The organism is Xenorhabdus sp. TH1 (genome assembly GCF_037260955.1).
GTDB classification, from domain to species: domain Bacteria; phylum Pseudomonadota; class Gammaproteobacteria; order Enterobacterales; family Enterobacteriaceae; genus Xenorhabdus; species Xenorhabdus griffiniae.
This window is the reverse complement of the sequence record NZ_CP147735.1, coordinates 115344-230686: the sequence shown is the minus strand read 5'-3', so window position 1 is coordinate 230686 and position 115343 is coordinate 115344. Positions and strand designations below refer to the sequence as shown.

General features: G+C 41.1%; 101 protein-coding genes and 18 pseudogenes (1 of these 119 only partly in view). 70 read left to right on the top strand and 49 right to left on the bottom strand.

The window, feature by feature from the left end; genetic code table 11:
• The 3 genes in view from WDV74_RS17850 to WDV74_RS17840 are tightly spaced (at most 19 nt apart) and all read left to right on the top strand, a layout consistent with a single transcriptional unit that may run on beyond the window.
• On the top strand, positions 1-4140 hold the 3' portion of the coding sequence (locus WDV74_RS17850) for an AMP-binding protein (RefSeq protein ID WP_338885718.1). 2004 nt of this gene lie to the left of the window's left edge; the window shows 4140 of its 6144 coding nt (coding positions 2005-6144); the start codon falls outside the window, past its left edge; the stop codon is at positions 4138-4140.
• A 15-nt stretch (positions 4141-4155) separates the two neighbouring features.
• On the top strand, positions 4156-4662 hold the full coding sequence (gene def / locus WDV74_RS17845) for a peptide deformylase (protein WP_099140013.1): 507 nt from the start codon (positions 4156-4158) through the stop codon (positions 4660-4662).
• Positions 4663-4681: 19 nt separating this feature from the next.
• Positions 4682-5500, top strand: a complete 819-nt coding sequence (locus tag WDV74_RS17840; protein ID WP_338885717.1) for a class I SAM-dependent methyltransferase — start codon at positions 4682-4684, stop codon at positions 5498-5500.
• A 391-nt stretch (positions 5501-5891) separates the two neighbouring features.
• On the opposite strand, the pseudogene WDV74_RS17835 reads toward WDV74_RS17840, so the two are convergent.
• Positions 5892-7212: pseudogene (locus WDV74_RS17835) on the bottom strand (reverse transcriptase domain-containing protein).
• 555 nt (positions 7213-7767) lie between these two features.
• Positions 7768-8097 (bottom strand): Tn3 family transposase, encoded by a 330-nt coding sequence (locus WDV74_RS17830; protein ID WP_338885716.1) that lies wholly within the window; start codon positions 8095-8097, stop codon positions 7768-7770.
• On the opposite strand from WDV74_RS17830, the pseudogene WDV74_RS17825 reads away from it, so the two are divergent.
• Positions 8042-9351 (top strand): annotated as a pseudogene (locus WDV74_RS17825) (Tn3 family transposase); the annotation flags it as partial. The gene WDV74_RS17830 and the pseudogene WDV74_RS17825 overlap by 56 nt on opposite strands.
• On the opposite strand, the gene WDV74_RS17820 reads toward WDV74_RS17825, so the two are convergent.
• On the bottom strand, positions 9283-10239 hold the full coding sequence (locus WDV74_RS17820) for an IS110 family transposase (protein WP_338885715.1): 957 nt from the start codon (positions 10237-10239) through the stop codon (positions 9283-9285). The pseudogene WDV74_RS17825 and the gene WDV74_RS17820 sit on opposite strands and share 69 nt — an antisense overlap.
• 249 nt (positions 10240-10488) lie before the next feature.
• Here WDV74_RS17820 and WDV74_RS17815 point away from each other — a divergent pair.
• The 7 genes and pseudogenes from WDV74_RS17815 (at position 10489) to WDV74_RS17785 (ending at position 17551) form a co-directional block, all read left to right on the top strand.
• Positions 10489-11256 (top strand): annotated as a pseudogene (locus WDV74_RS17815) (transposase).
• 1287 nt (positions 11257-12543) lie between these two features.
• On the top strand, positions 12544-12879 hold the full coding sequence (locus WDV74_RS17810) for a hypothetical protein (RefSeq protein ID WP_338885714.1): 336 nt from the start codon (positions 12544-12546) through the stop codon (positions 12877-12879).
• A 1-nt stretch (position 12880) separates the two neighbouring features.
• Positions 12881-13801 (top strand): hypothetical protein, encoded by a 921-nt coding sequence (locus WDV74_RS17805; RefSeq protein ID WP_338885713.1) that lies wholly within the window; start codon positions 12881-12883, stop codon positions 13799-13801.
• Positions 13802-14069: 268 nt separating this feature from the next.
• Positions 14070-14486, top strand: a complete 417-nt coding sequence (locus WDV74_RS17800) for a thioesterase family protein (protein WP_338885712.1) — start codon at positions 14070-14072, stop codon at positions 14484-14486.
• Positions 14487-14689: 203 nt separating this feature from the next.
• Positions 14690-14868, top strand: a pseudogene (locus WDV74_RS17795) (IS3 family transposase); the annotation flags it as partial.
• Positions 14869-14933: 65 nt separating this feature from the next.
• On the top strand, positions 14934-15917 hold the full coding sequence (locus WDV74_RS17790) for an alpha/beta fold hydrolase (protein WP_338885711.1): 984 nt from the start codon (positions 14934-14936) through the stop codon (positions 15915-15917).
• Positions 15914-17551 (top strand): AMP-binding protein, encoded by a 1638-nt coding sequence (locus WDV74_RS17785; protein WP_338885710.1) that lies wholly within the window; start codon positions 15914-15916, stop codon positions 17549-17551. Before WDV74_RS17790 ends, WDV74_RS17785 begins: the two co-directional genes overlap by 4 nt.
• Before the next feature lie 676 nt (positions 17552-18227).
• Here WDV74_RS17785 and WDV74_RS17780 read toward each other — a convergent pair.
• Both WDV74_RS17780 and WDV74_RS17775 read right to left on the bottom strand, forming a co-directional pair.
• Positions 18228-19076, bottom strand: a complete 849-nt coding sequence (locus WDV74_RS17780) for a phosphoenolpyruvate hydrolase family protein (RefSeq protein ID WP_338885709.1) — start codon at positions 19074-19076, stop codon at positions 18228-18230.
• A complete protein-coding gene (locus tag WDV74_RS17775; RefSeq protein ID WP_338885846.1) occupies positions 19063-20304 on the bottom strand; it encodes a Tm-1-like ATP-binding domain-containing protein in 1242 nt (413 codons plus the stop codon). Before WDV74_RS17775 ends, WDV74_RS17780 begins: the two co-directional genes overlap by 14 nt.
• A gap of 165 nt (positions 20305-20469) precedes the next feature.
• On the opposite strand from WDV74_RS17775, the gene WDV74_RS17770 reads away from it, so the two are divergent.
• On the top strand, positions 20470-21096 hold the full coding sequence (locus tag WDV74_RS17770) for a TetR/AcrR family transcriptional regulator (RefSeq protein WP_338885708.1): 627 nt from the start codon (positions 20470-20472) through the stop codon (positions 21094-21096).
• Between the two features lie 71 nt (positions 21097-21167).
• On the opposite strand, the pseudogene WDV74_RS17765 reads toward WDV74_RS17770, so the two are convergent.
• Positions 21168-21453: pseudogene (locus WDV74_RS17765) on the bottom strand (Tn3 family transposase); the annotation flags it as partial.
• Positions 21454-21573: 120 nt separating this feature from the next.
• Here WDV74_RS17765 and WDV74_RS17760 point away from each other — a divergent pair.
• The 7 genes and pseudogenes from WDV74_RS17760 to WDV74_RS17730 all read left to right on the top strand — a co-directional run bounded on the left by WDV74_RS17760 (position 21574) and on the right by WDV74_RS17730 (position 31028).
• Positions 21574-22459: pseudogene (locus WDV74_RS17760) on the top strand (IS982 family transposase).
• A 101-nt stretch (positions 22460-22560) separates the two neighbouring features.
• On the top strand, positions 22561-26703 hold the full coding sequence (locus WDV74_RS17755) for a DUF637 domain-containing protein (protein ID WP_338885707.1): 4143 nt from the start codon (positions 22561-22563) through the stop codon (positions 26701-26703).
• The gene (locus tag WDV74_RS17750) at positions 26642-27559 is read left to right on the top strand and encodes a DUF637 domain-containing protein (protein ID WP_338885706.1); all 918 of its coding nucleotides are present in this window, start codon (positions 26642-26644) and stop codon (positions 27557-27559) included. Before WDV74_RS17755 ends, WDV74_RS17750 begins: the two co-directional genes overlap by 62 nt.
• Positions 27560-27575: 16 nt before the next feature.
• Complete coding sequence (locus tag WDV74_RS17745; RefSeq protein WP_338885705.1) at positions 27576-27845, top strand: hypothetical protein; 270 nt, start codon at positions 27576-27578, stop codon at positions 27843-27845.
• A gap of 11 nt (positions 27846-27856) precedes the next feature.
• Positions 27857-28852 carry a hypothetical protein gene (locus WDV74_RS17740; protein WP_338885704.1) on the top strand — a complete coding sequence of 332 codons (996 nt, stop codon included), beginning with the start codon at positions 27857-27859 and terminating at the stop codon, positions 28850-28852.
• 146 nt (positions 28853-28998) lie between these two features.
• Positions 28999-29991: a hypothetical protein gene (locus WDV74_RS17735; protein WP_338885703.1), complete on the top strand. Its 993-nt coding sequence runs from the start codon at positions 28999-29001 to the stop codon at positions 29989-29991.
• Between the two features lie 83 nt (positions 29992-30074).
• Positions 30075-31028, top strand: coding sequence for a filamentous hemagglutinin N-terminal domain-containing protein (locus tag WDV74_RS17730; protein ID WP_338885702.1), 954 nt, complete (start codon positions 30075-30077; stop codon positions 31026-31028).
• Positions 31029-31359: 331 nt separating this feature from the next.
• Here WDV74_RS17730 and WDV74_RS17725 read toward each other — a convergent pair whose 3' ends face one another.
• Positions 31360-32061, bottom strand: coding sequence for an IS6 family transposase (locus WDV74_RS17725; protein WP_338885701.1), 702 nt, complete (start codon positions 32059-32061; stop codon positions 31360-31362).
• A gap of 86 nt (positions 32062-32147) precedes the next feature.
• A pseudogene (locus WDV74_RS17720) lies at positions 32148-32519 on the bottom strand (Tn3 family transposase); the annotation flags it as partial.
• Positions 32520-32626: 107 nt separating this feature from the next.
• Between WDV74_RS17720 and WDV74_RS17715 the strand changes: the two are divergent.
• Positions 32627-32848, top strand: a complete 222-nt coding sequence (locus WDV74_RS17715) for a hypothetical protein (protein ID WP_338885700.1) — start codon at positions 32627-32629, stop codon at positions 32846-32848.
• 175 nt (positions 32849-33023) lie between these two features.
• On the opposite strand, the gene WDV74_RS17710 is transcribed toward WDV74_RS17715, so the two are convergent.
• Positions 33024-33575, bottom strand: a complete 552-nt coding sequence (locus tag WDV74_RS17710; RefSeq protein WP_338885699.1) for a GNAT family N-acetyltransferase — start codon at positions 33573-33575, stop codon at positions 33024-33026.
• Positions 33576-33707: 132 nt separating this feature from the next.
• Here WDV74_RS17710 and WDV74_RS17705 point away from each other — a divergent pair, with 132 nt between their 5' ends.
• Complete coding sequence (locus tag WDV74_RS17705) at positions 33708-34553, top strand: helix-turn-helix domain-containing protein (protein ID WP_338885698.1); 846 nt, start codon at positions 33708-33710, stop codon at positions 34551-34553.
• Positions 34554-34673: 120 nt separating this feature from the next.
• Here WDV74_RS17705 and WDV74_RS17700 read toward each other — a convergent pair whose 3' ends face one another.
• From WDV74_RS17700 to WDV74_RS17680, 5 genes and pseudogenes are all read right to left on the bottom strand, one after another.
• The gene (locus tag WDV74_RS17700; RefSeq protein WP_338885697.1) at positions 34674-35003 is read right to left on the bottom strand and encodes a hypothetical protein; all 330 of its coding nucleotides are present in this window, start codon (positions 35001-35003) and stop codon (positions 34674-34676) included.
• On the bottom strand, positions 34927-36321 hold the full coding sequence (ltrA, locus tag WDV74_RS17695; protein ID WP_338885696.1) for a group II intron reverse transcriptase/maturase: 1395 nt from the start codon (positions 36319-36321) through the stop codon (positions 34927-34929). Before ltrA ends, WDV74_RS17700 begins: the two co-directional genes overlap by 77 nt.
• A gap of 311 nt (positions 36322-36632) precedes the next feature.
• Positions 36633-36857, bottom strand: coding sequence for a hypothetical protein (locus tag WDV74_RS17690; protein ID WP_338885695.1), 225 nt, complete (start codon positions 36855-36857; stop codon positions 36633-36635).
• A gap of 79 nt (positions 36858-36936) precedes the next feature.
• Positions 36937-37353, bottom strand: coding sequence for a Tn3 family transposase (locus WDV74_RS17685; RefSeq protein WP_338885694.1), 417 nt, complete (start codon positions 37351-37353; stop codon positions 36937-36939).
• Positions 37298-37597, bottom strand: a pseudogene (locus tag WDV74_RS17680) (Tn3 family transposase). Before WDV74_RS17680 ends, WDV74_RS17685 begins: the two are co-directional and overlap by 56 nt.
• A 680-nt stretch (positions 37598-38277) precedes the next feature.
• Between WDV74_RS17680 and WDV74_RS17675 the strand changes: the two are divergent.
• Positions 38278-38484 carry a DNA replication terminus site-binding protein gene (locus WDV74_RS17675; protein WP_338885845.1) on the top strand — a complete coding sequence of 69 codons (207 nt, stop codon included), beginning with the start codon at positions 38278-38280 and terminating at the stop codon, positions 38482-38484.
• On the top strand, positions 38385-38831 hold the full coding sequence (locus tag WDV74_RS17670) for a DNA replication terminus site-binding protein (RefSeq protein ID WP_338885693.1): 447 nt from the start codon (positions 38385-38387) through the stop codon (positions 38829-38831). The genes WDV74_RS17675 and WDV74_RS17670 overlap by 100 nt, the downstream gene beginning before the upstream one ends.
• 230 nt (positions 38832-39061) lie before the next feature.
• On the opposite strand, the gene WDV74_RS17665 is transcribed toward WDV74_RS17670, so the two are convergent.
• The 3 genes and pseudogenes from WDV74_RS17665 to WDV74_RS17655 all read right to left on the bottom strand — a co-directional run bounded on the left by WDV74_RS17665 (position 39062) and on the right by WDV74_RS17655 (position 40062).
• On the bottom strand, positions 39062-39259 hold the full coding sequence (locus tag WDV74_RS17665; protein ID WP_338885849.1) for a hypothetical protein: 198 nt from the start codon (positions 39257-39259) through the stop codon (positions 39062-39064).
• 12 nt (positions 39260-39271) lie between these two features.
• A pseudogene (locus WDV74_RS17660) lies at positions 39272-39367 on the bottom strand (serine recombinase); the annotation flags it as partial.
• A 491-nt stretch (positions 39368-39858) separates the two neighbouring features.
• A complete protein-coding gene (locus tag WDV74_RS17655) occupies positions 39859-40062 on the bottom strand; it encodes a hypothetical protein (protein ID WP_338885692.1) in 204 nt (67 codons plus the stop codon).
• 146 nt (positions 40063-40208) lie between these two features.
• Between WDV74_RS17655 and WDV74_RS17650 the strand changes: the two genes are divergently transcribed.
• Both WDV74_RS17650 and WDV74_RS17645 read left to right on the top strand, forming a co-directional pair.
• Positions 40209-40418 carry a hypothetical protein gene (locus WDV74_RS17650; protein ID WP_338885848.1) on the top strand — a complete coding sequence of 70 codons (210 nt, stop codon included), beginning with the start codon at positions 40209-40211 and terminating at the stop codon, positions 40416-40418.
• Positions 40330-41025 (top strand): annotated as a pseudogene (locus WDV74_RS17645) (IS5 family transposase). The gene WDV74_RS17650 and the pseudogene WDV74_RS17645 overlap by 89 nt, the downstream one beginning before the upstream one ends.
• A gap of 58 nt (positions 41026-41083) precedes the next feature.
• On the opposite strand, the gene WDV74_RS17640 reads toward WDV74_RS17645, so the two are convergent.
• Complete coding sequence (locus WDV74_RS17640; RefSeq protein ID WP_338885844.1) at positions 41084-41509, bottom strand: alcohol dehydrogenase catalytic domain-containing protein; 426 nt, start codon at positions 41507-41509, stop codon at positions 41084-41086.
• Between the two features lie 806 nt (positions 41510-42315).
• Here WDV74_RS17640 and WDV74_RS17635 point away from each other — a divergent pair.
• Together WDV74_RS17635 and WDV74_RS17630 are read left to right on the top strand one after the other, a co-directional pair.
• Entirely contained in the window at positions 42316-43560 is a 1245-nt protein-coding gene (locus tag WDV74_RS17635; protein ID WP_338885691.1) for an AAA family ATPase, read from the top strand.
• Positions 43561-43565: 5 nt separating this feature from the next.
• Positions 43566-44579 (top strand): ParB family protein, encoded by a 1014-nt coding sequence (locus tag WDV74_RS17630; protein WP_338885690.1) that lies wholly within the window; start codon positions 43566-43568, stop codon positions 44577-44579.
• Between the two features lie 793 nt (positions 44580-45372).
• Here the strand turns inward: WDV74_RS17630 and WDV74_RS17625 are convergent.
• Complete coding sequence (locus WDV74_RS17625) at positions 45373-45900, bottom strand: HPP family protein (protein WP_338885689.1); 528 nt, start codon at positions 45898-45900, stop codon at positions 45373-45375.
• A 143-nt stretch (positions 45901-46043) separates the two neighbouring features.
• Between WDV74_RS17625 and WDV74_RS17620 the strand changes: the two genes are divergently transcribed.
• Positions 46044-46628 (top strand): TetR/AcrR family transcriptional regulator, encoded by a 585-nt coding sequence (locus WDV74_RS17620; protein ID WP_338885688.1) that lies wholly within the window; start codon positions 46044-46046, stop codon positions 46626-46628.
• Positions 46629-47493: 865 nt separating this feature from the next.
• Here the strand turns inward: WDV74_RS17620 and WDV74_RS17615 are convergent.
• Complete coding sequence (locus WDV74_RS17615) at positions 47494-48393, bottom strand: replication initiation protein (protein ID WP_338885687.1); 900 nt, start codon at positions 48391-48393, stop codon at positions 47494-47496.
• 635 nt (positions 48394-49028) lie between these two features.
• Between WDV74_RS17615 and WDV74_RS17610 the strand changes: the two genes are divergently transcribed.
• The 8 genes from WDV74_RS17610 to WDV74_RS17575 all read left to right on the top strand — a co-directional run bounded on the left by WDV74_RS17610 (position 49029) and on the right by WDV74_RS17575 (position 57228).
• On the top strand, positions 49029-49442 hold the full coding sequence (locus tag WDV74_RS17610; protein WP_338885686.1) for a DoxX family protein: 414 nt from the start codon (positions 49029-49031) through the stop codon (positions 49440-49442).
• A 1446-nt stretch (positions 49443-50888) separates the two neighbouring features.
• A complete protein-coding gene (locus WDV74_RS17605) occupies positions 50889-51350 on the top strand; it encodes a PhzA/PhzB family protein (RefSeq protein ID WP_338885685.1) in 462 nt (153 codons plus the stop codon).
• A gap of 90 nt (positions 51351-51440) precedes the next feature.
• Entirely contained in the window at positions 51441-52061 is a 621-nt protein-coding gene (locus tag WDV74_RS17600) for an isochorismatase family protein (protein ID WP_338885684.1), read from the top strand.
• Complete coding sequence (locus WDV74_RS17595) at positions 52058-53974, top strand: anthranilate synthase family protein (protein ID WP_338885683.1); 1917 nt, start codon at positions 52058-52060, stop codon at positions 53972-53974. Before WDV74_RS17600 ends, WDV74_RS17595 begins: the two co-directional genes overlap by 4 nt.
• Positions 53975-54032: 58 nt before the next feature.
• Positions 54033-54875, top strand: coding sequence for a PhzF family phenazine biosynthesis protein (locus tag WDV74_RS17590; RefSeq protein WP_338885682.1), 843 nt, complete (start codon positions 54033-54035; stop codon positions 54873-54875).
• Positions 54876-54910: 35 nt separating this feature from the next.
• Positions 54911-55543, top strand: a complete 633-nt coding sequence (locus WDV74_RS17585) for a pyridoxal 5'-phosphate synthase (RefSeq protein ID WP_338885681.1) — start codon at positions 54911-54913, stop codon at positions 55541-55543.
• Positions 55544-55600: 57 nt separating this feature from the next.
• Positions 55601-56626 carry a 3-deoxy-7-phosphoheptulonate synthase gene (locus tag WDV74_RS17580; protein ID WP_338885680.1) on the top strand — a complete coding sequence of 342 codons (1026 nt, stop codon included), beginning with the start codon at positions 55601-55603 and terminating at the stop codon, positions 56624-56626.
• Between the two features lie 386 nt (positions 56627-57012).
• Positions 57013-57228: a hypothetical protein gene (locus WDV74_RS17575; protein ID WP_338885679.1), complete on the top strand. Its 216-nt coding sequence runs from the start codon at positions 57013-57015 to the stop codon at positions 57226-57228.
• Between the two features lie 1076 nt (positions 57229-58304).
• Here the strand turns inward: WDV74_RS17575 and WDV74_RS17570 are convergent.
• Positions 58305-59846: an MFS transporter gene (locus WDV74_RS17570; RefSeq protein ID WP_338885678.1), complete on the bottom strand. Its 1542-nt coding sequence runs from the start codon at positions 59844-59846 to the stop codon at positions 58305-58307.
• Positions 59847-59992: 146 nt separating this feature from the next.
• Between WDV74_RS17570 and WDV74_RS17565 the strand changes: the two genes are divergently transcribed.
• A complete protein-coding gene (locus tag WDV74_RS17565; RefSeq protein ID WP_338885677.1) occupies positions 59993-60850 on the top strand; it encodes a LysR family transcriptional regulator in 858 nt (285 codons plus the stop codon).
• A 538-nt stretch (positions 60851-61388) separates the two neighbouring features.
• Entirely contained in the window at positions 61389-61592 is a 204-nt protein-coding gene (locus WDV74_RS17560; RefSeq protein WP_338885847.1) for a hypothetical protein, read from the top strand.
• 224 nt (positions 61593-61816) lie between these two features.
• On the opposite strand, the gene WDV74_RS17555 is transcribed toward WDV74_RS17560, so the two are convergent.
• Together WDV74_RS17555 and WDV74_RS17550 are read right to left on the bottom strand one after the other, a co-directional pair.
• Positions 61817-62692 (bottom strand): DNA replication terminus site-binding protein, encoded by an 876-nt coding sequence (locus WDV74_RS17555; RefSeq protein ID WP_338885676.1) that lies wholly within the window; start codon positions 62690-62692, stop codon positions 61817-61819.
• A gap of 323 nt (positions 62693-63015) precedes the next feature.
• Positions 63016-63305: pseudogene (locus WDV74_RS17550) on the bottom strand (Tn3 family transposase); the annotation flags it as partial.
• A 759-nt stretch (positions 63306-64064) separates the two neighbouring features.
• On the opposite strand from WDV74_RS17550, the pseudogene WDV74_RS17545 reads away from it, so the two are divergent.
• Positions 64065-64175: pseudogene (locus tag WDV74_RS17545) on the top strand (hypothetical protein); the annotation flags it as partial.
• A gap of 161 nt (positions 64176-64336) precedes the next feature.
• Here the strand turns inward: WDV74_RS17545 and WDV74_RS17540 are convergent.
• From WDV74_RS17540 to WDV74_RS17515, 6 genes are all read right to left on the bottom strand, one after another.
• On the bottom strand, positions 64337-65068 hold the full coding sequence (locus tag WDV74_RS17540) for a 4'-phosphopantetheinyl transferase superfamily protein (RefSeq protein WP_338885675.1): 732 nt from the start codon (positions 65066-65068) through the stop codon (positions 64337-64339).
• Positions 65069-65160: 92 nt separating this feature from the next.
• Complete coding sequence (locus tag WDV74_RS17535; protein ID WP_338885674.1) at positions 65161-66456, bottom strand: ATP-binding protein; 1296 nt, start codon at positions 66454-66456, stop codon at positions 65161-65163.
• Between the two features lie 8 nt (positions 66457-66464).
• The gene (locus tag WDV74_RS17530) at positions 66465-67892 is read right to left on the bottom strand and encodes a sigma-54 dependent transcriptional regulator (protein ID WP_338885673.1); all 1428 of its coding nucleotides are present in this window, start codon (positions 67890-67892) and stop codon (positions 66465-66467) included.
• A gap of 97 nt (positions 67893-67989) precedes the next feature.
• Positions 67990-70410, bottom strand: a complete 2421-nt coding sequence (locus tag WDV74_RS17525; RefSeq protein WP_338885672.1) for an ABC transporter permease — start codon at positions 70408-70410, stop codon at positions 67990-67992.
• A gap of 9 nt (positions 70411-70419) precedes the next feature.
• Complete coding sequence (locus WDV74_RS17520) at positions 70420-71127, bottom strand: ABC transporter ATP-binding protein (protein ID WP_338885671.1); 708 nt, start codon at positions 71125-71127, stop codon at positions 70420-70422.
• A gap of 24 nt (positions 71128-71151) precedes the next feature.
• On the bottom strand, positions 71152-72438 hold the full coding sequence (locus WDV74_RS17515; RefSeq protein ID WP_338885670.1) for an HlyD family efflux transporter periplasmic adaptor subunit: 1287 nt from the start codon (positions 72436-72438) through the stop codon (positions 71152-71154).
• A gap of 293 nt (positions 72439-72731) precedes the next feature.
• Here WDV74_RS17515 and WDV74_RS17510 point away from each other — a divergent pair.
• Positions 72732-72914 (top strand): annotated as a pseudogene (locus WDV74_RS17510) (IS110 family transposase); the annotation flags it as partial.
• A gap of 3 nt (positions 72915-72917) precedes the next feature.
• Here WDV74_RS17510 and WDV74_RS17505 read toward each other — a convergent pair.
• Positions 72918-73028: pseudogene (locus WDV74_RS17505) on the bottom strand (DDE-type integrase/transposase/recombinase); the annotation flags it as partial.
• Between the two features lie 98 nt (positions 73029-73126).
• Complete coding sequence (locus WDV74_RS17500) at positions 73127-74335, bottom strand: transposase (protein WP_338885669.1); 1209 nt, start codon at positions 74333-74335, stop codon at positions 73127-73129.
• Positions 74336-74357: 22 nt separating this feature from the next.
• Between WDV74_RS17500 and tnpA (WDV74_RS17495) the strand changes: the two genes are divergently transcribed.
• Positions 74358-74774 carry an IS200/IS605 family transposase gene (tnpA, locus tag WDV74_RS17495; protein ID WP_338885602.1) on the top strand — a complete coding sequence of 139 codons (417 nt, stop codon included), beginning with the start codon at positions 74358-74360 and terminating at the stop codon, positions 74772-74774.
• Positions 74775-74801: 27 nt separating this feature from the next.
• Here the strand turns inward: tnpA (WDV74_RS17495) and WDV74_RS17490 are convergent, their stop codons facing one another.
• Positions 74802-75032, bottom strand: coding sequence for a HigA family addiction module antitoxin (locus WDV74_RS17490; protein ID WP_338885668.1), 231 nt, complete (start codon positions 75030-75032; stop codon positions 74802-74804).
• A 151-nt stretch (positions 75033-75183) separates the two neighbouring features.
• Between WDV74_RS17490 and WDV74_RS17485 the strand changes: the two genes are divergently transcribed.
• From WDV74_RS17485 to WDV74_RS17475, 3 genes are all read left to right on the top strand, one after another.
• A complete protein-coding gene (locus WDV74_RS17485) occupies positions 75184-75516 on the top strand; it encodes a type II toxin-antitoxin system RelE/ParE family toxin (protein ID WP_338885667.1) in 333 nt (110 codons plus the stop codon).
• Between the two features lies 1 nt (position 75517).
• Positions 75518-75802, top strand: coding sequence for a NadS family protein (nadS, locus tag WDV74_RS17480; protein ID WP_338885666.1), 285 nt, complete (start codon positions 75518-75520; stop codon positions 75800-75802).
• Positions 75803-76147: 345 nt separating this feature from the next.
• Positions 76148-77173, top strand: coding sequence for an IS110 family transposase (locus tag WDV74_RS17475; protein ID WP_338885175.1), 1026 nt, complete (start codon positions 76148-76150; stop codon positions 77171-77173).
• Between the two features lie 551 nt (positions 77174-77724).
• Here WDV74_RS17475 and WDV74_RS17470 read toward each other — a convergent pair.
• Both WDV74_RS17470 and tnpA (WDV74_RS17465) read right to left on the bottom strand, forming a co-directional pair.
• Complete coding sequence (locus WDV74_RS17470) at positions 77725-78444, bottom strand: hypothetical protein (protein WP_338885665.1); 720 nt, start codon at positions 78442-78444, stop codon at positions 77725-77727.
• A 165-nt stretch (positions 78445-78609) separates the two neighbouring features.
• Positions 78610-79026, bottom strand: coding sequence for an IS200/IS605 family transposase (gene tnpA, locus WDV74_RS17465; protein ID WP_338885843.1), 417 nt, complete (start codon positions 79024-79026; stop codon positions 78610-78612).
• Positions 79027-79048: 22 nt separating this feature from the next.
• On the opposite strand from tnpA (WDV74_RS17465), the gene WDV74_RS17460 reads away from it, so the two are divergent.
• Positions 79049-80257 carry a transposase gene (locus tag WDV74_RS17460; protein WP_338885664.1) on the top strand — a complete coding sequence of 403 codons (1209 nt, stop codon included), beginning with the start codon at positions 79049-79051 and terminating at the stop codon, positions 80255-80257.
• A 49-nt stretch (positions 80258-80306) separates the two neighbouring features.
• Positions 80307-80696, top strand: a pseudogene (locus WDV74_RS17455) (transposase); the annotation flags it as partial.
• Positions 80697-80966: 270 nt separating this feature from the next.
• Here the strand turns inward: WDV74_RS17455 and WDV74_RS17450 are convergent.
• Positions 80967-81576: pseudogene (locus WDV74_RS17450) on the bottom strand (ISAs1 family transposase); the annotation flags it as partial.
• A gap of 108 nt (positions 81577-81684) precedes the next feature.
• On the opposite strand from WDV74_RS17450, the pseudogene WDV74_RS17445 reads away from it, so the two are divergent.
• The 3 genes and pseudogenes from WDV74_RS17445 to WDV74_RS17435 all read left to right on the top strand — a co-directional run.
• A pseudogene (locus WDV74_RS17445) lies at positions 81685-82830 on the top strand (transposase); the annotation flags it as partial.
• A 132-nt stretch (positions 82831-82962) separates the two neighbouring features.
• Entirely contained in the window at positions 82963-83706 is a 744-nt protein-coding gene (locus tag WDV74_RS17440; RefSeq protein WP_338885663.1) for a carbon-nitrogen hydrolase family protein, read from the top strand.
• 136 nt (positions 83707-83842) lie between these two features.
• A pseudogene (locus WDV74_RS17435) lies at positions 83843-84031 on the top strand (aldo/keto reductase); the annotation flags it as partial.
• A 314-nt stretch (positions 84032-84345) separates the two neighbouring features.
• On the opposite strand, the gene WDV74_RS17430 reads toward WDV74_RS17435, so the two are convergent.
• Positions 84346-84510 (bottom strand): hypothetical protein, encoded by a 165-nt coding sequence (locus tag WDV74_RS17430; protein ID WP_338885662.1) that lies wholly within the window; start codon positions 84508-84510, stop codon positions 84346-84348.
• A gap of 248 nt (positions 84511-84758) precedes the next feature.
• Here WDV74_RS17430 and WDV74_RS17425 point away from each other — a divergent pair, with 248 nt between their 5' ends.
• Positions 84759-85145: a cupin domain-containing protein gene (locus WDV74_RS17425; RefSeq protein WP_338885661.1), complete on the top strand. Its 387-nt coding sequence runs from the start codon at positions 84759-84761 to the stop codon at positions 85143-85145.
• Here WDV74_RS17425 and WDV74_RS17420 read toward each other — a convergent pair whose 3' ends face one another.
• A complete protein-coding gene (locus tag WDV74_RS17420; protein ID WP_338885660.1) occupies positions 85146-85835 on the bottom strand; it encodes a LuxR C-terminal-related transcriptional regulator in 690 nt (229 codons plus the stop codon).
• A 1754-nt stretch (positions 85836-87589) separates the two neighbouring features.
• Between WDV74_RS17420 and WDV74_RS17415 the strand changes: the two genes are divergently transcribed.
• On the top strand, positions 87590-88756 hold the full coding sequence (locus WDV74_RS17415) for an FAD-dependent monooxygenase (RefSeq protein ID WP_338885659.1): 1167 nt from the start codon (positions 87590-87592) through the stop codon (positions 88754-88756).
• A gap of 239 nt (positions 88757-88995) precedes the next feature.
• Here WDV74_RS17415 and WDV74_RS17410 read toward each other — a convergent pair whose 3' ends face one another.
• Positions 88996-89964 (bottom strand): methyltransferase, encoded by a 969-nt coding sequence (locus tag WDV74_RS17410; RefSeq protein ID WP_338885658.1) that lies wholly within the window; start codon positions 89962-89964, stop codon positions 88996-88998.
• 491 nt (positions 89965-90455) lie between these two features.
• Between WDV74_RS17410 and WDV74_RS17405 the strand changes: the two genes are divergently transcribed.
• Positions 90456-90707: a YdgH/BhsA/McbA-like domain containing protein gene (locus WDV74_RS17405; RefSeq protein WP_338885657.1), complete on the top strand. Its 252-nt coding sequence runs from the start codon at positions 90456-90458 to the stop codon at positions 90705-90707.
• Positions 90708-91908: 1201 nt separating this feature from the next.
• On the opposite strand, the gene WDV74_RS17400 is transcribed toward WDV74_RS17405, so the two are convergent.
• The 3 genes from WDV74_RS17400 to WDV74_RS17390 form a co-directional block, all read right to left on the bottom strand.
• Positions 91909-92298 (bottom strand): type II toxin-antitoxin system VapC family toxin, encoded by a 390-nt coding sequence (locus tag WDV74_RS17400; protein ID WP_338885656.1) that lies wholly within the window; start codon positions 92296-92298, stop codon positions 91909-91911.
• Positions 92298-92561 carry an AbrB/MazE/SpoVT family DNA-binding domain-containing protein gene (locus WDV74_RS17395; RefSeq protein ID WP_338885655.1) on the bottom strand — a complete coding sequence of 88 codons (264 nt, stop codon included), beginning with the start codon at positions 92559-92561 and terminating at the stop codon, positions 92298-92300. The genes WDV74_RS17400 and WDV74_RS17395 overlap by 1 nt, the downstream gene beginning before the upstream one ends.
• A gap of 156 nt (positions 92562-92717) precedes the next feature.
• Positions 92718-93440, bottom strand: a complete 723-nt coding sequence (locus tag WDV74_RS17390; protein ID WP_338885654.1) for a hypothetical protein — start codon at positions 93438-93440, stop codon at positions 92718-92720.
• A 331-nt stretch (positions 93441-93771) separates the two neighbouring features.
• On the opposite strand from WDV74_RS17390, the gene WDV74_RS17385 reads away from it, so the two are divergent.
• Together WDV74_RS17385 and WDV74_RS17380 are read left to right on the top strand one after the other, a co-directional pair.
• Positions 93772-94098 (top strand): hypothetical protein, encoded by a 327-nt coding sequence (locus tag WDV74_RS17385; RefSeq protein WP_338885653.1) that lies wholly within the window; start codon positions 93772-93774, stop codon positions 94096-94098.
• Between the two features lie 323 nt (positions 94099-94421).
• Positions 94422-95123, top strand: coding sequence for an RES family NAD+ phosphorylase (locus tag WDV74_RS17380; RefSeq protein ID WP_338885652.1), 702 nt, complete (start codon positions 94422-94424; stop codon positions 95121-95123).
• Between the two features lie 25 nt (positions 95124-95148).
• Here WDV74_RS17380 and WDV74_RS17375 read toward each other — a convergent pair whose 3' ends face one another.
• Positions 95149-95778, bottom strand: coding sequence for a DNA-binding protein (locus WDV74_RS17375; RefSeq protein WP_338885651.1), 630 nt, complete (start codon positions 95776-95778; stop codon positions 95149-95151).
• A 381-nt stretch (positions 95779-96159) separates the two neighbouring features.
• Here WDV74_RS17375 and WDV74_RS17370 point away from each other — a divergent pair, with 381 nt between their 5' ends.
• From WDV74_RS17370 to WDV74_RS17330, 9 genes are all read left to right on the top strand, one after another.
• Positions 96160-96489, top strand: a complete 330-nt coding sequence (locus WDV74_RS17370) for a hypothetical protein (RefSeq protein ID WP_338885650.1) — start codon at positions 96160-96162, stop codon at positions 96487-96489.
• Positions 96490-96544: 55 nt separating this feature from the next.
• Complete coding sequence (locus tag WDV74_RS17365) at positions 96545-96709, top strand: hypothetical protein (protein ID WP_338885649.1); 165 nt, start codon at positions 96545-96547, stop codon at positions 96707-96709.
• A 170-nt stretch (positions 96710-96879) separates the two neighbouring features.
• Positions 96880-97074 (top strand): hypothetical protein, encoded by a 195-nt coding sequence (locus WDV74_RS17360; protein WP_338885648.1) that lies wholly within the window; start codon positions 96880-96882, stop codon positions 97072-97074.
• A gap of 44 nt (positions 97075-97118) precedes the next feature.
• Positions 97119-97322 carry a hypothetical protein gene (locus tag WDV74_RS17355; RefSeq protein ID WP_338885646.1) on the top strand — a complete coding sequence of 68 codons (204 nt, stop codon included), beginning with the start codon at positions 97119-97121 and terminating at the stop codon, positions 97320-97322.
• A 176-nt stretch (positions 97323-97498) separates the two neighbouring features.
• Positions 97499-97630, top strand: coding sequence for a hypothetical protein (locus tag WDV74_RS17350; RefSeq protein ID WP_338885645.1), 132 nt, complete (start codon positions 97499-97501; stop codon positions 97628-97630).
• Between the two features lie 110 nt (positions 97631-97740).
• Positions 97741-98133, top strand: coding sequence for a hypothetical protein (locus tag WDV74_RS17345; protein ID WP_338885644.1), 393 nt, complete (start codon positions 97741-97743; stop codon positions 98131-98133).
• Positions 98134-98183: 50 nt separating this feature from the next.
• Entirely contained in the window at positions 98184-98447 is a 264-nt protein-coding gene (locus WDV74_RS17340) for a hypothetical protein (protein WP_338885643.1), read from the top strand.
• Positions 98437-98676 (top strand): hypothetical protein, encoded by a 240-nt coding sequence (locus WDV74_RS17335; protein ID WP_338885642.1) that lies wholly within the window; start codon positions 98437-98439, stop codon positions 98674-98676. Before WDV74_RS17340 ends, WDV74_RS17335 begins: the two co-directional genes overlap by 11 nt.
• Positions 98677-99268: 592 nt before the next feature.
• A complete protein-coding gene (locus WDV74_RS17330) occupies positions 99269-99811 on the top strand; it encodes a hypothetical protein (protein WP_338885641.1) in 543 nt (180 codons plus the stop codon).
• Positions 99812-100116: 305 nt separating this feature from the next.
• Here the strand turns inward: WDV74_RS17330 and WDV74_RS17325 are convergent, their stop codons facing one another.
• On the bottom strand, positions 100117-100797 hold the full coding sequence (locus WDV74_RS17325) for a hypothetical protein (RefSeq protein ID WP_338885640.1): 681 nt from the start codon (positions 100795-100797) through the stop codon (positions 100117-100119).
• 375 nt (positions 100798-101172) lie between these two features.
• Between WDV74_RS17325 and WDV74_RS17320 the strand changes: the two genes are divergently transcribed.
• Genes WDV74_RS17320 through WDV74_RS17305 form a run of 4 tightly spaced genes read left to right on the top strand, consistent with a single transcriptional unit; the run spans position 101173 to position 107182 of the window.
• The gene (locus tag WDV74_RS17320) at positions 101173-101481 is read left to right on the top strand and encodes a hypothetical protein (RefSeq protein WP_338885639.1); all 309 of its coding nucleotides are present in this window, start codon (positions 101173-101175) and stop codon (positions 101479-101481) included.
• A gap of 2 nt (positions 101482-101483) precedes the next feature.
• Entirely contained in the window at positions 101484-102545 is a 1062-nt protein-coding gene (traF, locus tag WDV74_RS17315) for a conjugal transfer protein TraF (protein WP_338885638.1), read from the top strand.
• The gene (locus WDV74_RS17310; RefSeq protein ID WP_338885637.1) at positions 102536-103960 is read left to right on the top strand and encodes a conjugal transfer protein TraH; all 1425 of its coding nucleotides are present in this window, start codon (positions 102536-102538) and stop codon (positions 103958-103960) included. The genes traF and WDV74_RS17310 overlap by 10 nt, the downstream gene beginning before the upstream one ends.
• A gap of 9 nt (positions 103961-103969) precedes the next feature.
• Positions 103970-107182, top strand: a complete 3213-nt coding sequence (locus WDV74_RS17305; RefSeq protein WP_338885832.1) for a conjugal transfer protein TraG N-terminal domain-containing protein — start codon at positions 103970-103972, stop codon at positions 107180-107182.
• A gap of 46 nt (positions 107183-107228) precedes the next feature.
• Here WDV74_RS17305 and WDV74_RS17300 read toward each other — a convergent pair whose 3' ends face one another.
• Positions 107229-107594 (bottom strand): hypothetical protein, encoded by a 366-nt coding sequence (locus WDV74_RS17300; protein ID WP_338885831.1) that lies wholly within the window; start codon positions 107592-107594, stop codon positions 107229-107231.
• 137 nt (positions 107595-107731) lie between these two features.
• Between WDV74_RS17300 and traN the strand changes: the two genes are divergently transcribed.
• Positions 107732-110515, top strand: coding sequence for a conjugal transfer mating pair stabilization protein TraN (traN, locus tag WDV74_RS17295; protein ID WP_338885830.1), 2784 nt, complete (start codon positions 107732-107734; stop codon positions 110513-110515).
• A gap of 62 nt (positions 110516-110577) precedes the next feature.
• Here the strand turns inward: traN and WDV74_RS17290 are convergent, their stop codons facing one another.
• Genes WDV74_RS17290 through WDV74_RS17275 form a run of 4 tightly spaced genes read right to left on the bottom strand, consistent with a single transcriptional unit; the run spans position 110578 to position 113146 of the window.
• On the bottom strand, positions 110578-111411 hold the full coding sequence (locus WDV74_RS17290; protein WP_338885829.1) for a hypothetical protein: 834 nt from the start codon (positions 111409-111411) through the stop codon (positions 110578-110580).
• A 19-nt stretch (positions 111412-111430) separates the two neighbouring features.
• The gene (locus WDV74_RS17285) at positions 111431-111958 is read right to left on the bottom strand and encodes a FlhC family transcriptional regulator (protein WP_338885828.1); all 528 of its coding nucleotides are present in this window, start codon (positions 111956-111958) and stop codon (positions 111431-111433) included.
• Positions 111946-112497 (bottom strand): hypothetical protein, encoded by a 552-nt coding sequence (locus WDV74_RS17280; RefSeq protein ID WP_338885827.1) that lies wholly within the window; start codon positions 112495-112497, stop codon positions 111946-111948. The genes WDV74_RS17285 and WDV74_RS17280 overlap by 13 nt, the downstream gene beginning before the upstream one ends.
• Positions 112490-113146 (bottom strand): transglycosylase SLT domain-containing protein, encoded by a 657-nt coding sequence (locus tag WDV74_RS17275; RefSeq protein WP_338885826.1) that lies wholly within the window; start codon positions 113144-113146, stop codon positions 112490-112492. Before WDV74_RS17275 ends, WDV74_RS17280 begins: the two co-directional genes overlap by 8 nt.
• A 437-nt stretch (positions 113147-113583) precedes the next feature.
• Here WDV74_RS17275 and WDV74_RS17270 point away from each other — a divergent pair, with 437 nt between their 5' ends.
• Together WDV74_RS17270 and WDV74_RS17265 are read left to right on the top strand one after the other, a co-directional pair.
• Positions 113584-114051, top strand: a complete 468-nt coding sequence (locus WDV74_RS17270) for a hypothetical protein (RefSeq protein WP_338885825.1) — start codon at positions 113584-113586, stop codon at positions 114049-114051.
• Between the two features lie 369 nt (positions 114052-114420).
• Positions 114421-114606, top strand: coding sequence for a hypothetical protein (locus WDV74_RS17265; RefSeq protein WP_338885824.1), 186 nt, complete (start codon positions 114421-114423; stop codon positions 114604-114606).
• Between the two features lie 186 nt (positions 114607-114792).
• Here the strand turns inward: WDV74_RS17265 and WDV74_RS17260 are convergent, their stop codons facing one another.
• The gene (locus WDV74_RS17260) at positions 114793-115188 is read right to left on the bottom strand and encodes a hypothetical protein (protein WP_338885823.1); all 396 of its coding nucleotides are present in this window, start codon (positions 115186-115188) and stop codon (positions 114793-114795) included.
• Between the last annotated feature and the right edge of the window lie 155 nt (positions 115189-115343).

The following is a 115343-nucleotide window of genomic DNA, read 5'->3' as shown; positions in this document are numbered from 1 at the left end:
GAAGACAAAAGTCAGCTAATGCAACATGTTGCGACCAGCAATGTATTAGACTTCGAGCACCTGACAGGGCGACGTTGGAAAGAGATCTATCAAGACGAAGTTCAGCATACTATAGAGCTTGATGGCGGCTCATTGATCCGTTTTCGACTGATTGAACAACAAAAGCATCAATTCGTGTTTCTGGTGTTTTCGACTCACCTTGTTTTGGATGGCTGGTCAGTTAGCTTGCTCATAGAACAGCTTGGTTTTAACTATCAGTTGCTCAACAGTGGGCAATTTCTTGATTACACGCCGAATTTTGCTTACTCAAAAGCCACGTATAATATGCTTAATTATCGTGATTCTGAGCAGTTTGTGAGTGATTTGGCTTACTGGCAGACTTACTTACAAGACTGTCCAGACCCTGTGATCATTCCAAGAACGGATGTAACGCTCAATCAAACCAGCCAGATAACTACGCACAAAAATCAGTTTAGCGTAACGCTTGGACGTCGGTTAACAGCCTTAATCTCGCAACGGGCAAAAGAGCATAACATCAGCCTATTTGGCTACTTAGTGTATTATTACGGCGTAGCACTTTGTCGCTTCAGTGCATTAGATGAAGTGTTACTGGCCGTTCCTAGTGCAAACAGAGATGACGCTGCTGATATCGTGGGAATGTTTGTCAATACCATTCCTGTGCGTCTGAATTACAAACAACAACCTACTTTAAAACAGGTGCATCAAAATATTTGTGAATGTTTGTGCCATGCCAAGACCTATTTAGATGAAATCAAGCAACACTGCGCTGCACAGCGAATATATGTAAACCTAAATTGCTTACAGGTAGGCATCGCAATGCAAAATACGGGACATGATAAAGCTCTGACTCTTGTGGGTTGTGGGTCTCAGTTTATGCAGTTGCCGATTGAAAAAGCACGCTTTGACCTATTTGCTCATTGTCGCTTAATTGATGATCAATTAGAGGTGTCATTTGAGTTTGACAGTGAACACATCTATCTAGCGTATGTTGAAGTTATCGCAGATATTTTCAAACAGCAAATTCGCAATTCTGTGGAATGGGATGACGAGTCTCAGACGTGCCAAAAGCTGAACCTCATAGCACAGAATAGTCATCATATACTTAAGCCAACACCACTGATGAATTGTCTTACATTAGCCTGTCAGACCGCGGCCAATGAAATTGCCGTTATTGAGCAAGATAACAGTTACACGTTTTCACAACTAGCTAGTGATGTTGTTCGTATGCAGCAGTTTTTGCAACAACGTAACATGCCATCTAGTAGCCGTATCGGGGTGCAGATTGAACCATCATATGCATACATTGTCTCTATTATGGCGATTTTGTCTGCCGAGTGTTCATTTGTGCCACTCGATGCAAATTACCCACAACAAAGATTAGAGTTTATCGCCGAGGATGCAGAACTTGTTGCCACTATTGTGACTCAACCTGCCGAGCAGTCTATTTATGTTGGCCAACTTGAACTGAGCATAATGACTAATGAAAACCTTGTAACGACTGACATACATAGTAACGAAGCTTGTTTACTTTATACCTCAGGCTCTACTGGGGTTCCTAAGGGTGTGTCGATTTGTCGAGATTCAATTTTACGTTTGGCACAACAGCCTAATTTTCTTAAGCTGAATAAAAATGATCGCTTCTTGGTTGCATCGTCCCCTGCGTTTGATGCGTCTTTGCTGGAGATTTTTGTGCCGTTACTAAACGGTATCAGTTGCAGTATCTTGACCAAGCAAGAATTACTAAATTATCAGACTCTCGAAGCGCAGCTGATCAGTAAAAAGATTAACACCGCGTGGCTTACCGTGTCACTTTTTAACGATATTTATGCGAACTACCCACAAGCCTTGGCTCCGTTCCAAAACCTGTTAATTGGTGGAGATGCACTACAGATCACCACCGTTCGTGCATTTTTAAGCAGCTCACATTGCCGACTAAATCAGTTTGTTAATGGCTACGGGCCGACAGAGTGCACAACCTTTGCTACCTGGTTTAATATTTTCGAGTTGCAAGATAAACATACCTGTGTGCCGATTGGTAAGCCTATCAATGACACCTTTGTGTATATTCTTAACACTGAAAAGCAGAGTTGTCGAGTCGGTGAAGTCGGCGAAATAGCTATAGGTGCGCCATGGCTGAGACCGAACTACAACAAACGAGCAGCACTGAACGACGAGAAATTTATTATCAATCCAAACTATGATTTGGATGATTGCTATTACCTGTACCTGACAGGAGATCTTGCTCGTTACAATCCAGACCTGGACATTGAGTACATTGGGCGCTTAGATAAATTGGTGAAGATCCGTGGTAATCGCGTTGAGCTTGGTGGTATCAACAAAGTGCTCTCTGCTCATGAGTACGTGGCAAACTCTCATGTCTGCGTGGTAGACAATAATGGTAAGAGCATTTATGCCTATGTTGTTAAGGGTAAACACGATATTACTGATAACGATTTACACAGTGATGTGCTGACCTATTTGCGTCATAAGTTAGAGCCTTTCCAGATCCCTTCGGCAATTATTGTGGTTGATGAAATTCCATTAACGATTAATGGCAAAGTTGATCAATCGAAGCTATCTTTACAGGTAGGTAGTGTAGGGTGTGACCACATCGCTGCGACGACAGACACCCAAAAGCAACTCCTTACATGTTGGCAGCAATTATTAAATTCCAACCAGTTTTGTATTACTGATAGCTTTTTTGATATTGGTGGACACTCTTTACTGGTACCTAAAGTTATTAACCTTGTGCAAAGCACGCTATCAAAACGTCTCTCTTTTGTAGACTTTTTACAGCACCCTACAATCAAAGGGTTGGCTGAACATATTGATTCGCTGACATCAGACGATGTGCCGAGTTATATAATGATACCGACTGAGTACCCTAGTTACCCGATGACCTCTCAGCAGTTAAATCTCTATTTTTCTCATGAGTTGTCATGTCATCAAGCGCTGTACAACATTCCGGTTGCTAAGCGCTTTACACAACATTTTAACGAGTCTCAGTTGCAAATTGCGTTACAACAGTTGTTGCTCAGGCATCGCGTGTTAGGCGCAACCTTTGAATATGATGACAACGATGAGCTGGTGATGATGTGTAAGCAGCACACCACATTGGCTCTCAAGGTGTATCCTGTTGCGAACGAAGCAGAAGCCATCACAATCTGTAAAGAGCTGGCGATGAAGTCGTTTGAGTTGGATTCAGATCAGCTGTTTGAATGTTATTATCTGCCGTTGGCAGACAAAGTAGAATCACTGATTTTCATCAACATACATCACATCATTGCGGATGAAGCGAGTATCGTTTCTATATATAAAGCGCTTATTGCACTATATAATGGCGACGATTTACCTGCGTCAGAATGTGATTTTATGGATTTCTGCTGGTATCAGAATTCGATGATTGCACAGCAAAATCCACAGGATAATTTATTGTTTTGGCAGGACGTGTTTGCTGGGTACAATGGATTACTTAAGTTCACGACTCAACAGCGACTGCAAGAAACTAATAGTGAGGCTTTTAAAACACGCTTTGAACTGAGTTCGGCTCATACGGCGAAGCTAACGCAGCTTAGCCAATTAACTCAAGCATCACTATTTGAGCTGTCTTTGGCTGTATACCAATTAGCAGTTATTCAGCTTACACAAAAAGATGACATCGTGATTGGTTTCCCTTATTCTGAACGAGCCGAACACAATCTGCTTGATGCTGTTGGGTATTTTGTTGACATCATCCCTAGCAGAGTGCAATTGGTGTCCCCGCAGCATAGCGTGCCTGAACTCAAAGAAGTGATAGCACAAAACCGACGTTTCATACAGATGCGTCCTACATCTCAAACCATTCCGTTTGTGCCTGATGTCGTTAGGCATGAGCATTACGCGTTACTCGTACAGAATGTGTTTTCATTCCACACTGGTGAGACAACCGAAGTGTTGGGTTTCGATGTAGAACTAAACAACAAATACAGCCGCTTTGATAGTGTGTTTAATCTGACACTGAATGAACAAGGTGGCATGGCTGAAGTCGAATGTGTCAAAGATCTCTATACACAAGGTACTCCAAGTGAGCTCTTTGCTGCATTTACGGCAGTCATTGAAAAAATTAATTTAGGTAATTAAACATTAGGCAAATAAATGACAGTTAGAAAAATAATAGAGATTCCAGATGAAAGATTACGTGTAACTTATCAAAAAGTTGAGTGTGTGAGCACGGTGCAAACACTGATTGACGATATGTTAGACACTGTTTACAGCACCGATCATGGTATTGGCTTAGCCGCGCCACAAATCGGGCGAACAGAAGCCGTAGCAATTATAGATATCTCTACAACTAGGGATAATCCATTAATTTTGATTAATCCGGAACTTGTTGAAACCGATGGTGAATATATTGGTGAAGAAGGATGCCTTTCAGTACCCGGTTTTTATGCCAATGTTAAGCGTTTTAAGAAAATCAAAGTTAAGGCGCTAAACCGTGAAGGTGAAGAGTTTTTTGTTGAGGATGACGGTTACTTAGCAATCGTTATGCAGCATGAAATAGATCATTTGCATGGCAAAATATTCATTGATTACCTATCTCCACTAAAGCGTCAAATGGCGATGAAAAAGATTAAAAAGCAAAAAATGATAAATAACAAATGAAGTGTTAGGAATTCAAACAATGAATACAGAAATATTAAAGGACTTTCTTCCTGCGATACGTAGCAGTGATTACATCATGGATTTTGGTGATAGGGCATTTAGTCAAAGAATGCTCAAAGAACACTTGAATCAAGGCAGTGAATTTGCCAGTCGAACTATTTCGGAAATAGACCGCCAAGTGAGCTTTCTGTTTGATAAATATCTGACTCAAGGAGATAAGTTACTTGATCTGGGTTGTGGTCCAGGTCTATACACCACGCGTTTTGCAGAAAAAGGTGTAACCACATTAGGGGTGGATGTGTCACCTGCTGCAATAGAGTATGCAAAAGAGCACGCAACATCAGCAGAAACATATCAACAAATTGACTTAAATAAATTTGACTCTAACGAACAGTTTGATTTAGTGCTGTTACTTTTCGGTATCGCAAACAATCTGGAACGACTTGATACATTATTAAGAAAACTAAAACGCAACTTAAAGTCCGGTGCAAAGCTGGTCTTTGAATTGATGGATCTGGAATTTATGAAGTCACTGGAACAGGGTAATGGTACTTGGGTGTTCCATCCAGAAGGTGGTCTGCTAAGTGAACAACCGCATTATCAGCTATGTAGACGAGTCTGGTTTGAAGATCAAAAAACCCTGATTGATAGAAATATGGTGATTACCGATTCGGCACAAACCAGCATGTATGAAGGGGTTTTCTTTGGTTTTGAACTGTATGATTTCAATCAGTTATTACAAAAAGCTGGCTATAAAGAAGCACATATCATTTGCCGTCAATTAGAAAAAGGTGAGTTGACTAAACATTTCTTTATGGTTGAAACAGAGCTCGCATAGAGCCTACTAGTTAAGAAGTTATTCAGAATCTTTTTGAATATCATTGTGTTTCATATATTGGAGACCATAAGTAATTGACCTTGTTTAAGATTTTGTGTAATCGCCACTTCATCTTATTAAATGTGACCGTTTAGGCAGTCACCGAATTCAATCATAAATCGGCTATATGAACGCATCCCGTTTGCAAGACAAAAATCACGCTGACATCGACGGTAGGTTGCAGCTCTCCGGCCTTATTGCAGTCGATGCTGCGAACCTCGATGTAATCCGTTGACCGGTTCGGGGTATTGGGTGAGTAGAGCTGTCCAGTCACCCAGACAGCCCCTCCTCAGAACCGGACGTGCGGAACTACCGCATCCGGCTCCCGACAGACCAGTGTCCCCACACATATTTAGCGAGAATTGAACATTGAATGTATTTTCCATCGAGGTGGATAATTCAGCATTTTCAGGATTCGATTTAGCTTTTCCCACGTTAACCGGCGACGCCTCCTTTCCGGTTGAACCGATCCACTTGCTTTGGTAGATAAATTGCTCAACTCTTCTCTGGTTGTCAGAAATACTGTGATAGTTTATCCAGCCTCTGACTACCCTGATGACAGTATTCAGGATTAACCTTATATCAGTCGTATTCAGGTTCTTCCGGAGAAAGTCTCTGAGTCCCTTCAATTTGGCTGCGAACCGATCTTCCCGGCTGGTAAACTTCAGCCGCCAGAAGCCTTTTCGCGATTTTCCCCAATAGCAGGTAAGGCCCAGAAAGTTAAACGTGGGTAACCGTTTTCCTGACAAATCGGCTCTCATTGCTGCAACATGTCCCGCAGAAATTAACTGCGATTTGTCACCGTGCAACTCCAAACCATATTTATTCAATCTCTTTGGTAAAACTTCATTGAAACGCTTTGCTTCTTTGGGATACTGAAAGGTAAACACCATGTCATCGGCATACCTTACCATCTTGCCCGACCACGAATATGTGAGTGGCTGATTTCGTTAAGCCATTCATCAATCACGTGATGTAGGTAGATATTGGCAAGCACGGGTGACAGGATTGAACCTTGTGGGCACCCACGGACATTGCTGGAAACCACATTGTCTATCATGATGGGTGCCATTATCAGTACCCAATCAGTCTGAGAAAACGTCGATCTGATATCGTCTTCCGGAGTAAATTCATCATCTCGATATGGGGGATCGTGTTGAAATACTTTCGGATGTCGATTTCCACTACCGCACCATTCCAGTTTCTGAATGTTTGCTGCTGTAGTGCCCTTAATGCCGTATGACAATTTAGCCCCGGCCGGAAACCATAAGAGCAGGGCAGAAACAGCGGGTCATAAATCCGGCTAAGGATGTCACTGACCGCAAGCTGAACCAGCTTGTCCTCTATGCACGAAATGGCCAGAGGCCGTTTACTCCCATCTTCTTTTGGGATCTCGGTTATCCGTGCTGCTTTAGGGTGGTACGTCCCTCTGCGTATCCGTACAATGAGACGTTGAATGTTTTCATCGAGATGTTCACCATAAGCGGCTTTTGTCATGCGATCAATACCCACGCTTTACTCCCATCCAGCCGCTGGAATTGCCCTTTCAGCATGTCACCGTTCAACAAATGCCCTAATTTATTGAACACTTGCTGCTTATTGCCTGCTGATTTCTCGCCTATATGCTCAAGTTTCGTTAACCATGAAATTCCGTCGTTGCTGTGTACGGTCATTGTTGCCCTCTCACGTTCGATCTGTCTGCCAGCCCTTCGTTCCACGGTCATTACCCGCTTCATCACTACTATGACTGACTCCGACTTCCTGATACTCATTTCTCCGGCCTTATGTTTTGCACTTGCGCCAGAAATACTCACTCCATTGAGAAATATCAGGATCTCCTGGGTTCCATACTGTTCTCTACAAACTCGCTGGCGCCTGCGGCTCCGGTGTGTGCTGCTGTATGGATATTCGCCAGTATGACCATCCAGTAACTGTTGCCTGCTAGCTGGGCTAACTATCGGCACACACGATCAGATGTATTTCGGAGCTATCACGTTCATCATTTGATTCCGGCTCGGGTGTTTCGCTGTCTACGCTTCGTCTCCTTTGTTACCGCCGGACACGCAAGACTCGCTACGTAGTGGTCTGGCTAACCTTCTACGGTGGGACTTTCACCCACAAGATCAGTACAGCTTTTCCCAGCGCACTGCCCCATTCCCTCGAAAAGTTCACTCACCGCGATTCATTATTATGTAACCGGTTCTTCAGTTTCTGAATCGGCCAGCGGATCAACACGTTCCAGCATACTGTACAGGTTCAGTAAACCATCCCGGTTTCCAAAAACGTAATTTCCTGCCAAGTTGTATATGATGCCAAGCTACAGGTGAAAAACCTGCGATCAAATTAACTGCTTTTTGGTTTCCTTCCTTCTGAAGCTTCTCAATCAATGCAGAAAGCAACGCTGAATTGTAATAAATAATACAATTAGCAATGAGTCTGGCACAGTCATTCCATTGATCGATTTGATAATCGTGTCCGCCCCGGAACTGATTGCCATTGACCGATGCGATAGCTCTGGCCGACGAGTTGTCTGATGTTGAAACATCAAATAAAGGCATGAAAATCACGTCATTAGAGAATAGTGTTCCTTCCAAGGTTTCACCTTTTTCCGACCTGGTTTATGAGATACTTCCTCATCCGAAAATGACAGAGATACTGGAGGAAGTAGACAGCTGGACCAGTTTTACCCGTCATTTTACGCATCTCAAAAATAATAACGTCAGACCAAAAAGACAAAAAGCTATTGCTAACCACCATCCTGGCCAATGAGATCAATCTGGGGTTGACCAAAATGGCCGAGTCCTGCCCCGAGGCAACAAAATCATCATTCGAAGGTATTCAGGCATGAAACCTATTCAGCAGCACTGGCCGAACTGGTCAATATTCAGAAAATGCGACCTCTGGCCGCTTTCTGGGGCTATGGGACAACATCGTCGTCAGACAGGCAGAACTTTCGGGTAAGCAGCCATGGACGTTATGCCGGGCAGGTTAATCTTAAATATGATCAGGAACCGGGTGTGCAAATTTATACGCATATATGAGACCGGTACAGTCCGTTCTATACCAAAGTGATCAGCCGGGTACGAGACTCAACTCACGTGCTTGATGGCCTGTTGTATCACGAAAGTGATCTGGAAATTAGGGAGCATTACACCGACACGGCAGGAGTCACACTGGAATGAAGTATTGCGTCCGGCAAGCTCGATTAAACAGGGGATAGTCACAGCATCCCTGATGATGAAAAAGTTAGCCAGCTATCCGAAGCAGAACGGACTGGCCAAAGCACTGAGAGAGATTGATCGCATTGAGCGAACATTGTTTATGCTGGATTGGTTTCGTGACCCCAGTCTGCGCCGACGAGTACTGGCGGGTTTGAAGAAAGACGAAGCCCGTAACGCGCTTTCACGGACCGTCTTTATGCACAGACTGGGTGAAATCAAGGATCGTGGGCGGAGCTGTGCCAGTGGGTTGACGTTACTGACATCAGCGATCACGCTGTGGAACACGGTATGTATAGAAAGAGCGATTGAGTCTCTGAAGTGAAAAGGGATTTCTATTAATGAACCCTGATATTACATCTTTCTCCTCTGGGATGGAAGCATATCAATTTAAGTGGAGATTATGTCTGGGGTAATAATTTTAAACTGGGGGAAGGAAAATACCGGCCATTGCGTACTGTAAATATCGATTTGTATAAAAAATATCCTTATCGTGGGGTGTTTAATGAGCAACTGTCTTTCGCTTTAAACCGTGTGGAAAGATTCATCCCACGGTTTATTTGTTTTTATCATTGCATTGAGAATGACCAGTAACTTACGCATACAAGCAACGATAGCGACTTTATTTGGCTTGCCTGCTTCGGTTAATCTCTTGTAGAAAGCGCAGAGAACGGGGTTAAATCTAATGGCTGTTAACGTAGCCATATAAAGCATTCGACGCACCATTGCTCTTCCTCCAAAAATTGTTCGTTTTCCCCGGAAGAACCCAGAATCCCGATTAAACGGTGCAACGCCAACCAAAGCACTAATTTCACGGCAGGTTAATTGACCCAACTCCGGGACATCGGCGATCAAAGTGGCTATTGTGGCAGGACCAACGCCTTTTACTGTCGATAATAAATCGAGTTTGGGACGATGATAGGCCTTGATGTGGTTAGATAACGCCGATTCAATGACCTTAAGTTGTTCTTGTATAAAGCTGATCATTAAAGTGATGCTTTCTCGCATTTCTGGATGGCAGCTTCCTAATCTTTGGCGCTCCGAGACGGAAAGTGTGACTAATTGGCGACGGCGTGTGATCATGGCTTGCAGCACTTGTTGCTGAGCAGAGGGCAACACTCTGATTATTTTATCCCGATCTGTTTGTTGAGATAAAACCAGGACTAACTGTGCCAGCATTTGAGCATCTATTTTATCGGTTTTGGCTAGATATCCCATTGCCTTAGCAAAATCACGAGCTTGTCGGGGATTGACGATAGCAACAGCTAGCCCTATGGCCTGCAAAGCACAAGCAACGGACATCTCGTAACCCCCGGTTGCTTCTAATACAACTAAATCAATCTCATAGTTAGCCAATGTAGCTGCTAGTTCATCATGACCTTCAGGGGTATTTGGGTATGTCATGACAGTTCCCTGAACACCAAAAGCAACATCAAGTGAAGCTTTAGCAACATCAATACCGACACAAATTATTTCAGTCATGGTTCTTCGGCTCCCATTCTTGCAAATGCGAATTTTATTTCAAGCAACTGTTCGGGTTTTTCGAAGAAAAGTAACAATCATGCGTCGAAAGCTCATTAACGGGCTTAATCCCTTGATGGTTGTCTGACTGCATGATTGTTGCCAATCTCACTTAACCAGCATAAACCAGATTAAAGATACAAGATGGTCACTCCCTCCTTCAAAGTAAGGAGTATGCTAGAAACAAGCCTCATTTAGTGGAGAACCATCATGGAAAATATCGCGTTCATTGGTATCTATCTCGGTAAAAACTCTTTTCACATCCACTGCCAAGATCGGCATGGAAAGTTTGTTTTCCGTAAAAAATTTACTCGACGAAAACTCTTTGAGTTTCTGGCAACATGTCCTGCAACTACTGTCGTCATGGAAGCCTGTGGCGGTGCTCACTTTATGGCACATAAGTTTACAGAGTTGGGGCATACACCAAAGCTTATATCGCCACAATTTGTTCGACCTTTCGTCAAAACTAATAAAAATGACTTTGTTGATGCTGAAGCAATCTGTGAAGCAGCATCACGCCCCTCAATGCGCAGAACGGAATCTCAGCAGGCTATGCGGGCGCTGCATCGAATTCGGGAATCTTTGGTGCAAGAGAAACTCAGTTGAAACAGTTTTTAAGTGAGGATGAAGCGGGACAGCGGTTACTGACAATTCCCTGTGTGGGGACGATTACTGCAAGCACCATCTCCACAGAACTTGGAGATGGAAAACAATACGCTAGTAGTCGTGATTTTGCCGCGGCAATACAGTACTGGTGGGCGAACAACATTACTGGGGATCAGCAAACGAGGTAATAAAAAGATCCGAACATTATTGGTTCAATGTGCCAGCGTTTTTATACAAAGGCTTGAACACCAATCGGGTAGATTGGCTGATTGGGTCAGGGGGCTTCTGTGTCGAAAAAGTAATTTTGTGGTGACCTGTGCTCTGGCAAACAAGCTGGCCAGAATAGCTTGGGCATTGACAACGCGGCAATAGGCCTGTTGAAGAACCTGTAAAACGGAATGGCTCAGTGGAAGCCGTATATTTTTCTGAGGTTCATCAGGCGCGGAACTCATCGAGGCGCAGGGTATAAAGCCTATTCAGACGCCGGATAGATTCAAGCAAGCCAACATATTTTTCAGTATTGCAAAAACGGGAGTGACCATAGATTCGTTTTCCAAGCGGACCCCAATATGTGTTGGGACACAGATCTGTCTGGAGCCGGATGCGGTAGTTCCGCACGTCCGGTTCTGCGGAAGGGGCTGTCTGGGTGACTGGACAGCTCTACTCCCCCTAGATCCTGGTAACGGCTATTCCTACTGCGACCTCAATAACTATTTTTTGACAAAAATCACAATTCATTAACTAATCTGGTTGTTTGATTGTTTTTTTCATCAAAGTGGTAAAAGATAATTAATGAATAAAAGCGAAAACCATGATCATATATTCGTTATATGTTTTAAAATTAAAACTTAATGAGTTTTCTAACTTTATTTAGACAATATAGCCATAGCATTTCAAAATACATTTTCCAGTTGTTGTTATTAATTCAGCTTGGAGGTTAGATTCAAGTTGTGCGGTAGCCTTGGTGTAACAATTAAGTTAATAGAGCCATGCAGCCAATAGTTATATCCTCCTCCTAAGAATAAAATTCACGCTCGAAAAATGTTCCTATGAATTTATTCCCGTTGAGAGGAAGGCTTGTCACATTTTTCAGGGAGAGTTTTTAATGTGCGGAGACCGTATTAACTCCAACATCTAGGATTCTGGCGGTATCACGAACTATCGCCATATCAACAAGTTACTCTTTCATTCCGGGCTTACAGGCTTGATAGATATATGCTATTTGGAAAGTTTTGCGGCAGGCATAACAGTGATACTGAGGATGACTACCATTTCCGGCATCATGCCCTTTTACACCATCCGGTTTATGACAATAACGACAACAAACTTCTACAATAGCCTTACTTTACCTACCAAAAAAATGGGAAGTTTATCATAGCGATCTAACCATTAGTGGCATGACCCGACCGCTCAGCCACCTTGAAGCGTGCTCACGAAGTGGCTGCATACTATAAGTGATTTCTCGCCCAGGTGCAGAAGGAGTTGGACGATCCTATCCCAAAATTCACTCAGGAGGAGTCCCAGGCGGACATGGCCAAATTTTTTATGTGTTGGTGTATCTGGTCTCGAAAACGCACATCAGCATCTTGCCCGTGTTGCAAGGGTTTTAAAACGAATAGACCGGACTATTTAGAAAGTCATTAACCAAAGGAGCTAATTTTGCTGGAACTCACTCAGTTTATTCGCGCTTCGTTTGCATCTAGCGTGAACCTTAATGAAAGCCATATCTTCGAATCTGACCTGAGTCTTGCTCAGATAATGTCGCAGTCGGAAACTCTGCATAACAGCGTCGACTTGATGGAAGCGTTCGCCAAAGTCGCGAACCAGGTCAAGCGCAACTATGGAGTAAGGGTGAGACTGCCCGCTTTCCCGATGGAAACAAGAATCTCGGAAGTGTTGTCAGTTTTTGTCGCGGAAATCGAGCGCTATCGGGAGGCAGACGATGCGCCGGCATCCGCTGTAACATCCTCGGGCTCCATTCAGGAAGTGTCCTGATATGTCGGCACAGATTAATCCTTTGCCGACGGTGGAAGTCACGGCCGAGATCATTCCCGATCTGTACCACGTCTTTTCGGATGACAGAATGTCGCTGATCGACGTGACGTGGATGCAGCACCGCTATCATGAAAAGCGCCGCTGGAGTTCGGTCGAGTTGCTCGCACAGATCGACGTGGACCAGTTGTCGCATGCCGACAAGGTCTACGTCTGGAACGCCGGCCGCGCGGAACTCACCACCAAGCCTGGTGCCGACAGACTAGCGCGCCTTGCAGATTCGGAATGCCGTCGCTGGCTTGAGACTGACACGCATCTAGCGTCAGTCATGCAGGCATGCGGCACGTGGAGCCGTTACTGGAACGAGGAAGAAAGTTTCCACGAAGCAACGTTGAACATTCTGGCACAGCGCTTGGGGATGACACCTATCTCGAATGAAACGTTCATCGAGTTCAGAAAAATTTTCCCCGACGACAATATGCTGCGTACGTTATTCCTGCTGGCGATTTCTGAGATCACGGCAACCGTCAACTATGCGCGCTGCGCTAGTCACGCCACGGATGCCGGCTTGCGCACGTTGTTCAAGCGGATCGCTGCGGATGAGGTGCAGCATATGCGCTATTTCATCTCATTTTCCAGAGCTCTGGTTGACAGCGGGAAATACCACGCAAAAGAAGCATTTTCGATTGCGCATCTGTTTCTGCGCGAAGGCGGAGAAATTCAGGGCAGCGACAGGAGCAAGGTGGAAAGTCGCGACACCCACGTCAACTGGTGGGATCAGCTCGAAACGGCCGATATCGAACGACCCGAGGATATCGAGAGTAAGCAAAAAATGGTGTTTATCGCACTCGAAAAAGTCACTGGGATTCGGGTCACGAGCACAGACGAGGTGGAAGACGTCTGGATGGATCTTGTCGGGCAGTGAGAGGTATAGGGACTGACATACAGGCGATCTCCGAGTCTGCGGCGTTGGCCAACATATGCACCCCAGGCGTATTTTTCACCGAGGGTGAACTGGAGAACGGCGGCAAGCATGTCGTCCATAACGGGGATGCTGGCAGCGAAGGAGTCGCTGTTGAAGGTGTTGCGTCGCCGTCCGCGTGGTTGATTGAGAATCGTCTGCGCGCCGACGTATCGATTTCTCACAGTGGGGACTACGCAACGGGCGTAGTCCTGATCTATAAGGATGATTAATGCGTTTTGAAACGGTACATACCTGCCTGTCGATAAGACGGGGTGACCTGGACAGCGCGGGCCATGTGAATCATGCACGAGCACTTGAGTATTTCGAGCAAGGCCGCTGGGAATGGTTACAACGACACCGGTTAAAGCAGTGTACCCGAGTCGTACCCGTGGTATCCCGCGTAGAGATCGACTACCGCAAAGAGTTGTTCTGTGGGCGACTCAGGATAGAAACAGAGCGTGTGCACGACGACGCAATCTACAAAGCCATGTTTGATCAGCGCATTTATGCGGGGGATGCTACGGAGCCGTCAATCACGGCGTCCGTTCACGTCGCCTTCATCGATGTGAACGGGCGTCAGTTGTGTACGGTGGACGATTTCCTGTGTGCGGCGGTCGAGCCTTTGCAAACTTTGGCGGAGCGTTGACGCGATTTGTGAATTGCCCCGTTTTTTCCGGAGGTTCGTGAGTGGGCGTGCGGATGGTGTTGGAACACTAAGGAGACCGGGAATCGCAATGGAAAGTGATCGCATCGATTGCAGCGAAGTTTGGCTGCTCGGGTGAAACACTGCGTAGCAGGGTGCGCGCGGGTACGAGTTCGCAGGCGCTTGAGCGCTGACCGAAGTGATGGTCAGAGGTGATCCAGCGCCTCGGATCGTGGCTCAATCTACAGCCCGTTGAAATGGCGACGCTCGAATGGATGGACTGTTCAACAATCGTCGGCTCTTCGATCCCATCGGCAACATTCCACCTGCCGAGGCAGAAGCCGTTTATTATTCAAAACTCGCTAGGTCCGCCATCATGGCGTGACTCAAGCAAAATGGTCTCCGGGAAAACCGGAGCGATTCATTGCGACGAGAGAGGGGAGGATGACAATGGGTGCAGCAATGCAGGAAAGGCCACATGGTTTGGATAAACCTACGGTTCGTACGGTGCTCACGGAAGACGGGGTTCAGTTGAGTGTACAGGCTATCTCTCCCGACGGTGGTGGGCGTGGTATCGCGCTGCTATGCCTGCACGGGCTTTTTTCGGATGGCCGCTTTTTTTATAACGGGAGCAAAAAGGGGCCTGCGGCTTATTTTTTGAAAGAGGGTTGCCAGGTCTTTATCGGTGAGCTTCGTGGGCACGGCCATAATCGAGAGCAGGTTGGTTCGTTGCCGCGTGACTGGTGTTTTGACGACTACGTTCAGCAGGATATAGGCTGTTTGATCGAGCACGTATATTCGGTGCACCAAGGTCCGTTTTATGTCGTCGCGCACAGTTTCGGAGGTTATGCATTGCTCGCAAGCTTGGGGCACCGCCCCGAATTGCAGCGATGTATTCGCGGCATTTGTCTCTTTTCGTCAGCCGTCAACGACTATTCAGAACACGGCTTGCGCAAACGCATTTTCTTCAATTTGGCCGCGGCGCTATCGGCCGTATGCGGGTATTTTCCGGCTCGCCGTTTTGGACTCGGGGTGTCGGATGCGCCGAACGGGTTAATTCAACAATTCCGGCATTGGGCACTCCGTGGCTCTTTCGATAGTCGTCGTGGCGACATTGATTACTGGCAATCCCTTCAGTTTGTCACCGTTCCCGTGTGGGCCGGCGTCGGTAGCGGGGATACGTTTCATGCATCGGTCGCGCGGGGCCGAAAGCTGCTCCAAAAACTTGGCAGTGCTGACAAGACATTTGTTGAACTCGGCTTGACCAACGGGTTTTCCAAAAATTTCGGCCATATTGACGTGCTTCGAGGCGAGGCGGCTGCGACGGAGATCTTGCCGCAAGTTCTAGCCTGGATAAATGCGCACGAGGCGGCTGCGTGTACTGAAGGTGCCGCGCCAGCGGTATCTATGGATTCAGGGCCGGAGAATCAATGAACAAGAATGTTGTATCTTCACTGATCGTCCCGCTTCGGGATCGCTCCCCGCATATCGGCCTCTATTTGTACGATCGTCGCGGACAGGCGAACTTTGTTTCGTATCAGGCTCTGTACCAGCATATCTGCCGTGCGATGTGCGAGTTCCGTGCAATTGGCATACGTCCCGGGAGCCGAGTGATCTTGCCATTTTCCACGTCGATAGAAAGTATCACCGCCTTCTTTGCGTTGATCGGCATGAAGGCATTGCCATTCTCCGTGAAATTGCCAATCTCGGGTGGCAGCCATGACGAGTACTGCGAGTTGCTCCAGGGCTTGATACGGCGTTTCGGCTGTGTTGCTATTGTTACGACAAAGGCAATGCCGATACGACTCGAGGGTGTCGTACAGGTGCAGGTATCGACGGCATCGCTGGACCATCGGGCGGACGTAGAGGGTATAGAGTGGGCCAATCCCGCACCGGAAGATATCGCTTTCGTCCAGTTTTCTTCCGGTACGACCGGCCAGCAAAAAGGGGTTCCGATTCGGCATGGACAATTGATTCGGCAGCTTGAACTGATCCTGAGCCAGGACGATAGAAGTAGCTCAGATGTCGGCGCAAGCTGGCTGCCGCTTTATCACGATATGGGTTTAGTGGGCTCGTTGTTGAGTACGATGCTGGCCGGCCACAGTTTACATCTGGACTCTCCGGCGGGTTTCCTGATGGACCCGCTGGCGTGGTTAGCTTCGCTTTCCACGCATCGTGTGAGCATTACTGCCTTGCCAAATTTTAGTATGTCCTATCTGTTGAAGCGCCTAGGCGAAGCTGATGCCGACGAGTTGTCCGGTTGCCGGTTCGATGCGTTGCGCCGCATCTATGTTGGGAGCGATGTGATTGACGCATCAGTCGTATCTCGCCTGACGCAGCTATTACAGCCGCTCGGTCTCTCGGATAAAGCCATCACTCCTTGTTATGGGATGGCAGAGGCTGTCTTGATGGTCAGTTGTAAACCCGCGAACGACACTGTTCATTTGTCGAGCATCGAAGGACGTCGGGACGTGGTCTCCGTGGGTACAGTTTTGCCCGAGTTCGAGGTACGGATCCTTGTCGAGGGCAATCGTCAAGGCGGGAGCGGCGAAGAAGGGGAAATACTGATTCGCGGCGGAACTCTTGCGTACGGGTATTTCGAGGATGAACGCGCGATGATCGATGCGGACGGTTTCTACCATAGCGGCGATATCGGCTACTTGCAGGATGGGCATTTGTTCATCAGTGGCCGCATTGGCGAACGCATCAAGATCAACGGCGAAAACCATTTCCTGCCGTATCTGGAAAATACAATTCAATCCCATCCGGGGCTGCGCCCTGGTGGGGTCGCAATGATCCAGTCGGGTAAAAAACTCATCGTGCTGGCCGAGCCGAAAGCGGTGAGTACCGTGGCCGAACTCGGCACCTTGCGCAGCGAGCTGTCGACGTTGCTGATGGCGAAAACAGGTATTAAGGTGCCACGCGAGCAGATATTTCTGGTGCGACGCGGCCAACTGAAGCGAACGAGTAGCGGTAAGCTGCAACGCAGTTTGATTTGCCAGACATTTGAGCGTCAGGGCTTTAAAGCGATCCTCAACGAATCTGGAGCAGATAATCGCTGCAGCTAAGGAAAAGAGTGCGCAATGGGTGAACAATAAAATAAGTCCATCACGAAGACTATTTTCAAAAATAACCCGCGACTCAACCTCCGGATTGTGATCATGTCGGTACAGTCTTTTGAGGTAGTTTTGACGGTGTTCCGATATAAATAATTTCTTGTTTTTTCCAGTAAAAAACTGGTTTCTGACCACGCCCGTTGGAGCACATTTTCTATTATCGGCTCTAACCAGATATCCGTATTTTTCGCCGCCTTAAGTAAAGAAACATCGGAAAATAATCGCCTTATCATTGTCCGTCGTGACCGTCATCCCAATGGGGTCTGGCTCTTGTCATATAACATTCAACGGCAGCCACAGTGGTTTAAAGCGGGAGGGGAAAAACCGACTTAAGGGCGGGATGGACTTTAAATGAACAATCATCTTGAAGGATCACATGTTTAAATCGGATTAATTTTTTCGGTGTCAAAAGCTGTTTTTCAACCCATTGTGCCATGATAAACCTGACGATAATTCTCACAAATGTTTCAAAGGCAGGTTGTACTTTACAAAGAGACGTCATTAAAAAATTGCATTACCTGGTGTTTTATAGCGATAATCGTCACAGGCTTCATCCGTGGTTTTGATGTTTGTTTGGCGACGATAATCAGATCATAAATGAAGCCTTTTTTCTATCTAAAATATACTGTTATTGCTTAAGATCCCGTGTATGACTTCTGTTTAGCTTTTTAAAATTTTGAACCGTATCTTTAATAGCCGTTTCTGTTGGCAACCGTTCTATAGAGCTAGCTCCATAAAAACCGTGGCAGTCAGGACAAGAGTTTAAAATATAGGCAACATCTTTAGGCTCCGAAATAGGCCCACCATGACACAGAACTATTATGTCGTCTCGGATAGCCTTAGCTGCCGAAGTGCAAGTGTTGATCAGGGATATACTAGTTTCCAAATCACATGAAGTATAAGCACCAATATCACCACCAATCGTCAGTCCCAGATGCACAACGATAATATCAGCACCTGCTTTTGTCATTTCCACTGCATCGTCTGGATTAAAAACATAAGGTGTAGTTAACATCTCTTTCTCATGCGCCAGACGAATAAGCTCGACTTCCAGCCCATAGCCCATATTTGTTTCTTCCAAGTGCTGTCTAAATTTTCCATCAATAAGTCCTACTGTTGGAAAATTTTGAATACCTGAAAAACCCTGAGCTTTAAGCTCATCAAGAAAAAGAGGAATATTACAAAATGGATCAGTTCCACAAACGCCAGCCAATACAGGTGTTTTCTTAACTATAGGTAATATCTCATTTCCCATTTCTCTAACAATTTGGTTAGCATTACCGTATGGCATTAGCCCGGCTAATGAACCTCTACCAGCCATCCTATAACGTCCTGAATTATAGACAATGATAAGATCTACACCCCCCATTTCCTCACTACGGGCAGAAAGACCAGTCCCTGCTCCTGCTCCGATAATAAGTTCGCTACATTCAACTTTTTGCTTAATTATTTTAATAATTTGATCATACGGCTTCATTAAAAATTCCCTGATGTGGCATTATTTCTTCAAAGTGTTGTTTAACGAGAGAGCAAAACTGCGGTGAATTAATATGGAAAGGTGTTTTTATAATTTTCCTTTGTTCTGTTTGATTCACCGTTTTTTCTAACCCATCACTGAATGCCCGCGTTGCCGCCGGTAAATAAAAAGGCTGTTCTGGGCAATCCAGTGCAGAAAATCCACCTTCTGGAAGAATGAAACGAATGGGGCCGTTACAATTGTTGAGTTTATTTCCTATCCAAACACCAAGTTGATAATTTTCTTCCGGTGTAGTTCGCATCAACGTTACTTTCTCATTATGTTTGACAAATGTCCGTTTTCTGTAACGTTCTGGTATTGTTTCTTCTGCACCAAAATTAATCATATCTAGTGCGCCAGCACTGCCTATCCACGGAATACGTTTTTCTGCAATAACATCTAAGCGAGTATCAGGACAGCCTAGAACACCATCAAATAGCAGATCCGCAATTTCTGTTAATGTAATATCTAGGACTCCGATTAACTCACCATCACTAACCAGCTTCTCCATACTTGTTCCACCATTGCCAGTAGCGTGGAAAGTCAGACAGTCATATCCGGTATTTAATTCGGTTATAAGCTGATTAATACATGGTGTAGTAACACCAAACATGGTTAACCCTAAACTCGGCTTGTTTGTTTTGACTAATGGCATCATATAATTGACAGAACCTGCCATCATATTTGCAGCATTAGATAATATTGAGCGGGAAATATGGTTTAGCCCACAAAAATCAGTGACTGAATAGAGCATAGCGATATCACTGGCACCGATATAACCAGCAATGTTCGATGACGCCATCGTTGATACCATTATTTTTGGTAACCCAACAGGCAGGCTTTGCATCGCAGGCGAAACTAGTGCTGTTCCACCTGAACCACCTATACCAATTACACCTGCGATATCGTCGATTGAATTATGTAAAAAGTTTGTCAAAGCAATAGACATTGCCGAGATCGCTTTATATCGTTCATCACAAAAAACTGCATCAGCCCCTTCAGGGTGGTATCCAGCGATCTGTAATGGAGATATATCAACTTTTTCATTCTGTTTATCATCTACCGGTATTGAGGTAGATGTATCTATAATCATTGAATCTACCCCAGCACGACATAAACATGATTTCAACCAAAGAAGTTCTTCCAGTTTTGTGTCTGCTGTTCCTACGATCCCTACAAACCGATTCATATCACTAACTCCGTGGACATGAAAAAAATTTTTAAAAATCGAATGTAAAGCTATGCTAATATTTCCTACCATGCAAGATATTTTTTATCCTTGAGGATATTTTTTATTATTAATAGTATTTTTGGGCTTTGAACGATGTTTTACCAACTCTTTTAAGGTATTTGAATGATGTTATTTGATGAAAAGAATCTATCACCAATCCGACGCCGTACTCTTGAGAGGATGACTAACGCCGCTTTGAAGCTATATAGGAAAAAAATGTTCCCATCCCCTAAAGAGATTAGCGATGAGGCAGAGTATGCAAAGATTACATTGCGTAGTTATTTTCAAACCCATAATGAATTTGTGGAATATATTGTAAAACAAGTTATTGGTTCTTTTGTTGCACCCAAAATAGGCTCTAATGTGGAAGAAAACGTAGAAAGACTGCTCAAATGGGGATATGGACAAATAGAAGAGCATGAAGCATTGATGAGGGATGCTTTACGTATAGCACAGCTTCGTTGGCAAGAAACGGTATCTGAAAAAGAAAATTGCAATCAGCTATCATTTATAAAAAAGAGTAACCGCCGAGAATCACTTTCACTTGCTCTAGAACCTCTTAAAAACCAGATTAGTGATGAAACTGTACATAAAATTGTTATGTTACTTTCAGTGTTATATGGCACAGAGGCTATGGTTGTACTGAAAGATACTTTTAACTTAGAAAACGAGGAAATTATAAATTTAACTACTTGGGCCGCAAAAATGATCATCCGTCAAGCCATTGCTGAAACCTCAAATAATCAATAAAAATTTTATACGTGTAATAAGTATCCCTCGGCATAATTCTGTCTCTTGACTTGTCTGTTTCGCGATCCATTCTCCAGAAGACCTTCAAGCACAAATATAGAGTCCCTCAACGTCCCCGGTATAACGATGCCATGAAAGCCGGAATATTGATCGGACACAAAATTGTACCAAGTGATCCTTCTGTTGTGGCCAAAATATTTGCGATTCGGTCCGGCATTGATTGTTCTGACCGGAGTAGCAAAACGCATTCCCAACTTCTCCTTCGCCCCACATCTGCGCCAGCGATAGCGTTGCCTGAAAATCAACAAGTCTGGCATTTGCACTGGTGATAATTTTAGCCCGCAGATAGTTTGTCTTGGGTCAGTGCAGAAACATTTGATCTGATTAACCTGAGCTTCGCTTAAGAAGGGAACTAAAGTGCCTGAGGCACGATCAAAGTTTTTGCTAAATAAAACAAAATCGTGGAGATCCTCAGGCATGTCTAATTTAGAAGAACTTTACTACTGCGTCGATGACTTTTGCCAAAAATTTATTCCTCTCTGGCATCAACAGCTCATTGAAAACGGATTACGTCAACGGCACCGCGTAGCTTCCCTTTCGCTTAGCGAAGTCATGATGATCCTTATTTTATTTCATATGAGCCATTATCGTGATTTTAAAACGTTTTATAATAAACATGTAAAACAATATCTTACCGCAGATTTTCCCGGATTAGTCAGCTATACCCGTATCCTCACCCTGAAGAAAAGGGCACTGATTCCTTTATGCGCTTTTCTTTCGTCACGTAAAGCGAAAACTCAAGGGATCGCTTTTATTGATTCCACCAAAATTGCCATTTGTCACAATCTTCGGCTCCCCCGTCATCGCGTATTTGAGGGAATGGCACAACGAGGAAAAACCAGTACAGGCGGGTTCTATGGTTTTAAACTTCATCTGGTTATCAATGATTGCGGTGAACTTTTGGCCGTAAAATTAACCGCAGGAAATTAAGGATGATCGTCACCCTGTCAAAGCATTGGCAAGAGGGTTAACGGGATGTTTATATGGCGATAAAGGGTATTTATCACAGGCTTTATGCGATGAGCTGGAAGCGGAAGGCGTTACGTTAATTACGAATGTCCGTAGCAACATGAAAGCCAAAGCGTTATCGCTCTGGGATAGGTTGATGTTAAGAAGACGATTTTTGATAGAAACGGTCATTGATCAGCTCAAAAATATTTCTCAGATAGAGCATTCAAGACATCGTAGTCAGCTCGGTTTTCTGCTGGAAATCGCCGCAGGTCTCATTGCTTATACATTCCAACCTAAAAAACCGAGCTTGAATTTACGGGATAATGATATCGCTATTTTTAAACGAAGCTGAGGTTAGTTAAAAACTATAAGTAATTCTATTAATTGCAAGAGACTTATATACTTTTCATAATTTCTTGCAATTTTTTTTAAATGAACTAATGGCAGGAAATTATGAAAAAACCCAATAATCCTGATAATGTTAATCAGTTTACAAAAGCTTTAACCTATCTTCTGATATATCTAATAGGTATTTATCCTATCAGCATCGCTGCTGCAAATCCAATTATCTCCAATGATAACATAACTCAAATAAATGTAATTGATGATGTTCCTGTTATTGATATAGCTGCCCCTAATATTAGGGGGATCTCTCATAACGTTTATAAAGAATTTAATGTCGAAGAGCAAGGTGCAGTTTTAAATAACTCAATAGATACTGCAGTATCTGAAATATTAGGAGATGTAGATAAAAACCCTAATTTTCAAGATAGATCTGCAGATTTAATCATTAATGAAGTAGTCGGGGGTAATCAATCTCAGCTTAAAGGACCGTTAGAAATAGCTGGCGATAGAGCTTCAGTGATAATATCTAACCCCAATGGTATTACTGTTGATGGCGGCGGCTTTCTTAATATGTCCGTTGCTACATTAACTACAGGTAAACCTACTTTAAATAATGATGGATTTTTAGATAACTTACGAGTAACTAAAGGTCAAATTAATATTGAGGGTGATGGCTTAGATGGCAGTTTTGATACTATAGATTCTATAGATATAATCAGTAGAACTTTAAATTTATCTGGTAGGATAAATGGTCAAGGAAATAATATCAATACAATTCAAGGCACCAATCAAATTAATTACGGAGGTCTTGGTAACAATTATTTAACTGCAAATATTAAAGGTGAAGGAAGTTCTCCAAAACTAGCTATAGACACTTCTGATCTTGGAGGGATGTATGCTAATAAAATTAACATACTTTCTACTGAAAAAGGAGTTGGCGTTAATTTAAATAGCCTAAAGGCATCTGGTTCTGATATTAGGTCTAATGGGGGAGATATTTCTATTAACGTTAATGGAAATGTAAATCTTGTCAATCTCCCTAATAATAACAGAAATATTTCAGCTAGCTCTAATTTGAACATAGGAGCTGATAATATTTTTACTGGCGATAAAGCTGAGATTAACGCTGGAAAAGATATAGTTTTAGCCAGCAAAAATAGAATAGAAAATAATACTAAAATAACTAGTGGTAAAGATATATGGTTGTTAGGCAATAATATTGTAAATTTTGATAATTCTTTAATCTCGGCGAAAGATAATCTATGGGCTCAAAAAACTTTATATGGAGATAAATCTGATTCAATTAAAAACTTAGGTGGAAATATTAATAGCCTTAATGGAGACATAATACTTAGAGCTGCTCGTCTAGAAAATAATGGTATAGAGAATGGAAAATTTTTTGATCAAAGAATAACTTCAGGTAATAGTTTATATATCAATGCTAATAATATTAACAATTCTGCAAATATTAAGGCAAAAAATGATTTAATTCTTACTGGACAAAATTTAAATCATCAATATATAAGCGATTTTCATTATGGTTCTGGAAGAAAATATGATATAATACCACAGTTAACAGCTGGAAATAAACTTCTTTTAGATTTTACTAACTCAATTAATGTAAATTCTAGTTTATTTAATAATCTCTCTTTCAAAATAGATAATCAAAAGTTTTATTCGCCAACTTTCGAAGGAGGGTCTGATTCTGATTCTATTAAAGGTAAAGATATTGTATTAAACGCTAATAACATTAATATTCATGGAAGAATAACTGCTAATAATACTTTAAAAATCATTGCGAATGACTCTGTAAAGGGAATAAAAACTGATTTAAATGCTAAAAATGAAGTATCGATTATAGCTGGCAACAATATAGATTTGAGGAGATTAAAATTAAGAGGAGATTCTCAGAATCCACTTAGTAAAGATGGAGATGTTAAAATTTATGGCATTAGTGATTCAGATGCTAATGATAAACACAATAATAATAAAAGACTCAAGAAAGATGGTGACGTTTTTATACCTTTTGATTTCGATACTTTTCCAATATTAGGTAGCATTATAAGAGCAAATAAAGATTTAAAAATTTCTGCTGGAAGAGATGTCGTTTTAGAGAACACTGCAGTTTTTAGTTCTACAGATAATGGAAATACAGTAACAATTTTCGCTGGAAGGGATATTAACGTCGAAAATAATGATAAAGAGCTTAGAACCTTTACAATCAGACCTGCACATAATAAAATAGCAGAAGATTTTGTTGGAGGCCCCTTCTCTTTTAGAAGCTATATTAATGCTTCCAACGTTTCTATGGTAGCTGGAAATAATTTAGCTTTACGCGGTGTTCAGATAAATTGTTTAGGGGGATCAATAAATGGTTGCAATGGTAATAATGTATCGGTAAAAGATTCCGATAGTGTTAGCTTAACTGCTGGAAAAGACATCTTATTTAGTTTAAAAACTCGAAATTCTTCTAGCTCTGGTCTAATTTATGGTGATGATAGACTTACTTCTATTGGAAATGATACCTCTTTTGGGGATATTATGTTTTCAGTAAAAGTTATGGCCCAAGGGCCTAGAATTATACCTAACACTCCTGATGACCTCCATTACACAATTGTGAATCTCGGACCTGAATTTGGAGCTAATTCTCACGAAATTTTAGACTTAACTACTGCTATTAACTCGGGCAATGTCACATTAAATGCTGGAGGGTCGGCTATACTAAAAGCTGCCGATATTAAATCTAAAGAAAATACTACAATATTAGCAGGAAAATATATAGGTTTTGATCGGTATAATTATGGTAAACTAAGTCCAGATTTAAATTATTTCCTTACAGATAACTTAGTAACTTCTATTAAAATCGGTAAAAATCTTAATTTAATCGCTAATGATCATGTTGTAACCTCAGGATCTAAATTAATCTCTGGAGAAAATCTTTCTATACTTTCTGGAGGAGACATTAGACTTAGAGCTTTACCAAAAGAAAAATATACTAGAAGTAATGATAGCTACGAATATCAAACTATTGAATCAACAGAATTATCTGCCAAAGGTTTATTAACGCTTTCCGCTGAAGGAAATATTTTATTTCAAGCTACTAAATTAGCAGTTGAAGGACTAAAAAGTATCTCATCAGTTATTTCAGACACTACTTTAAGAAATGCGATAGCTTCTGGAACTATGGATATTTCTGCTAAAGGCGGTTACATCTATGCTCAAGATTTAAACGAAACAACGCAATATGAAACAGAGTCTGTAAAGCGAAATTGGTTAGGTGGAAAGAAAACTTTTAAGAAAATTAACCAAACTTCAACCCCAGTTGTTACAGAGTTTTCTGCTCCTACCGGTTATATCAATTTTTTAGGTAGAGATGATGTTACTTTTGAAGGTAGTAAAATAGAATCCGGCAAAAATACTAATTTAACTAGTCTTCAAGGTAAAGTTAACTTCAAAGCTGTAAGTTCTTTAGATTTTGAACAAGAACTTAGTATGTCTAAAGGGTTTTACATTAAGCAAAGAAATAAAGGTTACCAAGAAAATATTTGGTATTTACCTCAAATTAATATTGGAGGAACACTTACTGTTAATGCTACCGGTATTAATGCTGATATAAAAACAAAGGATAATCAAAATCTTCAAGATGCCATTGACTTACTAAGCGATGGTTATGGTATGTCTTGGATAAAAGATATAAGCAAACGAAATGATGTTGAATGGAATAAAATACAAGATGCTTATTCTGAATGGAACATTAACAATAAAAACTTAAATCCGGTTGTAGGGGCAGTAATAGCTGTAGTAGTAGCTGTAGTCACCGCTGGTTACGCTGCTCCCTATGCAACATCTATAGCTGGAAGCAGTGCAGCAGCTCAAGGAGCTATTACAGCAGGTATGGCAGCGGCTGCTAGTAAAGCAGCGGTTTCTCTAGCTGAAAATGAGGGTAATTTATCTAAAACTTTTAAAGACATGGGAAGTAGTAGTACTATAAAATCTACAGTTACTTCAGCGGCTATTGGAGGTGCATTAGCTGGATTTGATTCTGCAATGGGTTGGGGTGAAGGGACTAAAGGAGGTGCAGCTATTAATAGAGGAAGTATGCCTCTATTAAGTAATCAAGATTGGGTAGCTACTGCCCAGAGAGTTGCCGGACAGTCTTTGATTAGCTCTGGAATAAACACTACTATTAATGGTGGAAGTTTTAAAGATAATTTTGTTTCCGCTCTATTATCTAATTCAACTTCATGCTGAAGGAGCTTTCCAAATAGGTGAATATGCGAATCAGTTAACTGAAGTTGGAAGAGCGCTTAGCCATGCTGCACTATCTGCTATAATTGCAGAAGTTGGAGGAAATGATGGTAAAGCTGCCGCAGCGGGAGCATTAGCTGCTTCTTTAGCAGCTGATAGTCTTAGAAATACGTTTGATGATTCTAGAGCCACTCAAATAGGAGGTAAGATTGTAGGAGCTTTAGCTGGTGCAGCTATTACAGGAACTCCTGAAGGTGTTTATGCTGGAGCTAATGCTGGCGAATTGACTATAATATATAACCATGATGAACATACTATGGGACTGTTCGTCAATAAAGGTAAACCTGGAAGCATATTCCCCGAAGGATCTCTCCAAGATGCTGTAGATGCTTGTTTAGTTGATGCAACTTTATGTAATTTTATAGTAGAATTTAGTCCTCTTTCAGTACTTAAAGATGTTAAAGATGCAGGAACAGATTATATAATTGCAGCGGCATCAGCAGCCCCTTGGGCAAAATTAGGAAAAGCAGCTGATAAAAGCGTTGAAGCTATAAAAACTTTTGCTAAAAATGGTAAGTTTGCTGAAGCTACTAGGATTTACAATGATTCTCTTAGAAGTATGGGTAAATTCTTTAAAGGGAATCATAGAGTTAATGATTTAAGTAAGCTTAAAGATGTAAACTTAGATCCAAATATGTTACGAAAAGAAATTGATCAGTATGTAGGGGCGCCCTATAAGGCGAGTAAACAAAATTCGAAAGCTTATAGTATATCTGCAGCCTCAGTAACAGTTGACGGTAAAAAAGAATATTACTTATCTGTAAATTCAGGAGCTTGGTCAGGTAATTCCCCCGATTAAGGGGATTAATTATACAGTGATTAGAAACGATATTAACTCTATACCAAAAGTTACTAATCCTAAAAATGGCCAAACTAATTTTAATCATGCTGAACAGAAATTATTCAATCATTTTCAAGATACTTATAAAGGTAACAAAGTAGATATAAATATGTCTATTCAAAATATGAGTGCTAAATCTCCAGGAATGTGTACTGGTTGTGAAACTAACAGTGAAATATTTGCAAAACAGAATAAAGATTTTATTATCAATGTATTCCATGGAACAACTGGAACAAGACCTTAAGAGTAATCCATATGAAACTTTTAAATAGAGAGACTATATCGGGAGTTGCATTTTTCTATATCAGAATGACACATGAAGAATTAACTTTTCTTAAAAACTGTTTACATGATATTTTACTTAAATCTAAACAAATCAAAGAAGACAATCCCAATAAGTTAATTTGGTACAAAGCTATTTTTTCAGAAATATCGAATTGTCTGGAGTCTAAGGATTTAAATATCGAGAGGTTAACAACAACTAAAATCGCAAAAGAGTACTTGGATAATGAAATAGTCTTTGTTATTAAACTAACATCTGGAGAACATGATTTATTAGTGCATTGTATCAGTGAGTTAAAAAGCGAAGTTCGTAATAGACCTCTTTACAGTAAATTGTTATTTTATAAAAAATCACTGTGTAATGATGTTGAAAACTTAAGTGATTATTTTCAAAAATTATTTTATTTTGGGGTAGAACCCTCTAGTTGTAAACCTCAAATGACCAAAACAGAATTAATAGAATATCTACATTCTGCTTATCCAGAATTAACAATCAATACTACTTATATACGAGGATATTCAGAAGAAGATATATTAAAATTAGAGCGATTATATAATATTAAAATTCAAAGGCAACTATATGATTTTTTAACTCACATGGGACGTTGCAGTGGGGGATTATTTGGAGACTATCCTTTAGAATTTTATTCAAAAATTGATAGCTCTAAAGACAGACTTATATTTCAAAGTGAATGTCGAAAAAATCTAAAATATTTGGTTGAAATCCAAGGTGAAAGGATGGTAAAACAAAAACCTTTCTTTATTTCAATGGAAAATGAAGGAATTTACAAATATTTTTTAGTAACTGAGTCATATGTCCCCGATTTAGTTTATTATCTTGATACTAATTATAATGCGATAGTAAATACCGGATTATCACTTAATGAGTATTTAAGAAAACTTGTTGATACTACCGTTAGAAATTATGCAATTAAGCCTCCTTTTGATCAAGAGGGGAGTTTACTTTAGTTAAAAATAACATTCACTAGTATAAGACTGTGGATGAAATGTATAGGTTCTGATTTAATTAACTTAAATCAGAACCAAGCATAAATAACTAATGTGGTTGAAGGGACAATCAGCACAACTGTCAGAAAACTTTAAAGAGATAGTTTATGAAACTTTTAAATAGAAAAATGTATAAAGGTGTAATTACTTATTACGTTGGAATGTCACAACCTGAATTAATTTTTCTTAAAAACTGTTTACACGATATTTTACTTAAATTTAATAAAATTGAAGAAAATAATTATGATAAATTAGCCTGGTTAAAAGCTATTTTTTCAGAAATATCAAATTGTTTAGAGTCTAATATTGAACAGTTAAAAACAACTAGGATCGCAAAAGAATATATAGATAGAGAAGTATTTTGTACTCTCAAACTAACATCTGGAGAACATGATTTACTAGTACAATATATCAAAGAATTAAAATATACTATCTATAAAACACCCTCATCCAGTAAATTAAAACCTCTGTGCAATGATGTGGAAGAATTAACTAACTATTTTGAAAAACTACAGTATTTTGGAGTAAAAGAAACTAATCAAAATTATAAAATGACCAAAACTGAATTAATAGAATATCTACATTCTGCTTACCCAGAATTAACTATAGATACTACATATATTAAAGGTTATTCCGAAGAAGATATATCAAAATTAGAATATTTATATGATATCAAAATTCAAGGTCAGTTACTTGAGTTTTTAATTCATATGGGTCGTTGTAGTGGAGGGTTATTTGAAAGTCAACCTTTATTGTTTTATTGGATAAGGAATAGCGAAAATAAAATAAAATTTTCAGAACTTGAATATAAAATGTCAATTCAAGAGAGTCTTGAATACACTTTTAGAGATATTCAACGGCTTGATCTGATAAAACAAAAACCTTTCATCATTTCATTTGAAAACGAGAGAATTTACGACTATTTCTTATTAACTGAGTCAGATACTCCTAATTTAGTTTATTATGTAGATAATAACTATAATGAAGTAGTACTTACTGGATTAACCTTCAATGAGTATTTAAGAAGTACTGTGGATTCTTATAGAGCCTACCAATATAAAGCTCCTTTTGATCTAAAAGGAACTTTGCTTGGAATGTAGAAACTATTTTCATTTGGTTATTTGGTTATTTACCCTACAATTTTTTGATTTATCCAAAACAGATGCACCTAAAAGAGGATTTTATGAAAAACTTTAAAACTTTTACAAAGATTTCTACATTAACTTTGTTAGTTTCTACTAACCTAGCTTTTGCTAATGATATCATTCCTAATGATTTTAACACTCAAGTTAACCAAGTTAATAATATACCAGTTATCAACATAGCTACTCCAACTCTTAACGGTATGTCCAGAAATACCTATAAAGAGTTCAATGTTAGTGAAAAGGGCGTGATTTTCAATAATTCTATAGATTCTGTTAATTCTCAATTAGCAGGTCAATTAGAGAAAAATCATAATCTTAAGGATAGGACTGCTAGATTAATCATTAATGAAGTAGTTGGCGGTAATCAATCTCAACTTAAAGGAGCTATAGAAATAGTTGGGGAAGATGCTAAATTAGTAATAACTAATCCAAACGGTGTCTTTATTGATGGAGCTAAATTCATAAATATAAGAGAGTCTTTTATTAGTACTGGTAAACCTGTTTTCAATAAAAAAGATTTACTTAGTTTAGAAGTAACTAAAGGTAAAGTTACTATTGGAGAAAAAGGCTTAAATTCTGATAACCTTGTTGTTTTCAGTAGATCTCTTCAAGTAAATGGAAAAATTAATGCTGACACTATTACAGCAATGGTAGGTCCAAACTCTTTCGGTATGAAAATTCCAGGATTACCTACCAGATTTGAAAATGAAACTCCTCAATCTGGGTTTTCTATAGATACTGGTAGCCTCGGGGGAATGTATGCTAATAAAAGCATAATACTTCTTAGTAACGAAAAAGGTGCCGGCGTGAATATAAGGGATTTATCAACTTCAAGGGAACAATTAACGGATGTTACTGTGCAATTAACGAAAGACTCTGGAGCCGTATATACTACTAACCAAAAACAAGATATAATTGTTGCAGCAAATAGATATTTTCACGATGGTAGAGAAATGGAACTTATTAATGGTGTTTGGCATCCTAAACAATAATTTCACCAAAAATTATGTCACTTAAAAAGAGAATTTTATGACTATTAAAAACAAGAATATTAAATCTCTGAGGGTTATATTCCCCGCCCCTTGGGGCGAACTACCCTGTAGTTGACTATTGGTTTTGATACCCCGTTGCTTGCGGCGGGGTTGTTCATTTCTACTAATCTAGCTATTGCAGACCTTATGGGGTATTGGGTGAGTAGAGCTGTTCGGTCACCCAGACAGCCCCCTCCTCAGAACCGGACGTGCGGAACTACCGCATCCGGCTCCCGACAGGGCTCTGTCGCATTAACAAGAAATGTCCGAGTGAAAGAATATTGGTTGTTTTTTATGCGGTCAGTTGATAGAAAAAGGCCGCGGGTGACATCGGGCATTCCGGCTCTTGAACATATTGTCCTTTACGCAACATGCTGACTAACTCAATGCCCGCTAGCAGGGTCTGAGCCCGCCTGAAATTTTTGAAGCCCAGCACCAGCAGGGGAGAGGTTCGCCGTTTGATGTTGCGGTGATCTTGCTCAATGAGGTTATTGAGGTATTTGTTTTGCCGGATAACGATGGCTTCCTCTTTGGATTTCCCCTGATTTAACTCGTCTACCGCCGCTTTATTGGCGCTGCTTTTATCCATTGTGACGACCTCAGGTTGGCCCTGCTGACGCATCGCCTTTTTGAAAAAACGCAAGGCAGCAGCCTTATCCCGACAGGCCGTCAACAAAAAATCCACGGTATTTCCGTGCGAATCCACCGCCCGGTAGAGATACCACCATTGCCCTTTGATTTTGATATAGGTTTCATCCATTCGCCAGCGACGCCCGACATCCGGTTTGTAGCGCCGATAACGTTTGACAATTAAAGGCACCAGACGATGAACCCAGCGCGAGAGCGTGGAATGATCAACTCTGACACCCCGCTCAGCCATCATCTCTTCCAGATTTCGTAAACTCAGGGCATAAGCGAGATACCAGCGGACACACTGGGCGATAATATCGGTAGGATAGTGGAGACGTTTGAAGGCGTTCCGGAGCAGGGACATCGTTTGGGACTCGCGCAAAAACCCAGAAGTTTACCTGAAGTTACGTTAATGCGACAGAACCCAGAAACATTTGATCTGATTAGCTATTCCAGACCAATATTGCAGGCTTCTGACACCAGCACGGCGCTGGCTTCACAGGCATGGAAAAACTCATCAGCGGATCCGGTATGAACGTTAATTTCGAACAATAATTCCGTCAAATCCACAGGAGGGAGCAGATCGCTGACCATCTTACCTCAGTCGTTTCAGACTATCTGGCTCATCAAGACTGGCGAGAGGAGAAATTATCAGTTTTGGATTCGGATCGGAAACATCAAGCTGAACCGACTTATTTTCGACGAGCCGTGCACAACTGTCTGTAATTGGTATCCAGTTGATGACCCAGCGATTTAATCGCTTCCAGCGGGTTTGTCGGAACGATAGACTTCCTGCCAGTCAGCTCCTGTAGTAACCTTGCTTGAGGACGAGAAGACAGCTTAGTTCATCCGATATCGGTATTAAATTTTGGTTAAGTGATTCCGTCTGGTTACTATAGATACTTAAACCACAGAAAAAAAGATTTGATATGGAACAACAGTATGACAACACACTCACTCCAGAGCTGAAAGCCTCGCTAGAGCAGCCATACTTTTCGGCAGAGCAGAAGTCAGCAATGCCGGGGGATGGAAGGAAGCATGTGGAGGCTCAGGAGGCTTTCCTCCGCGAGCATCCGGTGACAGCAATTTACCGTGTGGCCGTGGACGGCAGCTTGACTGAGCACGGCGGAGTGGTTCGCCCCTTCATATAATGGCTCAGAGATCGAACTCAGTGACAAGTGCAAAGTCAATGTGGCGCTGGAAGGTGACGAGGTTGTGTATCCTGACGGTACAACGGCCCTGATTATTACCAGCAGCGGAAAATCTATCCGTAAAAATTCATTGTGTTCCAGTGCCAGGCTCGACAACGCTGATGCTGCTGTTGTCTTACTCAACCTTCTTTTGTAAGTCCAGCCACTCATCTTTACCTATACGGCTGATATGTTCAATACGATAGTCGTTCATGAACTGGTTAAACTGCTTTTCTTCTGTGTGGTGGTGTTGAAAACCGCATTTTGCTTGCGCCTTAAAAGACTGCTCGTTATCGGCATAATAACCGCACCACAACGCATCCAGCTTCATATTTTCAAATGCATGACACATCAATGCCTTCACCGCTTCCGGAATGAACCCCTGCCCCCAGAATGGCACGCCAATCCAATAAGCCACTTCAGCTTCATTATCGGCAATGTCAAAATTACTCTCTTTACCGATCAATAAACCAACCATCCCGATGGCAACGTTATCTTTCTGCAACGCAACTGCGTAAACTTCCGGATGTGAGAACACTGTGCGGATAATCTCCAAACTTTCTTCTTCACTCTGATGTATCGGCCATCCCGCGATCGGGCCGACACGTTCATCACTGGCATATTTATAGAGGCTGGCCGCATCACTTTCCCGCCACGGACGCATAATGAGACGTTTTGTTTTGAACATTGTTTTTTCCCTTCTTAACGTGGACATGTTCCATTTTTAAATGACACCCAAAGTTTGACAATGGCTAAATTTTAGTGCATTAGGTAAATATGAAAACTAATTGCTCAACTTTCATATAATTTTCCTATGCAGATGGATACAATAGAAACAGCTCGTCCCCTAAGCTTGGCCGAGGGCGATGAATTCAGGATGGGGAAAAGTCGGCTTGAAGAGACAGACAATCAGCTCTTATCCCTAAGCTATGTCGTGCTGGCTATTTGTCAAACTGGCTCAGCGGAAGTTAATATTAACTTCCGCTCCTATCAGATGCAGAAAGACGATTTTATGATTCTTTATGATGACTCCATCGTTTTTGTAAGAAACAGATCTTCGGATTTTTTGTGCTCTTACTATTTGATAAGCCGTTCAATAGCCACAGATATCGCACATTGCTTACCAAATAGTCTGTTTCTGTTTTTGAGTCGTCATCCGTTTTTTACTTCTGAAATCAATACGATAAATTTTCTTCCTCTGTGGGAACGTATGACAACGTGCATTCAGGAACAGACTCTGCAATATCAAAGAAATATTATTATCAATCAATTTCAAAATCTTTTTTTATGGCTTTCTCATAAAGCAACGGTGTTGGAGATTACGGAAAGAAATGATTATAGTAGACAGGAAACACTCTGCTGGAAGTTCTGGGAACTTATATTCATACATTGTAGTCAACAGCGTGAAGTTGCCTTCTATGCAGACCTTCTTCACATAACACCTTATTATCTATCCCAATTGACAAGGAAATTCTTCAACGACACTCCGAAGACATTAATAGACAGGCAAGTGATATTGGAAATAAAAAAACATCTACTACAGCATAAAAAATCAATGCAGCAAATTGCCGATGAACTTAATTTCACGGATGCGTCTTACCTAAATAAATATTTTAAACGTCATACTGGTATAGGGCTTACTGATTACAGGAAAATGATATCATAAATGCACCTACCATCTCACCTGCCAGGGGCATACTTTGAGTGCAAACCGTACGAAATCATACGGTAAGGCCCAGTGGGAGCGAAGCTGCAAAATGCGACACTTAACTTTTTTGAACTGGATCTAAGTAAAAGTGACATACCTGTGATGGATCTGTCGCATTAAGAAGAGATTGGTGAACCTACGCGCTTTTGCAGGGGTCAGTTTGGATATCGAGTAGAGTCGAGATGTGGCGCGGTAATTTTGCAGGTCAGGCATATCTGTTGCCGCCTCTTTCGATTGGCGGTGCCTGACTGTCCTGACCATAAATCCCGTTTCCACACCCCGCTCATCGAACCGGACGTGCGCTTCTAACGCATCCGGCTCTCGGACAGGATCATGCCTTCGCCCACGGAAGCCTCTGCGGGAGCTTCGGCAACTGGATGAGTCCCAACTGATTATAGAAGTACTCATCGGGGTATCGCTTTAACCCTTTGCTTCGTTGCTTATGTTTCTTGCAGAGCCACCGGCGCAGCCGGGTTGTGGTATAGCGATCTATGAACCGATACGACTGTGTGACAGGGCCTAACCTGAAGTAGTTAGTCCAGCCCCCCAGTTTCTGGTTTAACCGCGTGACCATCTCACCGGCATCCATCCACTCCATGTTCCTGCTGGTCTGGAGTCTGACGGATTCGATCATCCGTTTAATGCTCCTCTTCGAGGGGCGAGTCCCTATATAAGCTTTCCTCGTCCTTGCTGAATACAAGCGTTTGAATGTGTAGCCAAGAAAGTCAAATTCCCCTTCCGGGAGCCTACACAGACGCGTCTTTTCTTCGTTTACCGTCAGCTTCAACTTCGCCATCAGCCCGCGCATTGCTGCCATTGCACGACTGGCGTTTCTGCGTTTGCAGCAGATCACCAGATCGTCGGCGTAGTTGACAATTCGTGCACCGAGGCTCTGTTCTATCCCCATCGCTTTCCTGCCCATAATGAAACGTCTCATGTACAGATTGGACAAGAGTGGGGATATCGGGGAACCCTGTGGTATTCCGCACTGATTATCCCGGTTTGCGGTTGTTCGCAGCACTTTACCATCTCGCATCTTTTCCTCTACTGGTGCTGCCAGCCATTGCTTAATCAATCGCAGGACGTTTCCGTCCACGATCCGACGCGCAACTGACTTCATCAGCTCGGGATGAGGTATGGTGTCGAAGTAACCTGACAGATCGGCATCTACAATATCGCTGTATCCGCTGGTCACCAGGCTGTGTACTTCCTGCACCGCGCTTTGTGCATTCCGGTTTCGCCTGTAGGCATGTTGCTCCGGTGGCAGGTCGGCTTCGAATATAGGTTCGAGCACCAACATTGCTGCCATCTGGCAAACTCTGTCTTTCAGGCAGGCGATCCCCAGCGGTCGGGTTTTCCCGTTTGGCTTGGGTATATGGACGCGTCTGACCGGTTTCGGGACGTATGTACCTTCCCGAAGTTGTTGCGCCAGTTCTCCGAGCCACCGTTCCACACCATATAACTCAATATCGTCGAAGGTCTGCCCATCCGTACCCGCTGCGCCTTTATTTCGGCGGCAACACTGGTACGCATAAATCAGCACACTACGATGGTATATTTTGTCGTACAACGCGTGGAATCTAAGCTCAGATCTTTCCTTCGCTTTCGCATGTAACGTCGTCTGCAATTCCTGAACGTATTTCGGAGTTCTTAGGTTGCCCAATCTCCAGTTCCTCATCACTTTCGGCGTTGTTTCTGAACTAAGGCTCCTTTCCTCCACCGGCATTACCCGGTTTCCCCGGTACTACGAGCCTCTCCGTCATCCTGTCGTGCCCGGTCTGGCCGTCACCGGTCACCGGTTGGTGTTAGCGTTCACCACACGCAGGACTTCCCGTGTTGCTCCGGTCTTCCTCTTGTATACATGCTGTCGCCACTACCCCGGTGGGGGTTGCAGGGTGCGCGTTTCGTTCACTTCCCCTGTAACTGGCAACCTTCCCCAATAATTTGGTGGGTCGGCCTCCACATTGCGTTTTTCGAGGCCTGTTCAGCGTTCACTCACGTTACGGCCTGCATACTCGCTGAATCACTAAAATGATCCTATACACCAGAGGCTTCAGCCGCTTTGTTACCGCCACGACTGCTCTGATTACTACCGGCTGGAACGAAAGTTGCCGGGCGGGGTTCGCACCCGCTGAAAGACCGTGCCTTTGCACGGCGCACAAAACATCCCACGCTAAGACTATTTTTTATACAACCCGATATCGGCAGTGCGTAATGGTCGGTATTTTCCTGCTCCCAGTTTGAAATTATTACGCCAGACATAATCTTCACTCAGATTGATACGCTCCCATCCCAGAGGAGAAATATGTGATATCAGGTGCTTATTAGTCGAAATCCCTTTTCACTTCAGAGACTCAATCGCTCTTTCTATACATACCGTGTTCCACAGCGCGATCGCTGATGTCAGTAACGTCAACCCACTGGAACAGCTCCGCACACGATCCTTGATTTCACCCAGTCTGTGCATAAAGACGGCTCGTGAAAACACGTTACGGGCTTCACCTTTATTCAAACCCGCCTGTACTCGTCGGCGCAGACTGGGGTTACGAAACCAGTCCAGCATAAACAATGTTCGCTCAATGCGATCAATCTCTTTCAGTGCTTTGGCCAATCCGTTCTGCTTCGGATAGCTGGCTAACTTTTTCATCATCAGGGATGCTGTGACTGTCCCCTGTTTAATCGAACTTGCCGGACGCAATACTTCATTCCAGTGTGACTCCTGCCGTGTCGGTGTAATGTTCCCTAATTTCCAGATCACTTTCGTGATACAACAGGCCATCAAGCACGTGAGTTGAGTCTCGTACCCGGCTGATCACTTTGGTATAGAACGGACTGTACCGGTCTCATATATGCGTATAAATTTACACACCCGGTTCCTGATCATATTTAAGACTAACCTGCCCGGCATAACGTCCATGGCTGCTTACCCGAAAGTTCTGCCTGTCTGACGACGATGTTGTCCCATCGCCCCAGAAAGCGGCCAGAGGTCGCATTTTCTGAATATTGACCAGTTCGGCCAGTGCTGCTGAATAGGTTTCATGCCTGAATACCTTCGAATGATGATTTTGTTGCCTCGGGGCAGGACTCGGCCATTTTGGTCAGCCCCAGATTGATCTCATCGGCCAGGATGGTGGTTAGCAATAGCTTTTTGTCTTTTTGGTCTGACGTTATTATTTTTGAGATGCGTAAAGTGACGGGTAAAACTGGTCCAGCTGTCTACTTCCTCCAGTATCTCTGTCATTTTTGGATGAGGAAGTATCTCATAAACCAGGTCGGAAAAAGGTGAGACCTCAGAAGAAACACTATAGCATGATGGTCTAGTTATATTATAATCAATATCCGGTTAGAACAAACTCACAAGCAGACAACAACATGGCTAACACCTTCATTGCAGAACAATGCTCGGCCATGTGCCGCGATCTAAAGAAACTCACATCTCTTATTAAACGACTGCCACCTCTAAACGTACGAGTGACGGCCATCCCTCCCACACTCAAAGGAATGGAAAACGCGCCCGTTAGGGAGATTATCGTGACAGAAAAAACGGAGAGCGAAGCCCTGACTATCGCAGCGGCTTGTTACCAAGATCTCCATATCAACCCGAATTATTCTCAAAAATCTACCCGGCGTACTGTGAGGGGTTCTTTGGTTTTCTCTTTCCGGGACCGGAGCCACAGATGAAATCCAAGCTCTAGTTAAGCATATCAATGCGGATAAAGCCGGTATAGAAGAGTTTGTCGTCTCGACATACCAAACCAGACAGGAACGTTTTGAAGCGCTCAGGGCTGAGTGCCCTGGCGGACCCTTCATCTTTACAGGCAGATCCGCTGCTATAGTCAGGGTGATGTCTCTTCTATCCGGTTTACCTGGCAGCGGAAGGATGCTCTGAAAAAAGCCGTGAAGGCAGAGCTTCTTCAACGGCTCCATGAGGAACTGGAACGTTCAAGGCCTGACTACCAGTTCCACCTTGAGCAGCTTATCCAGAAAATAGCGACAACACCGGAACCGTTATTGCGAGAGCTCAGGGAAGTAAAAGTCCAGCCGGTAACAAACGTCATGGCCACAGGAGAGTTAAAAACGGTGACAGCACCAATGCCTTTGCTGCTGCTCCAGGACGATGAAGCCCAAATCAAAATGCTCAAGAGCTTTGATGCGTCCGATCAACGGAAAACACGCTCTGATAAAATAATTCTTGGCACTTTCACAGGTGTCACCATCGAATCTTTCCCTGAATAGCAATGACGCTGGATGGAAATCCGCGACGGTCAAGTTATGGCAAACTGGAAAAAAGATCAGCTAATTTTTATCACAAAAGGTTTCAGGCGTAGCATCTGGCCACTAAAGAAAATATTGTGGAGATGAATACCAAGTAATAAATGAAGAAGAATGCGATCTAAAAAACAACCCCCTTGTTCGCCAGGATAGAAAACTATTAATTTTAATATATACATATAGTTATATTATTTTTACCCTTTTTTTTCGCCAAAGCAATATAGTGATGACAGCTCCCTTACTCGCAACGGACGGTATTTCCCGGCGCGTAATTTAAAATTATTACGCCAGATGTCATCTCCACTCAGATTGATATACTCCCAACCCAGCGGCGTTACTTTCACTCCTTTATCGGAAATATCAACATCAGGCAAATCACCGGTCATCGCCATGGAGTTCAAAATTTATAGTTTAACTATGCGTATCACCGTTCGTTCTGAGACACCGCACAATCTAACGGTATCCCGGATGCTCTGCTTATTTTTAACTCGAATCTCAATCCGATAGAACGATTATGGAAATACATGAGTGAGTAAGTACGTAACAATGTCTATTTTCCGGATACAATGACATTCCGTGAAACGTTGCGTCATTTTTTTCATGTCACTCTGCCAAAAAAGTAAAAGAGCTAGCTACCCGGTTAACGGATAATTTCCAAACTTTAAAACTTACATCTTCACGTTAATTGCGTATAAACAGATCTATTATTCATTGAATCAATGAATTGAATGCGTAACTAAAATAGCACAGGATATAATTACATGGATTATATTTTGATGAAAATCCTCGACTACTAGACAACAGCGAATATCAACACCGAGTTTTTTAGCGGCTTGCAGATACCCTTCAGGATCTAGTTTGCCTGCTTGAACCTTTTCAGTGGTTACTAATGCATGAGATTCAGTGATTCCACAGTAAGCTAGTCTTGTTGTTGCTATATTCTCTGTTGAGGATGTGACTATTGCCCACTTACCTTCAGGAATTGTGGTAATCAGCTCTTTTGTTCCAGTAATCGTAGTGACATGGCTTTCTTTAAGTTCTTCAACGGTGAAAAGTCTACTGCGGCCTTGATATCAGCATTATCACCTAAGATACTGCGCGCGGTATCTTCTGGTCGGCGTCCATGTGATTGGTCTATGACTGTTTGAGGATCAAGACTATAATGCTTGCCCAACGAGTCCAAATTCGTGCACATGCGCCGCTGGAATCTATTACAGTACTATCCATGTCGAATAATATTGCATCAACCTCAATAGCCATCTCACTATCACTAGAAGTATTCACCACTTTTTTAAATATACTAGGGCGTATTAACGTTTCGTGGAGGTAAGTTTGAACAGCATGATGATCTGGTATCATTGTCTTCGCAAAAAAACCATTACCCCAGCTCATCATGCCAAGAACAATATTATCAAAATCTTTATGGAATACGCTAGCTGTATTAATGCAACAACATGGATGTATTTACCACAAAGACGCGCATTACCTGACTTTCGAAGGGATCCTTTATCGAATGAGAACGGGATGTCCGTGGCGGGATTTACCCGATGAATTTGGCAAATAGAATACGCTTTTTAAGCACTTTAACACCTGGTCAAAGAAAGGTGTTTTTGAATTATTATTCAAATTGTTATCTGAAAATACAGATACTGAATGGTTATTCATTGATGGGAGTATTGTCCGCGTTCATCAACATAGCTCAGGGGCAGCTTCAACAGAAGATGAAGCCATCGGTAAAAGTCGGAGTGGACGTTCGACTAAAATTCATTTGGCAGCAGACAGTTATGGTTTGCCTGTCCATTTTGAGCTGAGTTGTCAGGGGGTCAAACGCACGACATTGTACATGCAGAAAGTTTGGTCACCCATTCACCCGCATCCGATTTTGTGATCGCGGATAAAGGTTACGATAGCGGTACTTTCAGAGATTTTGTTGAAAAACAAGGTTCAAAAACGGTCATTCCCTATCGAAAAAATAGCCGAAAACCCGATAAAAGTATTGATGAAGTTTTATACTGTTATCGGGATTTGGTCGAAAATGCGTTTGCCAGAATAAAATATTTTCGAGCTATTGCAACAAGATACGATAAATTGGCGCGAAATTACGCCAGTATGTTGGCACTGGCGTTTGTCATTATGGTTACCGATGTGGGTTGAGTAAATGATGAATTCAAAACGTCAACAGCCCCTAACTCATCTCATAAAAAATTAGCTTCGCCTTATAAGGTCACCAGTTCCGATGTGATGAACGATTTTTCATTATCTAATCCAATCATTTCCATTCCTGACACAGAACCTGTATGTTGTCGTATACAACTGACTGGAAATATTGCTGATGTCGTGAAACATCCATCGACATAAATGCCTAGATGTTGCGTGGAAGCTGATAAATAGCCCATTCCCATATTCACCTGTGGATCTTCTCCTGCGAAATAATGCGGCAGGATAGAACATATACTTCCAATTAATTGTTTACTAACATCTTGGCCTGCGGACAATACTATTCCAACACCTTCATGCCCCAAAATAAGTCCATCACGAAGTCTATTGCTTTTTAATCCAAGTAACATTCGCCAGTCTGTTTGACAAATACTGGAACGTAAAATGCGGACTCTAACTTGATTAGAGCCTGGTTGTTCGGGTATAAAGTTCTGTAATTTAACCTCACCACTTCAATTAGTTAAACTAAAAAACCGTCGCTAAAGATTACTGGTGAGAGAGAATATATTAGTGACGGTTTAAGTAAAATTAGAGTTATTAACAAGCTGACTCATTATTATACTTTTATATTTGAATAATCATTTACATATAAACAGTCATTAGAAGATGATAAATCATCATGCCTATCAACAAGAATTACTTTACAACCTAATTTAACTAATAATATAAATGTAATTAAGAGTGAATATAGTGACGTTATTTACTTTTTTCTTCGATAAATTTTATCAGTTCTTTATCTGAGTTTATAAATATAAAATTATCACTATTTTCTGAGAGTTCTCCTTTAATTGAATAGTGAATATCATTTTTTATCATGAGGAATAATTATTTTCCAATTGATTTTATCCAACTTATCTAGAATTTCAGAAACATTCTTTAATAAAAATTTATCTAAAGAATAAATATATTGATTACTATTACCACGATTATAAGAATGATTAGTGATTGTTTCTAACTCGAATAAATATATTTATTTACTAGCATTAATATAATCCTCACATCCAGATATTAATAATTAAATCTAATTAGTATCATACAACACAATATAACATTAATTTAATTCAATGGGATGGAAAAAATTGAACAACCACCGACTTTAGTTGGTGGTTTTAACCTTTCATATTGAAGAATAAAGTTTACTGAATTAGTTGAGTGTGCATTATAATGCAATTATTATTTGTTTAATGCTCAATAGTCGTTAATAATGCACTAAAATGGTAAGGAGATACTTATGAGCATATTAGACGATATTTTAATGATCGGACAGCGTATGAAGAGCGAACAACTTTCGCTCAAGGATTCAATCAGTGAATCCAGCCGTGTGAATGTATCTGATGAACAAGTAGAAGGTTTGGATCGTCTCATCTACAACCACTGCATGAATAAAAGCGCGCTGGCTGATTTTTTCGGTAAGTCCAGAAACACCTTTAGTAAGATCCTGTCAGAGATGGAAAAGAGAAAACTGATTAGTGAACCTATCTTTCAGAACAAAAACCATCTTTATACTCGCTTTGATGTTCAGACTATCATGGCTGAACTGAAAATACCGCGCTACAACGAAATGTACGTGCCGCGCGTTATCGTGACTGAAAACCATAAGGGTGGAACAGGGAAGAGTACAACTACAGTTACGTTGGCAACCGCAGCAGCGCTAGACCTGAATCTGAATGCGCGGGTTTGTATTGTAGATATGGATCCACAAGGCTCAATCGGTAGCAACCTGATCCGTTCCACTAGTGAAGATAATATATACCTGACCATAACCGATATCCTTCTTGCTGAGTACGAAGAGGAGGGGGATTACGCACAATACATTACTGCTGGTTATTCTGAAGAAGATATCATCGCTAACATCCCATTCTCTACGCATTTGCCTAACCTGGATGTGATCACAGCATTCCCCACAGATGACCGTTTTACCGACACATATTGGCGTCTGGATAAAGAAGCCCGTAACCGTTTACTAACGCGTTTCCGTGATGTCGTTATGCCAGTGCTGAAAAGCAAATACGATTTAATATTTATCGATACACCTCCACAAGACTCACCAATCATCTGGTCAACGAACGAAGCAGCTGACGGTCTGCTGGTGCCAATAACACCACGCGAATATGACTTTGCTTCAACCACAAACTATATGCTGACGATTGCAACCCGCCTGAAGCAACTTCCGTCCCAGGGAGAGAACATCAAGTGGATGAAAGTGCTGGCTGTTAATGTGGATGATAAGAGCCAGCATGAAATCAGAACGTTAAATAAGTTGGTTCGTACTGTGCAAGACAAGTTCATGACCACAAATATCAAACACTCCGAAGCCTTTGTTGCTGCGGCGGAAAAGGGACGCACAGTGCTGGACATTAAAAAATCCGAAGAACTGTGTCCACCTAAACAGTTTGATACAGCTGAGATGTCTATAACTTCGGTATATCAGCAATTTATAAATGAAATCAAAAGGTTCTCTGCGAAAGGTGAGTAATAACAATGACAAACGTAGAACGTGGTAGTAGCAAAGATATGTATTTGGGTGGACAGAAAAGAACCAGCTTCGAGCAGAGGAGCGGATTACCTCCGCTTAAGAGTGGAGCTAAGTTCAAGCGCGAATTCACGCTGCAGAGTGGGCGCAAAGTTGAGGCTGAGCACGTCATTATCAGCGCTGACAAAGTTGCCGTCCAGACCGTTGTCCACGAACTTAATCCACGTAACCAGGATGCGCTAGATGAAAATTCAATGCGCGATATCTTGAGGCAGATTCAGGAACGTGGTGTTGATACTGAAGGCGTTGCTGTTAAACGTGATAACAAATATTACCTCATAGAGGGTAGCCGTCGCCGCTACTGTTGTATCAAAGTGAAAGCTGACCTACCGTTATGGGTACTGCCTGATGATCTGACTACCGAAGACGTTAACGCTATTATCAACGCAGCACAAAGCTCCCGTAAATTCTCTTACCGTGAAGTTGGTAAGCAATATCTGGAGATAATGGCTTCTAAAGGCTACACGACTAACGATGAGTTGGCTCAACACGTAGGTGTGAGTGCCGAATCAATCCGTAAGCGTGTTCAGGCAGCGCAGATTGATGAGCGCTTGATTATGATTTTCCCTGACTGCGAAGGGATCCCAAATACATTCTACTCACGTCTGGCTAAAATCCAGAAAGAAGCTGAGAAGAACAAAATTGAGCTCGATATTCTCTGCGCTGAAATTGATAAGGATACCGATAATATAGTGATAGATGATATCCCAGAGAAGCAACGCATTATTCTGGAAGACCTGATTGCAGCATTAGAATTACTGACCGCTGCCACTCCGGCAAAAGGGTGGAAAACGGTTGACTTAGTCACCTACGAAAATAAAGATAAGTATGCTCGCATAAGCCGCAGTGCTAATGGCCGAAAAGTGAAGATTGAATTCAACCGTATTAATCAGAGCTTGATTGACGAAATTGAGCGCCTTATCGTTCAAAAGATGAATAAGGCAAATTCCACGGAAAAGTGATCTCCTGCCTGTTTACCTATTGGTGGTTGTCATAGCCCCACAAGTATTCGCTAGTGGGGTTTTTTTACATCTTAAATACAACCCCCTTGTTCGCCAGAGAAAAAATCAATTAATTTCATTATATACAAACAGTTATGTGATTTTTATTTCTATTTTTCGCCGCGTATTCTGGTCAAAAACAACCTTCTTTCTCACCACGCTTTAAATAGGAAAACAATTAGAAAGCTAGCTATATCCATACAATCTGGCGGCAATTTAAATCAATATTCTAACTGATTTCTCCATTCGTAACGATGGGAAAGTATAACTTCACTCTTTGTTCATGATGGTAGTGGGAGTATTAGCTATACTCGCTTGGATGGATAATATAAGTATTCCAGTCTATGGATTCTCTGCGAATAATTTACTAAAGAAAGAAGCAAAAGAATATTTTCTAGCAACAATCCAGAATTAACCGAGCCTTAAATATAAAAAAGCAACACGTTCAACCTGTAGATCCATTTGCTTATGTGTACCGGGACTACAGGCGGCATAAGTGAACGAATGGCGGTAGGACTGGTAAAGATAACGTTCGTTGATGACCCAAGCGGGAATGCCCATTACGGTGAATTCCTTTAACTGCAGAACAAGATGGGCAGGTCACATCAATCTGTGCCATCTAAATATCCTCCAAATAAGCATACTATACATTATGTAATAAATTGATATCACGATCCTAATTTTGCAGCTATTTTCCTTACCACTTCTTCAGGCTATTGCATCCTAAGCGTAAGAGCACGCTTAGGCATAATTACTATTCCTTCCTGCGACTTAAACCATGCCAATAAACCGGCCAGCGTCCATCTTCCCCATAATTATTAACAACTGATGCGATCACAACTAAAACAACGCTACCAATCAGTACAGGCATAAATAAATAATCAAACCCTACAACACCTTGCCCAGTAAGAATGATCACTAACGGGTTAGCACCAGCGGGTGGATGTACTACACGGAGGTATTGCATCAACATAATAGCAACACCAACTGCCAATGACATCACGATAATGGAATCTCCAAAGCCATATAAGGCAATCAATCCTACAGCTGAGGTAACTAGGTGACCAATAATAACATTGCGTGGTTGTGCCAACGGCGAGGCAGGTGCCGCAAATAGGATCACGCATGTAGCACCAAAAGGGGCCATTAGCCAAGGGCTGTCAGTCAGTTGGCTTAGAGCACCAAGAGTCAAAATACCGAAAAAACCGCCGACTAATCCTTTCATTAGTTGGATAAATTTCGGTTTTGGAGGAAGTGCTCCACCACCTCGTAGTTTCTTCATTTTTACATTTCCTTAAAAAGGTCACGAAAATACCATCTAGCACTGTGCTATAATTTTATGTACAGATCTGTACACTCAAAGAGAATAATACAGATCTGTACACATTGGGGCAATATTTAATTTATAAAATTTGATAAGTGATTATGATGAATAAGAGAGAACACATTCTGGATACAGCCGAAACTTTATTTAATGAATTTGGCTATACATCTGTTGGGGTCGATTTAATCCGAGACAAGGCACAAATTTCCAAAACATCAATGTATCGATATTTTGGTTCCAAAAATAAACTCATAGAAGCAGTTCTCGTTAGGAGACATCAGTTTTTTGAAAAAGGACTAACAGAGACGGTATCTGCTGCGTCGAATACCGAGAGTCGATTGAATGCCATTCTGGACTGGCACTTCTCTTGGTTTAGATCTGTCGATTTTAAAGGATGCATGTTCATGCATGCTTTGGCAGAGTTTAAGGGATTTGATGAAAAACTCACACAGCAAGCATTACAACATAAGGCTTGGTTTGAGTCATTGCTGTTTTCAGTATTTGAATCTAGGCAACCAGGAATAGAAGCTAAAACTAAAGCTATTATGACCTTTCTAGAAGGTATGATTGTCAGAGCAGAATTTGGAGAAGTAGTGGGATATGAGGAAATTTATCGCTTAGGCGTAAAAGTCCTTGCTTTTTCTGATTTTTCAGAGAGAAAAGAACTCGAATGCCATGATGATTAATAGTATGTTTAATTTTGATTCAAATGATCATATTAAACAATGATTACCATGTCCCAGAGCCTACCCATATAGAATAATTAATAACATATGAATGAACTTTTCAAGGGAATCAGCGCAAAGCCTGAACATGGTAAGATAGTAACATAGGCAAACAACATATTTGTAAGAACGGATTGACAATAAAACAACCAATTGTTCCTCTAAATATGCGCTTACGGCCAGGCAACAAACAGCATATTTGCAGGAACATTCCCGTTTACTGCATATTTGCAAGAACAGATCGATAATAAAACAACCAATTGTTCCTCTAAATATGCGCTTACGGCCAGGCAACAAACAGCATATTTGCAGGAACATTCCCGTTTACTGCATATTTGCAAGAACAGATCGATAATAAAATAGCCAATTGTTCCTCTAAATATGCGCTTACGGCCAGGCAACAAACAGCATATTTGCAGGAACATTCCCGTTTACTGCATATTTGCAAGAACAGATCGATAATAAAACAGCCAATTGTTCCTCTAAATATGCGCTTACGGCCAGGCAACAAACAGCATATTTGCAGGAACATTCCCGTTTACTGCATATTTGCAAGAACAGATCGATAATAAAACAGCCAATTGCTCCTCCTTTGAGGATATAAAAATACATGTTTAGAGGAACGATTTTCATGTAATTATTTGTAATATAAAGAATATTATATTTTTTAACATAGCAAAACATATGTGCTTCTACGCTGCATGTTTAGAGGAACATTTTTGAAAAAATTATTTAATTACAAATAGTTAAGTAACATGTATTATCAAAAAAGGGCAACATAAAATTGCAATATATTCAAAATACCTTCTATTATTAAAAAAATCTATCAGTCTTCTGTCTCAGTTAGATCTGGATCACGAGAATTGATCGAAAAATAGACCTGACGTTTTCCTCCTCTCACCTTATAGCCTTCGGTATAAGTTAAATATTTGACTTCTTCTAACAATTTCATAGCACGACGCACAATCATCAGTTGTTTTCTGGGTTCAGAACGCATATTCAAACGTTTCATAAGCCTGTCGAAAGACACAACCTGGACTTGATTGTTCGGCAAACCTTCTAGAAAAATATAAATCGCCTTGGCCACTTCATCACGTTTAATCGCTGGAAATACCTTCAATTTAAGCACACGCTTCAAGTCAATATCGTAAAGATCTTTTAAACCCGGATTGTATTCAAGAACGACTTCATTTTTAGCAGTATCAACTTTAGAGAAATTAATGAGGTGAGTAGTTGCACTGATTATTTCTTCTCCCATGTCTTTATACACAGACAACGAAGTAGATGTAATCTTACGCAGCGACTTTGCAATTCTTTCTTTAAGGTTTTTATTCACCTGTCGTGTACTGAACTCACAAAGCCGAGCAAAATCAGTGAAAGGCATTGAAATCTGATTTTCCACAAGAGGATATTGAGTAAGCGCAGAAATAATAGCAACCCAGACCCGAAAATCAGTATCCATATCGAGCTTTGGGCCGCTTATCGTCACTTTGTTATAACCTTCCTTATTCACTATCTCCAGATTACGAAGCTCTTCAGAAGCATCCATCGTTCGGTTAGCGACATTTTTCTTCTCTCGCATACCAACAGGACAGAAAACACTCAGCCTTAAGAGGGAAAGCGGCTGAATAGATCTTGTGCTTGTGGATGAAATATATTCTATTTCGCCAGTTGACTTATTCAAATACTCAACAGATATACCTATATCATTGATATCTTTAGACATTTTATATTATCCCAGAATGTTCATTTACCCACAAAGAAAAAGACATTTACATGTTTACAGGAACATTTATAGCATATTTAGAGGAACAGATTAGCATATTTAGAAGAACAGATGACATAATTGCAAGAACATATCACATATTTAGAGGAACAAAACAGCATATTTAGAGGAACAAAAAGTTCTGTAACAATTTGTTTAATAAACAATTTTCAGACCTTAGATCCTTTAAGATCCTTTTATAGATCCTTTTATAGATCAGTTAAGATCCTATAATTAGATCCACCTTGTTAATAACGTGGATAACTTTATTTCTTACTGCAATAACATTGTTTGTGGCATTAACTAAAGCTCTTTTAATAGCAACTTTGATTTTTTAGTGAACTTGATTACATAAACCCTTAACTAATCCTTTTTCATAGAAACGGAAGGGAGATACAACAACTATGTTACATTTGATGCCTCTCTAATAGTAAAGCTCCATTAAAATCAATACTGTTATTTTTCATCATATCTATTGACCTCAAGTTAGATTGAGGTTTTATAATACATATCTGATGTTTTCATTAATTAATAAAATTTTTTATAAACTGAAGAAAAGACAGTATCTTTTTACCTAAAAATTGTAAGGATAAATTATGCAACGATTTGTCGAGAATATTCTGGAAAGTACCTGGCTATGGATTATCGCTCGATTACTTCTTTTATTTATTTTCATTTCATCGGGACTTGCCAAAATTATCGACTTTGAAGGCAGTCTGGCAGAAATGCGTGCAGCAGGCCTACACCCAGATTGGTTTTTTAACATTTCTTCAGCAATTGTTTTACTTTTCGGCTCACTATTGATCTTATTAGACCGATTTGTTTGGCTTGGCGCAGGCGCACTGGCTATCTTTCTTTTGTTAACTATTCTTATTGTCCATACTTTTTGGAATTTCTCTGGTGAATATGCCAAAACCTCTCTCTTCTTCGCGCTTGAACATATCACTGTAATTGGGGGATTACTGGCAACTGCAATCGCAAGTCATTTCAGAAAAAAATTTAAATCATAAACAGATAATTCACATACAAAAGTTACTATAGCTGATCAAAATTATTAACATCTTTCAAAAACATTACACGATGTCGGAGAACTTAAAACTGACAAAAAATTTATTTAATAGCAGATTAAGTATATGTTGCTAAAACAGGCTTATGATCCTGTTATTGAACTTTCATCAGGGGAATCAACAGTGGTTGACCCCATGTTTCTATATTCTTGTAGTTGGATCCAGATAGTCTAGTGGAGCGTAGATTAACCGTTTCAAATATTATTGAAACAATCAGACAAAATAACTATCAGGCTGCTCCAGGAAAAGTGAATATATTGTTTCTAACATCAAGGTCAATAATGATCATACCAATGTTAAAAAATTCTGTGATCTTGTTATCCTCAATAATAGTAATAGATTAATTTATCTCAATGGTGTAGGTACAGCAAAGTTAAGTTCCATAACCAATAACCATTGAAACTAGTGCAATATTACATGGTAAGACAGCAGTACATTTGGGGTTATTTTCAACATCAACGGGGAATCCGCTTATTATCGTCGATGATATCAGGCAATTACTACCAAACATCCAAAAGACACTTTCCCTGGGCGTTAAGGTTGAACTAGTATTTGAAACCTCCCATTTTATCCAGGCTTCCATTAATAAAGTGACTAAAATCTTGTTAGAATCATTGATATCATGATATTGACGATTTATTTCTGTTTAAGAACACTTTATTGATTCTCAAGGTTGGGCATAACAGCGTTGATTATGCCCCGTTTTCTACGGTTGTTCCTGCTCCAAGTATGATTGTGATTGTAAGCAAGTGGTGACTTTCCTTTATATTTGATAAAAATGTTGACGTATCTCAAGTTGTAATCAATTCAATGGTAACAAACTCTCTCTTGATATTGTATGAATAGCAACGCAACGGTACTATCGAAACCCATTTTCAGTGTCTCACCATAATTTTCACTGGATACTTAATTGTTGGAATAAGAAATAATTGATTAGTATAATTTAATTATTTATTGAGTAAATTTTTATAGTGTTAAATTAATAATCATTGGATTTGATTTTATATCTGTTATTTATAATATAAGTATCGTGTTTGTCATTTAATGTAAGTCAAGATTAAAATTTAATTGGCTTTAATAATTTCATGTGATTGTAATAATCATATCCAGTCAAATTTGATTTTGTAAGAAATATAACAAATTCCGCTAAATTTATTATATTTTGTTAATTGTGATGTTAGTCTCACATTAGAGTTAAAATTAATCTATATATTTACGATTTATAAATGTATATATTAATTTATCGTTGTTTTTTTTCTGAAATGTGATTGTTATTTTAAATAATACAGCCTGGTTACTCTAATGGATATTAATCTTTGAATGATTTAACGATTAATTTCAATTGTTATTGGGATATTTTTATTTTCATATTAAATTAAAGGTATTATTATGGAAGACGATAATAAAGTACGGCAACAAAATAGATTGGTTGTTGAAAAATATATGGCCACGAAAGGACAAGATAGATTGAAACGGTATGAATTATTTACCGAGGATGGATGTGGTGGGCTTTGGACTTCTGATACAGGAAAGCCCCTTATGATAAAAGGTCATGAAAGTTTGGCGAAGCATGCTGTATGGGTTTTGAAGTATTTTCCTGATTGGGTTTGGTATAACGTTGACATATATAGTACCCAAGATCCTAATATCTTTTGGGTCGAATGTGATGGAAAAGGGATAATTCGTTTTGATAATTATCCTGAAGGTATCTATGAAAATCATTTTATCCATTATTTTGAGTTTGAAAATGGAAGAATAAAGCTACAACGTGAATTTATGAATCCTTGTCAACAATTTAAAGCGCTGGGCATTGAACTTCCGAAAATCAATAGAAGTGGTATGCCTACCTAATTATCTTAAGATTTTATTATAAATAATAGATGGCCCTATTTTTTATAATAGTGGCTATTTTTAACATATTATTTTTTGATAGGGTGAAAAATGAGTATTCCAAAAATAGAGAGCTACTCACTTAAATCTCCTGAATTTAATGTCATAAGTAGAGTAAATTGGAAACATGATAATAGTCGAAGCATATTGCTTGTACACGATATGCAAGCCTATTTTCTAGATTTCTTTTCTTCTGATTTAAAGCAAGAGCTAATCAACCATTGTCAAAACCTTATTGCTCATGCCAGGAAAAATAATATTCCGATTGTTTATACCGCCCAACGTGGGGATATGACCCAAAAAGAACGTGGGTTACTCTACGATATATGGGGAAAAGGGATGAGCAGCAAAGATGAACATACGGCCATAGCTAAAGAATTAGCACCCCGATCAGAAGATAGAGTTTTAGCTAAATGGCGATACAGTGCTTTTCATGCAACACCTCTTGATGAAATTTTTCTGGAGGAAAAACGCGATCAAATCATTATCTGTGGTGTTTTTGCTCATATAGGAATACAAACTAATGCTGTTGATGCTTACTCAAGAGATATTGAAGTCTTTCTTGTACAAGATGCAATTGCAGATTTCTCAAAACAGGCGCATCTACAGGCATTAATATATGCGGCTGAGTGTTGTGCGAAGGTCTTGCCAACCCAGGAGGTTTGCAAATGATGAACGCTAATTTTTTTGAAGAAGAAACGATCTTGCAAAAAGTTATTGCTGGTCATTTCGATACTTATGCATTGGTATACAGGCCAGATAAATTTAAAAAAGCAACAGTTGAAGTTCTTGTTGGCACAGAATATATACTTAAAAATTTAAAAGAATTAGATCAAATTCAAAATGAACAGCAAGTAATGGGACATTGGGGAGTGTTGCTTGCCACACCCTATTGCCAGATTAAAGAACGTGGCTTTACTGTTATCGATGACAACACACCTTTCCGTGCCCTTTGTGTCCGTCAATATGAAACATGTTTACTTGAAGATGCTATTGACATTTTACCTGAAGTTTCGGTTGATATTAGCAATACCTATTTCAATCCGAATGATGAAAATTACGAAAAAATTGTTAAAGAGATCATAGAAAACGAAATAGGTACAGGAGAAGGCGCTAATTTTGTTATCAAACGAACCTTGAATGGAGATATGACTCATTATGATGATCATGTTGGCATGACAATTTTTCGGAATTTATTGGAACAAGAAAAAGGGGCTTACTGGACTTTCTTTATTCGTATGAAAGAGGTGACTTTAATAGGTGCCTCTCCGGAAAAGCATATTAGCCTTAATGACAAATCAGTTTCAATGATGCCAATAAGTGGTACATATAGATTTCCCGTTTCTGGTCAGACCAAAGAAGGCCTTTTGGATTTTTTACAAGATACAAAAGAGGAAGGTGAGTTATCAATGGTTCTTGATGAAGAACTAAAAATGATGACAAATATTTGTTTCTCAGACGTTAAAGTTCAGGGGCCATCATTAATTAATATGTCAAAATTGGCACATGTTTATTATACCTTGAAAGGTTCAACAGAACTGCCTATATCTGAAATATTAAGGCTCTCAATGTTTGCCCCCACCGTTGTTGGTAGTCCTTTAGAGAACGCCACAAGGGTGATTGCACGTTATGAAAAATATGGGCGTTCTTACTATAGTGGTTTTGCTGCTTTGATAGAGAATGTGAATAACGAATCATGGCTATTGGACTCCGCTATTTTTATTCGTACTGCTGAAATTTCAAAAGGTGGTAAAATACAAGTGGGCGTGGGTGCAACATTGGTTCGTGATTCCAATCCACTTTCAGAGGTACAAGAAACGATTGCCAAAGCTGCTGCAATTCAAAATGCGATGGGTATGACTGTTTCTGATGCGATCTCTATTAAAAGAGAAGATATTAATAAAATACTCAAAAAAAGAAATGAACGACTTTCCATTTTTTGGTTTGGGGATATGATGCAATCATCAAACCATTTATTAAATGATGTAAGTAAACCAGAGATTGTCATTTTAGATAATGAAGATACTTTTACATCGATGATGGCATATCAACTGCGTGAAGTAGGTTTTAAAGTTGACGTTAAATTATATTCTTCAATTGGTGACATTGAACCTTCAAAGTTACTTATAATAGGACCAGGGCCAGGTGATCCATGTAAATTAACTGATCCAAGAGTGATAACTAGTCGTAATATCATTACGAATTCGATGGCAAAAAATCAACCTTTTATTTCGATTTGTTTTGGCCATCAAATCTTATGCACACTCCTGGGATTGCCAATAGAACGTCTTTCTCCTCCGAACCAGGGAATACAAAAGAAGATATCTATTTTCGGAAAAACAGAATATGTTGGTTTCTACAATACGTTTGCTGCTATTTCCGAATCAGAATATATAGTAAGTCCTGTAGGTGATATTTTGGTTTATCGTGATCCGTTATCAAAACACGTTCATGGGTTGAAAGGCAAGAATTTTTGTTCAATGCAATTTCACCCTGAATCAATATTAACGAAAGAAGGTCATAGAATATTAAGAGATGCTATCTATTCTGTAATGTCTAATGAAGATAAAACTATCTTAGTGTAAGGTTGAATTTGGTTTTATTTCTGTCGGTATTATACAAAATAATTATTGTAGGTGAATTATGTATAAATATACTGTTGTAAATTCTTTCGGTAATAAATTATTTACTGGTAATCCAGTCGCTGTATTTTTTAACTGTGACGATTTAGATGATTATTATATGCAGAAATTGGCTGCAGAAATTAATCTTTCTGAAACAACATTTATTCGCGCCCCTATAAAAGGAGGAGATTTTAATGTAAAAATATTCACCCCTGTTAACGAATTGGGATTTGCAGGGCATCCATTACTTGGTACGGCATTAGCTTTGGCAAAAGAGACCGGATTGTCTCAAATTAATATCGAGACCCAAAAGGGTGTTTATAGATTTTCAATTAATTCAGTAAAAGAAGAACCCTACACTGCTTATGTAAAAATGGAACAACCTAACCCTGTTATTTCTTCTTATGAATATCGTCAAAAATTACTTGAAGCCCTTGGTGTGGAGAAAAGTACATTACCGATAGATATGTATAATGTGGGACCAAGGCATGTATTTGTTGGCGTTGAACATATTGAAATACTTGAAAAAATTAATCCAGACCTTAAAAAACTGTCTCAATTTAATAATATGGCAGCCTTATGTTTTTGCCCGAATGATACTGATAGTTGGAGATTACGTATGTTTTCCCCGGCTTATGGTGTTGCCGAGGATGCAGCAACGGGTTCAGCAGCGGGTCCTTTGGCATTACATCTTTGCCGATATGGTTTATCGGAATTTGGGAAAATGATCGAAATTATACAAGGCGTAGAAATGAAAAGGCCATCTTATATGAACGCAGTAGCTAAAAAGACCAATGAAGAGTTTCTCCTTGAAGCGGGTGGCTATGCATTTCAGGTTGCTATGGGACAATATTTTGTTTAGGGCAATATTTAAATTAAATATTTAAGGTAATAGTTATGAGTGGAATTTTTGAAAGTGTAACAGGTAAGTTGGATTATAATTTCCCTGAATATGATTGTTTTCCTTCTGAACCTATTAATTTAGGAAGGAAATGGTTACAAGAAGCCATTAATCAAGACGTTCGGGAACCGCGTTCAATGGTATTGGTGACTGCGAATAGCAATGGGAATATGTCATCGCGTGTAATGGCTATTTTAGAATTTACAAATGAAGGTATTGTGTTTTCTACACATAGCTGTAGTCGAAAAATAAAAGATATCAGCGATAATCCTTTTGCTTGTGGCCATTTTTACTGGCGTGAGCTTGGCCGTCAAATGTCTGTAAGTGGAAAGGTTAAAAAGCTGTCCCGAGAATACGCTATTGAAGAATGGAATAAACGTCCAATACCTTTACATTCAATGTCAACGGTTTCTTATCAAAGTGAGCCTTTGATCTCATATGAGCAGCTCCTTATCTCTGCGCAACAGCTTGAAGAGAGTGGTGCATTGCCTTGTCCAGAACGGTATGCTGTTTATCTTCTTGAACCTCATACCATTGAATTTTGGGCAGCCAGTTCTAACCGTTTACATAAAAGATTACGTTTTGAATATGGTAAAACTGGTTGGAATAGCTTAAGACTTCAACCATAATTTTATATTACTGACGGACTTACATGATAATTCTATAAATATAATTGGAGGTTAGTCGTGGATCAAAATTTAGGAATATTACCTATTCCAAATCAACTTTTTTCTGAGATAAAGCTTAATTCACAAATTATATCACATGTTGATAATAGCAGAAATATTATTAAAAATATTTTAACAGGAAGAGATAAACGTCTATTGGTCGTTATTGGCCCGTGTTCTATTCATGATGAAGAAGCATGTTTGGATTATGCATCAAGATTGAATTCCATAAAACAACAATATCAAGATTCTTTATTTATTATAATGAGGGCTTACCTGGAAAAACCGAGAACGACATTAGGTTGGAAAGGATTTATTGTTGATCCTGATTTGGATGGTTCTGCCAGATATGAAGAAGGATTATACCGCTCTCGAAAATTGCTCTATAAGATTAATCAAATAGGTATTGCTACCGCAACAGAGATCCTGAGTCCGTATTTATATATCTACTATTCTGATTTGATAAGCTGGGCAGCAATAGGAGCGAGAACAACAGAATCACAGCCACACAGAGAATTGGCTTCTGCATTGCCTTATCCTGTTGGTTTTAAGAATAGTACTGATGGTAATATTCAAGTGGCAGTTGATGCAATTAAAGTCGCCAATCACTCTCATACTATTTGCTCTATTAATAATGATGGAAAATTATCATTAATATCGACATCAGGGAATCAATATGGGCATGTTATCTTAAGAGGAGGAAAAGAACCTAATTACTATGAATCTGATATTTTACAATTAAATGATAAATTAAAAAATCAAGGTGTTAGCCAAAGTATCGTGGTCGATTTGAGTCATGGTAATAGCCAAAAAAAACATAAACAACAATTAGTGGTTGCGGAATCTATATGTCAACAAATAAAGAAAAATAAAATAACTATAAGAGGGGTCATGGCAGAAAGTTTTATTCAAGAAGGCAATCAGCCTTTGAATTCTCCCTTAGTTTATGGTCAATCTATAACTGACGCTTGTTTGCATTGGCAGGATACAATTCTATTATTTGATAAACTCAATGAAGCAATGCAGTCAATAAATAGGTTTTAGTTAATTGAAAGAAACTTAGCCCGATCTTTAAGTTATAATTAATCGTCAAATTTCTGGTGATCGATTTGTTTTACAAGCTATTTCACCTTTGATTGGCTGCTGAAGCGTCAATTTGGCCCGTTGTCCGTTCAATCTTGTTTATCGGACTGGATGCGGGCTATTTTACAGCTCCGGTTTGTTACCTTACGGGGTAGTTAGATCTCATTCTAGTAATAAATTATCACTGTCTGAAAAGGGTCTTAACCTCTTCTAAAAGAAATTTTTCTGAACTCTGCAGAGATCCCCGCTGTCATCTGCATAATTAATTAGCAGGGAAACGATACCTCTTTTCAATAGGTATGTGAATACTTATTTAATATGTTTTTTATTAATGTCATAGAGGAAAAATGGCCGTAAAAGAAGGTAACGTCAGTAGTAAAATTGTTAAAGAAACAGAATTTGGATCTAAGTTAGGTTTGTATACAACGTTTAAACCATCTGATTTCATTGGAAAATCGCAAGGGTTTAAATTGACTTTCGGTAGTGCTAAATATAATTACGATATATTTGATGTGTATACCTATGGGGTTGTATTAGATACTGATAGCAATGACATGAATTAGTTAGAGGTGTCACGGTATTTTGCAAATTGACGGTAGATACCAGAATATGAATTTGACCGCTGAAGAGTTCCTGGCGGTTATTCCTATAACGACATTTATATACGATCAGGTGTATCTATAATATTTTCTAAAACAAGGCCGCCAACGACAACGATTACAGCTGCTGAGTGTGATAATTGGATTAGTATTGGTGATGGTGAAGTTTACCAAGCTGCTGGGACTGACAAAGCAAATGCGACCTTGTCCGGATTTGGTTCTAACAAACATTATGGATAGGTGTACTCTGACCCTGCGTTTAAGCGAATAAGTTATTACACTGATATTTATCAACTTTTAATGTCAACGAGAGCACGCCCATGCAAGAGCTGCAACAGCATGTGATGTCAGCTTTCAGTTAGTTTGAACTGGCGCTAATTTGGGAGAGCACACTGAAGAGATCGCCGCTAAAAACAGCGCGGAAAACGAACGGGCAAACTACCTGCGGGTATCGGTAAATTGCTCTCCATTTATTTTAACCGTGCAATCCATACCACCATAAGGATAGCTATAACAGCAATAGCAGTTGCCACGTAAGCCCCATTGTGTGGTACAGCGCTAAAAATATTCCGAGCTGGAACAAAGAGTTTCACTGCAGCTGGACATCAACTGAATTTGGCCAATTCTGCAATTAGCAAGAGTGTGGCACGCTTAGAAGATCGGCTAGGTACTCTTTGTTTGAACGAACAACTCGCCGATTAGCTCTGACTGATGCAGGAAGTGCATTCTACCACACTTGTGTATGTGTGCTTACTGACTTAAAAGAAGCAAAAATTGTTCTCAGTACTCAATTTAGGAAACTTGTAGGACGATTGCGATTAGACGTACCAGAGGCGTTTGGCCGTTTACATATTTTACCACTACTTTTACAGTTTACAGAACAACATCATTAAATATCCTACATTAAGGCTGCTTTGTATACAAATTGATATTATTCGAATCTACCTCGTTGTTCAGCTCAGTCCTACTCTAACTGAGCTGTGGCATCACGTTTCTTTAGTTGTTTTTCAGAGATAGATAGCTCCTGAGTAATCATCCTATTAGTTTTTATATCCATTAGGGATAGATTGACAATATGGTTTACTTTTCAAAGAGAAAATAATAAAGCTAGTTATTGCCATCAGGCAAACACTTGTTGCAGCATAAGCCATTAGCCATTCAAAACTAGAAATTAATGCGGTGTGGATAATCTCATTAGGATCTGTTATATGACCTAGATTTTTCTCTACAGCAGCAGTATCTCCAGTCGCTATTTTTTCTGCTAATCTTCGTATTTGTTCATTATCTATTAAATTTAAATGATTATTTAAATAGACGATGATCCCTTCGACTAAAAGAAATCCCATTACCGCAATATTAAATGCTAATGAAATCATGCGAGCGCTTGTGTCAGAACCCGATGCCATTCCTGCTCGTTCAACAGGAACTGATGCCGTTATCGTATTTGTTGCTGTCGTGTTTGTTGCCCCTACTCCTACTCCAGCTAACATACAACCAAGTAGCATTATCCATTCTTCTTGGTTATACCTATTGGCAATAATCATTAAAATAAAACCAGTACCAATGATGAGAAGACCTATAGGGATCACCATTCTTGGTTTGTAACGAATAGCCAAACGCTCAGCGAATGGAGGAATAAAAAGGGTTGGTAATGTATATGCCAGTAATGCTAAACCTGTTTCAACGCTGTTATAACCCAAACCTAGGTGAAAATAGATAGGTAGGTAGATGATAAATGGCCAAAAACTAAAATTTTGCCCCATTGAGCCAAATAGGGCACCAGAGAAATTACGAATTTTGAATACAGAAAATTTAAACATAGCTTGGCTATTAGCGCGTTCGACAAATACAAAAGCAATAAAGCTAATAATTGATAATCCAATGATGCTTAATGCTTCTACACTGTTAAAACCTAATGTTGGTCCTTGAGTAATAAAGAGTACCAAACAGAAAACACCAATAGATAATGTTAATATACCTTTTAAATCCAATGTAGCGGAGTTGATATTACGTGATTCTTGTACCCCTTTTACACTTAATAGTAAGGTGACAATAGATAAAAATACGTGAATTAAAAATACCGATTGCCAATTTATATATGTAAGAATAAGGCTACCAATTATCGGTCCGAAACCAAGCCCTGCGCCAAAAATAATCCCCCAACACGCGAATGCATTGCCCCTTTCTTTTCCATCACGAAATTGGTTAGAAAGAATAGATATCTGACAAATCAGCATCATCGCAGCACTGAGCCCTTGTAAAAAACGCGCTATGATAAGAACAGTTGCGTTGGTTGTAAGGCCACAAATTAAAGACGTAATACCAAAAGAAACAATACCCAGAATAAATATTTTTTTACGGCCGTAACGATCTGCTATCGTACCAACAGCCATTAAGATTGTTGTCATTGCGATAGTATATGCAGTCATAACCCATTGTAGTTGGCTAAAACTAGCACTCATTATCTTTTCTATAGTTGAAAGGACTGGCGGGATGCTTGATATCTCCAATCCTAACATGAGAGCAGATAAACACACTGCAATTAAAGCATATTTCCCCTGCTGAATAGATGTATTATTCATAACAACCCTTTGATCATATAGATAATATTGACAATTTAATTAAGGTATTACTTTTTAAACAGGCCTTATTCACAATAGTATTAATGAATTATCTATATATCAATGTTATGATTTTGTATTTCTATGACAACATTATGGCATGATTAATGAATCGAATGGCGCTAGATGTAGAATCCGTAAAAGCATTTATCAATATTATTGATTTCCAAAGTTTTACTAAGGCAGCGGATGCATTGGGTACAACTCAGGGGGCGATAAGTGTTAAATTGAGGCGACTAGAAGAACGATTAGGCTATAAATTAATTGAACGGACGCCCAGATTAGTCCGGTTATCGGCCCAAGGTACCGTTTTTATTAACGCTGCAAGAGAGTTTATTGCTGCACATGATAGAGCCATAGCTGCTCTTTCATGTGAATGTCGACGCTTCAGGTTAGGTATTGCAGAACATGTTGCAGGACCCGAAATTCCTGCGTTATTGGCTAAACTAAATGAACGAGATCCCGCTTTAACCATTGAGATTAGATTAGAAAATTCAATTCAATTATTAGCGGCCTTTGATAGCGGGGAACTGGATGCTGTCATTGTCAGGCAAGATGATGATTACCGAAGTGGTGAAGATCTAGGCCCTGAACATTTTGGTTGGTTTGCAGCTTCAAATTTCCATCAACAGCAAGGAAAACCATTAAAACTTGCCTCATTGGCGCCTTGTTGCCGTGCCCGGAATATTGCCATTGATGCGTTAGATAATGCAGGAATAGAATGGGTAGAGGTATTTGTTGGGGGAGGTAATGTCGCTATTATGGCCGCGGTATCAGCAGGTCTAGCGGTTTCTGCTTTTTCATGTCGCCTTGCTCCTCCTGATACTATTGAAGTTGGAAAAAAATTTGAATTGCCAGATTTGCCTTCCTCTAGGATCATATTACATTCAAATCTTACAGATCAACGTTCCAAAGAAGCGCTGCGTACATTAGCAGCTGCATACCGCGAACATGGAACTTCCTAATACGAGGTTAAGGAGAAAACGTAACATATTCAATGCTAAGCTTGTTTTTTATGCACATTGATATTATCTGAATTCTCACTACCGCTTTTATCTATTTCCTTCCATGCCATCGGAGTGAATTCCAAATCTGACTTCACATGACAAATAAGTTTAATCACAATGCCATGGCTTAAAGTGTGATCATTTCCCTCTTGGATCATTACTTAAATGTCATCATTGGATGAAAAATGTCTATTTACGGCTATCTACATGCAAAAAAATGAAAGCCTTTGTTGAAGAAAAGGATTTCGGTTGGCCAGTTGATATCATGAAAATGTATCCGGTGCATTATTGCAACGACTAGAACTGTAGTGCTTGATATGCTGGCCGCCATTGTACGTAAAGGCTATCAGGATCATAGTCGGCGTCAGGAAGAATGAATATAAAAATCAAAGTCGCCGGTAAGTTCTGGGAGCGTCAGGCAAATGATCAGTTGCATGAGAAAATCATTGAGCTTCGGGTTAAAAACAAGCAGAGCAAGGCATAGATTTTAAACGCCATGGCGATGACCGGTGATTTGCCTGATGTTGATATTTCCGATAAAGGCGTAAAAGTAACGCTGCTGGGTTGGGAGCATATCGATCTGAGTGGAGATGACATCTGGCGTAATAATTTTAAATTACGCGCTGGGAAATACCGTCCGTTGCGAGTAAGGGAGCTGTCATCACTACATTGCTTTGGCGAAAAAAAGGGTAAAAAATAATATAACTATATGTATATATTAAAATTAATAGTTTTCTATCCTGGCGAACAAGGGGGTTGTTTTTTAGATCGCATTCTTCTTCATTTATTATTTGGTATTCATCTCCACAATATCTTCTTTAGTAGCCAGACGCTACGCCTGAAACTTTTTGTAATAAGAATTGGCTGATCTTTTTTCCAGTTTGCCATAACTTGACCGTCACGGATCTCCATCCAACGTCACTGCTATTCAGGGAAAGATTCGATGGTGACACCTGCGAAAGTGCCAAGAATTTTGGACGCTATTTTATCAGAGCGTGTTTTCCGTTGATCGGACGCATCAAAGCTCTTGAGCATTTTGATTTGGGCTTCATCGTCCTGGAGCAGAAGCAAAGGCATTGGTGCTGTCACCGTTTTTAACTCTCCTGTGGCCATGACGTTTGCTACCGGCTGGACTTTTACTTCCCTGCGTTCTCGCAATAACGGTTCCGGTGTTTTCGCTATTTTCCGGATGAGTTGCTCAAGGTGGAGCTGGTAGTCAGGTCTTGAACGTTCCAGTTCCTCATGGAGCCGTTGAAGAAGCTCTGCCTTCACGGCTTTTTTCAGAGCATCCTTCCGCTGCCAGGTAAACCGGATAGAAGAGACATCACCCTGACTATAGCAGCGGATCTGCCTGTAAAGATGAAGTGTCATCACGCCAGGGCACTCAGCCCTGAGCGCTTCAAAACGTTCCTGCCTGGTTTGGTATGTCGAGACGACAAACTCTTCTATACCGGCTTTAGCTGCATTGATGCGGTCAACCAGAGCCTGGATTTCATCTGTGGCTCCGGTCCCGGAAGGAGAAAACCAAAGAACCCCCACAGTACGCCGGGTAGATTTTTGAGAATAATTCGGGTTGATATGGAGATCTTGGTAACAAGCCGCTGCGATCGCCAGGGCTTCGCTCCCTGTTTTTTCTGTCACGATAATCTCCCTAATGGGCTCGTTCTCCATTCCTTTGAGTGTGGGAGGGATGGCCGTCACTCGTACATTTCGAGGTGGCAGTCGTTTAATAAGAGATGTGAGTTTCTTTAGATCGCGGCACATGGCCGAGTATTGTTCTGTAATGAAGTTGTTAGCCATGTTGTTGTCTGCTTGTGAGTTTGTCTAACAGGATATTGATTATAATATAAACATAACTAGACCATCATGCAATTAGACAAAAAAGAACTAATACGAATAATTAAACAAAAAATTACGGTGCTATTCAATCAGAAAAGCTACAATTCCTTGACCACAGAATTTGAGTTTAATCTATATAGTCATCAATTGAATTCAAGTAAGAAGCGTAGTAAGGCAATAACTTTCAAAATATCCTGTCGTCTTCAATGAGATCAACTTGGCAAACAGAACTTATTCTACGTTAAGTTTGTTATAGCTTCGTCAGATATAATCGTCTGTCAGGCCCAATCTAACGGAGAAAGATAGGATAACTTTCAATACCTTTGTGGTTCAGAGAATCGATAGCTCTTTCCATGTATACCGTACTCTACGGTGTGATCGCAGCAGTGAGAACCGTCAGCCTACTGGTACGGAACTCTGATCTTGTCCCTGATTTCATCCAGCTTGTGCATAAAGACAGCACAGGCAAGTACATTTTGAGCTTCATCTTTATGCAGATCAGTCTGCCCCGGTGGTGCAGTGCCGGATCGCAAAATCAGTTCAGCATGAATAATGTTCTTTCTATCCTTTTTAGATAGGAGATCTAACTATCAGAGGTGGAAGTGTGACCGAAAATTTTCATCTTTCAGTATTAATTCACATCCCCTAAATAGATAGGAGAATCAGAGGAAAAACACTTTCCTACAATCCAAGGACATAGAACCGCAGGAAATAATGGGAGGTTTATAACATTCCCCAAACTGATCCATTGAGTACCTTCCACGTCAGCTGACGGTGCCTTGGCCAGTGCGAACTACAAGTACCAAAAGAATTCGAGGAAGAACTGGAAAAAATGGTTCAGGTGTTAATGCGAAAACACTTCAACTCAAACGAATAATTTGCCATACAATTTCACCATATAACAAAATGAATTTATTGTATTTATTTGAAAATATTAGGGTGAAATCGCCAGAGTTTCATAGAAGACAATAAAAATCTGTGGGCATTTATATTTGAGCAGATTAGCGGACAATCCATAAGACATCAGTGAAGAATGTAAACCTCCGGTAAACTCACCTTGCAAAACGTCGTCAGTTTGTGCGGAGATTAATCAGGATTGGAAGGTATTGCTACTGTATGGTAACAGCTCTGTTCGGCCAGGCGGGTACCCTAATAGTGAGAAGTGGCACAGGCTTCTATAGCAATGAGGATTCCTGACGAAAAAGTGCGTATTGTATCAAACAATTTTTGCCGTGAGATTTTTCGGTTCGAGCTGGCTGAACCTTCAGTGCATCGGAAAGAAATATGACGCTGTTTGCCGCTGAAAAAGGGGACGTCCATCACATCACTTCATACCCCGGTGCCGGCACCGGGCAGAAAGAAGACGAAAACCGGGCGTATCTGGACGTATGTACGCGATGATCGTAACGCGGGTTTACCAGACCCGCCAACGGCGTGGTTCTCTAGCGGCAGAGAGTTATTTGCAACAGAGCCTGCTCACTTATGAACACCATACTAAGAGAAGAATTGACATCACTTTATGACCAAAGTCTAAGACAGCCGTCGTCGTCCAGCCCTATAAAGGAGGTCTGTGAAATACGACAACCCTGACCGTGTCCCATGATTTCATGGAAGTTCTGTGTGTTGAAAATGATCAGATCGCCCACTTCGGGTTTCACCTTGCAATGGGTGGAGGACTCGAGCACATCGTATGGAAAGTAGTAATGATGTTCCCTGAGGAATGCACACGGATAGTCCGTAGTGGTTGTCTAATTCGTGATACTGGCACTGCCAACGCTGACTGATATGAAGTTGTGCAGGCTCATATAAATCAACGTGATGGCGTGAGATCTCGAATCGAAAACTATTCAAAGGTTGTGCCAGTCCTTTACCGATGGCCTTAATGTATGCTTCCTTTAGGCACCAAAGCATATGCGAGCGACGTTGAGCACTGTGGGGGTCTAGCTTACTCAGGGATGATTTTTCCTCGGCATGAAAGAAGCGGCGAGCAATTTTCACGTAATCTTTCTGGTCGGTACGACACTCAATATCCACACCGACGTCGCCGGCACGTGACAACAGTAGTGCCATGACGGAGCCGGAATGCGACAGATTAAACCAAACGTTTTCTCGATTGGTTAAATAAGGCTTTCCGTAGGCATTTTTTTCGATGGCTAACCCCTCCCTAGATTCACCACAATACAACTCTATTATTTGACTCAATAACAAATTTGATGAGACGTTTATGCTGTTATCTTTCCCTGGCTCAAACTTGATATGTTTATTAAATATCGGCTTTTTGAAATCCATCAAAAATACAGTGTTGGAATTTAGATTGTAACTAACCCTAGATTTCATTTGTATCACCTATGTTGGTTTAATTTTTTTAAAAATCTTAATAATTAAAAGAACAATTGGATGATTCTATAGGTAATTATTCATTTTATTATTTATTCATATGGCAACATTAATTTTGCGACACATCCTTTTTGTTCTATTCGGTCTTCTAACGTGAAATAACCTCCATGATTTTCGGCTATTTTTCGGCATAAGATGAGTCCTATTCCGCTGCCGGATGGTTTGGTGGTATAGAAAGGAACAAAGAGGTTGTTTTTGTTCATCAGCCCAGTGCCTTGATCAGCAATATCCAGCGAGAACTGATGCTGTTCCTGTCGCCAGGAAATGTGGATTTGTCCCTGCGGGTCCAACATCGCTTCATCGGCGTTTTTGAGGATGTTGATAACCATTTGTTGAGTTTGCACCGGATCCAATGTGAGGGTGAGGTCTGGCTCCCCATCGAGTGTGATGGTGCGATGGTCGAACAAAGGCAGGATCCCTTCAAGGAGCTCACGAAAGAGAACGCGACTTTTAGACGGCGGCGGCAGTTGGTTGAGCTTTCGATAACTGTCGATGAAACTTTTCAGGCTTTTAGAACGCTCTTCAATGATGCAAAGCCCCTCATGCACTTCGTTCAGTGATTGATCTTTAGGTAGCAGTTGCTTGAGCATCTGGCTTAATGACGAGATGGGTGTAAGTGTGTTGTTGATTTCATGACTCATGACTCTGAACAGGTTACCCCAAGCTTGAGTCTGTTCTTCCCGAAGAATGGCGCTGACATCGGTGATAAACAACAGGGTCTTTTTTTGTCCATCTTCAAAATAGTGATCGGTCTTGATTTGAAATCTCCCCTGTTTATTGGGGAAGCGCCACTCGATAATTTCGCCGCTGGTTGTGTGGAGAAAGGGGGCGATGTTGAGTGATTGTACAGACTGATTGACCAACTGTGAGGCAGGTTGTTTCATCAGTTTTTCTGTGCCGGCATTGATGAACAACAGGTTGTGCTGCTCATCGAAGGCAATGATAGCGATGTCGACGTTGTTGATGATTTTGCCAATCAACACTTGTTGCTGTTTGATTTCGCGCTGTTGCTGACCAAGCGTCATCGACAGGCGATTAAGCATCTCTTCAATCAGATCATGGTGCCTGGTTGCTTTGCTGCGGATGTTGAACTCGTTATTGACCATTGACTCAACAAGATTGGTGATGGTGGCAATACGGTAGTTTTGCAGTTGAATCACCTTGACCAAACAATAAGTTAGTATCAGTGCAAGTACGAAGACGACCACCCCGATCAGGTAGCCAGAGATCCCTTCGTGATACATGAGGCCAAGTAACAGCAGGCTCTGGGGCAATGACGCCAGCATTAGCAAACACCCTTGCTTTTTCTGCAGCGAAATATCAAACATGGGTATCCTTACTCTTTAGATTTGTTCAAACGACGGTAGAACGCACTACGGCTGAGCCCTAATGATTCTGCCGCGAGATTGGCGTTACCATCCCAATGTGCGAGGCGCTGCTGTAAGATAGTTTGCTCAAGTTGCTCCAACGTTTGGGACATGCCTCCGCTGATGAGTTCATTTGTAACAGGCATTGACCGGGCAAGGTTATCACAAGGCGTTGTAAGGTTGGCTAGCTCGGGTAACACGCGCGTGGTCAACGTGTGGTCGTACTCGCCGTTGCCTAGAAGCACCATGCGTTCAATCACGTGGCTGAGTTCTCTGACATTGCCAGGCCAATCATAAGCTTGAAGTAATTGCCTGGTCGCGGCAGAGAGGTGGCCTAGTGGTTTACGGTATTTGTCGCTGTATCGCTGGATCAACTGTTCGGCCAGGGGAATGATATCCTCCAGGCGTTCTTTGAGGGCAGGTACACGAAACTCAAAGGTATTGAGTCGGTAAAAGACATCCAGGCGAAAGGTACGTGACTGAACCATTTCAGGCAGATCGGCATTGGTCGCGGCGATTACACGGACATCGACGTGTTGGGTTTTGGTGCCCCCGACTTTTTCAAACTGGTTGGATTCGAGTGCACGCAACAATTTAGCCTGCTGTGGTAGCGGCGTATTGCCGATTTCATCGAGGAACAGAGTGCCCTGATCGGCCAGTTCAAAGCGGCCGATACGCGTTTGTTTGGCGTCGGTAAATGCGCCTTTTACGTGACCAAACATTTCACTTTCAAACAGGTTTTCAGGAATACAGCTCATATCTACGGCGACGAACGGAGCTTCCTGACGGGCTGAGTGTTGATGAATGTACTGAGCCAGCAGGCTTTTTCCGGTGCCATTTTCGCCGGTGAGGAGAATGTTGGCATCGCTTTGAGCGACCACTTTGAGTGTATCGAGCAAATCACGCATCGGAGGAGAATAAGCCACGAGATACTCGGGTTGCTGTTGGCGTGCCTGGGCTTTGAGAAACTGGTTCTCCTGCTCCAGATGTTGTTGCTTTTTCTGGATGTCGCGCAGCTTCAGCTGAGTGCTCACCATTTGCAGCAGCCGTTCGTTATCCCAGGGCTTTTCAATAAAGTCTGCCACGCCTTTTTGCATGGCCAGGACGGCGATGTCAATCGAGCCCCAGCCAGTCATAACAATCACGGGCAGGTCGCTGTCGAGCACCTTGATGGCATCGATCAAGTTCAGCCCTTCCTGACCAGACGTGGTATCCAACTGGTAGTTGAGGTCAACCAAGGCGATATCCGGAGTGTACTGTTTGATGCTCTCCAAAGCCTGGTCCGGTGTCTGTGCCGTGATCACGTCAAACTGACGTATCTTAAGCATCAACTTTAGCGTGGACAGAATGTTGGTGTCGTCGTCAACAATGAGGATCGTATGGGTAGTCTTTAACATATCCTGATTCTTCTTTTTATACGGCCTTAGGGCCTTATTATGTACCTAAGGACACTGACGTTGTTCAAGTCGGACGCTTGGGGCATCCGGCCAGGTTTTACTGTTCACGCAAGGCAAACATTGGGTTTTGCCTGATGGCTTTCTGGGCTGGTATTAAGATCGCGATGGAGACAATCAGTGCAATCCCGGCGGCGATCAGAATGAATAATACCATTGGGTTGATGGCGTTAGTACCGACGATATTGCCGACCAGAGGATAGGCAGCAAACACAATCGGAGCCGACAGTAGCAGGCCAATGGCCAGTTGTACCCACCCCTGAATCATCAGCATCCTAAGAATATCGCCTTCGGTCGCACCCATCGCGCGGCGAATGCCCAGCTCCTGGTAACGTTGGCTGATAGTTTTGGCCATGACACCATAGATACCACTACCGGCGAGTAACATAGCGACGAAGCCAAAAAAGTTAAACAGGATCGCGATGTAGGTCAGGCCGGCGGTGTTGCGCTCCAGTAACTGCGTCATGGTTTTCGGGTGATAGACCGAGAGTCCAGCGTCAAGCTTGGCAACTACCTGCTCGATATTAAAACGCGTATTAGTCCGGATAGGATCGTAAGTCACGATGGCGATCTGGCTCTGAGGTTGCTGTAGCAACGACTGGTACACGCTTGGCATGTGTTTGCTGTGCCCAAACGGACGTCCTTGAATGACATGAGAAACGACACCGACGACGGTCGACCATTCCAGGCTGTCTGCCCGGCGCAGTTTTTTACCCAGAACATTGCGCTCACCAGGCCAGTAACGCTGTGCGAAGCTGTCCGTGATGACGACCACATTGCGAGTATTGGCGTTGTCGCTGCTGTCGAGCAGACGTCCCTGTTGCAGTTGCACGCCCATCATTGCCAGCGTTCCGGGCAGCACAGAGATGGTGTTGGCTCTAGGCAGAAGGTTCTGTTCGTCGTTTAAGGCGGTCTGACCTTCCAGCACTACTTTACTAGTCAATGTGTACTCACCAGGCAGTTTGGTCATGATGCCAACGTTGAGATCGGGTGAAACCGCTTGCAGTTCACTTTGTAGGGCTTGATAAAAATTTCTGATCTGCTGCGAATCGTAGTGGTCTGGCAGACTGACTTTGGCGGTATAAAGGCCTTGCTCATTGATCCCATAGTTGATTTGTTTCGCTTCATAAACCACTGCGGTCAGGTAGGCACCGAGCGACAACACGGTGCAGGAAAGTAGCACTTCAAAGACAACCAATGCGCGGCTGAGTTTACCACTGCGACGGCTTTGCGCACCGCGAGTACCGTCTCGCAGGATTTCTGTAATGTTGCACTGTGTCATTCGCCAGGCTGGCAACGAACCCGTTAACAGGCTGACGATCAAGATAAGACCAATAGCTTTAACCAGCACATCAGCGTCCAGTCCCAGTTGCCACCAGAATGGTGGTTTATCCGGTACCATTGCGACGATCACGTGGTTGGTCAATGACAAGCCCCAACCGGCGAGAAGAATGCCGAGTATGCCGCCCAACAGACAGATCAGGGTACTCTCTAGCATCATTTGGCCGATCAGGCGAAACGTAGGTGCGCCATGGGCCATGCGAATCGCGCTTTCCTTCGAGCGTTCTGATGCGCGCGCCAGTAGTAGGTTGCCGACGTTGCTGCAGGCCAGGAGCAGAACAAACGCCACTCCAGACAGCATGACAACAAATATCGGTTTCGAATCTTCCCCGATGAAACTGTCCATGAAAGTGATAGCAAACGCGGAACGGCCAGTGTTGGTGGTAGGATACATGGTTGCCAGGGACGTCATGATACTGCTGAGTTCCTTGTCGGCGTCGGCCACTGTCTTACCCGGGGCTAGTTTGGCAAACATGAAGACATCAGGCGCATTGTCACGGGTAATTTTGCTGTCGTTCAACTGAGTGGGTAACCACACTTGGTTATTCATCGGAAACTCGTAGCCCGCCGGCATCACACCGATGATTTCAGTGCTCACACCGTTAATATCGAGCTTCTGCCCCAGGATGTCGGTACGTCCACCCAGACCATTCTGCCACAGTTGGTGACCAATGATGACAACCGGATTGGCGCCTTCGACGATGTCGTACTGGTTGAAGCTTCGTCCTTGCTCTGGCTGGGTATCGGTGAACTCGAACAAATCCGACTGAGCACGGATGGCAACATAGCGCATTGCTTTGCCGTCAATACTGACGTTAGCTATGTCACCGTAATAGTAGCCCATATATTCCAGGGTACGGCTGGAAGATTCGATGGCCTGGTAATCAATATAGCTGAGCGATGAATCGCCGAGACGCAGATCGTTGATACTTGGGCTGATCATGACCATACGCTCGCCATCTTTAAAGGGTAGCGGTTTGAACGCGAGAGTATTGATGAGCGAGTACATGTAAATACTCAACCCCAGACCACAGGCCATGATCAATAAGGTGAGGACCGTGAATCCCGGTTGTTTTAACATTACGCGAGTGACATAATTAATATCCATTATCCAACTCATGGTTACCCCTTACGCCACCAGGCCACTGTTATTGAGGTAGTGATCGTCTATCAGTGTACCGTCAAAGATATCAATTTGGCGCAGAGAGCGGGCGGCCGAGCGTGGATCGTGGGTGACGATACAAATGGTGACACCATCGGCGTGCAGTTTGTCGAACAGCGCCATAACCGCTTCGGTATTTTTGGAATCCAGGTTGCCTGTCGGTTCATCGGCCAACAGTAGTGATGGCTGACCGACGATGGCGCGTGCAATGGCTACACGCTGTTGCTGACCGCCGGACAGTTGGGACGGGAAGTGTTTGCCTCTGTGCTGCATATCAACTTTCTCCAGCGCCCCAATCGCCATACTCTGTGCCTGTTTACGAGAGATATTCTTGCGGTAGGTCAGTGGCAGCATCACGTTCTCTTCAACTGTTAAATCACTTATCAGATTAAATGATTGGAAAACAAAACCAATTTCCTGATTGCGAATTTCCGCCAGACGGTTCGATTTTAGAGTACCGACATCAATGCCATTGAGGTGGTACTGACCGTCGCTTGGGACATCCAATAAACCGAGGATCGAGAGCAGTGTCGACTTACCACAGCCGGAAGGCCCAGTGATAGAGACGTATTCGCCCTGGTTAATACTCAAGCTGATATCACGGAGAGCGTGTGTTTCGATTTCATCGGTGTGAAAGACTTTACACACTTCGCGCAGTTTGACGATGGTGGACATAACTGTTCCTTGTGTTTTTGTTATTTAGTTTATGCTGATCTGATCCAAATGGGACCAGGCATTAGTGTTTGAGGTAATGATGCGATCTGCGGCGGTTAACCCGGATTTGATCTCAATATTGTCCGCGGACCCTAAGCCAAAGTTTACGGGGACTCGAACCGCAGAAAGCCCATCTTGTGAGATCTTAAAGACACTGCCCGGTGCGTTACTTTGCGCGGAACTTGGACGGGCGACGAACAGGGTTTGGTTGATGCTCGATACTTCAATGGTGCCCTGGATACTCAAATCGGGGCGCACCTCTGGTGGGAGAGACCCTGTCAGAGAAACATCGACTTGGACAGTGCCATTGATTACGGCTGGATCGATGCGCGTGACCTCACCATCGATAGTGGTGTTGTGGGTGTTAATCGTGACTTTTTGTCCTAGTGCGACGTCGCGAATCTGGCGTTCCGGGATATCTAGTTCGGCGATGAGATCGCCTTGTTGAGCCAGTTTAGCAATGTTATTCCCAACAGGAACGCGTTGGCCTACTTCGATGTTAACCGCCTGGATGACGCCGTTTTGGTTGGCGACGACCATGAGTGAGTCGAGCAAATATTCTGAGCGGGCAAGGCCTTTTTTAAGCCTACTGAGCATCGCCTGACTGGCGGCAAACTCGGCCTCCTGAGTGGTTTTAAGGGTAGCCAGGCGTTGTTTTTCGATGTCCCAGCTTTGCTTAGATCCCTCTGCGTCGAGTCGTGACCTATCAAAATCAATTTTTGGTATGAAACCATTGACTCTCTTATACAAGTTTTTTTCTGCTTCGTACTTTAGTTTGGCTTTGTCATAACTGTGTTTTGCTTTGGACACTTTGGACTGAGCATCCAGCAAGTTGTTAATATGACGCATCTTCAGCGCTTGCAGATTAGCCTGCTCAGCTTCCAGTTCCCAGCGAATTTCCTCGGTTTTCTGAGTCAGCTCAGGATTTACCATTTCAGCAATCACATCACCTGCAGCGACGACGGCGCCTGGTTTTACGAGGACTCGTTCAACGCGGCCATCGACGCTGCTGGAGATCCAGCGGATGTATTTCGGGGCGAGAATACCATTACCACGTACTTCAACGGCCATCGGACCAAGGTTCACCGTGGAAATGATGACGTTGTTTTTGTCCACCTGATAGCGCTGTGATGAAATCACGGAGGAAAAATACACACCTGTCGCGATGAGTGCCAAGCCCAGGATAATAAGGTTCATTTTCTTGAGTGTGAATGACACTTTTTTTTGTTTTTTAATGTCCATGAGAATATAGCTTTCTGTATATGTTTTCATTTTTTATGCATTAAACGTACCAATATCAAATAATGATAAGAAACAAAAAAATATAAACAGTGTCGGAAGTGTATTCCCAAAAATGCGTCTATTTGCATGAAAATTTTGGGACTGTCCCATAATTGGAATTGAACGACACCAGCGACTCTGTCAGACATTGGAGAATGTAATGAACGCATCCCAACCACTTAGCCTTTGGCATTGTGCTGGAATTGATAGATGAGATGTGGATTACGGCCTTATAGTGCTTAAAAGCGGAGACTATTGCTCCCTGATGACTGGAGGATCCCCCCATGAAATCTACTCCTTTTGGAGTCGATATTGCAAAACATTTGATGCAAATTCATTTTGTCGATGAATACACCGGTGAACTTATTGATAAGCAACTGAGGATGCCGGATTTTTTAACGTTCTTCAGTAACCGCGAACCTTGTCTGATTGGCATGGAAGCCTGTGGCGGTGCGCATTATTGGGCTCTAGCAGTTACCCTTACGGCTCATGCTTTGGATAATTTTATTTTGCCAGAGTAAGCGGCGAAATTTTTTACTCCGGTATTGACTGCCCTGGTCTGAATGAAAAATCAGCCGACCTTCAATATTCTCAGAGCTGCTTCGCGCCCAGCTTTCTGGCGTGACGTTCCATTCGTTGACATCCTCCCCGCCCTAAAGGACGGGGATTCCTACAGCGTTCAGACCGAAGCCTGACTCACCTCGGTGGGTTCCTGCTTCAACGGGCGGTCTGACTGCACCATCCCTCCACAGGCAAGCACGGCATGTCCTGCCGCTAAAATATTACGTGCGGCGTTTACATCCGCGTTCGCGGTGTAGCCGCATACCTGACACACGAATTGACTTTGCGTCTGACGGTTTTCTTTCGCCGTATGACCACAGCAGGCACACCGCTGGCTGGTGTATGCCGGAGGTATCGCCAGTACCTGACCACCGCGCCAGAGCTGCTTGTACTCAAGCTGACGGCGCATTTCATGCCAGCCTTGATCCCGTATCGAGCGGTTCAAGCCTGATTTGCCTCTGACGTTTCTTCCGTGCTTCTCTGCCGTGCCTTTTGCCGATTTCGACATGTTACTGACCTTCAAGTCTTCAATGACGATCATCGCGGGGTTTTTGCTGATTTCACTGGTGACTTTGTGAAGGTAGTCGCGCCGGATATTGGCAATGTGCGAGTGCAAGCACTGGATTTTCCGTTTTTGTTTCTGCCAGTTTGCGCTGAATTTTACTTTGCGACTCAACTGCCGCTGGAGTGTTGCCAGCTTACGTTGGTTTGCTTTGAAGCTGCTTACTGGCTGATATACCGTGCCATCTGAAAGCGTGGCAAGTTTTGTTACTCCGGCATCCAGTCCGACCATTGATTCTGCATTGTGAGCAGGGTCAGTCACTTCGTATTCAGTCTGGATACTGACGTACCATTTGCCGCATGACTGGCTGACCGTGACGTTTTTCACTTCGCCAATGACTTCACGGCTGTTGCGATAGCGTATCCACCCTAACTTTGGCAACGAGATTCGACTGTTGGGCTGATCGAGCTTCACGCCCTGCGGGTAGCGGAATGAGTCATGTTGACTACGTTTTTTGAAGCGGGGGAATGCAGCACGCTTCTGGAAGAAATTTTTGTAGCCGCGCTCCAGATCTTTCAGTGACTGCTGCAACGGTTGCGAGGGAGATTCTTTCAGCCATTGTGTTTCAGGTACGGATTTCCACTCAATCAACCATGAAGCCATTTTGGTGTAGGGGAGATATTTATTCCCTGCTGCATGGTTCTCATTCTGGAGTGCCAGTGCACGGTTAAAAACGAAGCGACAAGCCCCTGCGAAGCGTCGCATATCGCGCTCCTGCTGACCATTTGGTCTTAACTGGAATTTGAAGGCTTGAAGTCGTATCATGACTATCATTATACTTTGGTCTATGACAAAAGAAACTGATAGTCGACGCGGAAGACACGGTGTTTTCCTGATGCACGTCCACTTGGTATTCGTCGCCAAGTATCGACGAAAGATATTCGATCTTGATGCCATCGAAAAGCTACGCAGCTACTTTAGCAGCGTATGTGCTGATTTTGGTGTTGAACTGGTTGAAATGGACGGCGAATACGACCACGTGCATTTGCTGATCAACTCCCCGCCAAAGCTCGCAGTATCGAATCTGGTCAACAGTCTTAAAGGCGTTTCCAGCAGGCTGCTTCGGCGTGACCGTCCAGATATTGCTCTACGCTATTACTACAAAGGCGTTCTGTGGACACCGAGCTATTTTGCAAGCAGTTGCGGAGGTGCGCCGATCTCGATCATCCGGCAATACATCGAGCAGCAGAAAACACCAGGTTAGTCGGAAAACCGCGCCTGATAAAATCCCTTACTTATTGGGCGCTTTCTGAAGCCTCAGCCACATTTCCGGCGTACTGCCTATCACATTAGCCAAACGCACCGCCATTGCTGGCGTGACCGCTGCGCGACCTTCCACTATACGCTCAATCGTTGAGGGGGAGGCATCCAGTGCCTGCGCAAGTTCTCTTAGACTCATATTTAAATGTGCCATCTCCTCAGAGATGTAACGCCCTATATGGGGTCGCATATGTCTAGCCATTTAAATGATTTCCTTAACTAACTCTTGATGCTTCTAATTCTAGAAATGAGAAGTATCACACAACACCATGCTGATGGAAAAATCATAAATCATGCTGGTAATTTCGACACAAAAGGCGTACTATGTACTCTTAGGAAAAGGAGATTTACCCGTGAGTCATGCAATAGAGTTCATTGAAACCAGTTTGTTTACCCGACAGATCAAAGATATTGCCACTGATGAAGAGCTTAAAGAACTTCAGCGAGAGCTGATCGAATCGCCGGAAAAGGGCGATCTAATACGTGGCACAGGGGGATTGCGTAAAATAAGAATGGCTATAGGCTCACAGGGAAAAAGCGGCAGCGCCAGAGTGATTTATTTTCTGGCAACCGAAGAAATTATCTATCTGGTGATGGCTTATCCTAAAAATAAAAAAGATCGTTTAACGGATGCCGAAAAAGCGGAAATGAAAAAACTCACAAAATTACTAAAAGACGAGGTGTGATATGACTTTTTTTGACGAATTGAAAGCATCCCTAGAAGAAGCCGTTGAAATTAAACAGGGCAACAAAGCCGCTACCCGCGTTACTCGGTACGACGTTGCCGACGTGAAGGCGATCCGTGCTCAGCTCAACATTTCACAGGCAGAGATGGCGGAAGCGTTAGGCACCAGCCTCGATACCATCAAAAGCTGGGAGCAAAAGCGCCGTAACCCTACCGGACTGGCCGCAAAAGTGTTAGCTGTTATACAGGAAGATCCTAATTTCTATAAGGCGCTGGCAACACATTAGCGTGATATGACGCCAGTTAATGCTGTTTACGTTGCGGGCGGAACGGAATATCATTTTTCTGGCCGCCCCTCCACCAGCTCGGGCATGACGCCTATGAAATCACAACAAGAGGAGGAGGTTTTTTGAGTAATCATTAACAGGGAGATTGGCATTAAAATAACACCGGATAGGGGAAGACTGTTGTGCTTTAATAAATTCGGACATTTTGGTAAAGGAATAGAATGACTTTTATTAAGGTGTCTTTATGTGTACTAGCTCAGACTTGACCTGATGAGATGGACGTCCCGTATGGCGTCAATTGTACCAAAATGAAATAAGCATATTCATTTTATGGGAGCGTCCATCATGTATCATAAAATTCTCGGTATTGATCTCGCTAAATCTGTTTTTCAGCTTTGTTTGCTTAACGATAATCACATTATATTTAATAAAAAAATGACCCGAAGTCGATTACTGGATGCTGTTAGACAAATGGAATCCGGGACTTTGATTGCTATGGAGGCTTGTAGTACCGCCCACTATTGGGCACGAACGATTGAAAATCTAGGTTTTAAAGTTTGCCTTATTCCCCCTCAGCATGTGAAAGCTTTCGTTAAACACCATAAAAATGATGCCAATGATGCGTTGGCAATATGTGAAGCTGCGAATCGGCCGGGTATGCATTTTGTTCCGGTCAAAAATCTGTATCAACAAGACCTCTGTGTTCTCCATAATGTCCGGCAGTCATTAGTTCAAAAACGCGTTGCTCTCTCTAATCAAATCAGAGGACTGGCAGCAGAATATGGCATTATTTTTCCGCAACGCTCTGCGGCTCTTAGAGAGTCACTGTACGAGGCACTTGAAGATGCCGATAATGGATTAACGATGATTGCACGCAGGGTTCTGAAACAACTCTATGAAGAATGGCTGAAGCTGATCCAGCAGACAGAGGAAATAGAAGAAACCCTCAAGTCGCTATCATCGCAAACGGCTCAGTGGCAGCAACTCCAATCTATTCCCGGTATTGGCCCCCTGATTGCCTCCGCAATGGTCGCGTATATTGGTGATGGAAAACAATTTAATAACGGCAGGCAAATGGCCGCTTGGTTAGGACTCGTTCCTCGACAGGCCAGCAGTGGTGGGAAAACACAATTAGGCAAAATCACTAAAAAGGGTAATCGGTACCTACGCGGGATTTTAATTCATGGCGCCAGAGCTGCTATACAACGCAGAGCGTTACGGCATGATGCACTCGGTGATTGGATGCAGTCTTTGGTTAACCGACGGGGATTTAATAAGGCGTGTGTCGCTTATGCCAATAAATGTGCCAGGATATGCTGGTCAATTATGGTTAATAAAGATGCGTTCCAGATGAGCAAAGCCTTTGCTTAAATAAACCGGTTTCATTTTCAATAGAGTTGACTACAGTTGATGAGCTAAACGGTTATCCGGCCTTGCAAAAACCTGAGACTGTCGAGGATTTTTAATCCGTTGATCTGATGAGGAGGCAAGGTTCGGACTTCACCATGGCGCCGCAAATTTAAATGATTGCCAGACGCCGGATATATGACCGTGAACCGAAATTAGCAATACACTGAGTCACTAAAAAAGTTGAATATTATGGGACGTCCATATATGACAGTTACCGGTTATTTATACAGGTGTCTGTCAGGTTAAATCTGGTTCAGATTTTTTTCTGCCCAGAGTCGTTTTCCATCTAGTAATGGAGACCATAAAAATCTGTGGAGCATTTATGCAGCAATCTTTTCTGTCCAAGAATGCTCCGTTTCGTCACCTAATTTTATGCCCGCGCTGGAGCCATTTTCAGGTAGGTGAGTCGTTATCAACGACTGCGTTTTTGCCCTCTTAGGGTATGAATACGTGATTTGGAGAGGTTATGTATTCAGAACAGATGAGAAGCAGGTTTAGACTCACCAAACAGGTCACTCATTTCGCTCAAACACCGTGACAAGAACACGTTTTTGGTTGTCGTCGTTGATCACCATCAGGTACTTGAACTTGGAATCTCTATGGCCCCAGACTTCCACGTTATCTACGCGGCCATACTTTCTGGCTTTATGACGAGCCACCTTCTCGTCAAAGGGCTGAACCTGTAGCTCTGGATGCTGGAGGCGGCCAACGAGTGAGGCCCACGGTTTTTTGGGGTCTCCAGAGGTTATCCGTGCCTGATACTGATCGATGGCATGTTGAGTAACCAGGACGGGGCCAATGGCCAGAGTCAATATTTCGTCATGGGTCTGGGTATAAGTTTGCTTGTCCACATCGAGGAGCTCAACGTTGCCCTCACCCGGCTCATCCATAAACTCCATGCTCTGCGAAACTTCAATAGTAGCGCCCCTTAAACGTCCAGTGAGACAAGCCGCAAACTTGGATGCAAACGCCTTGGTGGATTTTCCCAGCGCCAGCTTCTTGATTGCACCTTTGGATACCACCAGCTTGTAACCAGCACCTGGCTCTCTGCAAAAAACCTGTTTGTCCAGCACCAGATAGCGAATGGCTACGAGCTCAGCCAAAAGATCCGCCTCTTCGTGGTCAAAATCAATACGGACATCAAGGATGCCTTTCCGTTTTGTACCAACGCGCCAGAATACAAGGGCTGAATTATTTGAAGTTTTCTTCGAGACGGTAGTCAATGTCATCATGGTCTATTTCTCCATTGCCGGGATAATGGTCGGCATCGCCGCCAGCACCCCTATTCGTTAGGGTTCATTTAGATGCTATCACGGGTTTTAAAAATGCAACCCCTGGTGTCACTCTATTTATCAGGTTAGTCGTAAAACCCCGTCCTTCAGGGCGGGGTTTTACGACTAACCTGGTGTTTTCTGCTGCTCGATGTATTGCCGGATGATCGAGATCGGCGCACCTCCGCAACTGCTTGCAAAATAGCTCGGTGTCCACAAAACGCCTTTGTAGTAATAGCGTAGAGCAATATCTGGACGGTCACGCCGAAGCAGCCTGCTGGAAACGCCTTTAAGACTGTTGACCAGATTCGATACTGCGAGCTTTGGCGGGGAGTTGATCAGCAAATGCACGTGGTCGTATTCGCCGTCCATTTCAACCAGTTCAACACCAAAATCAGCACATACGCTGCTAAAGTAGCTGCGTAGCTTTTCGATGGCACCAAGATCGAATATCTTTCGTCGATACTTGGCGACGAATACCAAGTGGACGTGCATCAGGAAAACACCGTGTCTTCCGCGTCGAATATCAGTTTCTTTTGTCATAGACCAAAGTATAATGATAGTCATGATACGACTTCAAGCCTTCAAATTCCAGTTAAGACCAAATGGTCAGCAGGAGCGCGATATGCGACGCTTCGCAGGGGCTTGTCGCTTCGTTTTTAACCGTGCACTGGCACTCCAGAATGAGAACCCTGCAGCAGGGAATAAATATCTCCCCTACACCAAAATGGCTTCATGGCTGATTGAGTGGAAATCCGTACCTGAAACACAATGGCTGAAAGAATCTCCCTCGCAACCGTTGCAGCAGTCACTGAAAGATCTGGAGCGCGGCTACAAAAATTTCTTCCAGAAGCGGGCTGCATTCCCCCGCTTCAAAAAACGTGGTCAACATGACTCATTCCGCTACCCGCAGGGCGTGAAGCTCGATCAGCCCAACAGTCGAATCTCGTTGCCAAAGTTAGGGTGGATACGCTATCGCAACAGCCGTGAAGTCATTGGCGAAGTGAAAAACGTCACGGTCAGCCAGTCATGCGGCAAATGGTACGTCAGTATCCAGACTGAATACGAAGTGACTGACCCTGCTCACAATGCAGAATCAATGGTCGGACTGGATGCCGGAGTAACAAAACTTGCCACGCTTTCAGATGGCACGGTATATCAGCCAGTAAGCAGCTTCAAAGCAAACCAACGTAAGCTGGCAACACTCCAGCGGCAGTTGAGTCGCAAAGTAAAATTCAGCGCAAACTGGCAGAAACAAAAACGGAAAATCCAGTGCTTGCACTCGCACATTGCCAATATCCGGCGCGACTACCTTCACAAAGTCACCAGTGAAATCAGCAAAAACCCCGCGATGATCGTCATTGAAGACTTGAAGGTCAGTAACATGTCGAAATCGGCAAAAGGCACGGCAGAGAAGCACGGAAGAAACGTCAGAGGCAAATCAGGCTTGAACCGCTCGATACGGGATCAAGGCTGGCATGAAATGCGCCGTCAGCTTGAGTACAAGCAGCTCTGGCGCGGTGGTCAGGTAGTGGCGATACCTCCGGCATACACCAGCCAGCGGTGTGCCTGCTGTGGTCATACGGCGAAAGAAAACCGTCAGACGCAAAGTCAATTCGTGTGTCAGGTATGCGGCTACACCGCGAACGCGGATGTAAACGCCGCACGTAATATTTTAGCGGCAGGACATGCCGTGCTTGCCTGTGGAGGGATGGTGCAGTCAGACCGCCCGTTGAAGCAGGAACCCACCGAGGTGAGTCAGGCTTCGGTCTGAACGCTGTAGGAATCCCCGTCCTTTAGGGCGGGGAGGATGTCAACACCATCTGCTCACGATCCCCGGCGTCGGTCCTCTTATTGCAGCCGCCTTCGTGAGTGACGTCAGTGCGCCCCAATTTGCCAATGGCCGGCAACTTTCTGCCTGGTGTGGCCTGGTTCCCCGACAACACAGTTCAGGTGGAAAAAACCGCCTGTCTTCCCTGAGCAAAAATGGAAACCGTCATCTCCGAACGTTAATTATCCACGGTGCTCGTGCCGTGATGCGCTTTGTCCAAAATCGTGATGATTGTCTGGGAGAATGGTTGAGAAAACTGATTGCCCGATGCGGGTTTATGAAAGCCACGATCGCTTTAGCCAACAAACTGACCCGGATTATCTGGTGTGTTCTGCGGGATGAAGTGGATTTTAATATGCAAAAAGCTTTTACTATTAATTAATTGAGCAACAAAAATAGACGCATTATCGAGTTTGCAAACACTGATGAGAAAACGGCTACCGTCCCTGTAATAGCCTGTTCTTATGCAAGGTAGTGATATACCGATGTAGTGAGAAGGAAGCAGGGTGCGGATGACATCATGGCGCGGATAATTTTTCCATTATGACGCCGGATATATGGTCGCAAACCGTATAACTTAGTGCTTGCACAACTGGGGCGTCCATATATGGTATAAGGATCTCGGATACCTCAAAAGCCTGCTAATATTATTCAGATTAGAAAATCCTGCTTGTAGTACTTGTTCCAGAAATTGCGTTTTCATCCAGGCTCGCATTCGTTTTTTTCTTATACTTAATTTGCTGCCTTCTTGTTTCAACATATTCAAGGCAATTCGCCTCAAGATCGCAATATTTTCTGCCGCATTTGCTCGATAAATCTGACAATCATCCTCATGAAATGTCGCATCCAATACCCAATGGAGATTGTTCTCAATACGCCAAATGCAGCGTGGAAAGGCGTTCTTCCGGTGAATAAGCGCCCCGCAATATTTTACCGTCAATGGCCACCAATTCGCCCTGGGTGAGTTCATGAACAGCACGCATCCAGTTGATAAAACAGAGGTTAAATTGTTCCGGGTTAATACGTGAAATAAGGCGGGCAAACGTATCATCAACAGGGACACCGTCTTTAAACATGCCTTGTTTCAGGAACCAATCATGATGCCCTTCGGTATATTCCTGAATATCACTCCAGCCTTCTGCACCCGCAATCACGGCGCACAGTGACGCAAACAGGATGTCAAATAAAGGATAGGTGACTTTCGCACTCTGGCGAGGGTCTTGGATCGCCGAAAAATGCAGGGTAAAGTTCTCAAGGCACATGGTATAGGTTTTCACTCTCAAAAGAGAGTATAAGATCACAGTGCTTTATTCGAAATAACCTATTTTATTTTTGGCGAAAAAATATTTGTGATCTTGCCTTGACTAAACCGGCTTCCTGAAAACCCAGCCGTAATATTTTCAGATGCGAGTGAAAAAACAGAATTGATCCTGAGTCCTCTGGGCACAATAGAAGAAACACCGTCACTGATTGCGCTGCGACAGCGCGTAGCTGATATGCTGCCCCGCGTGGACTTACCGGAACTCATACTTGAAATTGATGCCCGGACGCAATTTACCCGTGCTTTCATCCATGTATCAGAACAGAATTCCCGGGTTTCTGATCTGAATATCAGTTTGTGTGCCATGCTCATGGCTGAAGCCTGTAATACAGGGCCAGAACCCTTTATTCGCAATGATATTACCGCGCTGAAGCGTGACCGTTTGACTTGGGCGGACAGCCATTATATCAGGGATGAAACGATCCGTGATGCCAATGCCATTCTGGTTTCAGCACAGGCAGGTATTTCACTAGCAGGTCTTTGGGGAGGGGGTGAGGTTGCATCAGCAGATGGTATGCGATTCGTCGTTCCTGTACGAACAGTTCATGCTGGACCTAATCCAAAATACTTTGGTAAAGGACGTGGCGTGACCTGGTATAACCTGATATCTGATCAATATTCGGGGTTAAACGACATTGTTGTACCGGGAACGCTAAGAGACAGTCTGATCATTTTGGCTGTTGTACTGGAACAACAAACGGAAAAAATGCCTTCTCAAATCATGACCGACACGGGCGCCTACAGTGATATTATCTTCGGTCTCTTTCGTTTGTTGGGGTATCGGTTTTGCCCGCGCCTGGCAGATACAGGCGGCGTCAGATTCTGGCGCACAGATCCAAAAGCAGATTATGGTCCATTTAATTCTCTGTCCTCACATCGCCTGAATTTTGAGAAAAAAGTTGTCCCGCACTGGGATGACGTCTTACGATTGACTGCCTCACTCAAACTGGGACGTCTGAATGTTTTATCGATCATGAAAACCTTACAAACGGGCGATAGGCCAACCAGCTTGGCGCAGGCTATAGCGGAGATCGGTCGGGCAGACAAAACTATCCATATATTGACTTACCTCGATGATGAAAACAAACGACATAAGACATTACAGCAGCTTAATCGTGGTGAAGGACGACACGCTGTAGCTAGAAATGTATTTCATGGAAAACGTGGTGAGCTGAGGCAGGCCTATCGTGAAGGGTAGGAAGATCAATTGGGTTCGTTTTTACACAAGTTCTAAGACTTCATACATTATTGGCCAAGATATTTTCATGGATGGGGAAAGATTCAATCTAAGGTTGAAGTACATATACAATTTATTAAGGAACATATTATGCAAGGTGATTTCATAATAGCTGCAGCTCAGTTTGTCCCGGTGAGAGGGAATGTTGAAGAAAACATACGGATGCATCAACGACTGATATCTGCGGCAGTCTCCGAGAAAGTGAACGTAATTATTTTTCCAGAATTATCCCTAACTGGCTATGAACATGATTTGGCAAAGGGATTAGCGTTTATTGATGCAGATACTCGTTTAGAGCCATTTAGGATATTGGCCCGGGAACATAACATAACGATTATTGTTGGCGCACCAGTGAATGCTGGAGGGGAAAAACCTCAGATTGGGGTATTTATTATTAGTCCGAAAACACCCATTTTTCACTATAGCAAAATATATTTGCATCCAGGAGAAGAGAAATTCTTTGCACCTGGTTCTGATGTAAAAGTTTTTCAGTGCCATGGACAATCTTTAGGTTTGGCTATATGTGCGGATACAGGGAGTGCCGTTCATGCACATAACACTGCAACAATGGGAGCTTCTGTCTATTTAAGTTCCGTCTTGATTACTGAAGGCGGTTATTATAATGATACGGCCAAATTACAAAACTACGCAAAGAGTTATGGTATGGTGGTTGTAATGGCAAATTATAGCGGCCTTTCCGGAGGTTTGAATGCTATTGGTAAGAGTGCAATTTGGGATGAAGATGGAAAGCTTATTATTGAAGCACCCGAAGTTGGTTCATGTGTAGTCATTGCCAAACTAAGAGGTACTAATTCTAAAATTATTTATATCTAGGACTATAATTAGGATCTTAATAGTACAATAATTATAAATTTTTTCCGGATAGTTAATACCTGCTGAGGCAAGCACACAAAATATACCAAACAGAATAGGAAATCAGTGTATCTCCTGCGCCCCAAACTTCCGATAACTAATTCAGGAAGGGAACGTTCGTCACCTTGGCTTATCGGAGGTTTCCGCAGATACGTTACAAGTGCACCCCATTATCTCCGTATAGAGTGAATATGCTCTCTGGACTCGTGAACCTGAAGACAACATTCTTCCGGTTTGTTGTGAACTGGGGATGGATTTTGTATCTTATATCCCGTTGGGTCGCGGAACTCACTGATCAGAATAGTTTCGCCGAAATCTTCTTTCTAGCAAGAAGCCATACAAAAAAATCGACAATTACTCTATAAGCTCAAGGATCTTTTTTAGAAAAAACAACTCGGTTGAAATATATGTCTTCTTCTGAAAGCAAGTTGCGGATCTGATTTGATTTAGTCGCTCTTTCCTGAATAGCGTTTTCCCGTATTCGGTGCAATGGCTATGTGCTTGTTGCTCAACACTTTTTATGGACACACAATGAATATCTTTTTTTGTTACTGTCATACAAATCGCAGCAGTATCATTTTTCCACCGACAATAAAAAATTTAACGTATTGGATTGGCAGCGAATGAACCGTGTGCCCCAACTTTGTCAGTTCTTATGCCAATTAAGCAAGGCTGCTGGTTATTGAAGAAAATTGGAGAAGCCTGCCACCGCAGTGGCTTATCAATGAGTTCACCTGTGTATTCATTAACAGAATGAGTTTGCATTCAATGTTCCGCAATATTGACGCCAACTATGTAGGTGTTTTCTATTGTGCTTTATTTTCAATTTTCTGAGACGTTCTAATGAATGAGTTTTCCCTAGTGTAAGCAAAAATAGTTATTTTTTAAAAAAATAAGACAAGGTTATGATAATTGTAAAAATTTATTTTTTTGCAGATGTATTAATGTTAGATTTAAATATCTGGCCTAACAAAGAGTAAAAAGTACTCATATTAAAATATAAGGATGTAATTGTGATAGAGTTCGCTAGTTTTTCTACAGAAGATGCGATCAAAGATGATGCTGTTGGTATTTCAGTCAGACAGATTATAAAAAAAGAAGGACTAAACGCTTATGCTACGTTTATCAATGCAGGAAAGAGAGTTGGGTGTCATAATCATAGTATCGGGGATGAGTGGTATATAATACTTTCTGGTGAAGGGGAAATTTGTACAGGCGAAGTATTAGATAATGATGTTCATGACGTCCAAAAAAGGCGATTTTCCCAGGGAGATATTTTTTGTATTTATCCAAATACAGCACATCAACTTGTTGCTTATGAAGATGTAAAATTAATATTTTTATGTCCAGAGTCCCATCTATCCCATGATAGGACCTGTTTTTCAGATATATGTGAATAATTATTCTGCAAGCGTGATAGACTGTGATTCCCTGAAAAAATTTTCAGGGATATAGTTAGCTATGTTATTTTCATAACAATATTCAACCAAATCTTTTTTACACTTTACTCCTGTTTTTTGATACAATTTTTGTATATAGTTAGCGATTGTCCTGTTGGACAGAAATAATCTTTCAGATATTTCTTTAGTGGAAAACCCTTGCAGAATATAAAATACTATTTCCCATTCTCTTTTACTAAAAAACTCTGATGGAGGTGTAAAAACTAATGATGTTTGTACGTTTATTTTTTTTAGCTTTTCTAGTGTTATAGTATCTACCGGTCTTCCATGGAAAATAGTGCCTCTGCATGTCCCATTTTCATCAATTAATGGAAATTTATCGAAATACCATGGTTGAAGGTACGGGAGATTTTGAAAAGGATGGATCTCAATAGAGGTAACTCGATCTAATAATGTTTCAACTTTCCTATCGTGTTTCTGGAATTCATCCTGAAAATTTGCAGTTGATGCCGGAAGTTCACCATCAAAATGGCCTTCTACATCATATCCTTTAGGAAGGGAGAGTAAGTTATGATATTTTTTATTAGCATATATAAATTTTGAAGTGTGATCTTTCGCACCCCATGGATCATTACTAATTTCCCAAAATTTTATTAGTGGCCTAATCAAATTTTCTACTGAACAATTCATACGCTACCTTCTGAAAATCATCCTGATTAATTATTCTTTCTCATATTTATCATTTTAAATATGGAATAATATTACTCTAACTTCATGGTTTAGCATTTTCAGATTAACGGATTAAGTAAAAATATTCAACAATAAAATCAATTAGAGGTGACAGATTAAATATGTGGATTTTTTATCTGAATGTGGGTGAAAATTTTGATAACTGACAATCCTTTTACTGGAGAAAGAGGAGTATTTGAAAAGAAAATATTCTCTAAAATGATCTGAGAACGGTTTTCAGTGGTTTTAGAAATAGGTCTAAAAAGCTATGTCTTCCATTATACCGATCCTACGGAGAACAAATACACGTATCCGAAAAATAAATACTATCCACAGAGAATACGTTCCAATAAAGGAATGCTTTTCTGCGAGTAGTCATCTGTACAGTAAAGCTTGATATCAGAGAAATCTCTTAAATACAAAATGTTATTGAGTGTTTCCTGACTCCGATCCCCCATTTGGGATTTGTTCTTTCATGTCAGGTTCACAGGCTTGATAGGTATCCTAAGAAAGTAGAATTTCCGGGCATTGCTCTACAGGATTTTAAAATGATATTACTGCACATACCCTTAATCTATAGCTATCGAGAGCGATTGCTATAAATGTATAACCGGTTGGCTTAAGATCAAATTTAATACCAAGAGTTTTCCATTCCTAGTAAATCAACTCTACATTGTTACGGGAAACATTAAACTGACATAATTCAAACCCGCTGGGGGTTAGGATCAATACCGGCTTTAGACTGGATGCATAAAATAAAGTCTGAACTGAGAGAGAAAACAGAAAATTACTCATAGATTTCTAGAAACTCATATTTTAATATTTTTCTATAAAACTCAGTGCGTAGTGGAACATTATCGACATAGATAATTGGCTATTTGGTTTAAACATGCCACTTCCTTATATCAGGTTTGTATTGTACAAATCATATGCTAACCCATCTTGAAAAGTGATGTTTTATATTGGCTTGACAGGCGTGTGAGGAACACGTATGGGAATCAGGCAGGTGGTTTACGATGATGTCATGTTACTGGACGAACGGAAGTCAGTTAAAGTTATTGTTCAGTGACAAAATATTTTTCATTATTAAGTAGTTATGCTAATTGTTCCTCTGTAATACGCCCCTCATTAAACATTTCCATTAAACGGGATCGTGCATCATTACTGGAAACAATACTACACGTACATTTATCAAATTAAGCCATTGAGATATTTTCTAAAATAGCATTTAAAATCATGTCTATATTCGGCTTAACATTCTGTTTTCGTAATCTGGTTCTTAACTCAGCAATGCGTGAATGAGGTTTTTGTGCAATTCTGAATTGTACAACTTTCTGCTTTTGCATCATGACAAAAAACTATAAAAAATATCTTGAAAAAGTATAACCGTTTATTAAGTAATTGGAAGGATAGTATGCTTCTATCTGGCTATATTTCCAACGAAATATCATATGATTGCACTCAATGTATTATAACTTGGTAAGCCGCTATCAAAATTAATAAAAATAATTGATACAAATTACTTTGCGAATAGCTTTAGGCTTATATTGAAAGGAATGTTGACGTTTTGGGTGTTTCATTTTTTATTCTTATATCTATTTGATATTAATAAAAATGAAAAACTTGTGAGATGCTCTGAATCATTGAACCACTACATCAATCCTGATAAATTTACTGTTTATATTTATTAAAGTATTTAAGAGGGGCTATTCATTATGATGTATTGTTCAGAAAAAAAAATCGTCATTGTCGGTGCCGGAATTGGTGGTGTCACTCTTGCCGCTCAGCTTTCTTCATTGGGGATAGACTGTGACATTTATGAACAGCAAAAATCACTCTCTAAAGCTGGATTTGGTTTAAATATTCAACCTACAGCTGTCTCAACCTTGTATCGTTTAGGGCTTTCTGATCAATTGAATTCTATTGGGATCCAAACAAGAGCTCATCGCTACGTGGATCATTTGGGAAATCTTCTTTTTGAAGAAGCAAGAGGTATAGAAGCCGGGTTTGATACCCCTCAAATATCAATATCCCGTGCCGAGTTACTTAAGCTGATATTTTCTATAGTGAAGGATAAACAGGCCTTCCATTTTGGTTCTGCGTTTTCTGATGATCCTTTTAATAAAGAGGAATGGGCAAACAAACTTATTGTGGGGGCTGATGGTATTCACTCGACAGTGCGTAGGGCATTATTCCCTGATACGACAGAATTAAATTCTGGCAACATAATGCTATGGAGAGGAATGACCATCATGCCGCGGTTGCTGGATGGCCGAACCTTGATTATTGCGAATGGTGAAAACGGAGTTCGTCTCGTTGCTTATCCTATGTCAAAATCACATGATTTATGCGCAGAGAGCTTTGTCAATTGGGTCATTCTTGTTCCTAAGTCATATGAGACACTGCCTGATACAGCAATCAATCGTTTTCAGGCAACAGGCTTCTTGCTTGATCTTCTTAAAGAATGGCATCTTGACTGGTTAGATATACGGACATTAATCACTATGAGTAAAACAATTATGCGAACCGAGATGGTAGATAAGCAACCATTAGAAAAATGGAGCCTCGGTCAGTGTGTTCTGTTAGGTGATGCTGCGCATCCGATGTTTCCTGTGGGAGCCAATGGTGCAACCCAATCTATTATTGATGCAGAGACTCTTGCTTATGCTTTATATGAATATCCTGATTTTGAGTCTGCAATAGCGGCATATGAACATATTCGTATACCTGCTGTTTCTAAGATTGTGATGGCAAATCGTAAAATGAATGAGAGGGATCTGATGCTCAAAAACCTTAACTCCCAAGAGCGTAGTCAAGAAATTGCTATTACGACAACTAATTACGAAACTGAAACGATTAAGGATATTTTCGGAACGAATTAAGACTCAGGAATAATGATCCATAGACCAGTCAGCGGGAACGCACTGTGGTCAGGGGATGACCGTTGAACAATGTTGCATAAAAGAGCTGGAGATGGAAAAAGCTATTTTAAAGCCAGAATCTGTTGATGCTTATCATTTGAAATCGGGATACAATAAGACATTAATTTCATGCAGGTAGCGTAGTGAAGCTCCCTGCATGGATATCAATGATTACTTACAGTAATTACTTCAATATAAATTTATTTTTTCATTTCAATAATGTAGTTACTACCATTTTCTGTGGAAAAATTCAAGTTATAGATATTTGTAATAGATAATCCAGCCTGTTTTGCCACAAACTCGAATTCTGATTGATATCGTTTCCGGCCTAACAGAAGGGTATCCATATATAAATCAAATGACGTTACATCATCCGGTTTTTTAATCATATCGATAACATATAAAACGGAATCCTTCCGCATTGCTTTATGGCAATTTTTTAGAATATCAATGGCTTGATTATCTGGCCAATCATCCAAAACATTTTTTACGCAATAAACATCATATCCCGATGGAATGTCAGAAAAGAAATTGCCATTAATGAAAGTAACTCCTTCTGATTCTTGCCTGGTAAAATCATATTGATCCATGACGTGGCATTGAATATGTGGATAATGCATTTTTATATTTTTTGCAAGAGAACCTACCCCGCCTCCGATATCAATAAATGAAGATATTCCATCTATAGGAATATGTTTCATAATATATTTATTTATCGCGTCGGTTTTTTTTGCCATTAAATTATCAAAAATAGTTTTGATATTTTTATTGTTTTCATGATTGAGGTAATCAAAAAATGGTTCATTATGTGTAAGTTCAAAAGCAGACTTATCATTCATTTTACTTAATGATGAACTGTATTGCGACCAGGCTTTCCAGAAGGCAGGATCTAATTCGAACCTTATATATAATGTTTCAAAGCTGTTTGGATCACTGAGTGATGCCCATTGTTCAGTAAGGTAGAATTTATCATCTTTTTTTGTTAACACATTGAGTGTTTGCATATAATCCAATAACCTATGGAATCTATCTTGATAAACATCACATAGTTGAGCAATTTGCTCTACTGTTTTTCCATCCTGGGTACTTAAATATAATGGTGCTTTACTGTCTACAAAAGCAAATAGTGCATTAGATTTACGATAGGCAGTGACCATTTCCAATGACATTATTATTCCCCTTATTTAAATTTTAAATAAATAGATTGATTTGCCTAAGCTATTTCGATGGGTATTTATTTTCTCAGTTTGTGATCGTTTCTAAATATTTATCATTATATTGAATATTTTGCTGAGTACTGTCCATCATATTTTATGAAGATGGTGAATTCAACTCCAAAGCGCAATACTGGTTCATATTTCTTAACTTGTACACTGGCTGGCGTGTAAATACCACAAACAAATTAAACTACTTATGTTGTGTGGGTCAGGCAGCAGCTGAATGGCAAGGAGATTCTGTTCGGTATCAACAGCAAAGGAAACCTGTGTTGCGTAGAATTGACACGCAGGGGTTAAAGCTCTATTAAAATCAATATCCTTATATTTATACCTATTGACCTAAAGTTAACTTGAGGTCTTATAGTACGTATCTGATTTTTCTGTCAATTGGCAAAATACAGTGCTGCTTTTTCATAAATTGAAGACTAACATAGGATTACGATATGAAAAGTTCAAAATATATTGCCATTTTATTAGCATTAAGTACTATTTCATTTGGTTCATCGGCCGCGATTGAGGTTAAATCCGCTCTCGAAGAGAAAATTGGTGTGGTTTCCGTAACTGGAGCTGAAACTCTGGATGCACTTGCTGATAAATTATCTAAAAAAGCTGATGAAGCCGGAGCAAAATATTTCCGTATTATTTCTGTTTTTGGTCAGAATCATTTAAATGGAGTTGCGGAAATATATAGGTAATTCATTACATTACATGAAAGTGGATGCACAATTTATATTCATTCATGTTTTCAATTTTGCTGTAAATCCTCGCCCAATGCGAGGGTGTCGTAAAAGCTCATGTTATCCATTAAGATCGGCGCTCTTCCTTTAGGCGCCGATCTTAATGGATAACATGAGCTTTTACGACACCCTCTGAAGGACGGGGTTTTACGGCGCACTTGATAAATCATTTTTGGGTGGGTAAATACTCGGGAAATGCGACAGCCGCCAACTGATTGGCTGAACCATACTGAAAAAAAGACGTGTTTAAATCAGTGAGAAATCTGAAACTCAGAATATATGTACTGACTTAAACTGTACTAGTGTGATTACCGAGGGAGACTGATGGACTAATTACCGAGGGACTTTGTCGTTTCAGTATCAGTATACCTGCTCCCGTGTTCATTGCTCAACTGCAGAGCGTCATAATAAAATAGCAAACGAGGTTCTGGCTTTCTCAACTCGTAGAGTACTTGTATTCATCTTTTCCCGCAGCCAAACGTGTCTCACACCATTCGGACTGGGGGTTATTTGATATTTTTCTTGCATCTGAGCCGAGACTTGTACCTGACCCAGATGGGGATTTTCTAATGAAAAAGCAATCACCTGTTCCTCTATTTCCCTTGTGGTCCGATTTTTATGATGTAATGCGGGAGTAGGAGTAAAAGTGCGTTTGAGGCCTTCCGATCCTTTTTCTTCGAGTAACTTACGATAGTGGTAGAGCGTGTCACGGAGCAACCACTCTGCCGAGCGGCTTTAGCCAGCTTATCCGCTAATGCTAGCGCATCTAGTTTTTTTGGATTTCCAAGTCATGCAGCGAGGGTTTCGTGGGTTCAATCACTTCAGAGATCTGTAATTGTCGGTCTGCAAAATAGGCCGTAAAGCAACCATCATAGTGTTTTCGTATCTCGATTTTCTGTAATGCTGATTTTTCCTTGAGCCACCTAGGCAATCACATCCACGGTGAGTTGGGCTTTAGCATCCATCATAATCATCCTTCGCGTCCCCTGAATACGTACACCGAAATCTTCAGAAGATCACAGATTAAATAGATCCGTCAATTTCCCTTGGTCATTATGTTAAAGTGACAAAATCGCTTGGTAGTTAAAGTACGACAAAGTCCCTTGGTGTTCACAAAATCAATGAATTTTTCCATTTTAAAAGTGAGATCGTGATCCCACTATTTCATCCAATTCTTGGTATTTAACCCAATCACCATTTCGAACGCTGCATCACTAGTGACTATGGTTAAGCCTCGGCTCAGCGCATGTGCTGCAATTAATTGATCCATTGTTCTCATGATCCTGCCTGCTTTCTCCATGCTAGCACGTAACACTCCATAATTTTTTGCGGCATTTTGATCCCAGTCATAAGCAGTAATAGAATCAATAAATGTATTTACTACATATTCAAGAGAACTATTTTTGCGTTTGGCTACCCCATAACGTAATTCGGCCTCAGTGATACTGGATATACAAATTTCTGATGGCGGTATAGTTTTCAATTTGGCGACCACAGTTGGATGTTGGCGAAAGATGTAACTAACCGTGTTAGTATCCAACATGTACATTAAAAGTCGCCCTCGAATGGATCGCGTTCAGTCACGTTCTGATTTCGTTCATTTATATTCAGGAAATCATCAGGTACGGTTACTGAGCTGAGAGTATTTAAAAAACTGTCCCAATTGTCTGTAGACAACTTATTTTTGGAAAGAATGACATCACCATTTTCGCTTTTTCGAATGTACACACGATCAGTATCAAATTCGAAGGCGACAGGTAGTCTAACAGCTTGGTTTTTGCCATTTTTGAAGATTTTTGCTATTCGTTCCATAACTACCCCAGAATAAAACAAATGTATATATTCAAAGAATATGCCATAAAATGGCATATGTCAAAAGCATATGTTTATGTTTTTTGATAATCTCAGGGGTTACGCATGGAAACGAGAAAACCCGTCGTTGTGGCGGGTTTTTGGGTTCTGTGCAAGCTATTGATCATTGACGGCAGCTTGGGTTGAAACTACATCATCACTAAGTTCTGCTGCGTCATGAACAGTTATATCCGTGCTTGGTACATTGTTGTATTTACGGTCTTTGTATTCGCTAACAAGCCGTGTCATGGTATTGTTGTGTCTAATGATTGTGTTAAAAATAACTTTCATTCGTTTGATAGCGTTAGATTCAGCTTCAACAATTTCGGACACGGGCACTAGGCTATAATGACGGCAAAGGTCAAGATTTTTAATGATGCTATCAAGGACTAATATTAGCTCACACATCATTTGCCCCAAATAGGTACGGTTCTCTATGTTCGAAACAAATGGGTTTGAGTAAGTGAGGGGCAAAAGACTATCTTTACCCGTTTTCTCTAACCGTTCCTTTCTAACAGCTTCAATGATATTACTGATGTGCGTATCTGTGTTACGCAACTCAGTTTCAGCAATGCCAATGACAGATTCCAAAGAGCGACTGATTGCAATCGTGCGGGATTTCATGTGTTCTTCGGGAATGATTAAGTATTTTTCAATGTTTTTTGTGAGTGTAAATGCTTCGCGGCTGGCTTTAAACAGCCGTCTTGTGCAAAGGCTTATCACTTTTTCGGTGTCAACATGCAAAGCAAAAGATACCGATGCGTATGACTTTTGTTGTGGCTTTCTGTTTCCTGCTTTTGCGTTATTGCCTTTTGTAGCGGTATGTTTTGTATCTGCCATGTTCCTTTCCTCAAAGACTTAAACGTTGATTCCATATCATACATTTTCAGAAATTTAATGTTGTTTAGCGAGTTAAAAAAACTAACCCAAAAAATAGCGTTGATTTTTCGTTTTGAAAGATACAGAATGAATCCGCTTTTAAAGCGTTTGAATGACGCTATCACCTAGCCATGTTTTACATGGTTCAGCTTGTGAGTGGTTCTGAAGAATCATTCGCAATCCTTATGGGTTATCGCAATCCTACAAGGGAATTCACAAGTAGTCCTAGATTTCAATCTAGCGACAATTCCAAAAAGTGTCTTTTTAATCCATCGTTCACGAGGACATAAATATGTTAATCGTCATAGCCCTTGCTGTGGGTTTTTACCTGCACGCAAACTATAACATGAAGTACGTTTGTATGTACGTATTGGGTTTGGTCATGCTACCGGTTATCAGTTCAATCAACCTAGGTAACTTACTACCCCATGAAATAATGCTGATTTTAGCCGCTTTATTTACTTTATTAGTCATTAACTGGCTCATAAAGGATACTGGACGTAATCAGCGCAGAAGCAGAATTGACGCAGAGTCGACAATCCTGTTCCCTTCACAAAATGAAATGTCATCAAATCAAAATGATGATATTAGCAGCATCAAAATGACGGTGGATTGTTAGGATAGGGTAGTTCAAAGGTCAAATAACTTTTTGGCTCCTCCTCCAAACGAAAACCGTGAAAAAAACCATCTGTGGTGTGCTAAAAGATTTTGGTGTTGCTCATTACTTGCATAATCCAAACAACAAAAGATCTTTTTAAAGACGGGGTTACTGGTCTATCACACCTGTTCATGGATTAGACACGCCAGAACTCTATGAAAAATGAAAGTGATCTTCTCAAAGAAGATTTATTGCTTCAACAAACTAATGTAATAGATTTATTTTATTATGTTTTTAATTCAAATAGGTGAGATTATGTGTGAATTGTCATTTAGAGGTATACCGTGGTAACAAAAAACAATGGAGATTTTATCTATGAGCAATTAACACAGTTAGAAATGCAGGGATCTGTTCCTTATATCATTCGTGAGGCAAACACCCCACAAATGCGCTGGCAATGGGAAGAATACCCATCAGGTGTGCATTATGCATCACCGATGGATCCAGACCTATTGGGCCGTTACAACGACCCAACTGGCAAAAAAGGGATCTGCTATACTGCAGACTATGCCGCTACGGCAATAGCTGAATCGTTGGGAAGAGTCTACCAACGTGACCAAGAGGCATTTACTCTTGGTTTGAGTGATTTACAAAAAGCTCAGATGTATACACTAGAAACTACACGCGAAACGAAAACCATCGATATGCCTCGGCTACAGGGAATCCTCCATTTCACGTCAGACCAGACAATGGGGAAAGACCAAAGTATTACGCAGGCTGTTGCAGATTGGGTAGCTAACACACCTGGATTACCTTATGACGGTATTTCATATCGTTCAAGGCATTATGAAGTAGGGATGTGTACTGCATATTTGGAACGCGAAGGGAAATCAGGCCCCTTAGCTGATGTAACGCATAGTTCAGTTGATTCATATGTAGATTCAGATGCGGAAAATTTTCCACAAAACTGGTCTGAAGAAAACATCACTGGATTTGAAATTGTAGTGGAAACATTGCGGTTTAACGTGAGTGCAGACGACTCATAAAGCAAAGGCCCCAAAAGGGCCTTTTTTAGCGAGGAATTTGATGGCCAAACAGAGCAGCTTGTTTGCGTATCTCCGTCATGTGTTTGCCAGAAGTTCCATATTTTTTCAGTGCGTCAATAACGTTTAATTTCTCTTCATCATCGAAAAAATACATGCTTGTTAGAAACGATGTTTTGGTTATAGAACTAAAATTCCCGAGTAAAACTAAAACTTCTTCCAGACCATCCACTACACGGTTTTCGTCGAATTGGAATAAGGGAAATTTATGTTCACCACCTGTTTTCACTGCCAGAAGCTTATTTGCTTTCAGTCGATTATTAATGGTCTGTCTTTTTACTCCAAGAATCTCTGCGGCCTTACTGGCACGACATGTTCCCCCTAAATTTTTCAAGCGTTCTGAAAATTTGATCGCACTTTCGTTGAGATGAGAAATTCTGCGTTGTTCGCGCGGTGACATCTCAGATGTACGATCTAGTTGAGTTTCAAAAAATAGCTTAGCCAGCTCGTTATCTGTCATATTACGCGCACTGGTTAGTTGTTTCTTCTCTGCTATTTTTGCGATTAATTCAACTGATAAATTTACTAAACGGTTAAAAACCGTCATCTGCTCAGCAGATAGCGTTTCCTGTAGCTCTTTTTGAATTTTGATGTTCATACACACCTCCATTTGACATTTAATCTACACAATTTAATGTAAAGTGTCAAATCAATAGAGTGGTAACTACATACTTTTTAAGTCAATGTATGACTACCTACCAATTCGTGACTGGTTAGCGAGTTAAAAAACTAACCCAAAAAATAGTGTTGATTTTTCGTTTTGAAAAATACAGAATGAATCCGATTTTAAAGCGTTTGAATGACGCTATCACCTAGCCATGTTTTACATGGTTCAGCTTGTGAGTGGTTCTGAAGAATCATTCGCAATCCTTACGGATTATCACAATCCTACAAGGGAATCCACAAACAGTCCTAGATTTCAATCTAGCGACAATGCCAAAAAGTATCTTTTTAATCCATCGTTCACGAGGACATAAATATGTTAATCGTCATAGCCCTTGCTGTGGGTTTTTACCTGCACGCAAACTATAACATGAAGTACGTTTGTATGTACGTATTGGGTTTGGTAATGCTACCGATGATCAGTTCAATCAACCTAGCTAACTTACTATCCCCTGAAATAATGCTGATTTTAGCCGCTTTATTTACTTTATTAGTCATTAACTGGCTAAAAAAGGATACCGGACGTAATCAGCGCAGAAGCAGGATTGACGCAGAGCCGACCATCCTGTTCCCTTCACAAAATGAAATGTCATCAAATCAAAATGATGATGATATTAGCAGCATCAAAATGACGGTGGATTGTTAGGATAGGGTAGTTCAAAGGTCAAATAACTTTTTGGCTCCTCCTCCAAACGAAAACCGTGAAAAAAACCATCTGTGGTGTGCTAAAAGATTTTGGTGTTGCTCATTACTTGCATAATCCAAACAACAAAAGATCTTTTTATGTTCGTGTCGATGATACGATTGTTTGGGGTCTTGGTTTGGCAGACGTAAAGCAAGCTCTAGCGTACAAAAAGGTGACATGATCGTTCTTCAAAAAAAGAAAGAGAGTGTTGTTGAGTATGCAAGAGTAATGATGAGAACGGTCATCAAATCGGCAGTGAAAGACTTTCAGTCCCCAAAAGGCGGGATTACTGGTCTATCACACCTGTTCAGCGTCAAGCGGAACAGCACGGATTAGACACGCCCGAACTTAATGAAAGATAAAAGTACCATTGATTATCTGAATACGGCAGGGGGTGAAGGTATGGCAAACAACCATGCTATCCCACTCGAAAGCACACAATACGAAATGGAAAAGGCTTTTAACCCATCATCTACACCCGTTGTAATCAATCAGGTTGAAGATGATGGTGTCGTTGTTTTCGTGATGGGGTCAAAAAACGCATAGACAAGTTAGTTGCCCGATGCGCTAAAAATCTGACGTTTGAAACCATGCTGGATGAAGTGGCCCATAATTTTGGGTTTAATCCCGCAGAAGTTGATTACGCTAAAACTCAACTGTTAGCCAAGAGACAGGAAGTTTTTCAGTCAAAGCTAACTGAAGGTATCAGAAGTGCCAGTTTCGATGAGGTTAGCGACTTTGTTAACACCATGTCTGAACCTGAAAAATCAAAATACCTTTCTCAATTCGAATAAGTCAAAACGGACTTGCAGAACTGCCGGGATTTATTCGGGAATGTAAAAAACAAAATGACATGCAACCTCTGGTCACTGAGTTAGCGAACATTCGTTTTGCTCCACTTTCTGACTATATCCGTAGCATGATCCCCCAACCCGTTGCGTAGTTTACTGCGTAATTAAGGAAGTAAACTATGTATAAAATATGTGATTTAGTTCAAGGAACTGACGAGTGGTTGGCATGGCGAAAAAGTGGTGTTACAGCCACTTGTACCCCGATACTCAATCCCGATGTGCTGAATCATTTAAATAAAACACCTTATTAACTCTATTGCAGTTACAAAAGTATCATCTTTACTTTATTACTAATTTCGTATCATAAACCCAAAGCAGCCTGAATTTATTCAGGCTCTTTTTTTAAAAAATAGGTAACAATATGAACGAACAAAGAAATTCTGCGAGTTTAGCGTTAGTAGCTAGTTCACTGGCCCAGAAACTGAACACAAAAGTGATTTTCACACAAACTCAAGCATACTGCGGTATAAGTGAGAGTGGTAAATACACGATTGCATTGCCATACACCGATGATCCAGCATTAGCCAATGTTCTACTGGGCTATTTGCTGCATGAAGCGGGTCACGCAAAATACACTCACTTTGATGTGATTAGATGTACTGGAAATGCTTATATCGATTTTCTGGAAAATATCTGTGAAGATATTTGGTTAGAACACAAGTTAGAAAGGACATACGCAGGCGCTAAATTATATTTAGACGCTGTAAGAACCATGTATTTTCTGAGGCAGAAACGTTTGATATTCAAGCTGTAAGCGATTTGGTTTCACTGTTTATACAAACCACATTGTATAGCGGTCGTAAAATGCACAATGACCTGAAGCTCGATATTACTCCCACAACCGATCAGTTCAAAAAACACTTTTCAGAAGAGGTACTTGATGAATTGCAAAGAATGCTGGAAACGGTAATACATTCTCTTACCACTACCGACAATGTTGAATTGGCAAAACGTATATACGCGTTGATGGTTTCAGCATTAAAGAACCAAACCAAAGATGATGAATCTGGTGGTTATGACAAGCCTGATTTCTCAACAGAAGAAAAAAATAATTTTTGTGATAACTGATGGTGAGCCTGATAATGAAAGTGTCGCAAAAGTAGCCTACGATACTGCGAAATCTCAAGGTATTGAAGTTATTACGATCATTTTCAAACATCCATCAATATTACAACAAGTTATAGAATATAAAGCTACAATATATTCATCTAACAATATAATTATTACGGACTTCACACAAATTGAAGAAACCATAATCAATTATTGCGAGAAGTATATAAATAATGCTTTAGATTAAATAGGTAAAAAAAGCGTTGGTTTGCGGCGCAGTATTGAATCGCCTGTTGTCCGTGGTGAGGCCGCATTCCGTACGTAAACAGGAGAAATCTACCGCTATCCGGGCGTCAACGCCGGAAAACAGCGGTTAATTGTCTACATGTGTTGACAATTACATTAATTCAGTCTACATTTGTGGACAAATTGGTAATTTGTCAACTCACCGTGTTTTTCGCGGCTGTTCTTTTAAAATTTGAGATCTAACAGCCTGTGGAGGGAATAGCCTATCGGAAAGGTTCATTATCACTCAGATAAGGACGTAAACGGAGCAATTCTTTATGGTCTGGCGAATGGTTGGCGGTGGGTGCAAAAGGGGAATGGTCATACAGTCGGCTATTTGTACTGTACGACGAAGGCAACGGGAACGCATGAAAAGCTAACTTGTTTTATTGCGATTTTCGGTTCCCCTAAAAACCCGACAAATCACGCCAAGAAGATACGTCAAGCTGTGAACGGTCATTCTTGTTAATGGTGGTAGATAAAGTCGCCTTCTTTAGAAGGCGACTTTAATCGAAAACTGGCTGGTAATAATCTCAATAAAAAAGGTAATTAAAATGAAAGAGTATGACTTTGCATTAATCGCAACCAGCAAGAACGATGTCGATGCAGAAGTTATCTGTCAGATTGCGAATGATCTCTTTGAGGCCGGTGCTGAAGATTGCACTATCTCATCACGCGGTAATGCTTTAATAATCGAATTTGACCGTGAGAGTAAATCCTATAAAGATGCCGTGATTTCTGCCATCAAGCAGGTTCAATCTATTGATGTACTTACCGTTAAAAGTGTCGATGCGGGACAATATGTCGGTCTTTCTGATGCGGCTGAACTCTCAGAATTGACTCGTTCTGCATTATCAAAATTTAGCAAAGGAGATCGAGGTGATGGCAATTTCCCCACTCCGTATCTCAGAGTTGCTAGTAAAACTCCATTATATGATTGGAGTGAAATTGCCAGTTGGTTATGCTCGAAAGGTTTAATTGAACCTGAACTCGTGGAAAATGCCCAATTTACCTCAGCCATTAACACCGCTCTCAAGTTGAGAAATGGTGAATTGGAAGAAGTATCTACATTAGTCTCTGAGTTGGCTAGCGCATAATCCATTCTGAATAATAACTCTATAGGTTTTATAGATCTCAATTACCCACCGTAAGGTGGTTTAATGAGATGCCCCCACCCTGTGACAGACGCTATTGACGTTCTGTCGAAAATAGGAATAAGGGGGAATAAACCAGGGGTTACGCACGAAAACGAGTAAAATGAGCTAAGTGATTGAAAGTGAATTTTCGGCATAGATAATAAAACTGATATTATCGAAAAATAAAGACACTCTCGCTAAAAAATAACATTTATTTAGAGTAAAAAATGTTATGCGTAATCACTGGGGAATACCCCCCCCCTTCATCATGCAGCGTCTTGTGTACCATAAAGACGAGCGAGTCTTTTAAGCTCTTCCATAATTGTTGTATCCGGGTTTTCTTTAAGTAATTCGGCTACAGTAAAGCATCTGCCTTTAGGGTAGACACCATCTAAGACGGTATTTCTTGTACTCATGAAAAATGAATACTGCATTCTATCGCTAAAGTCTTTCAAAAGTGGCAAAAGTTCCTCTATACCTTTCAGTATTCCATCGTTTGAGATTTCTGGATCTTGAACAAACTGAAAAACTGGATAATAGAACTCACCATCAATCTTTAAAGCAAGCATTTTATGGTTATCTTTTCTTGTCTTAACGGTAACTTTAGATTTGCCAAGTTCTTTTGCCGCTTCAGCAGAAGTATAAAGCCCACCATGCTCTTTAGTTTTCTCAAGAAAAAGCGCTTTACTGCGTAAACGACGTAATTGCTTATTTTTTTCTGGTGTATCAGCATTTATTGTACATTTTTTGACATAACTCATTGCCATTTCTAATAAAAACATGGGATCAGTTTTACCCATGATATCTGTTTTTATAGGAGTTACACCGGTTCTCACCGTAGTTGCTAAATCTGTAACAATGTTTTCTAGGCGTTCAGCGGCTAAATTTGTATAGCTATGGGCAGCCTTTGTGGTTTTTTTATTCTGTTTTTCATGAACAGTATTCATACTCACCTCATCTTAAAGGATAAACACCTAACGATTTTATTAAATTAATACTGCATTAAATCGTTAAGTAGTGCAACTTTCCATCAGATCAGATTGACATCCTCATCGCCTTGAAGGACGAGGATTCCTACCGTGTTCAGACCGTAGTCTGACTCACCTCGGCGGATCCCTGCTTCGACGGGTGGCCTGCCTGCACCCTCCCTCCACAGGCAAGTACTTTGCAAATCATCACGTTACCCTTGAACCGCTCACGCTTAAGCGAACGGTATTACTCCTACACAGGGGCTTTTTTTTGGGGCTTAAATTCTCGATTAACTGAAAAAAACACATATTTTAAAAAGGTACTATGCGGAACGTCTACGTGGATGAAAAAAGATGAAAACATATATCTGTAAAGATTTACACAAATCCAGCCCTTTCGATGTATTGATGCCTTTTTGCTCTGATATGGAAGTTTCAGCCTATATAGGCTTTAACCTGCTTGTTATGACCTATGGGCGAACAATGACGCTGGAACAAGTCTGTTACGAACTGAAATACACGGAACGTTATGTAAAAAAAGCACTATACACCAAGGATCACAAGCTCGGTGAAAGTTTGAGATCCGCACGGGTACACGATAACAAGAACAAACTATTTTTAACGGAAAAAATATGTAACACCATATACAGCGAGAAAAATTAAAAATGAAAAAAGCAAAACCAACTTTCATTGTGCTGTTCATCGCAAGTTTACTCACGCTGCCTTACTCCGCGACATACGCCAAAAACAGCCAAGATACAGAAGGTAGCGCGAGTGAAAAAGGCGATAAGGTAACAGGCGGTGGCATTAAAGACATTGAGAAAAAAAGCGAAGGTTGGTTTTTTTACAACGAAAAGGTAGAAACGGAGAAGAAAAAGCCTGAGCCTACACCAAAGCCAATGTCAGAGCCTACACCAAAAACTGAGCCTATACAAAAGCCTGCACCTACACCAAAACCTGAATCTCAAAAAGGATCGGTGCAATGGTATAGGGAGAACATACAGAAAATCCGTGATGAGGCAATAGACAATCCAACGCCAACGAACGTTAGGCGATACTACTACACCCAAAGGATTATGTTAGACAAAGCAAACAAATATGCTGATACCGCAAGAATAGTAACCAGCACAGACCCTATTATTGACGAAAACAATAGGCGTTCCACTTCTTCGTTTGCTGCAATGGAACAAACCCGCATAGCAGAAGAAAACAAAACACAATTGTTGAAAAAGGTAGCCCAAAAATCGGGGATATTCTTTTTCTTTAAGGGTAATGGTTGTTCATTGTGCGAGAAGCAAATCACCGTATTAAAAGCCATTCAAACCGAAACCGGGATCCCAATCATTCCCGTGTCCATCGACGGAAGCCAGCTACGAACAAATGCTTTTGGAAACTCGCGGGTTGATAGCGGGCAAGCCAAAAAGCTGGGGATCGCAAATGTTCCTGCCCTTGCTTTAGCCGTACCACCAAAAGAGATAAAGATACTTTCGTTCAGCGCGATAAGCGGTAATACCCTGAGAGACAGGATAATACTCATAGCAAAAGAGGCGGGTGTCTTATCAGAACAAGAGTATTCAAGTACCAGACCTTTCAATGACAATGGCTACATAGACAGCAAAATCCTTGAAGAAATGCCTGATTACGTATTAAACGATCCGGAACAGTTTGTGGAGTATATTCGCAATGCAGTTGAGAAAGACAACAAGAGAGCAGACAAATGGAAATAAAAAAAACATTTTTAAGTGTCATGACTTGTGCGGTATTGGCAACAACACCATCAATTAGCCACGCAGATGATATTAACACGCAGTTAAATAACATGTTTGGCTCTATGTCTAATTCAACAAGCGGTGGCTCTTACGAAAGCGTTACCCGACAAGGCTATATCGGTGGCGGGTTTGTCGTTAGAAATCAGTTAAGAACAATATCACCCATCAACATAACCCCGCCCAAAGTATCAGGTGGTTGTGCTGGCATAGATTTTTTTGCGGGATCATTCAGTTTTATCAATGCTGATGAGTTCGTGCAGCTATTAAGGAGCATTGCCGCCAACTCCGTAGGGCTTGCGTTTCAACTTGCAATAAACGCGATGGATTCCGTTTTAGGGGGGGAAATATCAAAATTACAGGCGTTAATTCAAAAGCTCAATGAATATAGCGCAAACTCCTGTCAATTATCGAAAGGGTTATTGGTCGATATGGCGAGTGCGTTTGGTGAGGATGCAAAATCCTCTGTCGCGTCTTCGCTCTCATCTGAAGGTCTTTTAGACTCCTTTGAAGCCCTTAACGCTGACAAGATAGCGAAACCGCCAGTGGTCGAAACAGCAGAAAAATCAGGCAGGATCAATCCTTGTTCACACTATGGAAACTTGATGTGGTGTGCTTTAAATCAAGGTGGGTTTAATAATAATTTCATGGGTTCTGATGTTGAACAAAAAGAATTAGTTATGAGCATGACAGGGATGGTGATAGTCGCAAAACCAACAAAAAACGCGAATAATGAAATGCCGTTTGATTCCACAAAAATAGCCCCGATCCCAATGGCTGAAATCTATGAGATGGTGATGAAAGGCACGGTGAACGGAGAAAAAATGGAGATATACGGATGCGGAAAAGATACCGATACTTGTGCTAACCCGTCAAACAAAAAATTAAAGATAGATGGACTAGAAGAAATATTTTTAAAGATTTTTCAAGAAGGAAAGTTTTTACAAGCCTACATTAGTGGTGAAAAAGCCGCTAACGCACTATTGCAAAAAGCCCATATGTTTAATGTGAACGGTGCAGTCACCAATGGTTACGCTTTAATTGAAGGGCAAGATACCACAAGAGCAATGCACTACTACACCTCTATTGCTCCTATCATTTCCTATGAAGCGGCCTATATGTATTTAAACTCCATGTTGTCTGTTGCTGAGTCAAATTTAGGAAAAATAATCCCCAACAATGACAATCCCCTTTTTAAATATTCCAAACTTCAATCTGAACTCATTCAGCAAGCAAAAAGAGACTTAAACCAGGTACATAATAATTATGTCATAAAACACGGTGGCTTGGTTAAGGTGCAAGAAATCTTCAATACCTACATGACGGGGACAAGCCCATTACAAATGCCTACAAACGTCAATGCCGCGAAAAACTAAGGATAGGATATGGAATTTCAAGTTTTTACAACAGGCGGTGCTGCCGAAATGATGGCAATGGTATTCAACGCACTGGCTATGTTGAATACCGATGGCGTATTGGCGGGGGCGTTTAAAATAGCTTTGTTGCTTGCCGTTATCGGGTATGTCATAAAATCAGCCGCAGACAGTGGGAGAACAATATCCTTTCAACATGCGGCAGTTTCAATCGTCCTGTTCCTGTGTTTCTTTCAGGTGACAACGAGGGTCACGATAGAAGATACGACAACGGGCGAGATCCGCGCGGTCGATAATGTTCCTTTCGGGGTGGGCTTTACCGCTTCGATCATTAGCAGGACAAGTTATGAGTTTTCCAAAAAGATAGAACAGGCTTTTTCTACTCCTTCAATGACCGAATACGGTCCGATAGATCCACTCTATATGATGTCAGCCATGTATGACGCTGCGCGAGATCCGCTAACGTGGACGAAATATTCACAGGGGGTAGATATTGACAATGCAATTCAAACGTTTACCAGCCAGTGCCTTTCGTTTGATATAGCAAGGGGAGCACAAAGTTATCTCAGCATAATGAACAAGCCGATGAGTGATGAATTCGCACTGAGTCCAAACCGTAGAATACTTTTACCAAAAGCTGACGGTACTACAGGTACAATGGAAGTCACGTGTAGAGAGGCGATGAAAACGATTAAGTCTTTGGTGGCAAGGGAGAAAAATTCGTTAGCGGACGGAATCATGGATGTTCGTAACTCATACAGTACGAGATGCAATCAAAATGCCCTAACCTCGAAAGACCGATGTACACCTGCCTTTGCTGAAAATAGTATGCAAGATACCTTGCTGTTTTACAGTAATTCCGGAACTGACTTACGACAATTCCAAACAATGCTGTTGATGTACCCGTATATGGTGAATATGCCCAGCACGGTGAATGAAAACGCCTATCACTATTACGCGGCGGTTGCCAAGAATCAATCGCAAATACAACAATCGTTTAAATGGGCTTCTGAGGGATCGAGTTTCCTCATTTGGGTACAGTATCTTCAATCATTTGTGCAAGCTGCGGTGTACGGGTTAGTACCTTTTGTTGCGTTTACACTCGCATTTGGCATGATGGGGATGGGATTAGCCTTAAAATACATTTTGGTTTTGCTGTGGGTTCAAACGTGGCAACCACTCATGGCAATAATGAACGCCATTTTACTGACGAAAACCCAATCCGATTTATCCGTGTTGTCATCTGGCATAACGACATTCAATGACCTATATCATATTCTGGATGTGACACAAAAAAATATCGCCCTAGCAGGACACCTGATGGCTTCTGTACCTGTATTGGGAGCTTTCGTTGTCTTTGGTTCGTCCTATGCGTTTATGGGACTTACAGGTAATTTATCTTCGACAAACTCACCAGACACAGAGCCTTTGGCTCCAGCAGCGACCGATTCCGCCCCAATAAACACCACGTCTGCCCTATCATCACATTCAGCCCATAACGCGGTATCCGCCATGACAGGCACAGACCAAACAGGGCCGAGCTTAAATATTGGCAGGACACTCTCCTCCAATGTTCAGTCATCAAGACAAAGACTCGAAAATGCCCAAAAACAGTTTAATGCGGTAACAGGTAGTAACGTCAATGTCGGCACGGGATTAACAGAAACAGGAAGTGTAAACCAAGATTCAACGTTTAGAATCGGTGATACCCATACACATAATCAGGATACTAGCGTTTCAAACGTGAATTCTGGCGGGACGGGTAATATTAATACACGTTTAACCAACTCAACGGATCAACTCTCGTCAGGAATAGAGGGTAAATTCGGGGTATCAATACCGAATAATAACAAAGGCGGTAATAAAGGTGATAACGGGAAATCTCCATTTTCAGGCTCAATTTCGGGTTCAATAAATACAAGTAGCTCAGTCGCTGATACAAAAACTGATTCAACAACAGTTAACACTGGCAATCAAATATCTAGGAAAACTGGGGATACTATTGTTGACGCAAATCAACTCTCAGCCAATACAGGCAAGGGGTGGAGTTATTCAAAAAATGGCCAAGTCAGTGGGTCACATTCAAGCACCCGTAGTTATCAGGATGCGCTGAGTGAATTACAATCAGCCCAAAAAGCCTATAATGAGGCCGTTTCTCTCAATAATTCTATTGGCACACAACAAACCTTCAAACCTTCTCAAGTGGCTTATTTAGCAGACAATAATCAAGCAGCACTCACTAAGATTGAGAATAAAAACTTGGGGAATCAAGAATACCAAAATCTGAAACAGCAATATGCACAACAGTTGTCAACAGCAATGAATCGTTCAGACGCAGAACAAGCTGCCATTTTGTATGCGGCTAATGACAATGGTACTTTAGCGCCTTATGCAAATGAATTGTTTGGCCCTAGTGTTAATGCGGAAAGTTTGAATCCATCAAAAACACAAGAAAACGCCGATCTTGCAAAAGGCGTAGAAGAAGACGTTAATAAGGGGGTTCCCGCGCGCATGGCGGACGTCAATAACAAGGGTGCCTTAATCGACCAACACGCCCTAAATCAAAAAGATTTCGCTAAAGACGAAACAGAGCTGTATTACGGAAGCCTCAATCAACAACACTTTGAAGATTTAAAAGGTAAGTTTGTCCAAATAGAAGAGCACGGTCAAAACGCCATGTTTTATTCCGACCGAAACGCGAAAAGCGCAGAAGCACTGACACATTCCACTGTAAATACTTCTGAAGCACTCTCACAGCTTGGAACGGGTATTTCTAATGGAATGAAAAATATCACGGGAGATTACGAGAACATTAAAGCAGTAGATCAACAGGAATTAAGCAAAATAACAGACCGTTCAGCAGTCGGGTCAAGCCTCACACAAGAACAGGCCCGAAATATTGGTAATGCCTTTGCAGAGTTTGGAGCAGTAGCGAAAAATGTAGGAAGTATTCAAAAAATAAACGATCAAGCGAGTCGTTTTATGAAAGTGTATAGGGAGAATGGGGGAACGGGAACTGATACGCAAGTCTACACCGCCTTGAATCAAACTCAACGTTCAATGCGCCTTGGAGATGGAATGGCTACATTCAATCACGCTTCAAATGCCCTTGTCGGTGGCAGCGGGGATAAAATCCCTCACAATCCAGATCAAAGAACCGTTTCAGGTATAGATATAACACCTTATGCGGTACAGGGATGGCGTAGTTTTATCGATCAAAAATAAAACAGGAACAATCAAAGGAGAGGGTAATACCTTTCCTTTGATTGGATTAAATCGGAATGAATAACAAGAAAAATATAACAGCAAAAATAGCAACAACCCCGTAATTTTCAATAAAGCCGTCTAATCCCAATCCATCAAACATTTTATTGGCGTTGTCACGCTTTCTAACATAAGCTCTTCCATACAGAGCCAAATCTTTTTCACGTTGAATAGCTCTTTCTTTTTCAAGTTGTCGTCTGGTCTTTCTTGACGATATGCCGGTCATACTATCTGAAAAGTCAAAATTTTCACTAAATCTGTCTACACCATGTTTATAATAGATGTTACCAGGAAAAACATCTGACATTTCTGGACCATAATAAAAATGATTATTTATGTCATTTAACGTTTGACAGCCATCATCGAAGTCCATACCCCCTCCAAAGTCAGTTTTTGCATGTTAAAAAAACGACCACATTTGCCTTTCATTTTTCCTTTTTCTGACCAGAAAAGAACCTTGCTTACCGATAGTATAGTAAAAAATAAATTTACTTTAAATCAGGGGTGATCATGTTTCACTGGATGAGAGGTCAGCGCACTTCTTCCGTAATCACAAACATAGCATTGATCGCATATTTTTCGGTTTTGCTTACACCAATGTATGCGTTCTCGGCTGAAAATGCACCGACTACACCAACTAATACAGGCGTGTATCAGTCAGGCAAGCAGAACCTAGACGGCGCAACAGCAGGAAACAAAACCTCGCAAGACGCAATGGAGTTCTACAAGTCGCTACCAAACCTGAGCTTTGATGCAACAGGGCAGTCAAAGTTCGGAAATGGGGAGTCCGTTAATTTTAATACCATTTATCCCAAGGATAAAGCCAGCCCAACACTGGATGATATTTCAGGCGTTTATGGTGATGATAAAGGAACAAACGCTATCGGACTTAAAGAAACGAAAGTCCTGAAAACCGAAAAAAGCGCAAAGGGTGAAGCCTACCGCACGATGATAGATTCATCCCGCCACACGTCTATTGATTTGAAAAAAGAAGACCCGATTTTCAAAAGTCATAACAATTTCATTGAGAATGAACAGAAATTTATCGATGGTTTGTCAAAGTGCGAAACGAAATTTATCTTTGACGAATTTCAGGATAAAAAACACATACCAGATTACAAAGAATGTACCAAGACAGTTGATGTTACAGGTCGGTATATCGTGGATCATCCTTTTAGCGCAGGTTTAGTGTCACACAATGCAGGACCCGCCAACATAAAAACATGTGGTGATAGCTGCGTAGATATTTGGTTAGGAAAGGTAGGCGATAACTATTGGAGTGGTCGCTGTAGAATCTTTGAAGATTATATGTCGGTCAACGTAATCAATCCCGAGGCAGTTAAAAAAGCAACGATCACCCGTGCTAAGTGGGATGATTATATGCAAATCTACGTTGGCTCTAAAGATAAACTGGAACAGGTTTGGGGTGGACCTCACGGAAAATATACGTTTCCTCCTGAAACAGCCGGACGCTGTGAACTCAGCACAAGTTGGGATGAACCATTAAACGTTGATGTAACTCAATATTTTAAAAACGCGAAGCCTAACGAAGAAATCTTTTTTAAAAATAGGGTTTCTGTAACAGGTAAGGGTGAAGGGTTTGCTCAACTACGGATTGAGTTTGACAAGGCGAGGGCAATCACAAATGATGTTTGGACTTCACCTAGCCAAAAAGAATTTGATAAAGCTGTAAAGGCTATCAATGAAGGCTATTGTCAGGACTATCAGGTTATTTGTCACGACAAAATAGTACCCGATGAAAACCAATGTACCATTATTGACGGTGTGAAAATTTGTGATCCCGATTTTGCCCCGCCCCCACTCCCTCAAATATCGCCATTCTGTAAACGTGCTGAAGTTATTACAAACTGTGGTAAAGATTTTGGCGTAAATAACACCTGTAAAAACTATGAAAAACAAGGATGTGCATTCATAAAATCATCTTGTATCCTTGGAAAGGAAGGTGGTGAGTCCGGTTGCTGGCAATCCTCTGAAACGTGGGATTGTGGAAAGGACGTAACTATCAGCAACGGTAAATCACGCGAAGAAACGGTGTGTGATGGTGAGATCCAATGTTTGGATGGTAAATGCCTGAATCCAACCACCCCGCCAAACGGTGATTTTGCAACGGCAGCAGCTATGCTACATGCTGCCACATTTGCGCTGGGCGATACCTATTGCCAAGATGCCGAAGCTGCGAAGAAAGGTGAAGCCTCACTCAATACCAATTCATGCGTAGTTTTCCAAGGTGAAGCATTAACATGCCGTACCGCGCTGGGCGGACGGGTTGACTGTTGCAACCAGCCCGTCGGTGTAAGTTGGATAGAGTACGTGCAACTATCAATGATGACTATGAAAGCTGCCGATGCGCTAGCTGCAGAAGCAGGGCTATTTGAGGGGGGAAAAGGCATATTCGACATGGCAAGTGACGCTGCGTTGCAAGCGGTGGAGGCTATCACTAAACCCGCCATTTCTGCGTTTAACTCTTTTGTCGGTAATGCAGGAGCAGACGTAGCCAAGAAAGCGACCGAACAGGGGGTTGTTAGTCTGGCACAAGGGGCGATTAATGACCTAACAACAAAGGTGGCTGAATGGACGCTGAAAACCTTTGGCGAAGGTGTAACTAATGCGATATTTCAAGGTGCTGCGAATCAGGGAGCACAAAGCGCATCAGAAGCATTAGCTAAAAATACAGCAGAGCAAGGCGGTCAAGCAGTTGTTGAGTTATCATCCACTATCACGACGGCTTTATCCGTTGTGGGCTACGCATATATGGCCTACCAGATTGCAAATATGCTTGTTAATATTATCTGGACTTGCACGAAAGACGAATTTAAATTAGCGGTGAAAAAAGAAACGAAACTGGCGACAAGAGTAGGTAGCTGGTGTTCCCAAAAACTCTTCGGGGCGTGTATCGAAAAAAGCAGTAGTTATTGTGCTTATAATTCCCAAGTAGCTCGAATAATCAACGATCACTTCCATGAGCAGCAAGGCGGTTATGGTGATGTGAAAAATCCAAACTGTGAAGGGATTAAGCTTGGCGACTTGCAAAAAGTGGATTTCACTAAAATTGATTTTTCTGAATGGACAGCAACACTGAAAGAAGCAGATATGCTGCCCGACTTCAACAAATTCGATTTAGATAAATACACGGGCAAAGGAAGTGCATTGAACGCCACGGGTGATCGAAAAAACACCGTAGAACGCTTTGAGAAAGGTTTAGATGGTGTGGATTTGGAAAAGATCAGGGAAAAAGCAAAAGACGATATACGAGTCACTGAGCAGCAGAAATAGGAATTTTCGTAGCAAGATTGGCGTTGTCTTTAGTGTTAGATAACGCCAATTCATTTATCAACTCACTTCCTGAATTTCATCACTTTGCCATCATGCAAGACCAACGGCTCACTGTTCAATGTGGCGGGAAGATACATGGCGTAGGTTGGGCCGAGCTCTTTGCTAATATCAATAAATTTAGATAGATATTTTCCTTCTCCTGTTTCATATGCCATCAGATAGCAATCTCCCACTATGAACATGGTGAGGTACTTTTCATTTTCAAACGGAGGTTTATATACGGAGTCAAAGTCAATTTCAGATTTCTGCCCCATCGTATATGGCTGTACTTGTGGATGTTCGCAATTTAAACCATAGACGGGTGAAATCTCTTTCAAAATACCCCCTAAGTGGCTATAAAATAAAGGGTTCATTTCAACATTACGTTGTTCTATTAATTGTTGTAGCGAACTAGGGTGTTTATCCCAATGACTAATAATAATCGTACTTTCTATAGGAATCATTTTTTCTTCTGGGCTACGAGTATCAAAAGCCAATAGCCCAAATACGGGATTGATTGCAATGCCTAAACCAACTTGCCCCAAATCAATCGGATTTCTACCCTCAATTTTTTTGGCATCCTTAATATCTGTAATGCGTACAGGCTCTTTGAGTTTTGTTCTATATGTTTGCTGTCCTGTCACACCATAGGCAGCGTAGAGTTTGTAGTTATCACCATCATCGTCAATATCAAGAAACATGGCTTTGGCATATTTTTTGGCTTCACTGCCAGAGGCGTACACAGGATCGACAGCTTTTACATTATGTCGGTAGCCAAACATTTTAGGTTCAGAGGCGCACCCTGAAAGCAGAACCGCAGCCAGTAAGTAAATTGTTTTCGCCACTTTCACTTTCATTTTCAAATTCCCCTATCCTTTAATGGCTTCCGCAAAATGGACACTTCATGTTGCAAACTGAATCCGCATTACACGTTAAGTAAATATACTCATTTCGGCAATTAAAACAGCAAGCTAAATCAATAATATCACTGCGGTATTCAGTCGCTATCTGCCACGCCATATTTGCATCTATTATTTCGTTCTTTAACGTATCGTTATAGCTATTACAATGAACATTGTATAATTCACGATATGCGTTATATGCACTCACCAGCTCTTCAATATGCATTCTGTTTTTAGGATTCGAGGCTGTTAATAAATAAACATAAAGGAAAAGTGAGGCGTTTTTTTTTACATCATCCTCAAAGAGAATTCTGTTTATTTTTTTTAATCTCCTTAATCTTTTATCTTCAGAATCTTCACCATCCAATCCAGCTTCCCTTTTAATAAAAACAAAACCAGATGAGGAAAGGGATGGTATTTCAGATAAGACAATAGTCTTTCTGAAGCCTAATTTAATCATTTTTACAGCCAATCTAGCTTCATCAGGCATTATAACCGACATACATTATCCTTACAGCACATTGCCATTCTTGATTTTAAGTACATAGTGATTACATCACTGCGGCTTAATTTAGTGATATCCCTAATTACTATTTCCGATGGTCTGAAAATAGATGAAACTTGAATACTAAAATCACAGATGCAATGAATTATTTCATTGAATGACATAACGCTTATCTTTTTAAAAGATTTATTATCAGAAAACCAAAAGAAATCATTTCCGTTAGAATCCTCCATGCTATTCACAATGGCGCTACTAATTAGTGAGTGTAACTTTAAATAAGAACAATCATTCATTACTTCAGTGAAAATATAATCACCATGAGAAATCATACTTTGTCTTTTATTTTTTTCGTTATACGAAAGTATAAAAGCGGGCGTTTTTTGATGTTCAATAAAATCATATATAAAATCAAAGTTTTCCAAGAAATATGATTTATCACTATACGACATTAAAATGTTTTTGCTATTTTCATTCCTGATTAAATCAAAAAATACATTACACATCAAATTATTATATTCTTTTATTTTGTTACTCATAGTTGTTTAACCTTTTCCAAATTAAAAGAACTGATTCACCATAGGCTTTGGCTTTATATTGGAGTTCAGGGTTAGGTGTGTGATAATTACCTATGGCCTGCGCTATATCATTAGGAGATAATTTTATTGCCGAGCATAATACCTTTGCTGACACTTCAATATTCTTATCAACATCCAATAATTCATAAGGGTTTGAAACATACCTACTCCCATTCCACTTCCAGTTAATCTGCGTTATTCCTATATCTGTTAGGTCGGAAACCCTGACGAATTCATTGACTTTTCGTACCGCTTCTTCTTTATTCTTTGGATAGTAAGAACCTAAAACGGGGTTATTAAGTGCATATTTGTTAGGGGCTACAAAGCTACCACTCTCTATCTGATGAGAACTTTCCTTTAATGCGATAGCATAAAGAAGTAGTGGATCAATATCACAAAGTTTTGCGTGTTTTTCCCACGATGTATTTTTCAAATCAACCATAGCTGCGTAACTTAACGAACAAGTCATCAATACGCTGATTATTGAAATAATTATTATTCTTGTTATCATTTTTTTATCCGCCCCACCCCCCGAAAAGCATCCTAAACAATAAAGAAAACTAAATTTTACATACCTTTTATCACTAAAATTTTCAACATAAGTATACATAAATTTCACTTTATTTCAACGGTTAGAGCATTTATTTCACTTAATTTGTTTAATGATTACTCATATTGGGTGTAATTTTTATTCAGTAAAGCAAGGGGTAATCTTCTCAAGAACGCCAGATGTAGTTAATGCACAATATAAATCTATTAAGTCTTAAAGCAATGTATTAGGACTTTGTGAAATATACTTTCACGAATACATAAAGTCCTAAGTGAGGGTGTTAGGACTTTATGATATTTTTTATAATTTAATATAATAAGTCTTAAAGCAGTGTATTAGGACTTTATGAAACTCACTTTCACAAATATATAAAGTCCTAAAAGGGAGTGTTAGGACTTTATATATTTGTTATGATTGAATCCATAAAGTCCTAAAGCATGGCTTTAGGCGATAATTAGAAATAGCCTGACACTATTTATTAAATCTATGGGGATTTTATGGCTAGCACCTATGAGGAATTGATAGTTATAAAACTACAAAACGTTGTGAACACTTGTGAATCTGCGATTGAGTGTGATGTGAGCATAGCGATGAAACTGATAGAAGAATTTATGAAAGAGATAAAACAACTCGGTATCTTTTCACCTTACCTACCAACCTATCACATAGATGCTGGCAGTCACCGTATCAGGTGGGGGCATGTAATAAGAGATATTGATACAGGAAAGGTGGTTTCGCTGAGGGATGCTCCTAAAACATCAACAGGTGATTATGATATAAGAAGATTTTCCATGAAGAACGCAAAATTACGGATACTGATCGATAAGTACGAAGCTAAGTTCAGGATATTGAGAGCCAGTATCAAGCAAACCAAAGAGATCACAAAGAGCGTCAAAGGCAGAATCAACGTCATTCAAAAAGGACAGAAGAAAGCCGTGATAGGTGAAATATACATGGATTCCTAATGATTTTACCCTGTGAGCCACAGGCGATCCCTTGTTGTTATAAATTCAACACATCAGTTAGCACAAATTAAAAATGTTTTTCACATTTTTATTTTCCACTGAATAATTATTTCCATATTAAACTTCAAATATAAAATTCAAAAAACATTTTCATATTTTGCCACATACGAAATAAATAGCGCTATTTAATTAAAATCACACCACCAAATCATTTTTTATCCAAAAGGTGATATGCCATACATTCTTTTACTAAAGATATCCACAGATTTTGTGGATAAGATGTAAAAACTCGTTAAACTTTTTCGCATAGTGTGATGTGAAAGGGGAAGTTGACGATGCGCTGGCGCTGGGAATCGAAGACACGATGGTATGAGGCTGAACTGGTGTGTGATTTGTTATGACTGGCTGGTCATCCGCCGCTGGGGTAGCCTGTATACGCATACGCACAGGGAAATTACCGAACAGGTTGACGATTTTGAGGCGGGTTTTGTCCGATTGACGGAAATAGACCACGAACGCCAACACCGAAAACCACCGTACCTGCGCCGTCAGTGAGCCAATTTTGGGCAAAAAAAAACGATTAGCTAGGAAACCAATTGGTGAATCTGAATAGGTTACATTATTTTTACATTACCTGATGTAGCAAAGTCTTTTTATTAAATCGAAAATGCAAAAACCATATTCAATTAACGCTTTGATGTTTTTACGTGGTGCAATTTAAATAAACCGCACCAGAACTTGTTATTTTTCGCCTTCAATGCTAATACGTTCGTTCATAATCTTTTGTGCTGTTATATTCAATACTTCCCAATTTACGCCTATATTACAATCATGACAATGTTCAACCACCTTTAACACATCCATACAAAATTCTTTCCTTTGATCTGGTGTCATTGAGATGTACTCTCGAATCACTGGTGTAGTCTCAATATTTAAATCAATTGTGTCATATTCATCTGTTCCGACTAAAAATTTTTCGACAAAATATAAAACAATTAGCAAAAATAAATGATTTGCCGGGTTATGAGGTTTTTTTGATCTTGAAAAAGATTCTGTGATGTTTGTAAATAGAAATTTTGATTCATTGCAAGAAATTAAAGCGAACGAAAGAACTAGAAAAAATAAGGAAAAAATCATCTCAACAACAAGTAAAACTAAGTCTAAAATTCAAGAAAGATTTGACTCTATACCTTATGGTATACGTCATGGGGTAAATGATAATTAAATATGATGACCAGTCATTTAATTGATTGCAAAGCACTGGGCAAAACCCCGGATTTTGTCATAACAAG

Bases quoted from the DNA above. Each gene is read 5' to 3' on its own strand.
- def (WP_099140013.1), top strand. From the start codon at position 4,156: ATGACAGTTAGAAAAATAATAGAGATTCCAGATGAAAGATTACGTGTA.
- WDV74_RS17840 (WP_338885717.1), top strand. From the start codon at position 4,682: ATGAATACAGAAATATTAAAGGACTTTCTTCCTGCGATACGTAGCAGT.
- WDV74_RS17830 (WP_338885716.1), bottom strand. From the start codon at position 8,097: ATGCCTTTATTTGATGTTTCAACATCAGACAACTCGTCGGCCAGAGCT.
- WDV74_RS17820 (WP_338885715.1), bottom strand. From the start codon at position 10,239: ATGACTGAAATAATTTGTGTCGGTATTGATGTTGCTAAAGCTTCACTT.
- WDV74_RS17805 (WP_338885713.1), top strand. From the start codon at position 12,881: ATGTCGGCACAGATTAATCCTTTGCCGACGGTGGAAGTCACGGCCGAG.
- WDV74_RS17800 (WP_338885712.1), top strand. From the start codon at position 14,070: ATGCGTTTTGAAACGGTACATACCTGCCTGTCGATAAGACGGGGTGAC.
- WDV74_RS17790 (WP_338885711.1), top strand. From the start codon at position 14,934: ATGGGTGCAGCAATGCAGGAAAGGCCACATGGTTTGGATAAACCTACG.
- WDV74_RS17785 (WP_338885710.1), top strand. From the start codon at position 15,914: ATGAACAAGAATGTTGTATCTTCACTGATCGTCCCGCTTCGGGATCGC.
- WDV74_RS17780 (WP_338885709.1), bottom strand. From the start codon at position 19,076: ATGAAGCCGTATGATCAAATTATTAAAATAATTAAGCAAAAAGTTGAA.
- WDV74_RS17775 (WP_338885846.1), bottom strand. From the start codon at position 20,304: ATGAATCGGTTTGTAGGGATCGTAGGAACAGCAGACACAAAACTGGAA.
- WDV74_RS17770 (WP_338885708.1), top strand. From the start codon at position 20,470: ATGATGTTATTTGATGAAAAGAATCTATCACCAATCCGACGCCGTACT.
- WDV74_RS17755 (WP_338885707.1), top strand. From the start codon at position 22,561: ATGAAAAAACCCAATAATCCTGATAATGTTAATCAGTTTACAAAAGCT.
- WDV74_RS17750 (WP_338885706.1), top strand. From the start codon at position 26,642: ATGGTGGAAGTTTTAAAGATAATTTTGTTTCCGCTCTATTATCTAATT.
- WDV74_RS17740 (WP_338885704.1), top strand. From the start codon at position 27,857: ATGAAACTTTTAAATAGAGAGACTATATCGGGAGTTGCATTTTTCTAT.
- WDV74_RS17735 (WP_338885703.1), top strand. From the start codon at position 28,999: ATGAAACTTTTAAATAGAAAAATGTATAAAGGTGTAATTACTTATTAC.
- WDV74_RS17730 (WP_338885702.1), top strand. From the start codon at position 30,075: ATGAAAAACTTTAAAACTTTTACAAAGATTTCTACATTAACTTTGTTA.
- WDV74_RS17725 (WP_338885701.1), bottom strand. From the start codon at position 32,061: ATGTCCCTGCTCCGGAACGCCTTCAAACGTCTCCACTATCCTACCGAT.
- WDV74_RS17715 (WP_338885700.1), top strand. From the start codon at position 32,627: ATGGAACAACAGTATGACAACACACTCACTCCAGAGCTGAAAGCCTCG.
- WDV74_RS17710 (WP_338885699.1), bottom strand. From the start codon at position 33,575: ATGTTCAAAACAAAACGTCTCATTATGCGTCCGTGGCGGGAAAGTGAT.
- WDV74_RS17705 (WP_338885698.1), top strand. From the start codon at position 33,708: ATGGATACAATAGAAACAGCTCGTCCCCTAAGCTTGGCCGAGGGCGAT.
- WDV74_RS17700 (WP_338885697.1), bottom strand. From the start codon at position 35,003: ATGAGTACTTCTATAATCAGTTGGGACTCATCCAGTTGCCGAAGCTCC.
- ltrA (WP_338885696.1), bottom strand. From the start codon at position 36,321: ATGCCGGTGGAGGAAAGGAGCCTTAGTTCAGAAACAACGCCGAAAGTG.
- WDV74_RS17690 (WP_338885695.1), bottom strand. From the start codon at position 36,857: ATGTCTGGCGTAATAATTTCAAACTGGGAGCAGGAAAATACCGACCAT.
- WDV74_RS17665 (WP_338885849.1), bottom strand. From the start codon at position 39,259: ATGGCGATGACCGGTGATTTGCCTGATGTTGATATTTCCGATAAAGGA.
- WDV74_RS17655 (WP_338885692.1), bottom strand. From the start codon at position 40,062: ATGTGCACGAATTTGGACTCGTTGGGCAAGCATTATAGTCTTGATCCT.
- WDV74_RS17650 (WP_338885848.1), top strand. From the start codon at position 40,209: ATGATGATCTGGTATCATTGTCTTCGCAAAAAAACCATTACCCCAGCT.
- WDV74_RS17635 (WP_338885691.1), top strand. From the start codon at position 42,316: ATGAGCATATTAGACGATATTTTAATGATCGGACAGCGTATGAAGAGC.
- WDV74_RS17630 (WP_338885690.1), top strand. From the start codon at position 43,566: ATGACAAACGTAGAACGTGGTAGTAGCAAAGATATGTATTTGGGTGGA.
- WDV74_RS17625 (WP_338885689.1), bottom strand. From the start codon at position 45,900: ATGAAGAAACTACGAGGTGGTGGAGCACTTCCTCCAAAACCGAAATTT.
- WDV74_RS17620 (WP_338885688.1), top strand. From the start codon at position 46,044: ATGATGAATAAGAGAGAACACATTCTGGATACAGCCGAAACTTTATTT.
- WDV74_RS17615 (WP_338885687.1), bottom strand. From the start codon at position 48,393: ATGTCTAAAGATATCAATGATATAGGTATATCTGTTGAGTATTTGAAT.
- WDV74_RS17610 (WP_338885686.1), top strand. From the start codon at position 49,029: ATGCAACGATTTGTCGAGAATATTCTGGAAAGTACCTGGCTATGGATT.
- WDV74_RS17605 (WP_338885685.1), top strand. From the start codon at position 50,889: ATGGAAGACGATAATAAAGTACGGCAACAAAATAGATTGGTTGTTGAA.
- WDV74_RS17600 (WP_338885684.1), top strand. From the start codon at position 51,441: ATGAGTATTCCAAAAATAGAGAGCTACTCACTTAAATCTCCTGAATTT.
- WDV74_RS17595 (WP_338885683.1), top strand. From the start codon at position 52,058: ATGATGAACGCTAATTTTTTTGAAGAAGAAACGATCTTGCAAAAAGTT.
- WDV74_RS17590 (WP_338885682.1), top strand. From the start codon at position 54,033: ATGTATAAATATACTGTTGTAAATTCTTTCGGTAATAAATTATTTACT.
- WDV74_RS17585 (WP_338885681.1), top strand. From the start codon at position 54,911: ATGAGTGGAATTTTTGAAAGTGTAACAGGTAAGTTGGATTATAATTTC.
- WDV74_RS17575 (WP_338885679.1), top strand. From the start codon at position 57,013: ATGGCCGTAAAAGAAGGTAACGTCAGTAGTAAAATTGTTAAAGAAACA.
- WDV74_RS17570 (WP_338885678.1), bottom strand. From the start codon at position 59,846: ATGAATAATACATCTATTCAGCAGGGGAAATATGCTTTAATTGCAGTG.
- WDV74_RS17565 (WP_338885677.1), top strand. From the start codon at position 59,993: ATGAATCGAATGGCGCTAGATGTAGAATCCGTAAAAGCATTTATCAAT.
- WDV74_RS17560 (WP_338885847.1), top strand. From the start codon at position 61,389: ATGGCGATGACCGGTGATTTGCCTGATGTTGATATTTCCGATAAAGGC.
- WDV74_RS17555 (WP_338885676.1), bottom strand. From the start codon at position 62,692: ATGGCTAACAACTTCATTACAGAACAATACTCGGCCATGTGCCGCGAT.
- WDV74_RS17540 (WP_338885675.1), bottom strand. From the start codon at position 65,068: ATGAAATCTAGGGTTAGTTACAATCTAAATTCCAACACTGTATTTTTG.
- WDV74_RS17535 (WP_338885674.1), bottom strand. From the start codon at position 66,456: ATGTTTGATATTTCGCTGCAGAAAAAGCAAGGGTGTTTGCTAATGCTG.
- WDV74_RS17530 (WP_338885673.1), bottom strand. From the start codon at position 67,892: ATGTTAAAGACTACCCATACGATCCTCATTGTTGACGACGACACCAAC.
- WDV74_RS17525 (WP_338885672.1), bottom strand. From the start codon at position 70,410: ATGAGTTGGATAATGGATATTAATTATGTCACTCGCGTAATGTTAAAA.
- WDV74_RS17520 (WP_338885671.1), bottom strand. From the start codon at position 71,127: ATGTCCACCATCGTCAAACTGCGCGAAGTGTGTAAAGTCTTTCACACC.
- WDV74_RS17515 (WP_338885670.1), bottom strand. From the start codon at position 72,438: ATGAAAACATATACAGAAAGCTATATTCTCATGGACATTAAAAAACAA.
- WDV74_RS17500 (WP_338885669.1), bottom strand. From the start codon at position 74,335: ATGATACGACTTCAAGCCTTCAAATTCCAGTTAAGACCAAATGGTCAG.
- tnpA (WP_338885602.1), top strand. From the start codon at position 74,358: ATGACAAAAGAAACTGATAGTCGACGCGGAAGACACGGTGTTTTCCTG.
- WDV74_RS17490 (WP_338885668.1), bottom strand. From the start codon at position 75,032: ATGGCTAGACATATGCGACCCCATATAGGGCGTTACATCTCTGAGGAG.
- nadS (WP_338885666.1), top strand. From the start codon at position 75,518: ATGACTTTTTTTGACGAATTGAAAGCATCCCTAGAAGAAGCCGTTGAA.
- WDV74_RS17475 (WP_338885175.1), top strand. From the start codon at position 76,148: ATGTATCATAAAATTCTCGGTATTGATCTCGCTAAATCTGTTTTTCAG.
- WDV74_RS17470 (WP_338885665.1), bottom strand. From the start codon at position 78,444: ATGATGACATTGACTACCGTCTCGAAGAAAACTTCAAATAATTCAGCC.
- tnpA (WP_338885843.1), bottom strand. From the start codon at position 79,026: ATGACAAAAGAAACTGATATTCGACGCGGAAGACACGGTGTTTTCCTG.
- WDV74_RS17460 (WP_338885664.1), top strand. From the start codon at position 79,049: ATGATACGACTTCAAGCCTTCAAATTCCAGTTAAGACCAAATGGTCAG.
- WDV74_RS17440 (WP_338885663.1), top strand. From the start codon at position 82,963: ATGCAAGGTGATTTCATAATAGCTGCAGCTCAGTTTGTCCCGGTGAGA.
- WDV74_RS17430 (WP_338885662.1), bottom strand. From the start codon at position 84,510: ATGCAAACTCATTCTGTTAATGAATACACAGGTGAACTCATTGATAAG.
- WDV74_RS17420 (WP_338885660.1), bottom strand. From the start codon at position 85,835: ATGAATTGTTCAGTAGAAAATTTGATTAGGCCACTAATAAAATTTTGG.
- WDV74_RS17415 (WP_338885659.1), top strand. From the start codon at position 87,590: ATGATGTATTGTTCAGAAAAAAAAATCGTCATTGTCGGTGCCGGAATT.
- WDV74_RS17410 (WP_338885658.1), bottom strand. From the start codon at position 89,964: ATGTCATTGGAAATGGTCACTGCCTATCGTAAATCTAATGCACTATTT.
- WDV74_RS17405 (WP_338885657.1), top strand. From the start codon at position 90,456: ATGAAAAGTTCAAAATATATTGCCATTTTATTAGCATTAAGTACTATT.
- WDV74_RS17400 (WP_338885656.1), bottom strand. From the start codon at position 92,298: ATGTACATGTTGGATACTAACACGGTTAGTTACATCTTTCGCCAACAT.
- WDV74_RS17395 (WP_338885655.1), bottom strand. From the start codon at position 92,561: ATGGAACGAATAGCAAAAATCTTCAAAAATGGCAAAAACCAAGCTGTT.
- WDV74_RS17390 (WP_338885654.1), bottom strand. From the start codon at position 93,440: ATGGCAGATACAAAACATACCGCTACAAAAGGCAATAACGCAAAAGCA.
- WDV74_RS17385 (WP_338885653.1), top strand. From the start codon at position 93,772: ATGTTAATCGTCATAGCCCTTGCTGTGGGTTTTTACCTGCACGCAAAC.
- WDV74_RS17375 (WP_338885651.1), bottom strand. From the start codon at position 95,778: ATGAACATCAAAATTCAAAAAGAGCTACAGGAAACGCTATCTGCTGAG.
- WDV74_RS17370 (WP_338885650.1), top strand. From the start codon at position 96,160: ATGTTAATCGTCATAGCCCTTGCTGTGGGTTTTTACCTGCACGCAAAC.
- WDV74_RS17360 (WP_338885648.1), top strand. From the start codon at position 96,880: ATGAAAGATAAAAGTACCATTGATTATCTGAATACGGCAGGGGGTGAA.
- WDV74_RS17355 (WP_338885646.1), top strand. From the start codon at position 97,119: ATGCTGGATGAAGTGGCCCATAATTTTGGGTTTAATCCCGCAGAAGTT.
- WDV74_RS17350 (WP_338885645.1), top strand. From the start codon at position 97,499: ATGTATAAAATATGTGATTTAGTTCAAGGAACTGACGAGTGGTTGGCA.
- WDV74_RS17345 (WP_338885644.1), top strand. From the start codon at position 97,741: ATGAACGAACAAAGAAATTCTGCGAGTTTAGCGTTAGTAGCTAGTTCA.
- WDV74_RS17340 (WP_338885643.1), top strand. From the start codon at position 98,184: ATGCACAATGACCTGAAGCTCGATATTACTCCCACAACCGATCAGTTC.
- WDV74_RS17330 (WP_338885641.1), top strand. From the start codon at position 99,269: ATGAAAGAGTATGACTTTGCATTAATCGCAACCAGCAAGAACGATGTC.
- WDV74_RS17325 (WP_338885640.1), bottom strand. From the start codon at position 100,797: ATGAATACTGTTCATGAAAAACAGAATAAAAAAACCACAAAGGCTGCC.
- WDV74_RS17320 (WP_338885639.1), top strand. From the start codon at position 101,173: ATGAAAACATATATCTGTAAAGATTTACACAAATCCAGCCCTTTCGAT.
- traF (WP_338885638.1), top strand. From the start codon at position 101,484: ATGAAAAAAGCAAAACCAACTTTCATTGTGCTGTTCATCGCAAGTTTA.
- WDV74_RS17310 (WP_338885637.1), top strand. From the start codon at position 102,536: ATGGAAATAAAAAAAACATTTTTAAGTGTCATGACTTGTGCGGTATTG.
- WDV74_RS17305 (WP_338885832.1), top strand. From the start codon at position 103,970: ATGGAATTTCAAGTTTTTACAACAGGCGGTGCTGCCGAAATGATGGCA.
- WDV74_RS17300 (WP_338885831.1), bottom strand. From the start codon at position 107,594: ATGGACTTCGATGATGGCTGTCAAACGTTAAATGACATAAATAATCAT.
- traN (WP_338885830.1), top strand. From the start codon at position 107,732: ATGTTTCACTGGATGAGAGGTCAGCGCACTTCTTCCGTAATCACAAAC.
- WDV74_RS17290 (WP_338885829.1), bottom strand. From the start codon at position 111,411: ATGAAAGTGAAAGTGGCGAAAACAATTTACTTACTGGCTGCGGTTCTG.
- WDV74_RS17285 (WP_338885828.1), bottom strand. From the start codon at position 111,958: ATGTCGGTTATAATGCCTGATGAAGCTAGATTGGCTGTAAAAATGATT.
- WDV74_RS17280 (WP_338885827.1), bottom strand. From the start codon at position 112,497: ATGAGTAACAAAATAAAAGAATATAATAATTTGATGTGTAATGTATTT.
- WDV74_RS17275 (WP_338885826.1), bottom strand. From the start codon at position 113,146: ATGTATACTTATGTTGAAAATTTTAGTGATAAAAGGTATGTAAAATTT.
- WDV74_RS17270 (WP_338885825.1), top strand. From the start codon at position 113,584: ATGGCTAGCACCTATGAGGAATTGATAGTTATAAAACTACAAAACGTT.
- WDV74_RS17265 (WP_338885824.1), top strand. From the start codon at position 114,421: ATGAGGCTGAACTGGTGTGTGATTTGTTATGACTGGCTGGTCATCCGC.
- WDV74_RS17260 (WP_338885823.1), bottom strand. From the start codon at position 115,188: ATGATTTTTTCCTTATTTTTTCTAGTTCTTTCGTTCGCTTTAATTTCT.